The organism is Streptomyces sp. NPDC087440 (assembly GCF_044744005.1).
Classification (GTDB): domain Bacteria; phylum Actinomycetota; class Actinomycetes; order Streptomycetales; family Streptomycetaceae; genus Streptomyces.
Genome location: NZ_JBIUXN010000009.1, coordinates 65,573 through 180,915, shown reverse-complemented (window position 1 = coordinate 180,915; position 115,343 = coordinate 65,573). Strand labels below are relative to the sequence as shown.

General features: G+C 70.0%; 102 protein-coding genes and 4 tRNA genes (1 of these 106 cut by a window edge). 73 read left to right on the top strand and 33 right to left on the bottom strand.

What is annotated here, in order from left to right:
* Positions 1 to 158: the 3' end of a response regulator gene (locus tag ACIO3O_RS20045; RefSeq protein WP_401747516.1), read on the top strand. Its footprint begins 520 nt before the window's first position; only the last 158 of its 678 coding nucleotides appear in the window; its start codon lies beyond the left edge, outside the window; the stop codon is at positions 156 to 158.
* Between the two features lie 191 nt (positions 159 to 349).
* Here the strand turns inward: ACIO3O_RS20045 and ACIO3O_RS20040 are convergent, their stop codons facing one another.
* From ACIO3O_RS20040 to ACIO3O_RS20030, 3 genes are all read right to left on the bottom strand, one after another.
* Positions 350 to 994, bottom strand: a complete 645-nt coding sequence (locus tag ACIO3O_RS20040) for a superoxide dismutase (RefSeq protein WP_401747513.1) — start codon at positions 992 to 994, stop codon at positions 350 to 352.
* A gap of 157 nt (positions 995 to 1,151) precedes the next feature.
* Positions 1,152 to 2,573 (bottom strand): amino acid permease, encoded by a 1,422-nt coding sequence (locus ACIO3O_RS20035; RefSeq protein WP_401747510.1) that lies wholly within the window; start codon positions 2,571 to 2,573, stop codon positions 1,152 to 1,154.
* Between the two features lie 130 nt (positions 2,574 to 2,703).
* Positions 2,704 to 4,116 carry an amino acid permease gene (locus tag ACIO3O_RS20030; RefSeq protein ID WP_401747507.1) on the bottom strand — a complete coding sequence of 471 codons (1,413 nt, stop codon included), beginning with the start codon at positions 4,114 to 4,116 and terminating at the stop codon, positions 2,704 to 2,706.
* A gap of 310 nt (positions 4,117 to 4,426) precedes the next feature.
* Here ACIO3O_RS20030 and ACIO3O_RS20025 point away from each other — a divergent pair, with 310 nt between their 5' ends.
* Positions 4,427 to 5,011, top strand: coding sequence for a biotin transporter BioY (locus ACIO3O_RS20025; protein WP_401747504.1), 585 nt, complete (start codon positions 4,427 to 4,429; stop codon positions 5,009 to 5,011).
* A gap of 78 nt (positions 5,012 to 5,089) precedes the next feature.
* On the opposite strand, the gene ACIO3O_RS20020 is transcribed toward ACIO3O_RS20025, so the two are convergent.
* Positions 5,090 to 5,860: an LPXTG cell wall anchor domain-containing protein gene (locus tag ACIO3O_RS20020; protein ID WP_401747501.1), complete on the bottom strand. Its 771-nt coding sequence runs from the start codon at positions 5,858 to 5,860 to the stop codon at positions 5,090 to 5,092.
* Positions 5,861 to 5,961: 101 nt separating this feature from the next.
* On the opposite strand from ACIO3O_RS20020, the gene ACIO3O_RS20015 reads away from it, so the two are divergent.
* A complete protein-coding gene (locus tag ACIO3O_RS20015; RefSeq protein ID WP_401747499.1) occupies positions 5,962 to 8,529 on the top strand; it encodes a protein kinase in 2,568 nt (855 codons plus the stop codon).
* Here ACIO3O_RS20015 and ACIO3O_RS20010 read toward each other — a convergent pair.
* The gene (locus ACIO3O_RS20010; RefSeq protein ID WP_401747497.1) at positions 8,493 to 10,013 is read right to left on the bottom strand and encodes an amino acid permease; all 1,521 of its coding nucleotides are present in this window, start codon (positions 10,011 to 10,013) and stop codon (positions 8,493 to 8,495) included. The genes ACIO3O_RS20015 and ACIO3O_RS20010 overlap by 37 nt on opposite strands.
* 242 nt (positions 10,014 to 10,255) lie before the next feature.
* Here ACIO3O_RS20010 and ACIO3O_RS20005 point away from each other — a divergent pair, with 242 nt between their 5' ends.
* Together ACIO3O_RS20005 and ACIO3O_RS20000 are read left to right on the top strand one after the other, a co-directional pair.
* Positions 10,256 to 10,744, top strand: a complete 489-nt coding sequence (locus ACIO3O_RS20005) for a ribose-5-phosphate isomerase (protein ID WP_401747494.1) — start codon at positions 10,256 to 10,258, stop codon at positions 10,742 to 10,744.
* 81 nt (positions 10,745 to 10,825) lie between these two features.
* Positions 10,826 to 11,650 carry an Fpg/Nei family DNA glycosylase gene (locus ACIO3O_RS20000; RefSeq protein WP_401747492.1) on the top strand — a complete coding sequence of 275 codons (825 nt, stop codon included), beginning with the start codon at positions 10,826 to 10,828 and terminating at the stop codon, positions 11,648 to 11,650.
* Positions 11,651 to 11,734: 84 nt separating this feature from the next.
* Here the strand turns inward: ACIO3O_RS20000 and ACIO3O_RS19995 are convergent, their stop codons facing one another.
* Positions 11,735 to 12,979, bottom strand: a complete 1,245-nt coding sequence (locus ACIO3O_RS19995; protein ID WP_401747489.1) for a GNAT family N-acetyltransferase — start codon at positions 12,977 to 12,979, stop codon at positions 11,735 to 11,737.
* Between the two features lie 107 nt (positions 12,980 to 13,086).
* Between ACIO3O_RS19995 and ACIO3O_RS19990 the strand changes: the two genes are divergently transcribed.
* Positions 13,087 to 14,229, top strand: coding sequence for a PP2C family protein-serine/threonine phosphatase (locus ACIO3O_RS19990; RefSeq protein ID WP_401747487.1), 1,143 nt, complete (start codon positions 13,087 to 13,089; stop codon positions 14,227 to 14,229).
* A gap of 128 nt (positions 14,230 to 14,357) precedes the next feature.
* Here ACIO3O_RS19990 and ACIO3O_RS19985 read toward each other — a convergent pair whose 3' ends face one another.
* Together ACIO3O_RS19985 and ACIO3O_RS19980 are read right to left on the bottom strand one after the other, a co-directional pair.
* Positions 14,358 to 15,554, bottom strand: a complete 1,197-nt coding sequence (locus tag ACIO3O_RS19985) for a cation:proton antiporter (RefSeq protein ID WP_401747484.1) — start codon at positions 15,552 to 15,554, stop codon at positions 14,358 to 14,360.
* A 197-nt stretch (positions 15,555 to 15,751) separates the two neighbouring features.
* Positions 15,752 to 16,906: an acyltransferase family protein gene (locus ACIO3O_RS19980; RefSeq protein ID WP_401747482.1), complete on the bottom strand. Its 1,155-nt coding sequence runs from the start codon at positions 16,904 to 16,906 to the stop codon at positions 15,752 to 15,754.
* Positions 16,907 to 17,142: 236 nt separating this feature from the next.
* Here ACIO3O_RS19980 and ACIO3O_RS19975 point away from each other — a divergent pair, with 236 nt between their 5' ends.
* A complete protein-coding gene (locus ACIO3O_RS19975; protein WP_401747479.1) occupies positions 17,143 to 17,337 on the top strand; it encodes a hypothetical protein in 195 nt (64 codons plus the stop codon).
* A gap of 121 nt (positions 17,338 to 17,458) precedes the next feature.
* On the opposite strand, the gene ACIO3O_RS19970 is transcribed toward ACIO3O_RS19975, so the two are convergent.
* Positions 17,459 to 17,529 (bottom strand) — tRNA-Gly (locus tag ACIO3O_RS19970).
* A gap of 144 nt (positions 17,530 to 17,673) precedes the next feature.
* Here ACIO3O_RS19970 and ACIO3O_RS19965 point away from each other — a divergent pair.
* From ACIO3O_RS19965 to clpX, 5 genes are all read left to right on the top strand, one after another.
* Positions 17,674 to 17,750: transfer RNA gene (locus ACIO3O_RS19965), tRNA-Pro, on the top strand.
* 215 nt (positions 17,751 to 17,965) lie between these two features.
* A complete protein-coding gene (tig, locus tag ACIO3O_RS19960) occupies positions 17,966 to 19,360 on the top strand; it encodes a trigger factor (RefSeq protein ID WP_401747476.1) in 1,395 nt (464 codons plus the stop codon).
* 286 nt (positions 19,361 to 19,646) lie between these two features.
* Positions 19,647 to 20,252, top strand: a complete 606-nt coding sequence (locus ACIO3O_RS19955) for an ATP-dependent Clp protease proteolytic subunit (RefSeq protein ID WP_401747739.1) — start codon at positions 19,647 to 19,649, stop codon at positions 20,250 to 20,252.
* Positions 20,253 to 20,300: 48 nt separating this feature from the next.
* Positions 20,301 to 20,981 carry an ATP-dependent Clp protease proteolytic subunit gene (locus ACIO3O_RS19950; RefSeq protein WP_401747738.1) on the top strand — a complete coding sequence of 227 codons (681 nt, stop codon included), beginning with the start codon at positions 20,301 to 20,303 and terminating at the stop codon, positions 20,979 to 20,981.
* 168 nt (positions 20,982 to 21,149) lie between these two features.
* Complete coding sequence (gene clpX / locus ACIO3O_RS19945; protein ID WP_345222976.1) at positions 21,150 to 22,445, top strand: ATP-dependent Clp protease ATP-binding subunit ClpX; 1,296 nt, start codon at positions 21,150 to 21,152, stop codon at positions 22,443 to 22,445.
* A gap of 71 nt (positions 22,446 to 22,516) precedes the next feature.
* Here clpX and ACIO3O_RS19940 read toward each other — a convergent pair whose 3' ends face one another.
* The gene (locus tag ACIO3O_RS19940; RefSeq protein ID WP_401747472.1) at positions 22,517 to 23,473 is read right to left on the bottom strand and encodes a hypothetical protein; all 957 of its coding nucleotides are present in this window, start codon (positions 23,471 to 23,473) and stop codon (positions 22,517 to 22,519) included.
* Between the two features lie 138 nt (positions 23,474 to 23,611).
* Here ACIO3O_RS19940 and ACIO3O_RS19935 point away from each other — a divergent pair, with 138 nt between their 5' ends.
* On the top strand, positions 23,612 to 26,233 hold the full coding sequence (locus ACIO3O_RS19935) for a valine--tRNA ligase (protein ID WP_401747469.1): 2,622 nt from the start codon (positions 23,612 to 23,614) through the stop codon (positions 26,231 to 26,233).
* Positions 26,234 to 26,376: 143 nt separating this feature from the next.
* Positions 26,377 to 27,531 carry a sensor histidine kinase gene (locus ACIO3O_RS19930; protein WP_401747468.1) on the top strand — a complete coding sequence of 385 codons (1,155 nt, stop codon included), beginning with the start codon at positions 26,377 to 26,379 and terminating at the stop codon, positions 27,529 to 27,531.
* Between the two features lie 9 nt (positions 27,532 to 27,540).
* Here ACIO3O_RS19930 and ACIO3O_RS19925 read toward each other — a convergent pair whose 3' ends face one another.
* Complete coding sequence (locus ACIO3O_RS19925; RefSeq protein WP_401747736.1) at positions 27,541 to 28,569, bottom strand: rod shape-determining protein; 1,029 nt, start codon at positions 28,567 to 28,569, stop codon at positions 27,541 to 27,543.
* Between the two features lie 224 nt (positions 28,570 to 28,793).
* Between ACIO3O_RS19925 and ACIO3O_RS19920 the strand changes: the two genes are divergently transcribed.
* From ACIO3O_RS19920 to ACIO3O_RS19825, 20 genes are all read left to right on the top strand, one after another.
* Entirely contained in the window at positions 28,794 to 30,308 is a 1,515-nt protein-coding gene (locus tag ACIO3O_RS19920; RefSeq protein WP_401747465.1) for a bifunctional folylpolyglutamate synthase/dihydrofolate synthase, read from the top strand.
* A 6-nt stretch (positions 30,309 to 30,314) separates the two neighbouring features.
* Positions 30,315 to 30,659: a DUF4233 domain-containing protein gene (locus ACIO3O_RS19915; protein ID WP_401747462.1), complete on the top strand. Its 345-nt coding sequence runs from the start codon at positions 30,315 to 30,317 to the stop codon at positions 30,657 to 30,659.
* A 161-nt stretch (positions 30,660 to 30,820) separates the two neighbouring features.
* Positions 30,821 to 31,234 (top strand): nucleoside-diphosphate kinase, encoded by a 414-nt coding sequence (ndk, locus tag ACIO3O_RS19910; RefSeq protein ID WP_401747460.1) that lies wholly within the window; start codon positions 30,821 to 30,823, stop codon positions 31,232 to 31,234.
* A 330-nt stretch (positions 31,235 to 31,564) separates the two neighbouring features.
* A complete protein-coding gene (locus ACIO3O_RS19905) occupies positions 31,565 to 32,584 on the top strand; it encodes a rod shape-determining protein (RefSeq protein WP_185026424.1) in 1,020 nt (339 codons plus the stop codon).
* 147 nt (positions 32,585 to 32,731) lie between these two features.
* The gene (mreC, locus tag ACIO3O_RS19900; protein ID WP_401747457.1) at positions 32,732 to 33,769 is read left to right on the top strand and encodes a rod shape-determining protein MreC; all 1,038 of its coding nucleotides are present in this window, start codon (positions 32,732 to 32,734) and stop codon (positions 33,767 to 33,769) included.
* Between the two features lie 19 nt (positions 33,770 to 33,788).
* A complete protein-coding gene (gene mreD / locus ACIO3O_RS19895) occupies positions 33,789 to 34,448 on the top strand; it encodes a rod shape-determining protein MreD (RefSeq protein WP_401747455.1) in 660 nt (219 codons plus the stop codon).
* Positions 34,445 to 36,667 carry a penicillin-binding protein 2 gene (gene mrdA, locus ACIO3O_RS19890; RefSeq protein WP_401747452.1) on the top strand — a complete coding sequence of 741 codons (2,223 nt, stop codon included), beginning with the start codon at positions 34,445 to 34,447 and terminating at the stop codon, positions 36,665 to 36,667. The genes mreD and mrdA overlap by 4 nt, the downstream gene beginning before the upstream one ends.
* Before the next feature lie 2 nt (positions 36,668 to 36,669).
* A complete protein-coding gene (gene rodA, locus ACIO3O_RS19885; RefSeq protein ID WP_401747449.1) occupies positions 36,670 to 37,872 on the top strand; it encodes a rod shape-determining protein RodA in 1,203 nt (400 codons plus the stop codon).
* Between the two features lie 46 nt (positions 37,873 to 37,918).
* Positions 37,919 to 39,433 carry a CHAD domain-containing protein gene (locus tag ACIO3O_RS19880; RefSeq protein ID WP_401747447.1) on the top strand — a complete coding sequence of 505 codons (1,515 nt, stop codon included), beginning with the start codon at positions 37,919 to 37,921 and terminating at the stop codon, positions 39,431 to 39,433.
* Positions 39,434 to 39,532: 99 nt separating this feature from the next.
* Entirely contained in the window at positions 39,533 to 41,458 is a 1,926-nt protein-coding gene (locus tag ACIO3O_RS19875; RefSeq protein ID WP_401747445.1) for a TIGR03960 family B12-binding radical SAM protein, read from the top strand.
* A 130-nt stretch (positions 41,459 to 41,588) separates the two neighbouring features.
* Positions 41,589 to 42,767 (top strand): hypothetical protein, encoded by a 1,179-nt coding sequence (locus tag ACIO3O_RS19870; RefSeq protein WP_401747442.1) that lies wholly within the window; start codon positions 41,589 to 41,591, stop codon positions 42,765 to 42,767.
* Positions 42,768 to 43,038: 271 nt separating this feature from the next.
* The gene (locus tag ACIO3O_RS19865; RefSeq protein WP_401747440.1) at positions 43,039 to 43,851 is read left to right on the top strand and encodes a TIGR03936 family radical SAM-associated protein; all 813 of its coding nucleotides are present in this window, start codon (positions 43,039 to 43,041) and stop codon (positions 43,849 to 43,851) included.
* Between the two features lie 226 nt (positions 43,852 to 44,077).
* Entirely contained in the window at positions 44,078 to 48,490 is a 4,413-nt protein-coding gene (locus tag ACIO3O_RS19860) for an Rne/Rng family ribonuclease (RefSeq protein WP_401747438.1), read from the top strand.
* A gap of 240 nt (positions 48,491 to 48,730) precedes the next feature.
* Positions 48,731 to 49,639 carry a UTP--glucose-1-phosphate uridylyltransferase GalU gene (gene galU / locus ACIO3O_RS19855; RefSeq protein ID WP_401747436.1) on the top strand — a complete coding sequence of 303 codons (909 nt, stop codon included), beginning with the start codon at positions 48,731 to 48,733 and terminating at the stop codon, positions 49,637 to 49,639.
* 205 nt (positions 49,640 to 49,844) lie between these two features.
* On the top strand, positions 49,845 to 50,582 hold the full coding sequence (locus ACIO3O_RS19850) for a sugar phosphate nucleotidyltransferase (RefSeq protein ID WP_401747434.1): 738 nt from the start codon (positions 49,845 to 49,847) through the stop codon (positions 50,580 to 50,582).
* Entirely contained in the window at positions 50,570 to 51,661 is a 1,092-nt protein-coding gene (locus tag ACIO3O_RS19845) for an iron-containing alcohol dehydrogenase family protein (RefSeq protein ID WP_401747431.1), read from the top strand. The genes ACIO3O_RS19850 and ACIO3O_RS19845 overlap by 13 nt, the downstream gene beginning before the upstream one ends.
* Positions 51,662 to 51,842: 181 nt before the next feature.
* Positions 51,843 to 52,163, top strand: a complete 321-nt coding sequence (gene rplU / locus ACIO3O_RS19840) for a 50S ribosomal protein L21 (protein ID WP_185026398.1) — start codon at positions 51,843 to 51,845, stop codon at positions 52,161 to 52,163.
* A gap of 12 nt (positions 52,164 to 52,175) precedes the next feature.
* Complete coding sequence (rpmA, locus tag ACIO3O_RS19835; protein ID WP_018103204.1) at positions 52,176 to 52,433, top strand: 50S ribosomal protein L27; 258 nt, start codon at positions 52,176 to 52,178, stop codon at positions 52,431 to 52,433.
* Between the two features lie 178 nt (positions 52,434 to 52,611).
* Positions 52,612 to 54,045, top strand: a complete 1,434-nt coding sequence (gene obgE, locus ACIO3O_RS19830; RefSeq protein ID WP_401747427.1) for a GTPase ObgE — start codon at positions 52,612 to 52,614, stop codon at positions 54,043 to 54,045.
* A gap of 513 nt (positions 54,046 to 54,558) precedes the next feature.
* On the top strand, positions 54,559 to 56,163 hold the full coding sequence (locus ACIO3O_RS19825) for a glycosyltransferase family 2 protein (protein ID WP_401747426.1): 1,605 nt from the start codon (positions 54,559 to 54,561) through the stop codon (positions 56,161 to 56,163).
* Between the two features lie 73 nt (positions 56,164 to 56,236).
* On the opposite strand, the gene ACIO3O_RS19820 is transcribed toward ACIO3O_RS19825, so the two are convergent.
* Entirely contained in the window at positions 56,237 to 57,382 is a 1,146-nt protein-coding gene (locus ACIO3O_RS19820; RefSeq protein ID WP_401747423.1) for a glycosyltransferase family 4 protein, read from the bottom strand.
* Positions 57,379 to 60,285: a CDP-glycerol glycerophosphotransferase family protein gene (locus ACIO3O_RS19815; protein ID WP_401747421.1), complete on the bottom strand. Its 2,907-nt coding sequence runs from the start codon at positions 60,283 to 60,285 to the stop codon at positions 57,379 to 57,381. Before ACIO3O_RS19815 ends, ACIO3O_RS19820 begins: the two co-directional genes overlap by 4 nt.
* Positions 60,286 to 60,485: 200 nt before the next feature.
* Between ACIO3O_RS19815 and galE the strand changes: the two genes are divergently transcribed.
* From galE to ACIO3O_RS19785, 6 genes are all read left to right on the top strand, one after another.
* A complete protein-coding gene (galE, locus tag ACIO3O_RS19810) occupies positions 60,486 to 61,460 on the top strand; it encodes a UDP-glucose 4-epimerase GalE (protein WP_401747420.1) in 975 nt (324 codons plus the stop codon).
* A 297-nt stretch (positions 61,461 to 61,757) separates the two neighbouring features.
* Positions 61,758 to 62,909: a glutamate 5-kinase gene (proB, locus tag ACIO3O_RS19805; RefSeq protein ID WP_401747417.1), complete on the top strand. Its 1,152-nt coding sequence runs from the start codon at positions 61,758 to 61,760 to the stop codon at positions 62,907 to 62,909.
* Positions 62,910 to 63,080: 171 nt separating this feature from the next.
* Positions 63,081 to 63,584, top strand: a complete 504-nt coding sequence (locus tag ACIO3O_RS19800; protein ID WP_401747414.1) for a hypothetical protein — start codon at positions 63,081 to 63,083, stop codon at positions 63,582 to 63,584.
* Positions 63,585 to 63,722: 138 nt separating this feature from the next.
* A complete protein-coding gene (locus ACIO3O_RS19795) occupies positions 63,723 to 65,006 on the top strand; it encodes a glutamate-5-semialdehyde dehydrogenase (protein ID WP_401747412.1) in 1,284 nt (427 codons plus the stop codon).
* Between the two features lie 155 nt (positions 65,007 to 65,161).
* A complete protein-coding gene (locus ACIO3O_RS19790; protein ID WP_401747409.1) occupies positions 65,162 to 65,758 on the top strand; it encodes a hypothetical protein in 597 nt (198 codons plus the stop codon).
* A 166-nt stretch (positions 65,759 to 65,924) separates the two neighbouring features.
* Positions 65,925 to 67,100 carry a hypothetical protein gene (locus ACIO3O_RS19785; RefSeq protein WP_401747407.1) on the top strand — a complete coding sequence of 392 codons (1,176 nt, stop codon included), beginning with the start codon at positions 65,925 to 65,927 and terminating at the stop codon, positions 67,098 to 67,100.
* A 1-nt stretch (position 67,101) separates the two neighbouring features.
* Here ACIO3O_RS19785 and ACIO3O_RS19780 read toward each other — a convergent pair whose 3' ends face one another.
* Positions 67,102 to 68,205, bottom strand: a complete 1,104-nt coding sequence (locus ACIO3O_RS19780; RefSeq protein WP_401747405.1) for a M48 family metallopeptidase — start codon at positions 68,203 to 68,205, stop codon at positions 67,102 to 67,104.
* 220 nt (positions 68,206 to 68,425) lie between these two features.
* Here ACIO3O_RS19780 and ACIO3O_RS19775 point away from each other — a divergent pair, with 220 nt between their 5' ends.
* From ACIO3O_RS19775 to ACIO3O_RS19745, 7 genes are all read left to right on the top strand, one after another.
* Complete coding sequence (locus ACIO3O_RS19775) at positions 68,426 to 68,593, top strand: hypothetical protein (RefSeq protein WP_189824257.1); 168 nt, start codon at positions 68,426 to 68,428, stop codon at positions 68,591 to 68,593.
* A gap of 50 nt (positions 68,594 to 68,643) precedes the next feature.
* Entirely contained in the window at positions 68,644 to 69,285 is a 642-nt protein-coding gene (gene nadD / locus ACIO3O_RS19770; RefSeq protein WP_189824258.1) for a nicotinate-nucleotide adenylyltransferase, read from the top strand.
* A 41-nt stretch (positions 69,286 to 69,326) separates the two neighbouring features.
* Positions 69,327 to 71,051 carry an LCP family protein gene (locus ACIO3O_RS19765; protein ID WP_401747400.1) on the top strand — a complete coding sequence of 575 codons (1,725 nt, stop codon included), beginning with the start codon at positions 69,327 to 69,329 and terminating at the stop codon, positions 71,049 to 71,051.
* Positions 71,052 to 71,152: 101 nt separating this feature from the next.
* The gene (gene rsfS / locus ACIO3O_RS19760; protein ID WP_345223056.1) at positions 71,153 to 71,602 is read left to right on the top strand and encodes a ribosome silencing factor; all 450 of its coding nucleotides are present in this window, start codon (positions 71,153 to 71,155) and stop codon (positions 71,600 to 71,602) included.
* On the top strand, positions 71,599 to 72,273 hold the full coding sequence (locus tag ACIO3O_RS19755; RefSeq protein WP_401747734.1) for a histidine phosphatase family protein: 675 nt from the start codon (positions 71,599 to 71,601) through the stop codon (positions 72,271 to 72,273). Before rsfS ends, ACIO3O_RS19755 begins: the two co-directional genes overlap by 4 nt.
* 133 nt (positions 72,274 to 72,406) lie before the next feature.
* A tRNA-Ala gene (locus ACIO3O_RS19750) sits at positions 72,407 to 72,479 on the top strand.
* A 108-nt stretch (positions 72,480 to 72,587) separates the two neighbouring features.
* A complete protein-coding gene (locus tag ACIO3O_RS19745) occupies positions 72,588 to 72,821 on the top strand; it encodes a hypothetical protein (protein WP_185026367.1) in 234 nt (77 codons plus the stop codon).
* Here the strand turns inward: ACIO3O_RS19745 and ACIO3O_RS19740 are convergent.
* A complete protein-coding gene (locus ACIO3O_RS19740; RefSeq protein WP_401747396.1) occupies positions 72,800 to 74,050 on the bottom strand; it encodes a glycosyltransferase 87 family protein in 1,251 nt (416 codons plus the stop codon). The genes ACIO3O_RS19745 and ACIO3O_RS19740 overlap by 22 nt on opposite strands.
* Before the next feature lie 158 nt (positions 74,051 to 74,208).
* Here ACIO3O_RS19740 and ACIO3O_RS19735 point away from each other — a divergent pair.
* Positions 74,209 to 74,281 (top strand) — tRNA-Ala (locus ACIO3O_RS19735).
* A 62-nt stretch (positions 74,282 to 74,343) separates the two neighbouring features.
* Here ACIO3O_RS19735 and ACIO3O_RS19730 read toward each other — a convergent pair.
* The gene (locus ACIO3O_RS19730) at positions 74,344 to 75,933 is read right to left on the bottom strand and encodes an NADH-ubiquinone oxidoreductase-F iron-sulfur binding region domain-containing protein (RefSeq protein ID WP_401747393.1); all 1,590 of its coding nucleotides are present in this window, start codon (positions 75,931 to 75,933) and stop codon (positions 74,344 to 74,346) included.
* Positions 75,930 to 76,748: a hypothetical protein gene (locus ACIO3O_RS19725; protein WP_401747390.1), complete on the bottom strand. Its 819-nt coding sequence runs from the start codon at positions 76,746 to 76,748 to the stop codon at positions 75,930 to 75,932. The genes ACIO3O_RS19730 and ACIO3O_RS19725 overlap by 4 nt, the downstream gene beginning before the upstream one ends.
* A 385-nt stretch (positions 76,749 to 77,133) precedes the next feature.
* Here ACIO3O_RS19725 and leuS point away from each other — a divergent pair, with 385 nt between their 5' ends.
* The 5 genes from leuS (at position 77,134) to ACIO3O_RS19700 (ending at position 84,846) form a co-directional block, all read left to right on the top strand.
* Positions 77,134 to 80,019, top strand: coding sequence for a leucine--tRNA ligase (gene leuS, locus ACIO3O_RS19720; protein WP_401747388.1), 2,886 nt, complete (start codon positions 77,134 to 77,136; stop codon positions 80,017 to 80,019).
* Between the two features lie 211 nt (positions 80,020 to 80,230).
* On the top strand, positions 80,231 to 80,995 hold the full coding sequence (locus tag ACIO3O_RS19715) for a hypothetical protein (protein ID WP_401747385.1): 765 nt from the start codon (positions 80,231 to 80,233) through the stop codon (positions 80,993 to 80,995).
* Between the two features lie 149 nt (positions 80,996 to 81,144).
* On the top strand, positions 81,145 to 81,990 hold the full coding sequence (locus tag ACIO3O_RS19710) for a DegV family protein (RefSeq protein ID WP_401747382.1): 846 nt from the start codon (positions 81,145 to 81,147) through the stop codon (positions 81,988 to 81,990).
* A 120-nt stretch (positions 81,991 to 82,110) separates the two neighbouring features.
* On the top strand, positions 82,111 to 83,316 hold the full coding sequence (locus ACIO3O_RS19705) for a helix-hairpin-helix domain-containing protein (RefSeq protein WP_401747381.1): 1,206 nt from the start codon (positions 82,111 to 82,113) through the stop codon (positions 83,314 to 83,316).
* Positions 83,317 to 83,352: 36 nt separating this feature from the next.
* Positions 83,353 to 84,846, top strand: a complete 1,494-nt coding sequence (locus ACIO3O_RS19700) for a recombinase family protein (RefSeq protein ID WP_401747378.1) — start codon at positions 83,353 to 83,355, stop codon at positions 84,844 to 84,846.
* Positions 84,847 to 84,861: 15 nt separating this feature from the next.
* Here ACIO3O_RS19700 and ACIO3O_RS19695 read toward each other — a convergent pair whose 3' ends face one another.
* Complete coding sequence (locus ACIO3O_RS19695; RefSeq protein WP_401747375.1) at positions 84,862 to 85,362, bottom strand: hypothetical protein; 501 nt, start codon at positions 85,360 to 85,362, stop codon at positions 84,862 to 84,864.
* A gap of 172 nt (positions 85,363 to 85,534) precedes the next feature.
* Here ACIO3O_RS19695 and ACIO3O_RS19690 point away from each other — a divergent pair, with 172 nt between their 5' ends.
* From ACIO3O_RS19690 to ACIO3O_RS19640, 11 genes are all read left to right on the top strand, one after another.
* Complete coding sequence (locus ACIO3O_RS19690) at positions 85,535 to 85,867, top strand: excisionase family DNA-binding protein (RefSeq protein ID WP_401747374.1); 333 nt, start codon at positions 85,535 to 85,537, stop codon at positions 85,865 to 85,867.
* Positions 85,864 to 86,466, top strand: a complete 603-nt coding sequence (locus ACIO3O_RS19685) for a hypothetical protein (RefSeq protein WP_401747371.1) — start codon at positions 85,864 to 85,866, stop codon at positions 86,464 to 86,466. The genes ACIO3O_RS19690 and ACIO3O_RS19685 overlap by 4 nt, the downstream gene beginning before the upstream one ends.
* A 5-nt stretch (positions 86,467 to 86,471) precedes the next feature.
* Positions 86,472 to 88,079: a phage/plasmid primase, P4 family gene (locus ACIO3O_RS19680; protein WP_401747731.1), complete on the top strand. Its 1,608-nt coding sequence runs from the start codon at positions 86,472 to 86,474 to the stop codon at positions 88,077 to 88,079.
* Complete coding sequence (locus tag ACIO3O_RS19675) at positions 88,076 to 88,258, top strand: hypothetical protein (RefSeq protein WP_401747369.1); 183 nt, start codon at positions 88,076 to 88,078, stop codon at positions 88,256 to 88,258. Before ACIO3O_RS19680 ends, ACIO3O_RS19675 begins: the two co-directional genes overlap by 4 nt.
* Positions 88,255 to 88,632 (top strand): hypothetical protein, encoded by a 378-nt coding sequence (locus tag ACIO3O_RS19670; RefSeq protein ID WP_401747368.1) that lies wholly within the window; start codon positions 88,255 to 88,257, stop codon positions 88,630 to 88,632. The genes ACIO3O_RS19675 and ACIO3O_RS19670 overlap by 4 nt, the downstream gene beginning before the upstream one ends.
* 63 nt (positions 88,633 to 88,695) lie before the next feature.
* Complete coding sequence (locus ACIO3O_RS19665) at positions 88,696 to 89,271, top strand: hypothetical protein (RefSeq protein ID WP_401747365.1); 576 nt, start codon at positions 88,696 to 88,698, stop codon at positions 89,269 to 89,271.
* Positions 89,268 to 90,107, top strand: a complete 840-nt coding sequence (locus ACIO3O_RS19660) for a hypothetical protein (protein ID WP_401747362.1) — start codon at positions 89,268 to 89,270, stop codon at positions 90,105 to 90,107. Before ACIO3O_RS19665 ends, ACIO3O_RS19660 begins: the two co-directional genes overlap by 4 nt.
* A gap of 352 nt (positions 90,108 to 90,459) precedes the next feature.
* Positions 90,460 to 90,759 (top strand): HNH endonuclease, encoded by a 300-nt coding sequence (locus ACIO3O_RS19655; RefSeq protein WP_401747359.1) that lies wholly within the window; start codon positions 90,460 to 90,462, stop codon positions 90,757 to 90,759.
* 51 nt (positions 90,760 to 90,810) lie between these two features.
* Entirely contained in the window at positions 90,811 to 91,479 is a 669-nt protein-coding gene (locus ACIO3O_RS19650) for a hypothetical protein (RefSeq protein ID WP_401747357.1), read from the top strand.
* Between the two features lie 84 nt (positions 91,480 to 91,563).
* Complete coding sequence (locus ACIO3O_RS19645) at positions 91,564 to 91,704, top strand: hypothetical protein (protein ID WP_401747355.1); 141 nt, start codon at positions 91,564 to 91,566, stop codon at positions 91,702 to 91,704.
* A gap of 73 nt (positions 91,705 to 91,777) precedes the next feature.
* Positions 91,778 to 92,263, top strand: coding sequence for a phage terminase small subunit P27 family (locus ACIO3O_RS19640; RefSeq protein WP_401747352.1), 486 nt, complete (start codon positions 91,778 to 91,780; stop codon positions 92,261 to 92,263).
* Positions 92,264 to 92,327: 64 nt separating this feature from the next.
* On the opposite strand, the gene ACIO3O_RS19635 is transcribed toward ACIO3O_RS19640, so the two are convergent.
* From ACIO3O_RS19635 to ACIO3O_RS19620, 4 genes are all read right to left on the bottom strand, one after another.
* Complete coding sequence (locus ACIO3O_RS19635) at positions 92,328 to 92,711, bottom strand: cofilin family protein (RefSeq protein ID WP_401747350.1); 384 nt, start codon at positions 92,709 to 92,711, stop codon at positions 92,328 to 92,330.
* Between the two features lie 573 nt (positions 92,712 to 93,284).
* A complete protein-coding gene (locus tag ACIO3O_RS19630; RefSeq protein WP_401747347.1) occupies positions 93,285 to 93,707 on the bottom strand; it encodes a hypothetical protein in 423 nt (140 codons plus the stop codon).
* 87 nt (positions 93,708 to 93,794) lie between these two features.
* The gene (locus ACIO3O_RS19625) at positions 93,795 to 94,631 is read right to left on the bottom strand and encodes a helix-turn-helix domain-containing protein (protein ID WP_401747346.1); all 837 of its coding nucleotides are present in this window, start codon (positions 94,629 to 94,631) and stop codon (positions 93,795 to 93,797) included.
* A 16-nt stretch (positions 94,632 to 94,647) separates the two neighbouring features.
* Positions 94,648 to 95,376 (bottom strand): DUF6879 family protein, encoded by a 729-nt coding sequence (locus ACIO3O_RS19620; RefSeq protein WP_401747344.1) that lies wholly within the window; start codon positions 95,374 to 95,376, stop codon positions 94,648 to 94,650.
* Positions 95,377 to 96,142: 766 nt separating this feature from the next.
* Between ACIO3O_RS19620 and ACIO3O_RS19615 the strand changes: the two genes are divergently transcribed.
* A complete protein-coding gene (locus ACIO3O_RS19615) occupies positions 96,143 to 96,394 on the top strand; it encodes a hypothetical protein (RefSeq protein WP_401747341.1) in 252 nt (83 codons plus the stop codon).
* Between the two features lie 440 nt (positions 96,395 to 96,834).
* On the opposite strand, the gene ACIO3O_RS19610 is transcribed toward ACIO3O_RS19615, so the two are convergent.
* From ACIO3O_RS19610 to ACIO3O_RS19575, 8 genes are all read right to left on the bottom strand, one after another.
* Positions 96,835 to 97,014 (bottom strand): hypothetical protein, encoded by a 180-nt coding sequence (locus tag ACIO3O_RS19610; protein WP_401747338.1) that lies wholly within the window; start codon positions 97,012 to 97,014, stop codon positions 96,835 to 96,837.
* A gap of 167 nt (positions 97,015 to 97,181) precedes the next feature.
* Positions 97,182 to 98,030, bottom strand: coding sequence for a hypothetical protein (locus ACIO3O_RS19605; RefSeq protein WP_401747335.1), 849 nt, complete (start codon positions 98,028 to 98,030; stop codon positions 97,182 to 97,184).
* A complete protein-coding gene (locus ACIO3O_RS19600; protein ID WP_401747332.1) occupies positions 98,020 to 98,406 on the bottom strand; it encodes a hypothetical protein in 387 nt (128 codons plus the stop codon). Before ACIO3O_RS19600 ends, ACIO3O_RS19605 begins: the two co-directional genes overlap by 11 nt.
* Positions 98,403 to 98,771, bottom strand: a complete 369-nt coding sequence (locus tag ACIO3O_RS19595) for a DUF6907 domain-containing protein (protein WP_401747330.1) — start codon at positions 98,769 to 98,771, stop codon at positions 98,403 to 98,405. Before ACIO3O_RS19595 ends, ACIO3O_RS19600 begins: the two co-directional genes overlap by 4 nt.
* The gene (locus ACIO3O_RS19590; RefSeq protein WP_401747328.1) at positions 98,768 to 99,061 is read right to left on the bottom strand and encodes a hypothetical protein; all 294 of its coding nucleotides are present in this window, start codon (positions 99,059 to 99,061) and stop codon (positions 98,768 to 98,770) included. The genes ACIO3O_RS19595 and ACIO3O_RS19590 overlap by 4 nt, the downstream gene beginning before the upstream one ends.
* The gene (locus ACIO3O_RS19585) at positions 99,058 to 99,249 is read right to left on the bottom strand and encodes a hypothetical protein (protein ID WP_401747327.1); all 192 of its coding nucleotides are present in this window, start codon (positions 99,247 to 99,249) and stop codon (positions 99,058 to 99,060) included. The genes ACIO3O_RS19590 and ACIO3O_RS19585 overlap by 4 nt, the downstream gene beginning before the upstream one ends.
* On the bottom strand, positions 99,246 to 99,620 hold the full coding sequence (locus ACIO3O_RS19580; RefSeq protein ID WP_401747325.1) for a DUF6907 domain-containing protein: 375 nt from the start codon (positions 99,618 to 99,620) through the stop codon (positions 99,246 to 99,248). The genes ACIO3O_RS19585 and ACIO3O_RS19580 overlap by 4 nt, the downstream gene beginning before the upstream one ends.
* Positions 99,617 to 100,093: a DUF6907 domain-containing protein gene (locus ACIO3O_RS19575; RefSeq protein ID WP_401747322.1), complete on the bottom strand. Its 477-nt coding sequence runs from the start codon at positions 100,091 to 100,093 to the stop codon at positions 99,617 to 99,619. Before ACIO3O_RS19575 ends, ACIO3O_RS19580 begins: the two co-directional genes overlap by 4 nt.
* 165 nt (positions 100,094 to 100,258) lie before the next feature.
* On the opposite strand from ACIO3O_RS19575, the gene ACIO3O_RS19570 reads away from it, so the two are divergent.
* From ACIO3O_RS19570 to holA, 4 genes are all read left to right on the top strand, one after another.
* A complete protein-coding gene (locus ACIO3O_RS19570) occupies positions 100,259 to 102,898 on the top strand; it encodes a ComEC/Rec2 family competence protein (RefSeq protein WP_401747320.1) in 2,640 nt (879 codons plus the stop codon).
* Positions 102,899 to 103,212: 314 nt separating this feature from the next.
* The gene (locus tag ACIO3O_RS19565; protein ID WP_401747317.1) at positions 103,213 to 104,112 is read left to right on the top strand and encodes a YceI family protein; all 900 of its coding nucleotides are present in this window, start codon (positions 103,213 to 103,215) and stop codon (positions 104,110 to 104,112) included.
* 81 nt (positions 104,113 to 104,193) lie between these two features.
* Positions 104,194 to 104,439 carry a hypothetical protein gene (locus ACIO3O_RS19560; RefSeq protein ID WP_189827676.1) on the top strand — a complete coding sequence of 82 codons (246 nt, stop codon included), beginning with the start codon at positions 104,194 to 104,196 and terminating at the stop codon, positions 104,437 to 104,439.
* 48 nt (positions 104,440 to 104,487) lie between these two features.
* Entirely contained in the window at positions 104,488 to 105,483 is a 996-nt protein-coding gene (gene holA / locus ACIO3O_RS19555; RefSeq protein WP_401747316.1) for a DNA polymerase III subunit delta, read from the top strand.
* A 243-nt stretch (positions 105,484 to 105,726) separates the two neighbouring features.
* Here holA and rpsT read toward each other — a convergent pair whose 3' ends face one another.
* Complete coding sequence (gene rpsT / locus ACIO3O_RS19550) at positions 105,727 to 105,993, bottom strand: 30S ribosomal protein S20 (protein ID WP_189827674.1); 267 nt, start codon at positions 105,991 to 105,993, stop codon at positions 105,727 to 105,729.
* Between the two features lie 249 nt (positions 105,994 to 106,242).
* Between rpsT and lepA the strand changes: the two genes are divergently transcribed.
* The 4 genes from lepA to ACIO3O_RS19530 all read left to right on the top strand — a co-directional run bounded on the left by lepA (position 106,243) and on the right by ACIO3O_RS19530 (position 111,485).
* Positions 106,243 to 108,111 carry a translation elongation factor 4 gene (lepA, locus tag ACIO3O_RS19545; protein ID WP_401747312.1) on the top strand — a complete coding sequence of 623 codons (1,869 nt, stop codon included), beginning with the start codon at positions 106,243 to 106,245 and terminating at the stop codon, positions 108,109 to 108,111.
* Positions 108,112 to 108,370: 259 nt separating this feature from the next.
* A complete protein-coding gene (locus ACIO3O_RS19540) occupies positions 108,371 to 108,709 on the top strand; it encodes a hypothetical protein (RefSeq protein WP_401747310.1) in 339 nt (112 codons plus the stop codon).
* A gap of 152 nt (positions 108,710 to 108,861) precedes the next feature.
* A complete protein-coding gene (locus ACIO3O_RS19535; RefSeq protein ID WP_401747307.1) occupies positions 108,862 to 109,314 on the top strand; it encodes a hypothetical protein in 453 nt (150 codons plus the stop codon).
* A gap of 281 nt (positions 109,315 to 109,595) precedes the next feature.
* Entirely contained in the window at positions 109,596 to 111,485 is a 1,890-nt protein-coding gene (locus ACIO3O_RS19530; protein WP_401747306.1) for an AMP-dependent synthetase/ligase, read from the top strand.
* Between the two features lie 32 nt (positions 111,486 to 111,517).
* Here ACIO3O_RS19530 and ACIO3O_RS19525 read toward each other — a convergent pair whose 3' ends face one another.
* Both ACIO3O_RS19525 and ACIO3O_RS19520 read right to left on the bottom strand, forming a co-directional pair.
* The gene (locus tag ACIO3O_RS19525; RefSeq protein WP_401747305.1) at positions 111,518 to 112,102 is read right to left on the bottom strand and encodes a two-component system response regulator; all 585 of its coding nucleotides are present in this window, start codon (positions 112,100 to 112,102) and stop codon (positions 111,518 to 111,520) included.
* A gap of 11 nt (positions 112,103 to 112,113) precedes the next feature.
* Positions 112,114 to 115,343: HAMP domain-containing protein (locus ACIO3O_RS19520; RefSeq protein ID WP_401747302.1), on the bottom strand; the 3,230-nt coding region annotated here is incomplete at its 5' end.

The following is a 115,343-nucleotide window of genomic DNA, read 5'->3' as shown; positions in this document are numbered from 1 at the left end:
TCCTCGGCGAAGGGCTCCCGAACCTGCTGATCGCCGACCGCCTGGGCATCGGCATCGGCACGGTCAAGACGCACGTCGGCGCGATCCTCGACAAGACCGGCACCGACAGCCGCGTGCAGGCCGCCCTCCTGGCGCACCAGGCGGGCCTGTCCTCCTAGCACCAGTGCCGGTGCATCGGTCCGAGCACCGGCACCGGTGCACAGAAGAGCCCCTGCGAGTCATGTCCTCGCAGGGGCTCTTCGTCATTCCACCCGCCCGGTGAAAGTTGAGAAGACGATCACGAGCAGGGCGTTGAGGGGTCCCGCCTCACGACGGGGAATGCACACCGCATTCACGGCGTGCGCCGGATTCACGGCGTGATGAGCGGCGTCCGGTTCTTCGCGTCGGCGTAACGCTTCGCCACGTCCTGCCAGTTGACGACGGCCCACATGGCCTCGATGAAGTCGACCTTCTGGTTCTTGTACTGCAGGTAGAAGGCGTGCTCCCAGGCGTCGAAGACCAGCACCGGTACGGAGCCCTGGCCGACGTTGCCCTGGTGGTCGTAGACCTGCTCGACGATGAGACGGCCCGAGACCGGCTCGTACGCCAGGACGCCCCACCCGGAGCCCTGCGTCGTCGCGGCGGCCTTCGTCAGCTGCGTCTTGAACTTGGCGAAGGAGCCGAAGGACTCGGTGATGGCGTCCGCGAGGTCACCGACACCGTCCGCGGCCAGCGGCTCGCCGCCGCCGCTGTCCTTGGGGGAGGCCATGTTGTGCCAGTAGATGCTGTGCAGGATGTGGCCGGACAGGTGGAACGCGAGGTTCTTCTCCAGCCCGTTGATCGAGCCCCAGGCGTCCTTGTCGCGGGCCTCTTCGAGCTGCTCCAGGGTGTCGTTCGCACCCTTCACGTACGCCGCGTGGTGCTTGTCGTGGTGCAGCTCGATGATCTGCGGGTTGATCACGGGCTCAAGGGCCGCGTAGTCGTACGGAAGTTCAGGAAGCGTGTAAATGGCCATGTCGTCCGACCCCTCCGATTGCTTATTGCAAGTCTTATGCATCTGCACGCTACCAGCACTTATTTGACTGAGCAGCTTAGGTATGCCTCAGTAAAAAGCCCTAGGTCCGCATGCCGAGAGCATGCGGACCTAGGGCTGAAGAGGGGGTTGCGGAGGCCTAGTTACGGGCCTGCGCCAGCTTCTGGCGGACGAGGCCGACGATGATCAGGAACACCGTCAGACCGCCCGTTCCGGCGAGCTGGAGACGGGTGTCGGGCTGGCGCAGCATCAGGACGAAGATGACCGCCATGCCCGCCAGCGCCACCCAGGTCAGCCCCGGGAACAGCCACATCCGCACCACCAGCTTCTCCGGCGTCTCCCGCTCGGTGCGGCGGCGCAGGATCAGCTGGGAGACCGCGATGAAGATCCAGACGACCAGGATCAGCGCGCCGATCATGTTCAGCAGCCACGGGAAGACCTTGTCCGGGCTGACCCAGCTCAGCGCCACGCACACGAAGCCGAACACCGACGAGCACAGCACCGCGATGCGCGGCACCCCGCCGGACAGCTTGCCGAGGAAGGCCGGGCCCTGACCGCGCTGGACCAGCGAGTACGCCATGCGGGAGGAGCCGTAGATGTTCGCGTTCATCGCGGAGAGCAGGGCCGCCAGGACGATCACGTTCATGATCTGGCCGGCCGCCGGGATGCCCAGGTGGTCGAGGGTCGCGACGTACGGACCGACCTTGGCGACCTTCGGGTCGTCCCACGGCACCAGCGTGACCACGACCGCCATCGAGCCGATGTAGAAGATCGCGATGCGCCACATCGCGGTGCGCACCGCCTTGGCGACGCCCTGCACCGGGTGCTCGGACTCGGCCGCGGCGATCGTCACCGTCTCCAGGCCGCCGTACGCGAAGACCGAGGCCAGCAGGCCGATGATCAGGCCCTCGCTGCCGTTGGGGAAGAAGCCGCCCTCACCGGTGAGGTGGGTGAGACCGGGGGCGGGGGTGTCACTGCCGGGCAGCACACCGAAGATGGCCAGCAGGCCGATGATCAGGAACAGCGAGATCGCGCCGACCTTGAGTGCCGCGAACCAGAACTCGAACTCGCCGAAGTTCTTCACCGCCGCCAGGTTGGTGGCCAGGAAGATCACCATGAACAGCGCCACCCAGGCCCACTGCGGTGACCCCGGGAACCAGCCCTGCATGATCGACGCCGCGCCGATGCCCTCCAGGCCGACCGCCACGCACAGCAGGAACCAGAACGCCCAGCCCGCCGTGAAGCCCGCCCACGGACCGATCGCCCGCTCGGCGTGCGCGGAGAACGAGCCCGAGCTCGGGTTCGCCGCCGACATCTCGCCCAGCATCCGCATCACCAGCATGACGAGCAGGCCGGATATCGCGTACGCGATGACGATGGAGGGGCCCGCCGCGGCGATGCCCGCGCCCGACCCCACGAAGAGCCCGGCACCGATCACCCCACCGAGGGCGATCATGGAAAGGTGGCGCTGCTTGAGGCCGTGGCCGAGCGAGGCGTCGGCGGCGTCCGGTGCGTCGGGCGTCTGTGAAGGCGGCGGCGGGGGCGCGGAGGTCCGAGACATGAGCGTGCCCTGTTTCACTAGCTGAGACGGTGGGGGAGCGAGCTGAGAGTGGCCATCAGTCTCGGCACGGCACCGCTCAGAGGGAACCGTCGACCGCTATACGGACACCACGCTCACACACCGTGAAAATTTAGGCACGCCTCGCACGCAACTCCCGCACCAGTGAAACAAGCAGCACCAGCCCCGTCGCACCCGCCGACCACAGCAACTGCGGCCGGGCGGAGGCGTCCAGCAGCATCAGCACCAGGACGACGGCCATCGCGGCCAGCGCCGCCCACGTCAGGTACGGGAACGCCCACATCTTCAGCGTGAGCCGTTCCGGCATCTCCCGCTCGATACGACGGCGCAGCTTCAGCTGCGAGACCGCGATCAGCCCCCACACGAAGAGCAGCACCGCGCCGACCGCGTTGAGCATGTACAGGAAGACGGTGTCCGGCCACAGCAGATTGAGCACGACCGACACGAACCCGAACGCGACCGACGCCAGCACCGCCCGCCGCGGCACCCCGCCCGGCGACGTCCTCAGCAGCCCACGGGGCGCCTCGCCGCGCTCGGCCAGCGAGAAGACCATGCGCGAGGAGCCGTACAGGTTGGCGTTGAGCGCCGAGAGCAGCGCCACGAACACCACGATGTTCATGATCGTCCCGGCCGCCGGAATTCCGATCCGGTCGAGCACGGCGACGTACGGACTCAGGCCCGGCGTCATCGAGTCCCACGGCAGCAGCGTCACGATGACCAGCATCGAACCCACGTAGAAGAACAGGATGCGGAACACCGCGCTGCGCACGGCACGCCCGACCGCGCGGGCCGGGTCGTCCGTCTCCGCGGCGGCGATCGTCACGACCTCCAGGCCGCCGAACGCGAAGACGACCGCGAGGACGCCCGAGATCACCCCGGAGGCGCCGTTCGGGAAGAAGCCGCCGTCACCGGTCAGGTTCGCCATGCCGACCGGGTCGGTGTCCGGGAGCACCCCGAAGATCGCCAGCGCGCCCAGCACCAGGAACAGCACGATCGCGCCGACCTTGAGCGCCGCGAACCAGAACTCGAATTCGCCGAAGTTCTTCACCGCGGCCAGGTTGGCGACCGTGAAGACCACCATGAAGATCAGCACCCAGGCCCACTGCGGCACCCCCGGCGCCCACCCGTTCGCGATCTTCGCCGCACCGGTGGCCTCCACCGCCAGGACCACGACCAGCAGGAACCAGTACAGCCACCCCACACTGAACCCGGCCCACCGCCCCAGCGCCCGCTCCGCGTGCACCGAGAACGAACCCGACGCTGGCATCGCCGCCGACAACTCCCCGAGCATCCGCATCACGAGCATCGCGATGGCGCCCGCGATCAGGTACGAGAGCACGATGCCGGGACCGGCGACCGCGATGCCCGCGCCCGAGCCCACGAAGAGCCCCGCGCCGATCACCCCGCCGAGGCCGAGCATCGTCAGGTGGCGCTGTTTCAGCCCTGCGGACAGGGGCTCCTTGGCTTCCTTCGGGTTCTGCGGATCCTGCGGCTGCTGCGGCTGCTGTACGGCCTGGTCGTGCATGGCGCTCGTGCTCTCGAAGGGCCGTCGAGCGGGGCTCGGACGGCCGCGGGGCGGGGGTGGCGGGACGGTCGCGTGATTTGGCGGGACCCCACAGTGTCCCCTCACCCGCCCCCACCGCGCAAAAGGGACCAATCTGCCTTCGCCGCCAGTGACGCGGATCACGCCCCGCCCGTCTGACCTCCGACCCTTTGTGTGAAGTCCACCAAGCCTCTGTTCCCGGCTTTGTCGGCGCTCTAGGGTGATCGGGCGACGGCCCCCGGGTTAACGTCGCCATGTCCCTGACTGCCCCCCTCTTCACCGCGGAGTCCCGATGAGCACTGCTGCCGTAACCACCCGCCCCGGCGCGGTCCTTGCCGACCTGCTTCCGGCCACCCGCGTACGAGACATCGCCCTCGTCGTCGGCGGCGCGGCGCTCACCGGCATCGCTGCCCAGATAGCGATCCCGGTCCCGGGCTCCCCGGTCCCGGTCACCGGCCAGACCTTCGCAGCCCTCCTCGTCGGCACCGCCTTCGGCGCCCGTCGCGGCTTCCTCTCCCTCGCGCTGTACGCGCTGGTGGGCATGGCCGGTGCGCCGGTGTTCCAGAGCGGCACCTCGGGCCCGGGCGGCGCGTCCTTCGGTTACGTCATCGGCATGCTGCTCGCGGCCACCGCGGTCGGTGCCCTGGCGCGGCGCGGCGGAGACCGCTCGGTGCTGCGCACGGCGGGCACCATGGTCGTCGGCTCGGCGATCATCTACGCCGTCGGCGTCCCGTACCTGATGGCCGCCACCGGCATGAACCTCTCCGCGGCCCTCGCCGCGGGCGTCGTCCCCTTCCTCATCGGTGACGCCCTGAAGGCGGCGCTGGCGATGGGCGCCCTGCCCACCGCGTGGAAGCTGGCCGGCCGCAAGGGCTGAGGTTTTTCGCTGTTCGCTTGTACGAGAAGGGGGCTCCCGGCATCGGCCGGGAGCCCCCTTCTCGTACTTGGACGGCGCTCAGTGCTGGGTGACCCGGTCCCGGCGCGACCACCAGAACCCGACGCCACCGGCGGCGAGCAGGAGGGCGCCCGCGATGCCGAGCGGCAGTGCACCGGCGTCGGCGCCGGTTTTCGGCAGCCCGCCCGGCTTGCTCGTGCCGGGCGAAGATGACACCGGCGCCGGTGCGTCCGGACCGAACGGCACGTTCGCCGTGCCGAGCAGCAGCGGGGTGTCGGGGGCGTTGGGGGTCGGCTTCGACGTACCGAAGTCCACCGGGCCCTGCTGCCACAGCAGCTTCTCGCTGGTGCCCTCGGTCACCGGCAGGCAGATCTTGCCCTGCTTCTTCAGGTCGTACGTCGCGTCCACGGCGTACGACTTCGACGCGCCCGCCGCGAGGTCGGCGACGATGCAGGCGAACCCGCTGTTGGAGCCCTTGGGCAGCTTGCCCTCCGGGATCTGCACGCAGCCGGGCACGGCGTCGACCTTCAGGCCGTCGAAGCCGACGACGGCCATCGTGATCTGACCGGTCGCCTTGCTGCCCTTGTTCGCCACGGTCGCGGTGATTTTTGTCTTTCCGCTTTTGTTGTCGACCGAAATCTTTTCGGGGAGTTCGGTGGAGATCTTCACGTCTGCGGGAGCGCTGGGGCCGGGAGTTCCGCCCTTGTCGCTGCCGGGCGTCGGATCGGCGGCGAAGGCCGCGGACGGCAAAACCAGAACGGCCGCGGCCGCGACCGCGAGGCAAGATCCGGCACGCTTGCCGGTGATCTCTTTCCCGATCTTTTCGAGCATTTCCCAGCCCCCTTATTCTGACAGCGCCAGGCGAAGCGTCAGTCGTACATGCAGGAGTACCACAAGATTGCGTCCAACTGTGATGCAATGGTGGGAAGTTAATGCTTCTGTCCTGGTCGCAGCAGGCGCTGAGGAGGGGGACGGGAATGCCGGGATATACGAGTGGCGGGATGCAGGGGTTATTGATCGCCGGTCGTTACCGGTTGGGGCAGACGATAGGCCAGGGCGGCATGGGGCGCGTGTGGCGTGCTGATGACGAGATCTTGGACCGTGCTGTCGCCGTAAAAGAAATGCGCATGGACGGATTGGATGCAGAGGACACCCGAATTCGCCGGGAAAGGACTTTGCGGGAAGCGCGGGCCACAGCACGTATAGACCACCCGAATGTCGTTCGGGTGTACGACGTCGCCGACGAGGGCGAACGCCTGTGGATCGTGATGGAACTGGTCGATTCGCGTTCCCTGGAGCAACTCCTCGTGGAGGACGGGCCGGTGTCGCCGCGCGAGGCGGCCCGAATCGGCCTGGGCGTGACGGCGGCCCTGCGCGAGGTGCACGCGCGCGGGGTCCTGCACCGTGACATCAAGCCCGGCAACGTGCTGCTCGGCCGGGGCAACGACCGTGTCGTCCTCACCGACTTCGGTATCGCCGCCATCCAGAACACCACCGCGCTCACCATCGTCGGCATGCTGGTCGGCTCCCCGGACTACATGGCCCCCGAGCGGGTCGGCGGCCGCCCGCAGGGCGCCCCCTCCGACCTGTGGTCCCTGGGGGCGACCCTGTGCGCGGCGGTCGCGGGCACCTCGCCCTTCACCCGCCCCACCACGATGGCCACCCTCCACGCGGTCCTGTACGAGGAGCCCGAACTTCCGGCCGAGGCGGGTGAGCTGGCCCCGATCCTGGCCGCCCTCCTGGCCAAGGAGCCCGAGGCCCGCCCCACGGTCGAGGCCCTGCACGACGCCCTGACCGCGGTCCTGCTTCCGCCGCGCACTCCGACGCTGGTCGAACGCGGCCCGGTTTTGCCGGTGGTGGAGCCGCGGCAGGAGGAACCCGCCCCGCCCGCCGAGGAGCCTGCCGCCTCCGTCGCCGAGGCACCTGAGCCCGCCACCCCCGAGCCGGACGCCTCCGCCCGGACGGCGGACCCCTCCTCGGCCCCCACAGTCCCCACCCCCACGCCGCCGAGCCACGAGCCGACCCGCGTCGACCCGAACCCGTCCCTGCCGCCGCCCGTTCCCGTACGCGAACCGAAGCCACCGGAAGAGTCACCCGCACCGGAACCGGAGGGCGAGACACCTGTACCGGTGCCGGAGGCGGAAACGCCTGCACCGGAGCAGGGGACGCTCGCGCCGGTGCCGGAGCAGACGCCCGCACAGGAGCGGGAGCCAAAACCAGCACCAGCCCCGGAGCACGTTTCTGCACCCGATCCTGAGCCCGACAGTGACCCCGACCCCGACCCCGACCCCGACCCCGCCCCCGAACAGGCACCACCCCCGGATGCACCCCGCCGCCGCTCCGAGACCGCCGACCTGCGGGCACCCCGGCAAGCACCGCCCCCGGACACGGGCGGGCCGGGCAAGGGACGAGGCGTACGTCTGCGCCGCCCGGGCCTTCGGGGCCGCACGGCGACTCCCGCCGGCACGGTGGCCGCAGGACACCCTCCGGTGCCGGTGGACGCCGTGCCCGCGGCGCCCGCCCCGGCCGCCCCCGACGTTCCGGCCGCGGCGACCACGCCCCTGGCCGAGGACTCCATGCCCCCGGTCGACGCCCCCGAACGTCCGGCGACCGAGCCGCCGCCCCTCGCCAGCACCCCCGCCGAGGAAACCCCCACCCCGTCCCCGGACGCCTCGGCCCCGCCCCGGGAGCCCACCCAGGTCGTCCCGGACACCACGACCGAGGAACCCCCGGCCACACCGGCCCCGGAACCCACGCAAGCCGCACCGGCCCCCACCCCGACACCGGACCCCACCCAGCACACGCAGACGCGCACACCCACCCCGACACCGGCCCCGGAGCCCACCGCGGAGGAGCCGGTCGTCCTCACGCCCACGGCCACCCCGGCGCCCCGGCCGCCACGGCGGGCCCGTTCCCTGCTCGCCGCCGGGCTGGGCGTCGTGGTGGCCCTGGGCATCGCCGTGACACTGGTACTGACGCAGGGCGGGGGGAGCCCCGCGGACAAGGCCGCCGCCCCGAGCACGGGCACGAGCCAGAAGCCCACCGTCGCCGGGACCGCACGTCCCCCCACCGGCGCCGACCGGCCCGGGGCCCGTAACGAGACCGGATTCTCCTGGGTGCCGCCCTCAGGCTGGACCCGCAGCGCCAAGAACCCGGCCAACGTGCACTACCACTCCCCGGACGGCACCCAGGAGATCGCCGCCGCGTACACGCTGGCGCAGGGGGAGGACCTGCTGACGCAGTGGCAGAAGTTCGAGGAGGAGTCGCACGACGTGCAGGACTACCAGAAGATCCGGCTGGAGCGGACGACGTTCCAGGGGCGCCCCGCCGTCATCTGGGAGTACACCTACGCCGAGGGCGGCACGCCGCGCCAGGGCCGTCAGATCGGCTTCAACGCGGGCGGGAAGTCGTACCAGATCAACGTCTGGTTCGAAAAGCCCGCCCGCGTCGAAGCGTTCAAGAACTACGAGCGGGTCGCCGACTCCTTCGAGCCGCTCTGATGCGAGCCGCCGCTCTGAGCGGCCGGCGGAAGGGTGCCGTTGCGCTTCTGCACGACCTCACGCCCCAGCGCGAAGCCCACCACCAGCACCGCGACCAACAGCGACAGGAGCACCTGTGTGCGGCCCGCGTCGTCGGTGAGCATGTAGACGAGCACGAAGGAGATCATCGCGATCGTCGCCCACGTCAGGTACGGGAACAGCCACATCTTCACGACCAGCTTGGACGGGTCCTCGCGCAGGATCATGCCGCGCATCCGCAGCTGCGTGAAACAGATGACCAGCCACACGAAGAGCGCGACCGCACCCGAGGAGTTCAGCAGGAACTGGAAGACCGTGTCCGGCCACATGTAGTTGAAGAAGACCGCGACGAAGCCGAAGACGACCGACGACAGGATCGCGACCTGCGGCACACCGCGCTTGTTCACCCGGGTGAAGGCCTTCGGGGCGTCCCCGCGCTGGCCGAGCGAGAAGGCCATCCGGGAGGCGGTGTAGAGACCGGAGTTCAGGCAGGACAGGACCGCCGTCAGGACGATCACGTTCATGATCTGTCCGGCGTGCGGGATGCCGATGGAGTTCAGCGCGGCGACGTAGGAACCGCCCTCGGCGACCAGCGCCTTGTCGTTCCACGGCAGCAGCGTCAGCACGACGAAGATCGAGCCGAGGTAGAAGATGCCGATGCGCCAGATGACGCTGTTGGTGGCCTTGGTGACGGCACGCTGCGGGTCCTCGGACTCACCGGCGGCCAGCGTGACGATCTCGGAGCCCATGAAGGAGAACACGACCATCAGGACACCGGTCAGGACCGCCCCGTACCCCTTGGGGAAGAAGCCTCCGGTGTCGGTGAGGTGCGCGAATCCCGCCCCCGGGTTGTCCGAGCCCGGCAGGATGCCGAAGACGGCCAGCAGCCCGATGACGACGAACGCCCCGATCGCGACGACCTTGATGCCCGCGAACCAGAACTCGAACTCGCCGTACGACGACACCGAAGCGAGGTTGGTGGCCGTCAGCACCAGCATGACGATCAGGGCCCAGCCCCACTGCGGTATCGCCGGAATCCAGCCCTCCAGGATCTTCGCCCCGGCGGTCGCCTCGACGGCGAGCACCACGACCCAGAAGAACCAGTAGAGCCAGCCGATCGAGAACCCGGCCCACCGGCCGAGCGCCTGGTCGGCGTACGCGGAGAACGACCCGGACGAGGGCCGTGCGGCGGCCATCTCACCGAGCATCCGCATCACGAACACCACCATCGCGCCCACCAGGGCGTACGACAGGAGGATCGCCGGGCCCGCCGCGGCGATGCCCGCACCGGAGCCGACGAACAGCCCGGCGCCGATGACACCGCCGATCGCGATCATGGACAGGTGACGGTTCTTGAGACCGGCCTGGAGGCCGCCGCTGTCACCGGTGCCGGAGCCAGAACCGGGCACACCGGGGTCGCCGGGCCCTCTGTCCTGCTTCTTCGTCGGGGTCGGGTGCGCACTCATGCACAAACCTCATTCGTTCTTCGGGCACGTCGTCGGGCCGCTGGGTCATGACACTCGGCGCAGACGGTCGGTCTGCCGAGCCCCCGCATTCAAGCCGAGCCCGAAGCGATCCGGAAGACCTGATTCCGGATTGTTGTACGGACAAAAGCCCTGGATGTACGTCTGTACGTCCCGAATAACGAGGGACCAAGGTCCTTACCCCGATGCGCCCTACCCCGCGCGGCGCATGCCACACTCGTCCCATGCGCGTGTACCTCGGTTCCGACCATGCCGGATACGAACTCAAGAACCACCTCGTCGAGTGGCTCACGGCCCACGGCCACGAGCCCGTCGACTGTGGTCCCCACATCTACGACGCCCAGGACGACTACCCGCCGTTCTGCCTGCGCGCCGCCGAGAAGACGGCCGCGGACCCCGACTCCCTCGGCATCGTGATCGGCGGCTCCGGCAACGGGGAGCAGATCGCCGCCAACAAGGTCAAGGGTGTACGGGCGGCCCTCGCCTGGAGCGAGCAGACGGCCGCGCTCGGCCGCGAGCACAACAACGCGAACGTCATCTCCATCGGCGGCCGCATGCACACCGAGGCCGAGGCCACGAAGTTCGTGGAGATCTTCCTCTCCACCCCGTACTCGAACGAGGCCCGCCACACCCGGCGCATCGAAATGCTCTCCGCGTACGAGACCACGGGCGTCCTCCCGGAGATCCCCGCCCACCACCCCCAGCAGGGCTGACCTCCCCCGGTGAGGGGGCGGTGACCGCGACAGCTCCCGCCCCCTTCACCACCCCTCGCCGTCCCCGACCGGAGTAGACCCGTGCCCGAAGGCCACACCATCCACCGCCTCGCGCACGAGTACGCCACCCGCTTCAGCCCGCACCCCCGCCTGCGCGTCACCAGCCCGCAGGCCAAGTTCGCCGACTCCGCCGCCCTCCTCGACGGCCACCGCCTGCACACCACCGAGGCCCACGGCAAGCACCTCTTCCTCGGCTTCGGCCCCCTCGGCTGGGTCCACATCCACCTGGGCCTCTTCGGCAAGGTCAACTTCGAGGACTCGCCCCCCGCGGGCCCCGCCAAGACGGACACCGTCCGCCTGCGCCTGGCCACCCCCGACGGCGCGGCGCACGCCGACCTGCGCGGCCCCACCACCTGCACCCTGATCACGGACGCCGAGAAGCAGGCGATACACGCCCGCCTCGGCCCCGACCCCCTGCGCGAGGACGCCGACCCCGACCGGGCCCGCGCCCGCGTCCGCGCCTCCCGCACCACGGTCGCGGCCCTCCTCATGGACCAGAAGGTCGTCGCCGGCGTCGGCAACGTCTACCGCGCCGAAGTCCTCTTCCGGCACGGCATCGACCCGTACACCCCGGGCACGGCGATCACGGACGCCCAGTGGGACGCCATCTGGCAGGACCTCGTGGACCTCATGCGCGAAGGCGTACGCCTCAACCGCATCGACACCGTGCGCCCCGAACACACCCCCGAGGCGATGGGCCGCCCGCCCCGCAAGGACGACCACGGCGGTGAGGTGTACGTCTACCGGCGCGCCACCATGCCCTGCCACCTGTGCGGCAGCGAGATCCGCACCGCCGACCTCGCCGCCCGCAACCTCTTCTGGTGCCCCACCTGCCAACCGGCCTGAAAGGTCAAAACGGCCCACCGGCAGTGGTGTCCACAAGCCCACCGGCACCGGTGCTCAGAAGCACCCACCCACCGGCACCGGTGCTCAGAACCCGTGCGGCAGCCACGGCGCCACATCCGACCCGAACGCCGCCGCGGCCTGCGCCACCGCCCCCTCGCGCAGCTCCCGCACCCGCCCCGCCGCCGCCAGCGCCGCCAGCGAGAACCCGCCGAGATAGGCCGCACCCAACTCCCGTACCGACAGGGCGACATCCGCCGGGTCCGCGGTGCGCACGCACACCGCGCCCTTCGCGTCCCCGGTCAGCCGCCACCGCCCCTCGTTCCACGGGCAGAAGGCGTCCTCGACCTCGAACACCACATCCACCGGCGTCCGGTACGTCCGTGCCTCCAGCGCCGCCCCGACGTCCACCAGCCGCACGTGCAGCGCGTCACGCAGCACCAGCGAACTGCGCCGCAGGTCGGACACCAGGTGCACCCAGGTGTCGTCCGACGGACGGTTCAGGGCGACCAGCTTCGACGTGAGGTCCAGGTCGAACAGGAACCGCCACAGCGCGGCCGCCACCTGCGGAGCCCGCGGCCCGACCGCCTCCAGGTCCTCCAGGAACACCACCCCGTCGGCGCCCGCCGCACTCCACTGCGGCTTCATCCGGAACCGGGCGAAGCCCAGCACCGTGCCGTCGGCGGCCTCGGCCAGGACGCACTGGAGCGCCGTCGCGCCCTCCCGGTCCTTCTCCGGGTCCAGCACCGGCAACCGGTCCCAGCCGGGCTGCCGCGCCATCATCCCGGGACGCCCCGGTACTGCCCGTGCGTAGATCTCCTCGCACGTGCGGTGGACGTCGGGATCGGTCACCTGCGCATACCGCAGCCGTACGTCGTCGGTACCCTCCGGCACGGCGATCCGCACCCGCGCGGTGTCGATCTCGGCCCGCATCTCGAACGTGCCCACGCCGTACCCGAACCGGCCGTAGATCATCGGCTCCGACGCGACGAGCACGGCGACGGCCTCGCCGCGCGCCCGGACGTCGTCGAGCTGGTGGCGCATCATCGAGGTGAGCACCCCGCGCCGCCGGTGCGTGGCGGCCACGCTCACCATGGTCACGGCCGCGACCGGCAGCGACGCCCCGCCGGGCACCGTCATCCGGAAGCTGAAGGAACCCGCGGTCGCGACGCAGCTCTCGCCCTCCCAGACGCCGAGCGTGCGGTCGAACTCGGTCAGGTCGCGGTAGAGCTGCCGCTCCTCCGGCGACTGCGCGACGCCGAAGGCCCGTTCCAGGGACGTGTAGAAGGGGTCCCACTCGGCCGGAGTCAGCACCCGCAGTTCCGTAGTCATATGCCCATGCCTATCAGCGGCCGGTCATGACAAGCCACTCATTTCGAACGCAATGTCATGGGGGTCCCCCTGCGGAGCAGCCGTGAGGGTGGATAGGGTCCACGACAATGGGCGCGGCACGGAGAGTCGATTCGTACACGGCCCGGTGGCGGAAGTCCGCACACCGGGTCCGCAACGGGCTGCGCCGCTCCGGCGTCGACTACTTCCGCGGCGACGGCTCCGACTGGATCGCGCTGGCCGCCCTCCTGCTCACCGTCCCGGCGATCGCCTTCGGCACGATCGTGATGCCGGTGTGGTGCGCGCCGTCCATGCTCGTCCTGCCGATCGTGGCGGGCGGCCTGCTGCTGCGCCCCGCCAGCCTGCTGGGGCTGTACGCGGCCGCCGCCACCGCGCTGATCGTCGAGTCGGTGGTCCTCGGCCCCTACACACAGGGCCCGGCGCGCGTCACTCCCGGCACCGTCCTCACCGTCGCCGCGTGCGGCTTCTTCGGCCTCGTCGTCGCCCAGTTCCGGGCGCGCGTCGGCGTGCCCTGGAGACGCGGCGGCACCATGCTCTTCGACCTGCGCGAACGCATCCGGGTGCAGAGCGCCCTGCCGCAACTGCCCAAGGGCTGGCACCGGGAGATGGCCCTGCGCCCGGCCGGCGGCCAGTCCTTCTCCGGCGACTTCGTCGTCGCCGCGCGCACCAACGGCGGCCGCACCCTGGAAGTCGTCCTCACCGACGTCTCCGGCAAGGGCATGGACGCGGGCTCCCGCGCCCTGCTGCTCTCCGGTGCCTTCGGCGGCCTCCTCGGCTCGCTGCCGCCGCACGACTTCCTGCCCGCCGCCAACGGGTACCTCCTGCGCCAGAACTGGGACGAGGGCTTCGCCACCTCCATCCACCTGGTGCTCGACCTGGAGACGGGGGAGTACGAACTCCTCTCCGCCGGACACCTCCCCGCCCTGCAGCTCCACGCGGGCAGCGGCCGCTGGGAGGAGAAGTCCGGCGAGGGCCCCCTCCTCGGGGTGTACGACGGCGCCGAGTTCGACCCCGGCAAGGGCGTCCTGGCACCCGGCGACGTCCTGATGCTCTTCACGGACGGCCTGGTGGAGGCCCCGGGCCGCGACATCAGCGAGGGCGTCGACCGCCTCACCGGCGAGGCCGACCGCTACGTCTCGGCGGGCTTCGAGGGCGCCGCCTGGCACCTCATCGAAGCCGTCGCCAAGGACGTCAACGACGACCGCGCGCTCCTGCTCCTGTGCCGCGACTGACACCGGTACCGGTGACAGGAACGGGCGCACCGGCGCCGGTGCGAGGGAACACTGCGACAGCACCCGACGCGACCGTGCCCGCGCGCACCTCATAGAGGCGCTCGCGGGCACGGTCACGGCACACGTGCTCACCGTGCCGCCGAAGGTTCCTTCTCCAGCGATACGACATCCGCCGCCGGTACGTCCCTGTCCTTGCCCGGCAGGATCTTCGCCAGCCAGTGCGACTGCCCCGCGGCCAGCGGCCCCAGCACGGCGAGCAGCAGCACGTACCCGGCGATGAACGGCGACAGCCGCTCGTCCAGACCGGCGCCCGCCGCCATGGTGGCGAGGATCAGCGCGAACTCGCCCCGGGCGAGCAGCGTGGTGGAGATGTTCGCTGCGGGCCGCGCCCCGAAACCGTAGATCTTCGCGGCGCTCACCCCCGCGACCACGTTCATCAGCAGGGTGACCGCGACGGCGGCCAGCACCGGCCACAGTACGACGGGCAGGTCGCCCGGGTCGATGGACAGCCCGAACGCGAAGAAGAAGATCGCGCCGAACGCGTCCCGCAGCGGATGCACCAGCTTCATGATCCGCGTCCCGGACGAGGTGCTGCCGAGCATCAGGCCGACCATGAACGCACCGATCGCGTCCGCGACCCCGAACCACTCCGAGATGCCCGCCACGAACACGGCCGCACCGAGGAAGGAGATGACCAGGAGTTCGTTGTCCTCGGTGCCGATCAGCCTGCCGATGACCTTGGTGCCGAACCGGGCGGCCAGGGCGAGCAGCAGCAGGAAGCCGAAGGCCTTGCCCGCGTCGACCGACGCCGCCGCGAGGCTGTCCGCGCCGGACAGGATGGGCTGGAGGGCGGCCAGGTACAGCGCGAGGAAGATGTCCTCGACGACGATGATGCCGAGGATCGGCTTGGTCTCCCCGTTGCCGATGCGGCCCAGGTCCACCAGCACCTTGGTGACGATCGCCGAGGACGAGATGCCGAGCACACCGGCGAGGACGAGGGCCTCCGAGGTCCCCCAGCCGAGCGCGAACCCGAAGCCGAGCCCGGCGCCGACGTTCAGGACGAGATAGGTGGCCCCGGCGAGCGCCATCTTGCGCCCGCCCTCCTTGAGGTCGTCCAGGTGGAATTCGAGGCCGAGGTAGAAGAGCAGCAGGACCAGGCCCAGCGCGGAGAGCATCTCCAGGTCGTGCGGGTCCTTCAGCAGGACCCAGCCGGGCGTGTGCGGGCCGAGCAGGATCCCGGCCAGGATGAACAGGGGGATGGTCGGCAGGCCGATCCGGCCGCCGAGCCGGGCGAGAACAGCGGCGGCGAGAAAGGCGCCGCCCATGGCTATGAGGGTGTCTGCGTGTCCGATGGGACCGTTCCTCCTGTGGCGTCGGGGATCGTCAAAGGGGTGAAGGTCAAGAGCGCGTCAATAAACCGTCAGTAATTAGTTTACCGAACGTTTTACATCGCAAGTAGTCCCCCGCCCCCGGCACCACCTCGACAGCCGGACCCGACTCACCGGCCGACCGCGAACCGCGCTCAGCGGGCCCCGGCCTCCGCTTCCCTTTCCTTGCGGAAGGCCCATCCCAGGTCCGGTTCCGTCACCGGCTTCAGCACCCGCCGCACCACCGGGGTGCACAACGCCGTCACCAGGGCGACCGCGCACAGCGTCACCACGACCCGCCCCACCGGTGTGTCCAGGTGATACGTCTGCACCCAGCCCGCGTACTCCGCGTACCGGATCGCGAAGCCGTGCAGCAGATACCCGCCGATCGTCCCCGCGCCCAACGACGTGAACCACATCCGGCACCGGGGCACCCACGCCAGGAAGCACGCGGTCAGCGCCAGCGCCGCCGCGAACATCGCGAACGTCATCAGCACCCCCACCCACCACGGCTGGCCCATCTCCTGCGCCCCGTGATTGCGGTACACCCAGTCCAACTGGGTGCGCGGCGCGGCCCAGTACAGGAACAGCAGCGACAGCGCGCACACCGGAACCGCCGCCCACCGCACCGTCCACCGCTGCACCAGCCGGAAATGCTCGGGACGCAGCCGCAGCCCCAGCACGAAGAACGGCAGGAACTGCAACACCCGCTGCGCCGACAACTGTTGATCGATCTCCGGCACCGCAGAGGCCGCCGCCGCGATCAGCAGCGCGAGCGGAACGGGCCACCGCACCGCCATGAACAGCGGTGTCAGCAGCCGCCAGAAGAACAGCGCCATGAGGAACCACATCAGGAACCACGGCGACAGCATCCGCACCGGCGCCCGCTCGCCCTCCATCACGCCGAAGAACACCGCGTACGCCGCCTGGAAGACCACGTACGGCACCACAACGCTCGAAACAAGCCGCATCAGCTTGCGCGGCTTCATGTCGAAGGAGCGCGAGAAGTAACCGGAGATCAGGACGAACGCCGGCATGTGGAACACGTACACCCACATGTACAGCGCCTCGGTGGTCCGGCTCCCGGAGAGCACGAGGGGCCACGAGTGCCCCATCGCGACCAGCACGATCGCCAGGTACTTGGCGTTGTCGAAGAAGGCGTCGCGCCCCTTGTTCCCCTTGTCCGGCCGCTCCGGCGCGGTTTTCGCCGCCGGTCTGCGCCCAGGTCCCCCCGCGGAGACGAGTTCGGGGACCGGCTCCCGCAGGTGCGGAAGGGGGACCCTCTGCTGTGTCTGAGGCGTCGGAGACATTTGAGGCACCCTAGTACCGCCCTGAACGTGCGTCACTCGTTGCCCGGTACCCCCGTGTGTCGCCTACACCACTGCTGCGGCAAGATCACGTCGTGATCCGGCCATCGTCCGCGACCGACTGTGCGTCACCCGGCAGTCAGTGATGGGGTGTTGGTGGCACGATGGCCTAGCGGGGGAAGCACTGGGCCGTGTGTCCCCGGGCCGGCAAGGCGGACCGACCAAGGGTGTGATCAGTTGTGGCCATTTCACTGTCAGTGGTGCTGCTGTTGGCAGTCGTTCTCGTGGTGTTGATACGAGGCGGCTCGCTCAAGGCGGGACCCGCTGTCGTCGCGATACTTTTCGGCTTCTTCCTGGCCTCCACCGGCATGGCCGACGACATCCAGCGCTTCCTGAACTCCATAGCCAGCACCCTCAACTCCATCAACTTCTGAGTCCCGGTGCACGGTTGGGACGCAGGTGAAAGAGAAGAGACACACAACAGGCGCAGGAAACAGGCGCACAAAAAGACCTTCGGCCCGGCGAGCGAACTCACCGGGCCGAAGGCCGTTGCAGAGCGGGCGACGGGAATCGAACCCGCGTAGCTAGTTTGGAAGACTAGGGCTCTACCATTGAGCTACGCCCGCACACGCACCTCGCGGACGCCGCAGCGACCGGGGTACGGGAAGCACTGTAGCGGGTCACAGCACATCGACGCACACCCCATCTCCACGAGCCGGCAAAGCGGCCGATGCAGCGCCGCGAGGCATGTACCCTACGTGTCGCACCGACGGGGTGTGGCGCAGCTTGGTAGCGCGTCCGCTTTGGGAGCGGAAGGTCGTCGGTTCGAATCCGGCCACCCCGACCAGCACGATCCTTCTTCCGGCCGTCCTCCGGCCGTCCGCGGGCCGATCGGGACCGTCCCAGGTCCACCCACAAGATCGCATTGTGGGAGCACGTCTGCTTGCCGTTACTATGCAAGCTGCGTGCCCGTGTGTCTGATACCGGGCTCGATGAGCAGGACCGCCCCACTGAAGCGGTTCGGCAGAACCCCCAGAAGTCAGCCACCAAGGAGACCGAACCGTGAAGAGCGCCGTGGAGACCCTGAACCCGACCCGGGTTCGGCTCAGCATTGAGGTGCCCTTCGAGGAGCTCAAGGACAGCCTCGACGCGGCGTACAAGAAGATCAACCAGCAGGTCACGGTGAAGGGCTTCCGCAAGGGCAAGATCCCGAACCGAGTCATCGACCAGCGGTTCGGCCGTGGCGCTGTGCTGGAGGAGGCCGTCAACGACGCCCTCCCGAAGTTCTACACCGAGGCCGTCAACGAGGGTGAGCTGAACCCGCTGGGTCAGCCCGAGGTCGACATCACGGAGCTGAAGGACGGCGAACTGCTGGCCTTCACCGCCGAGGTCGACATCCGCCCGACGATCGAGATCCCGGACTACTCCGGCATCGAGGTCGAGGTCGACGCCGTCACCGTCTCCGACGAGGACGTCGAGAAGGCTGTTGAGGACCTGCGTGGTCGCTTCGCCACCACCAAGCCGGTGGAGCGCGCCGCCGAGGACGGCGACGTCGTCACGATCGACCTGGAGGCCAAGGTCGACGGCGAGGTCCTGGAGGACGGCGTGGCCGAGGGTGTCTCGTACACCATCGGTTCCGGCGAGCTGCTCGAAGGCATCGACGACGCCGTGAAGGGCCTGGAGGCCGGTGGCGAAGCCACCTTCACCTCCCAGCTCAAGGGCGGCTCCGCCGAGGGCAAGGACGCCGAGGTCACCGTGAAGGTCACCGCCGTCGCCGCCCGCGAACTCCCCGAGCTGGACGACGAGTTCGCCCAGATGGCGTCGGAGTTCGACACCCTGGAGGAGCTGCGCGCCGACAGCCGCAAGCGCCTCGAGAACATGAAGCAGTACGACCAGGCCACCCAGGCCCAGGAGCGCGTGCTCGACAAGCTCATCGAGCTCGTCGAGGTCCCGATCCCCGAGAAGCTCCTCGAGGACGAGGTCAAGACCCGCAAGCACAACCTGGAGCACCACCAGCTCGGTCAGATGGGCCTCGACCTCGCGAAGTACCTGGAGATCCAGGGCAAGACCGAGGAGGAGTTCGACAAGGAGACCTCCGAGCAGGCCATCAAGGGCATCAAGACCCAGTTCATCCTCGACGAGCTGGTCAACAAGGAGAAGCTGAACGTGAACCAGGAGGAGCTCACCGAGCACCTCATGCGTCGCGCGCAGTCCTCCGGCATGTCCCCCGACCAGTTCGCCCAGGCCGTCGTCGAAGGCGGCCAGGTGCCGATGCTCGTCGGCGAGGTCGCCCGCGGCAAGGCGCTCGCCGTCGTCGTCGAGGCCGCCACGGTCAAGGACACGAACGGTGAGCTCGTCGAGCTCGACGACGAGGACGAGGTCTCCGAGGAGACCCCGGCCGACGCCGTCGTCGAGGCCGACGCCACCGAGGTGAAGGACGCCGCCGAGGCCAAGTAGGCCTCAGCAGTACCCGAGTCACGACGACGGGCCCGGACGCACTCGCTGCGGCCGGGCCCGTCGCCGTACCCGCCCGTGCACTCCCGCCCGCTCGCACGGGCCCGTACACCTGAACCCACCACCTTGCGCTCCCAGCGAACAGTTCAGGAAGCGGGATGGCGTTGTCCTACCTGCGCGTTAGGGTCCATGAGTAGGCGGGTTGGGTGGGATACCCGACCCCCCGTACAAAGACGCTGAGACGGCCGGAGCCGTCAGAGACGAGCAGGTGGAATACGTGACGAATCTGATGCCCTACGCCGCCGGCGAGCAGTTCCTCGGTGGAGGCCTCGGCGACCAGGTCTACAGCCGACTGCTTGGCGAGCGCATCATCTTCCTCGGCCAGCAGGTCGACGACGACATCGCCAACAAGATCACGGCGCAGCTCCTCCTCCTGGCCGCCGAGCCGGAGAAGGACATCTACCTCTACATCAACAGCCCGGGCGGTTCGGTGACGGCGGGCATGGCCGTCTACGACACCATGCAGTACATCCCGAACGACGTCGTGACGATCGGCATGGGCATGGCGGCCTCCATGGGCCAGTTCCTGCTGACCGGCGGCGCCGCGGGCAAGCGCTTCGCGCTCCCGAACACCGACATCCTGATGCACCAGGGCTCGGCCGGCATCGGCGGTACGGCCTCGGACATCAAGATCCAGGCCGAGTACCTCCTGCGCACCAAGAAGCGCATGGCGGAGATCACCGCCCGGCACTCCGGCCAGACCGTCGAGACGATCATCCGCGACGGCGACCGCGACCGCTGGTACACGGCCGAAGAGGCCAAGGACTACGGCCTCATCGACGAGATCATCTCCGCTGCTTCGGGTGTTCCGGGCGGCGGCGGCACCGGGGCCTGAGTCCCTCCTGCCACTGCTCCGTACCCTCGCCCCATGAACGCCACCAGGATGGTGAACACCCACATGAGCAACTTCTCCGCCCCTGCCAACGGCCTGTACACGGGTCCGCAGGTGGACAACCGCTACATCGTTCCGCGCTTCGTCGAGCGCACCTCGCAGGGCGTCCGTGAGTACGACCCGTACGCGAAGCTCTTCGAGGAGCGCGTGATCTTCCTCGGCGTGCAGATCGACGACGCGTCCGCCAACGACGTCATGGCGCAGCTGCTGTGCCTGGAGTCGATGGACCCCGACCGCGACATCTCGATCTACATCAACTCGCCCGGCGGCTCCTTCACGGCGCTCACCGCGATCTACGACACGATGCAGTTCGTGAAGCCCGACATCCAGACGGTCTGCATGGGCCAGGCGGCCTCCGCCGCCGCCGTCCTGCTCGCCGCCGGCACCCCGGGCAAGCGCATGGCGCTCCCCAACGCCCGTGTGCTGATCCACCAGCCGTCCTCGCAGACCGGCCGCGAGCAGCTCTCCGACCTGGAGATCGCGGCCAACGAGATCCTGCGCATGCGGACCCAGCTGGAGGAGCTGCTCGCGAAGCACTCCACCACGCCGATCGACAAGATCCGCGACGACATCGAGCGCGACAAGATCCTCACGGCCGAGGACGCCCTCGCGTACGGCCTGGTCGACCAGATCGTCTCGACGCGCAAGACCACGGCGTCGGCTGCGGCCTGAGAGCCCCTACCGTGAAGTAACGGGTCCTGCCCACCCCTTGGCACAGTGCACGTCCTCGTGAACCGTGCCAAGGGGGGCCCGAACGGGGGGTCAGGCAAGGTACCGTCGAAGATTGAGGCACCAGGAGTCGCTGCACCCGGCGACTCCCAGGCGAAGGGGATTCACCTCGTGGCACGCATCGGTGACGGCGGAGACCTGCTCAAGTGCTCGTTCTGCGGAAAGAGCCAGAAGCAGGTGAAGAAGCTCATCGCAGGTCCCGGTGTGTACATCTGCGACGAGTGCATCGATCTCTGCAACGAGATCATCGAGGAGGAGCTCGCCGAGACGAGCGAGGTCCGCTGGGAGGAACTTCCCAAGCCTCGCGAGATCTACGAGTTCCTCGAGGGGTACGTCGTCGGGCAGGAGCCCGCGAAGAAGGCCCTCTCGGTGGCGGTCTACAACCACTACAAGCGCGTCCAGGCCGGTGAGAACGGCGGCGGCGCGGGTCGCGAGGACGCGATCGAGCTCGCCAAGTCCAACATCCTGCTGCTGGGGCCCACCGGCTCCGGCAAGACGCTGCTCGCGCAGACCCTGGCGCGCATGCTGAACGTCCCGTTCGCCATCGCGGACGCCACCGCCCTCACCGAGGCCGGTTACGTCGGCGAGGACGTCGAGAACATCCTCCTGAAGCTGATCCAGGCGGCCGACTACGACGTCAAGAAGGCCGAGACCGGGATCATCTACATCGACGAGATCGACAAGGTGGCCCGCAAGAGCGAGAACCCGTCGATCACCCGCGATGTGTCGGGTGAAGGCGTTCAGCAAGCCCTGCTGAAGATCCTCGAAGGCACGACGGCCTCGGTTCCGCCGCAGGGCGGGCGCAAGCACCCGCACCAGGAGTTCATCCAGATCGACACGACGAACGTGCTGTTCATCGTGGGCGGCGCCTTCTCCGGCCTGGAGAAGATCATCGAGTCGCGGGCGGGTGCCAAGGGCATCGGCTTCGGCGCGACGATCCGCTCCAAGCGGGAGATCCAGGCCAGCGACCAGTTCTCGGAGATCATGCCGGAGGACCTGGTGAAGTTCGGGATGATCCCCGAGTTCATCGGCCGCCTCCCCGTCATCACCTCCGTGCACAACCTGGACCGCGAAGCACTCCTGAAGATCCTCATCGAGCCGCGCAACGCCCTGGTGAAGCAGTACCAGCGCCTGTTCGAACTCGACGGCGTGGAGCTGGACTTCGACCTTCCGGCCCTGGAGGCCATCGCCGACCAGGCGATCCTGCGCGGCACGGGGGCGCGGGGCTTGCGCGCCATCATGGAGGAGGTCCTCCAGTCGGTGATGTACGAGGTGCCGTCCCGCAAGGACGTCGCCCGTGTGGTCATCACCGAGGAGGTCGTCCACTCCAACGTGAACCCGACGCTGGTGCCGCGCGAGCCGCGGATCATCGGCAAGAACGACGGGCGGCACGAGAAGTCGGCGTGAGTTCCTCGCTCCTACGCGCAAGGGGCGTCCATCGGCCAGGCCGGCGGACGCCCCTTGCGCTGTGCCCGGCGCTACTTGATCTCGACGCGCGCGGCGTTGCGGAACTTGGCCGTCAGATCGGCGGTCTCCTCCATCGTGGAGGACTGCCCCGTGGCGGCCTTGGCGGGGTCGTTGGCCATCACGTAGCCGAAGGTGCTGTTGTCCACCCAGATGCAGAAGGGCATCTTCATCTCCTGCGCGGGTGAACCGGGGAGGCCCGGCATGGACATCTTCATCACGCGGCACCGCATGAGCCCGTTCTCGAAGCCGGCGGGCTTCATGTCCTTGGCCGGGCCCTCCCAGGAGACCTTGAAGCTGCCCTCCTGCTTCTTGCTCTTCGCGTCCTGTTCGGCGAACGCCGCGTCCAACGTCTTCTGCGGGTCCTTGATGTCGCCGTAGACCCCCGAGACGTTCACCTGCTTGGACGTCTTGACGTCGGTGCCGGTGCCGTAACCGGCTGCCTCTTCCTTCGCGTTGGCGATGCCGTGGTCGGCGAGCTTCGCGGTGTCGATCTTGCCGGTGTCCTGGGCGCCTTCCCCGGTCGCCTTCGGGAGTTTCTTGTACTCGCCGACCGTCTCGGGCATCGCCAGCTTGTATTTCTTGCTGTCGTCGAGGCCGCTCCCGCCGAGGAAGAAGTACGCCCCCGCGCCGGCTGCTGCCAGCACCACCACCGCCAGCCCCACGATCAGGCCGGTCTTCTTCTTCTTCGGCTCCGGGCCACCGGGGTAGGGCTGCTGCCCGTACTGCGGCTGCTGCGGCTGGCCGTACGGAGGCTGCTGACCGTACGGGGGCTGCTGCTGACCGTACGGCGCCTGCGGCTGCTGCTGCGGGTACCCGTACCCCTGCGCGGGCGGTGCCTGCTGCGGGTAGCCGTAACCAGGCTGGCCCTGCGGCGGCTGCGGCTGGCCGTAGGGGCCGGGCTGGGCCCCGTACGGGTTCGGCTGCTGCGGCTGCTGGCCGCCGTACGGGCCGGGCTGGTTGTAGCTCATGTGCCGGGTTCCCCCTCCAGGTGCTGATGCGTCCCGAACATCCTGTCGGACGGCTGTGACAGCAGGGCTTCCGGGGGCCGCACTGTTACCAAAGAAACGCGTTTCGAAGCGGTGCTCCGGGGCCCTTAAACTGGCGGCGTGACCGAGAACTCTCAGACTCCGCAGCCCGCAGCCACCTCCGAATTGCCGACGACCTACACGCCGGCCGCCGTAGAGGGGCCGCTGTACGAGCGCTGGGTAGAACGCGGTTACTTCACCGCCGACGCGAAGAGCGACAAGCCCGCGTACACCGTCGTCATCCCGCCGCCGAACGTCACCGGCTCCCTGCACCTGGGCCACGCCTTCGAGCACACGCTGATCGACGCCCTCACCCGCCGCAAGCGCATGCAGGGCTTCGAGACGCTGTGGCAGCCGGGCATGGACCACGCGGGCATCGCCACCCAGAACGTCGTCGAGCGCGAGCTCGCCAAGGACGGCAAGTCCCGCCACGACCTGGGCCGCGAGGCGTTCGTCGAGCGCGTCTGGCAGTGGAAGGAAGAGTCCGGCGGCCAGATCTCCGGCCAGATGCGCCGCCTCGGCGACGGCGTCGCCTGGGACCGCGAGCGCTTCACCATGGACGAGGGTCTGTCGATCTCCGTCCAGACCATCTTCAAGAAGATGTACGACGACGGCCTGATCTACCGCGCCGAGCGCATCATCAACTGGTGCCCGCGCTGTCTGACGGCCATCTCCGACATCGAGGTCGACTACCAGGACGACGACGGCGAGCTCGTCTCCATGACGTACGGCGAGGGCGAGGACACCATCGTCGTCGCCACCACCCGCGCCGAGACGATGCTCGGCGACACCGCCGTCGCCGTCCACCCCGACGACGAGCGCTACGCCCGTCTCATCGGCAAGCAGATCAAGCTGCCGCTCACCAACCGCAGCATCCCCGTCGTCGCCGACACGCACGTCGACCCGGAGTTCGGCACCGGTGCCGTCAAGGTGACCCCGGCGCACGACCCGAACGACTTCGCCATCGGCCAGCGCCACGACCTGGAGACCATCCAGGTCCTCGACGAGCGCGGCATCATCATCACCCCCGGCCCCTTCCAGGGCCTGGACCGCTTCGAGGCCCGCTCCGCGATCGTCGCCGCCCTGCGCGCGGACGGCCGGATCGTCGCCGAGAAGCGCCCGTACGTCCACTCCGTCGGCCACTGCTCCCGCTGCAAGACCACGCTGGAGCCGCGTCTGTCGATGCAGTGGTGGGTCAAGGTCGAGACACTCGCCAAGGCCGCCGGTGACGCCGTGCGCGACGGCCGCGTCAACATCCACCCCGCCGAGCTGACCCCGCGCTACTTCGACTGGGTCGACAACCTCAACGACTGGTGCATCTCGCGCCAGCTGTGGTGGGGCCACCGCATCCCCGTCTGGCACGGCCCGAACGGCGAGATGGTCTGCGTCGGCCCGAACGACGAGGCGCCCACCGGCGAGGGCTGGCACCAGGACACCGACGTCCTCGACACCTGGTTCTCCTCCGGTCTGTGGCCCTTCTCGACGATGGGCTGGCCGGAGCAGACGGAGTCGCTGGAGAAGTTCTATCCGAACTCCGTCCTGGTCACCGGCTACGACCTGATGTTCTTCTGGGTCGCCCGGATGATGATGTTCGGCCTGTACGCCATGGGCGACGTCCCGTTCCGCACCATCGCCTTCCACGGCATGGTCCGCGACGAGACCGGCAAGAAGATGTCGAAGTCCAAGGGCAACGTCGTCAACCCGCTCGACTGGATGGACAAGTACGGCTCCGACGCCGTCCGCTTCACCCTCGCGCGCGGCGCCAACCCCGGCGTCGACGTCCCGATCGGCGAGGACTGGGTCCAGGGCTCCCGCAACTTCGCCAACAAGATCTGGAACGCGACCCGCTTCGCGCTGATGAACGGCGCCACCGTCGAGGGCGAGCTCCCGGCCCCCGAGCAGATGACCGCCACCGACCGCTGGATCCTGTCCCGGCTCAACACGGTCGTCGCCCAGGTCGACGCGCTCTACGACGACTACCAGTTCGCCAAGCTGGCCGACGCCCTCTTCCACTTCGCGTGGGACGAGGTCTTCGACTGGTACGTCGAGCTGTCGAAGACGACGTTCTTCGCCGAGGGCGAGCAGGCGAAGGTCTCCGCCCGCGTCCTGGGCGAGGTCCTGGACGTCACCCTGCGCCTGCTGCACCCGGTCGTCCCGTTCGTCACGGAGACGCTCTGGACGACCCTCACCGGCGGCGAGTCCCTCGTCGTCGCCGACTGGCCCAAGGACTCGGGCTTCCGCGACCAGGGCGCCGAGCAGGAGATCGAGCTCGTCCAGCAGGTCGTCACCGAGGTCCGCCGCTTCCGCTCCGACCAGGGCCTCCAGCCCGGCCAGAAGGTCCCCGCCGAGCTCACCCTGGCCGGTACGGCGCTCGCCCCGCACGAGGCCGCCATCCGCCAGCTCCTGCGCCTGACGGCTCCCGGCGAGGGCTTCCACGCCACCGCCTCGCTGCCCGTCGCCGGTGCCACGGTCGCCCTCGACCTCTCCGGCACCATCGACGTCGCCGCCGAGCGCAAGCGCCTCACCAAGGACCTGGAGGCCGCCAAGAAGGAGGTCGTCCAGGCGAACGCCAAGCTCGGCAACGAGGCCTTCCTCGCGAAGGCCCCCGACAACGTCGTGGACAAAATCCGCGGCCGCCTGAGCAAGGCCGAGGCCGACATCGAGCGCATCACCGCGCAGATCGAGGCACTGCCCGCCCAGTAGGCGCACGGCGTACGACCCGACAGGGGCCCCGCACCACGTGGTGCGGGGCCCCTGCGTACGTCATCCCGACGAGTGCCGCAAATCACGTGTAAGTGGACAGAAGGGCGTCGAACAGGTCGAAAGTCCCAGGCATCATGGAGCGTATGCACGACAAGCCCGCCGCCTCGCCGGTACACCGGGCCTGGGCGGCGGGCCGAGGCCTGCTGGACGGCCACACGGTGCCACGACGCGCCCTCGACCTGCTCGTCCCGCTGATCTGCTTCGCCTTGATGCTGCTGGACGTTCCCGGTCTCGCCGAGGCCGACAACTCGCTCAACAGCCTCACGGCCGCCGCCGTCCTCGCGCTCGGCGCGAGTTCACTGCTGCTGCGCCGCCGGTTCCCCTGGATCCCGTACGTCGTCGCGCTCGGCCTGCTGGGCTGGCTTCACGAGCTCACGCTGATGCAGTTCGCGCTCTACAAGATCGGCCGTTACCGGGGGCGGGCCGCCGCGGTCCTGGCGACGCTGGGATACATCGTCTTCGCGTACGTGCTCTTCCTCCTCCAGAGGTGGCCCGAGAAGCAGGCTGACACGCTCATGGAGTTCCTGAGCCTCATCGTGCCCATCGGCGTTCTCGCCGCGGGCGTCGGCGTGGCCGCCAACCGCCAGGACCTCGTGCGGGAGCTGGAGGTCGAGAAGGGACGCGCGGCCGGGCTGCAGGCGGTCCAGCAGGAGCGGCTCTCCGTCGCCCGCGACGTGCACGACTTCGTGGGCCGCGAGCTGACCCTGCTCGCGGTACGGGCCGAGGTGCTGGCCGTACGGGCCCGGGGCGAGGCCCACCAGAAGGACTTCGACGAACTCTCCGACACCGCCCGCAAGGCGCACCGCATCCTCAACGAGATCATCGTGCAGCGCGCCCGCGAGAAGGACGCCACCCCCGGCATCGACGCTCTCGCCGTCCTCGCCTCCGAGGGCGAGCGGGCGGGCAGCCCGGTGGTCCTCGACATCGACGGCCGGGCGGGCGCGCTGTCGCCCCTGCGGCAGGCGGCCGTCTACCGGGTGGTGCAGGAGTGCCTGACCAACGCCGTCAAACACGCACCGGGCCAGGAGGTCCGCGTACGCATCTGCCTCGACGGCGGCCGGCTGCGCATCGAGGTGTGCAACGACCTGCCCAGCGCCGTCCCCGCCAAGGAGCCCGTCTCCGCGGGCACCGGCACCTTCTCGATGGGGGAGCGGGTGGAGTCCATGGGCGGCACCCTGGAGGCCGGTCACCACGACGGGAAGTACCGCGTCGTCGCGACGCTTCCCGCCGGCGTCTGAGCCCCTCTCCTAGCTCGCCTTCAGGAGCTTCTGGAGGTTGTCGAAGTCCTCCACGCACTTGCCCGAGCCGATCGCCACACAGTCCAGCGGATCGTCCGCGACGTGCACCGGGATGCCGGTCGCCGCCGCGATCCGCAGATCCAGCCCCGGCAGCAGGGCGCCGCCCCCGGTGAGCACGATGCCGTGCTCCATGATGTCGCCGGACAGCTCCGGCGGGCACTCCTCCAGCGTCGCGCGCACCGCCGCGATGATCGCCTCGACCGGCTCGTTCAGCGCGGAACGCACCTCGGACACCGTGAGGTCCAGGGTCTTGGGCAGGCCGCCGACCTTCTGCCGCCCCCGGACGGTGAACGCCCGCATCTCCAGCGCCGGGTCGTCCGGCACCGGCCACGCCGAACCGATCGCCACCTTGATGTCCTCGGCGGTGCGCTCACCGATGAGCAGCTGGTGCTCCTTGCGTACGAAATCGGTGATCGCGGTGTCCATCCGGTCGCCGCCCACCCGCAGCGACTGCGCGGTCACGATGCCGCCCAGCGAGATCACCGCGACCTCGGTCGTGCCGCCGCCGATGTCCACCACCATGGAGCCCCGTGCGTCCGACACCGGAAGACCGGCGCCTATCGCCGCCGCCATGGGCTCCTCTATGAGGTGCACGGCACGCGCACCGGCCCTGGTGGCCGCGTGCACGATGGCGCGGCGCTCCACCGGCGTCACCCCGCTCGGCACGCACACCACCATGCGGGTGCGCGGACGCCGCCCCGGCACCGCCTTGCGGACGAAGTGCCGGATCATCTCCTCGGCCGCCTCGTAGTCACTGATCACACCGTCGCGCAGGGGGCGGATCGCGGTGATCGAACCGGGCGTGCGCCCGATGGTCTCCTTGGCCTCGGCGCCGACGGCCAGCGCCGTCGTCGAACCGGCCTTCACCGCCACCACGGAGGGTTCGTTGAGGACGATGCCGTGCCCCCGCATGTACACCAGCGTGTTCGCCGTACCCAGGTCGATGCCTATGTCCCGGCTGCCCTGGCCGCCGCGGATGCGCGCGGGCACACCAGCCGCGGCACGGGCCTGCGTGGTCTCGTCGCTCACTCGATAACCTCCCGAATCGTGATCTACCAGGGTCACACACCCCTTTGGTAGGGAAGGGATAAAAGGTCCCCGGGGTTGCGGGCCGAAGGTCCCGCCCCGACCCGCGGCGGGCACACCCCGCAGATCACCGGTCCCTGTCGGCCGTTGTCGTACCCCCTCCGTAGACTGGCGGGGTGAGTGACCTCCCCCAGCACGACGACCAGCCCGACGACCAGGCCTTCGCGGAGATCGTCGCCGCCGAGACCGATCGCGACCCCGACCTCGCCGTCATCGAGGCCGGCAGCCGCACCCTGCGCACCCACGGCGGCGCCCCCGCCGGTGACGCGGTGCCCTCCCGCCCCGCCGACCCGGAGGTGGACAAGGCGCTGCGCGCGGTGGAGACCGAGCTCGCGGGCCGCTGGGGCGAGACCAAGCTCGAACCCTCGGTGACCCGCATCGCGGCCCTCATGGACGTGCTGGGCGAGCCCCAGAAGGCGTACCCCTCGATCCACATCACCGGCACCAACGGCAAGACCAGCACCGCCCGCATGATCGAGGCCCTCTTCGGCGCCTTCGAGCTGCGCACCGGCCGCTACACCAGCCCGCACGTGCAGTCGATCACCGAGCGCATCAGCCTGGACGGCGTCCCGATCAGCGCCGAGCGCTTCGTGGAGACGTACCAGGACATCAAGCCGTACGTCGAGATGGTCGACGCCGCGCAGGACTACCGGCTGTCCTTCTTCGAGGTGATGACCGGCATGGCGTACGCGGCCTTCGCGGACGCCCCCGTGGACGTCGCCGTCGTCGAGGTCGGCATGGGCGGCACCTGGGACGCCACCAACGTCATCGACGCGGCCGTCGCCGTCGTCACCCCGATCTCCCTCGACCACACCGACCGCCTGGGCAGCACGCCCGGCGAGATCGCGGGCGAGAAGTCCGGGATCATCAAGCAGGACGCCACCGTCATCCTGGCCCAGCAGCCCGTCGACGCGGCGCAGGTCATGCTGAAGAAGGCCGTGGGCGTGGACGCCACGGTGGCCCGCGAGGGCATGGAGTTCGGCGTCGTCCACCGCGAGGTCGCGGTCGGCGGCCAGCTGGTCACCCTGCGCGGCCTCGGCGGCGAGTACGAGGAGATCTTCCTCCCGCTGCACGGCGCCCACCAGGCGCACAACGCGGCCGTCGCGCTCGCCGCCGTCGAAGCCTTCTTCGGCATCGGCGCCGACCACGCCCGCACCCTGGACATCGAGACCATCCGCAAGGCCTTCGCCTCGGTGACCTCCCCGGGCCGCATGGAGGTCGTCCGCCGCAGCCCCACCGTCGTCCTGGACGCCGCGCACAACCCCGGCGGGGCGCGGGCGGCGGCCGAGGCCGTCAGCGAGGCGTTCAGCTTCAGCCGGCTGATCGGCGTCGTCGGCGCGAGCGGCGACAAGGACGTACGGGGCCTCCTGGAGGCCTTCGAGCCGATCTTCGCCGAGGTCGTCGTCACCCGTAACTCGACCCCGCGCTCCATGGACGTCGACGAACTGGCCGCCATCGCCGTCGAGGTCTTCGGCGAGGAACGCGTCCAGGTCGAGCCCCGTCTGGACGACGCCATCGAGGAAGCGATCACCCTCGCCGAGGAAGACGGCGAGTTCAGCGGCGGGGGAGTCCTCGTCACCGGGTCCGTCATCACCGTCGGAGAGGCCCGGCTGCTGCTGGGAAGGAGCTGAGTCGGCGTGCGTACTCTCTGTGCCTCCACCCTGATCGGTGAATTCTTCGTGATCGGCTTCGCCGGGCTGGTCGCGATGAAGTCCGAGGACCTGTCCATGGCCACGGTGTGGACGGTGTGCGGCATCGCGATGCTGCTCTCCGTCCTGCTCTGCGGAATGATCACGCGTCCCGGCGGCCTCCAGCTCGGCTGGGTGCTCCAGGTGGGGCTCGTGGTCAGCGGCTTCTGGGTGCCGGTGATGTTCTTCCTGGGGCTGGTCTTCGGGGGCCTGTGGTGGGCGTCCATCCACTACGGCCGCAAGATCGACGAGGCGAAGGCCCGGTGGGCGGCGCAGGCGGAGGCCGAGGCCTGATCCCCCGCGCGGAGGGCCGGGCCTGAACTCCCGCGCCGGGCAGCAGGAGGCCGAGGCCTTGTCCCCTGGGCCTGACGGTGTGTGACAGGTCCCCCGTTCGGCCCTGTAATCTGCCCACCACCGCATCCGCACCCGCGAGAAACGCACCAAGGAGCCCGCACGTGACCCAGCGCACCCTCGTCCTGCTCAAGCCCGACGCCGTCCGCCGCGGACTGATCGGCGAGATCATCGGCCGCATCGAGCGCAAGGCGAACTGGACGATCTCCGCGCTGGAACTGCGCAGCCTCGACCAGGACACCCTGGAGGCGCACTACGGCGAGCACAAGGGCAAGCCGTTCTACGAGCCGCTCGTCGCCTTCATGTCGTCCGGCCCGATCGTGGCCCTGGTCGTCGAGGGCGAGCGCGTCATCGAGGGCGTACGCCAGTTGGCCGGTCCCACCGACCCGATTGCCGCGGCTCCCGGCTCCATTCGGGGTGACTTCGGCACCATCGTCCGCGAGAACCTCATCCACGCCTCCGACTCCGAGGAGTCCGCGGAGCGCGAGCTGAAGCTGTTCTTCCCGGGGCTCGTCTGACCGGAGCAACCGGCGCGTTTTCTGACTGAATGTCAGCCGAACAGCGCCGCCTGGCTGGGGCGACCGAAGTAATTCGGTCGCCCTTCGGCATATGCGTCCGGCTGGAGGGAACGCATCCCCCCGACACAGCGTCACCATGGGTGAAGCGGGTATGTGTTCCGCCCACAATGGCGAAGGACCCTCGCGCGGTGACCGCACATGCGGCACTACGATGGAAGTCACCGCGCCCACACCATCCAGCGCACCACCCACTTCGCCTACCGATACAAGCCATCGCACGCAGCAATCGGGAAGGCCCGACGCATCCTCATGGGGAAGAAGAGGGAACCAATGTCGTTCATCGGCCGTGATATGGCTGTCGACCTCGGGACCGCCAACACGCTGGTGTACGTCAGGGGTAAGGGCATCGTGCTCAACGAGCCCTCCGTCGTCGCCATCAACACCAACACCGGCGGCATCCTGGCCGTCGGCTCCGAGGCGAAGAAGATGATCGGCCGTACACCGGGCAACATCGTTGCCGTACGGCCCCTGAAGGACGGCGTGATCGCCGACTTCGAAATCACCGAGCGGATGCTCCGCTACTTCATCCTGAAGATCCACAAGCGGCGCTACCTGGCCCGCCCCCGCGTCGTCGTCTGCGTGCCCTCCGGCATCACCGGAGTGGAGCGCCGCGCCGTCATCGAGGCGTCCACGCAGGCCGGCGCCCGCCAGGTGCACATCATCGAGGAGCCCATGGCCGCGGCCATCGGTTCCGGCCTGCCCGTCCACGAGGCCACCGGCAACATGGTCGTGGACATCGGCGGCGGCACCACCGAGGTCGCCGTCATCTCGCTCGGAGGAATCGTCACGGCACAGTCGATCCGCGTTGCGGGCGACGAGCTGGACAACGCGATCATCCAGCACATCAAGAAGGAGTACTCCCTCCTCCTCGGTGAGCGCACCGCCGAACAGATCAAGATCACCATCGGTTCGGCGTACGACCTCGACAAGGACGAGCACACCGAGATCCGCGGCCGCGACCTCGTCTCCGGCCTGCCGAAGACCGTCGTGATCTCCGCCGCGGAGGTCCGCAAGGCCATCGAGGAGCCCGTCAACGCGATCGTCGACGCCGTGAAGACGACACTCGACAAGTGCCCGCCGGAGCTCTCCGGCGACGTCATGGACCGCGGCATCGTCCTGACCGGCGGCGGCGCGCTGCTGCGCGGCCTGGACGAGCGGCTGCGCCGCGAGACCGGCATGCCGATCCACATCGCCGAGGACCCGCTGGACTCCGTCGCACTCGGGTCCGGCAAGTGCGTCGAGGAGTTCGAGGCGCTCCAGCAGGTGCTGGACGCCCAGCCGCGCAGATAGCGGTACGAGGCAACAGCGTCCGGGAGCCACCTGCCGGCCCCGGACGCCGCCGAAGAATCCGCCGTACGGGGCCTGTCGTCCCGTGCGGCGGATCGTTGATATACACGCATACGCATTTTTCCGACGAGGAAGGCACGGCCGCCGCACGTGAGGGACACACGAGAGAGTCGGCTGCTCCTGGTGCTGCTGATCGCCGTAGCGTTCGCGCTGATCACGGTGGACATCCGCGGCGGCGAACAGTCACCCGTCGACGGAGCCCGGCAGGCCGCCGCCGCCGTCTTCGGACCGGTGGAGAAGGGCGTCGCCACCGCCGTCGACCCGATCGGCAACGCGATCGGCGCCGTACGCAAGTCGGGCGACGACCACGACCAGCTCAAGGCCCTGGAGCGGGACAACCAGGAACTGAAGCTGCGCCTGGGCAGCGACGACCGCAATCAGAGCCGGGTGCGTCAGCTCGACGGCATGCTGAAGAAGGCGGGCGCCGGTCAGTACGGCATCAAGGGCGCCGAAGTCATCGCCATAGGAGCAGCCCAGGGCTTCTCCTGGACCGTCACCATCGACGTCGGCTCCGGCGACGGCATCCAGCGCGACATGACCGTCCTCAACGCGGACGGCCTCGTCGGCCGCGTCACCACCGTCGGCCCCCACACCTCCACCGTGCTGCTCGCCAACGACACCAAGTTCACCGTCGGCACCCGCATGGAGAAGAGCGACGAACTCGGCTTCGCCACCGGGCAGGGCGACCGCCCGCTCAGCGTCCAGTTCCTCAACGGCAAGGCCAAGGTCAAGCCCGGCGACCGCCTGGTGACCTTCGGCTCGCGCGCCGCCAAGCCCTTCGTGCCCGGCGTCCCGGTCGGCGAGGTGGTCCGCGTCGACCCCTCCGGCGGCGACCTCACCCGTACCGTCTACGTCCGCCCGTACGTCGGCTTCACCAAGCTCGACATCGTCGGCGTCGTCGTGGCCGCCCCGCGCACCGACCCCCGCGACACCGTCCTGCCGAACAAGCCGAAGCCCGCCCCCACCGTCACTGTCACCGTGACACCGAAGCCGCCCGCCGGTGAGAACAACGGCGCCAACAACGGCGACGGAAATGCCGCCAACAACGGCAATGGAAACGGTGCCAACAACGGCAACGGAAACGGCAACAACAACGGCGCCGGCGACGGCAACGCCGACGGCCAGTGACCAGGAGCTGAAGAACCTGATGCGCTTCAACCGGATTCTGCTCTCCGCCACCCTGGTGGTCGTCGCCCTGGTCGTCCAGGTCACCGTCCTCGCCAGACTCCAGCTCCCCGGCGCCGTCCCCGACCTCACCCTCCTGGTCGTCCTCGGACTCGCCTTTGTGTACGGACACGTCAGCGGCGCCCTCATCGGCTTCGCCGCGGGCCTCCTCGCCGACCTCGCCCCGCCCGCCGACCACGCCGCGGGACGCTACGCCCTCGTGCTGTGCCTCATCGGCTACCTCGCGGGCCTCGTCAAGCCCGAGAACGGCAAACTGCGCTCCGCCACCGCACCCATGCTGGTGGTCGTCGCCGCCGCCCTCGGCTCCACCCTCCTGTACGCCGGCGTCGGTGCTCTCGTCGGCGACAGCGCCGCACGCCACGTCGGCCTCGGCGGACTGCTCTTCACCGCCGCCCTGTACGACCTGCTCCTGGCACCCTTCGTCGTCCCCGGCATCATGGCGCTCGCCCGCCGCGCCGAGAACGACCCCCTCTCCGAAACCTCCTCCTCCGACGTCTCCTCCGGCTGGCTCGCCGGAGGCACCGGACTGCGCATCGGCGAACAGAAGGGCGGCCTGCGGCTGCGCGCCGCCCGCAACCGTGCCCAGCGCGCCGGACGCATCAAGGGAGTGAAGCGCCTGTGAGCAACATCCCCGAGACCGGCCGCACCCCCCGCGTCACCATCCGCCTGATCGTCCTGCAGGTCCTCGTCTTCTCCCTGCTGCTCACCCTCGGCGGGCGCCTGTGGTACCTCCAGATCCGCAACGGCCAGGAGTACACCGACGAGGCGAAGAACAACCACGTCCAGCAGGTCGTCCAGCCCGCCGTCCGCGGCTCCATCCTCGACGCCCGCGGCGTCCCCCTCGCCGACAACGAGACCAAGCTCGTCGTCTCCGCGTCCCGCACCGAGCTGATGAAGATGAAGGACGACGGCAAAGCCGTCCTCACCCGGCTCGCCGACGTCCTGGACATGAAGGCCAAGGACGTCACCGACAAGGTGCGCCTGTGCGACTCCAAGACCCCCCAGCCCTGCTGGAACGGCTCGCCCTACCAGCCGATCCCGGTCACCAACAAGGCCACCACCCAGCAGGCCCTGCAGATCCGTGAACGCGCCGAGGACTTCCCCGGCATCACCGCCGAACCCACCGCCGTACGCCGCTACGCCGCCCCCGGCAAGGCGAACACCGCACAGGTGCTCGGCTACCTCTCGCCCGTCACCGACGCCGAGATCGAGAAGGCCAAGGACAGCGACTCCCCGTACCTGCGCTCCGACCAGGTCGGGCGCTCCGGTCTGGAACGTACGTACGACAAGGAGCTGCGCGGCAAGGCGGGCGTCACCCGCTACGAGGTCGACAACCTCGGCCGCGTCATCGGCCGCGCGAAGGCCGACAAGGCCGAGCCCGGTGCGAACGTCGTCACCAGCATCGACGCCCGCGTGCAGGCCGTCGCCGAGTACGAACTCCTCGACGCCATGAAGGAAGCCCGCAAGGCGTTCGACAAGAACACCGGCACCAACTACAAGGCCGATGCCGGTGCCGTCGTCGTCATGGAGGCCAGGACCGGACGCGTCGTTGCGATGGCGTCCAACCCCACCTACGACCCCAACTCCTGGGTCGGCGGCATCTCCGGCAAGGACTACGCCGCCCTCACCGGCAAGGACTCCAACTTCCCCCTGCTGAACCGGGCCATCCAGGCGCAGGCCGCCCCCGGCTCCATCTTCAAGGTGGTTCCGACGACGGCAGCCGTCAACGCCGGATACGACTTCAACGGCAGCTACCCCTGCCCCAGTTCGTACTCCATCGGCGGCCAGACCTTCACCAACTACGAGTCCAAGGGCCACGGCAACATCACCCTCGGCGGCGCCCTCGAAGTCTCCTGCGACACCGTCTACTACGCCCTCGCGCACCAGCAGTGGCAGCGCGACGGCGGCACCAAGCCGAAGAAGAACGCCAAGGACTGGTTCTACAAAACGGCCCACCAGTTCGGCCTCGGCAAGGAGACCGGAATCGACCTCCCCAACGAGGTCTCCGGCCGGGTCCCCGACCGCCAGTGGAAGCAGCGGTTCTGGGACGCCAACAAGGACGCCTGGTGCAAGCAGGGCAAGAAGGACGGCACCTTCGTCGAGAAGATCGCCTTCGAGAACTGCATCGACGGCAACCAGATGCGCGCCGGTGACTCCGTCAACTACTCCATCGGCCAGGGCGACACCCTCGTCACCCCCATCCAGATGGCGTCGATCTACGCGAGCATCGCCAACGGCGGCACCGTGCACACCCCGTCCGTCGGCAAGGCCGTCATCAGTGCCGACGGCAAGAAGGTCACCGAGATCAAGCCCAAGACGCAGGGCCGGCTCCCGATGAACGCGAGCACCCACAAGCTGATAGACGAAGCCCTCGCGGGAGTCGCGACCCGGGGCACCGCCGCCTGGCGGTTCCAGAACTGGCCCCAGGACAAGATCCCGATGCACGCCAAGACGGGTACCGCCGAGGTCTACGGCAAGCAGACGACCTCCTGGTTCGCCACGTACACCAAGGACTACTCGATCGTCATGACGATCGCCCAGGGTGGCACCGGCTCCGGTGCTTCCGGTCCCGCCGTGCGAAAGATCTACAACGCGCTGTACGGGCTCGACGAGAACGGCAAGTACGACGCGAAGAAGGCACTGCTGCCGCAGCCCCAGAAGAACCTTCCGAAGATCGAGGCGGACGGCTCCATCGACGCACCCGACATCAAGCCCTACGCCCCTCCGAAGAAGGAGCCCGAACCGCCGGTCGGCGTCGCCGGACCCCCTCCCGCCAACACCGGCGGCAGGGGCGGCAACCCGGGAGCGCGCGGTACCGGCATCCAGAGGGTGGGTGACTGACCATGGCGGGCAGCACCCACGGCTTCTCCGTCCAGCGCTACGCACCCGAGCGCGGCGCGTTCGCGAAGCTCACCGCACGCGACTCCGTCGTCCGCCGCCTCGACTGGCCGCTGCTCCTGTCGGCGCTCGCCCTGTCGGGCCTCGGCGCACTGCTGGTGTGGTCGGCGACCCGCGGCCGCGACACCCTCAACCACGGCGACCCGTACTACTTCCTCTTCCGGCACCTGATGAACACCGGCATCGGCTTCGCGCTGATGATCGGCACCATCTGGCTCGGCCACCGCACCCTGCGCGGCGCCGTGCCGATCCTCTACGGGCTCTCCGTCCTCCTCGTGATCGCGGTCCTCACCCCGCTCGGCGCCACCGTCAACGGCGCCCACGCGTGGATCGTCATCGGCGGCGGATTCTCCCTCCAGCCCTCCGAGTTCACGAAGATCACGATCATCCTGGGCATGGCGATGATGCTCGCCGCCCGGGTCGACGCGGGCGACCAGGCCAACCCCGACCACCGCACCGTCCTCAAGTCACTGGGCCTGGCCACCATCCCCATCCTGATCATCATGCTGATGCCGGACCTCGGCTCCGTCATGGTCATCGCCATGATCATCCTGGGTGTCCTGCTGGCCTCCGGAGCCTCCAACCGGTGGATCTTCGGCCTGGTCGGCACGGGCGTCCTCGGAGCCGTCCTGGTCGCCGTCCTCGGCCTCCTGGACGAGTACCAGATCAACCGCTTCGCCGCCTTCGCCAACCCCGACCTCGACCCGGCGGGCGTCGGCTACAACACCAACCAGGCGCGCATCGCGATCGGCTCCGGCGGACTCACCGGCACCGGTCTCTTCAAGGGCTCCCAGACCACCGGACAGTTCGTCCCCGAACAGCAGACGGACTTCGTCTTCACCGTCGCCGGCGAGGAACTCGGCTTCCTCGGCGCGGGCGCCATCCTCGTCCTGCTCGGCGTCGTCCTGTGGCGGGCCTGCCGCATCGCCCGGGAGACCACCGAGCTCTACGGCACGATCGTCGCCGCGGGCATCATCGCCTGGTTCGCCTTCCAGTCCTTCGAGAACATCGGCATGACGCTCGGCATCATGCCCGTCGCCGGACTTCCGCTGCCCTTCGTCTCCTACGGAGGGTCGTCCATGTTCGCCGTGTGGGTGGCGATCGGACTCCTGCAGTCCATCAGGGTGCAGCGACCCATAACTGCGTGACAGCGCGCCCCTGTTTGGGACCGGTCGCTGCGTCTAGATTCATGTCATGGCGGACACCAAGCGCGAGATCGAGCGAAAGTACGAAGCCACTACGACCGACACCGAGAGCGAACCCCGGCTGCCCGACTTCACCAAGGTGGCCGGGGTTTCCTCCGTCCAGGACCGGGGCGTCGTGGACCTCGACGCCGTCTACTACGACACCGACGAACTGGCACTGGCGGCCCACGGCATCACCCTGCGCCGGCGCACCGGCGGCGGCGACGCGGGCTGGCACCTCAAACTCCCCGTCGCCCCGCACGTGCGGGACGAGATCCACGCCCCCCTCACGGACTCCGACGACGTACCGCGCACCCTGTCCGCCCTGGTGCGGGCACGCACCCTGGGAGAGCCCCTGCTGGCGACCGTACGCCTGCGCTCCTCACGCCGGGTGTGGCATCTGCGCGACACCGCAGGAGAGCTCCTCGCGGAAGCCAGCGTGGACACGGTGACCGCACACCGTCTCGGCGGCGGCGGGAACGCGCACACCTCCTTCACGGAGATCGAGATCGAACTCGCCGACGACGGCGACCCGGCCTTCCTGGACGCCGTCGACAAGAAGCTCCGCAAGGCAGGCGTACGCCCCTCCGCCTCGCCGTCCAAACTGGCGCGCGCCCTCGCCGAGACCGGCGGCGGACCCGTGCCCCGCGCGGTGCGCGCGGACGACAGCGCGGGCGCCCACGTCCTGGCGTACGTCCGCGACCAGGTCGAGGCCATGGCGGTGTACGACCCCGCCGTGCGCCGCGACCTCCCCGACTCCGTGCACCAGCTCCGGGTGGCCACCCGGCGGATGCGCAGCGCGTTCAAGACGTACCGGACAGTCCTCGACCGCACCGTCACCGACCCGCTCGGCGACGAACTCAAGTGGCTGGCCGGGGAACTCGGCGTCGACCGCGACCAGGAAGTCCTCGCCGACCGCCTCCTCACCCGCCTGACCGCCCTCCCGCGCACCCTCCTGCTGGGCCCGGTGCGCGGCCGCCTGCGCATCTGGTCCGTCGCCCGCCGCAGCGGCTCCCGCCGCCGCACCCTCGCCGTCCTCGACGGCCGCCGCTACCTGGAGCTCCTGCGCTCCCTGGACGCCTTCCTCGCCACCCCGCCACTGCGCCCGGCGGCGGACCGCGACGCGGCCACCGTCCTGCACAAGGCCCTCGTCAAGGACCACGCGCGGCTCGCCGACCGCACCGAGCACGCCCTGGCGCTCCCGCCGGGCGGCGAACGCGACCTCGCCCTCCACGAGGCCCGCAAGGCCGCCAAACGCCTGCGCTACGCCGCGGAGTCGGCCCGCCCCGCCCTCGGCAGGCCCGCCAACAAGCTCCGCAAGCGGGTCAAGGACGTACAGGGTCTGCTCGGCGACCACCAGGACAGCGTCGTCGCCCGCGCCGAACTGCGGAACCTGGCCATCCAGGCACACGCGGCGGGGGAGCCGTCCTTCGTGTGGGGCCTGCTGTACGGGCAGGAGGAGTCCCGGGCGGCCGACCGCGAGCGGGAGCTTCCGGAGGCGTGGCGGAGGGTGCCGGGGGTCTGAGACGGGCGGCAGGGGGCTCCGCAGGGCCGGGCGTGCAAAGGCACCCCGCACCCGCGTTAGGCTTGAGGGTCCCCCTGCCCGCTCATGAGAGACACCGCGATGCCTGTTGAGTCGGTCTTCCCCCGCCTGGAAGCCCTCCTGCCGCACGTGCAGAAGCCCATCCAGTACGTCGGCGGTGAGCTGAACTCCACCGTCAAGCCGTGGGAGAGCGCGGACGTCCGCTGGGCGCTCATGTACCCGGACGCGTACGAGGTCGGACTCCCCAACCAGGGCGTCATGATCCTCTACGAGGTGCTCAACGAGCAGGAGGGCGTCCTCGCCGAGCGCACCTACAGCGTGTGGCCCGACCTCGAAGAACTGATGCGCAAGCACGACGTGCCGCAGTTCACCGTGGACGCCCACCGCCCGGTCAAGGCCTTCGACGTGTTCGGCCTCAGCTTCTCCACGGAGCTGGGCTACACGAACATGCTCACCGCCCTCGACCTCGCCGGCATCCCGCTGAACGCCGCCGACCGCACCCTGGACGACCCGATCGTCCTGGCGGGCGGCCACGCCGCGTTCAACCCGGAGCCGATCGCGGAGTTCATCGACTGCGCGGTCATCGGCGACGGCGAGCAGGCCGTCCTCGACATGACGAACATCATCCGGACCTGGAAGGCGGAGGGCCGCCCCGGCGGCCGCGAGGAAGTCCTCTTCCGCCTCGCCAAGACCGGCAACGTCTACGTCCCGGCGTTCTACGACGTCGAGTACCTCCCCGACGGCCGCATCGCCCGCGTCGTACCCAACAAGTCCGGTGTGCCGTGGCGCGTCTCCAAGCACACCGTCATGGACCTCGACGAGTGGCCCTACCCCAAGCAGCCCCTCGTCCCGCTCGCGGAGACCGTCCACGAGCGGATGTCCGTAGAAATCTTCCGCGGCTGCACCCGCGGCTGCCGTTTCTGCCAGGCCGGCATGATCACGCGCCCCGTGCGGGAGCGAAGCATCACCGGCATCGGCGAAATGGTCGAGAAGGGCCTGAAGGCCACCGGCTTCGAAGAAGTCGGTCTCCTCTCGCTCTCCTCCGCGGACCACACCGAGATCGCCGACATCGCCAAGGGCCTCGCGGACAGGTACGAGGAGGACAAGATCGGCCTCTCCCTGCCCTCGACCCGCGTCGACGCGTTCAACGTGGACCTCGCCAACGAGCTGACCCGCAACGGTCGCCGCTCGGGCCTCACCTTCGCCCCCGAGGGCGGCAGCGAGCGCATGCGCAAGGTCATCAACAAGATGGTGTCCGAGGAAGACCTCATCCGCACCGTCTCCACCGCCTACGGCAACGGCTGGCGCCAGGTGAAGCTGTACTTCATGTGCGGCCTGCCCACCGAGACCGACGAGGACGTCCTGCAGATCGGCGACATGGCGGTCAACGTCATCGCCGAGGGCCGCAAGGTCTCCGGGCAGAACGACATCCGCTGCACCGTCTCCATCGGCGGCTTCGTGCCCAAGCCGCACACGCCGTTCCAGTGGGCTCCGCAGCTGAGCGCCGAAGAGACCGACGCCCGGCTGGAGAAGCTCCGCGACAAGATCCGCGGCGACAAGAAGTACGGCCGTTCCATCGGCTTCCGCTACCACGACGGCAAGCCCGGCATCGTCGAGGGCCTGCTCTCGCGCGGCGACCGCCGCATCGGCTCCGTCATCCGCGCCGTCTACGAGGGCGGCGGCCGCTTCGACGGCTGGCGCGAGTACTTCTCGTACGACCGGTGGATGCAGGCCGCCGCGAAGACGCTGCCCGAGTACGGCGTCGACGTCGACTGGTACACCACCCGTGAGCGCACCTACGAAGAGGTGCTCCCCTGGGACCACCTGGACTCCGGTCTCGACAAGGACTGGCTCTGGGAGGACTGGCAGGACGCTCTCGACGAGACCGAGGTCGAGGACTGCCGCTGGACCCCGTGCTTCGACTGCGGCGTCTGCCCGCAGATGGACACGAGCATCCAGATCGGCCCGACGGGCAAGAAGCTGCTCCCGCTGTCGGTCGTGAAGTAGCCGCACCCGCACCTGCGCAGAAGGGTCCGACCGGGAACACCTCTCCCGGTCGGACCCTTCTGCGTACGCCGCGAGAGCATCCGAACGGGCCCGAGCGGCGTCCTGAACGGGAAACGGGGGAGGACCGGCCATGGATCTCGACAAACGACCGGCACACGCACCACAGGCGGAGTTCGCGCGCACACCGGCACCGGAGGTCACGCGAGCACCGGCACCGGAGGCCACGCCAGCACCGGCACCGGTGATCGCGTCCACGCACCAGGAGGGCTGCCTGACGGCCTTCGTGCGGATTCCGGTACGGATCGTGGTGCTGGTCCTCGTCATCCCCGTACGCGTGCTCTGGGACCTTCTGCGCACCGGAGGCGAACTCCTGCACCGGGGTGTCCTCAAGCCCCTCGGGCGCGCCCTGACGTGGCTCGGCCGCACCCTGGTGGTGATACCGGCCGTCCGGCTGTACGAGGCGGTGCTCACCCCCCTCGGCCACGGCCTGCGCCGGCTGGGCCGAGCGGTGTTCGTCACACCGTGGGTGGCGCTCGGACGCCATGTGCTCGCACCCCTGTCCCGCTGGCTCTACAGCGCCCTGCTGACCCCTCTGGGGCACGGGCTGCGGTGGCTGGGACAGGTGCTGGGCGCCGGGGGAGCGGTGGTGGGACGCGCGCTGGGGGCGGCCCTGAAGTTACTCGGCACCTGGCTGGTGCTCGCACCCCTGGGCGTCCTCTGGGCCTTCGTGCTGGAACCGGCAGGCCGGGGCATCGCCTGGCTCGCCCGCCACCTGGGCACCGCACTCGCCGCCACCGCACGCGGACTGTGGGCCGCCCTGAAGTGGACCGGACGCACCCTCGTGGCGATCCCCGGCGTCTGGCTGTACGAAGCGGTGCTCACCCCCCTCGGCCGCGGCATCGCGTGGACCGTGACGACGCTGCTGGTGAAACCGGTGATGTGGCTCCTTGGGGAGATCGGCACCGCCCTCGCCATCTGCTGGCAGGTCGCGGGATACGTGTCCCGGGCGCTCGGGCGGGCACTGAAGTGGCTGGCGTGGAACGCCCTGGGACGCCCCCTCGCCTGGACCTGCCGCACCGTCATGACCCCCCTCGGCCACTGGCTGCGCGACGACATCTGGCGGCCCGCCAAACGGGCGGCCAGGGAAGTCGGCCGCACCACCCGCGAGGCACTGCGCTCGGCCCGCACCGCCTTCCGCGACACCCGCCGCGACCTCTGGCGCGGCCTCGTCGGCTCCCCGACCCCGCCGCCGGTCCCCGTCCGCTCCGCCGAGGCGGCACCCCCGGTCCTGGAGAAGCAGCGCCTCTGACCGGCCCCCGGACCGGGCCCCTCCCGAGTGGATCACCCCAGCCCCGGGAACCAGCCCGGCCCCCGGCGCGTACTCTGGGGAGTACAAAGACTGCCCCCGGCGCAGCACCCCACCTCCGAGACCCCCTGCTCCGCAGGGCCGGGCCGGACGGGGAGACGCCGCGCGGGGACACCCCACAGGCCCGTGGGCGCGCGGAAGACGCGCCGCCCCGCACCGAGGAGAAGAACCACTGGGCAAGCGACAGCCCGAAGGCCCGCCGCCCGCACCGGCGGTGCAGCGCATCCGACTGCGCTACACCAAGCGAGGCCGCCTCCGGTTCACCAGCCACCGAGACTTCCAGCGCGCGTTCGAGCGCGCCCTGCGCCGTGCCGAGGTGCCCATGGCGTACTCGGCCGGATTCACCCCGCACCCCAAGGTGAGCTACGCCAACGCGGCCCCCACCGGCACCGGCTCCGAGGCCGAGTACCTGGAGATCGCGCTCACCGCGTCCCGCGACCCGCAGACCCTGCGCGGACTGCTCGACGAGTCGATGCCCGACGGCCTCGACATCGTCGACGCCGTCGAGGCCCGCACCTCCGGCCTCGCCGACCGCCTCACCGCCTCCATCTGGGAGCTGCGGCTGAACGGTGTGAGCGAGGAGGAGGCCGCCAAGGCCGTCGAGACCTTCCTCGCCGCCGAGACCGTCGAGGTCCAGCGCCGCACCAAGAACGGCATGCGCAGCTTCGACGCCCGCGAGGCCGTCGTCGAGATGGCGTCCGTACCGCTCTCCGAGAGCGTGGCCGCTCCCCAGGGTGAGGCAGGCGATAGGCCCACGGCGGAGCCCTGTGCGATACTGCGCCTGGTAGTGCGGCACATGACACCCGCCGTACGACCCGACGACGTCCTTTCCGGTCTCCGCGCTGTGGCCGACCTGGCGCCGCCGGTCCCCGCAGCGGTGACCAGGCTGGCGCAGGGGCTTCTCGACGAGGAGTCCGGAACGGTGACCGACCCGCTCGCGCCCGACCGCGAGGCAGTGCAGGCAGGCTCTACCACAGCCCCCGCACCCGCCGCCGCGAAGGCGCCTGAAGGTTCCGGTTCCGCGTAAGGGCAGTCGTTGCAGCGCAGCCCTGGCACTCGGGAGCCACCTGGGTCGGGCCGCGTAACCAACCGGACTTTCGCCAGGCCGTACGTCTCGTGCATACGGAACCGGCGAGCTAGAGATCAGCTCCCGTGCGGCGCCCGCGCCCCGGACGGTGGCCCCGCACCACGCGAGGGCCGCGGCCGGACCGGATTCAGGCGCGGCGCCCGGGAGCGCGACGGGAGAACCCCGCATGCTTGAGCCGATCGACCCCGCTGAGGCCGAGAAGACGTCGCCCAGCGACACCCTGCCGCCGCGCCGCAGGCGCCGTGCGGCCTCACGTCCCGCCGGACCCCCCGGGGCCGGCGCGACCCAGCAGAACCAGCCGGACCCGTCGGATGCCGCCAAGACCGTAGAGGCCGCGGCTCCGGCCATACCGGCCGGAGAGGGTGCCGTGACCGACACCACTGACAACACCCCGAACACCAGCACCGGCGACAGCGCCGCCCCCGCACGCCCGCGCCGCCGCGCCGTGCGCAAGGCGACCGCCCCGGCGGGCTCGCCCGCACCGGTCGTCGAGGAGACTCCGGCGCCGGTGACGGAAACCGCCGCCGCACCGGCCGCGGAAGAGGCACCCGCGCCGCGCACGCGCCGCCGTGCCGTCCGCAAGGCCACCGCCCCCGCGGGCGCATCTGCCGAGGCCGAGACCGCTGCCGCCCCGGCCGAGACCGCCGCTGTCGAAGAGGCCCCGGCCGCCGAGACAGCCGCTCCGGCCCGCCGTCGCGCCACCCGCAAGGCCACCGCCCCCGCAGGCGCCCCCGCGCAGGCGGAGGAGACGCAGGCCCCGGCCGCCGAGCCCGTCGCCGAGGAGGCGCCCGCGCCGCGCACCCGCCGCCGTGCCGTGCGCAAGGCCGCCGCACCGGTTGCGGAGGAGACCGTGGCCGCCGAGGAGACCGTGACCGAGGCCCCCGCCCCGGTCGCCGCCGAGCCCGTCGCCGAGGAGGCGCCCGCGCCCCGTGCCCGGCGCCGTGCCGTGCGTAAGGCGTCCGCCCCCGCGGGGTCGCCCGCACCGGTGGCCGTCGACGCTCCGGCCGAGCCCGCCGCCGTACCCGAGAAGCAGGAGCAGGCCGCCGAGGAGACTCCGGTCGCCGAGGAGGCGCCCGCGCCGCGTGCGCGCCGCCGTGCCGTGCGCAAGGCCACCGCTCCGGCGGGTGCCCCCGCCGCGGAGGCCGAGGCCCCGGCTCCGGCCGAGCCCGCCGCCGTGACGGAGGACGTGCCGGAAGCCGCGCAGGGGACCGTCGAGGACGAGGCGCCGCGCGGTCGTGCGCGCCGTCGGGCGAGCCGCCCGGTCGCCACCCCGAAGTTCACCGCCGAGCAGGCCGCGCCCGCCGCGCCCGCCGCCGAGGAGAAGGCGGAGGAGAGCGCGCCGCGCGGTCGCCGCCGTGCGCAGCGGCCCGCCGTCGCCGTCTTCCAGGCGCCGGTCTTCGCCGAGCCCATGTTCCAGACGCCGGAGACCGCCGCCATGGCCGCGGCCGCCGCTCCCGTCGAGGAGCCGGAGGAGGACGAGGAGGAGGTCGTCGAGGCCGAGGCCGTCGTCGAGGCACCCGTGCAGGAGGCGGAGCCCGCGCAGACCGGCGGACGCCGTCGCCGCCGCCGTCGCGGGGAGGGCCCGGTCGCCGAGCAGCCCCGTACCGACGTCCAGGAAGCCCCGCAGGACGAGGCCGACGCGGCCGATGAGGACGCGGCGCAGAACACCGACGCCGAGGGCCACGACGACGCGGACGACTCCGACGACCGCCGTGCCCGCCGCCGCCGTCGCGGTGGCCGTCGCCGGCGCCGGGGCGAGGCCCTGGACAGCGGGGACGCCGAGGACGGCGACAACGACAGCAGCCACAAGCGGCACGAGGACGTCCGGGAGCCGCAGCAGGACGCGGAGCACATCTCCTCCGACGAGGACGACTCCGACGACCACGACGACGAGCACCAGGGCGGTGGCTCCTCCAGCAGCCGGCGCCGGCGCCGGCGTCGCCGTCGCAGCGGTGACTCCGGGCACGACGAGGTGCAGGCCGGGTCCGACGACCCGGAGCGCACCGTCGTCAAGGTCCGCGAGCCCCGCAAGAAGGAGGCCGAGCGCGAGCCCGGCACCGGCTTCGACGAGGTCCAGTCCATCAAGGGCTCGACCCGCATGGAGGCCAAGAAGCAGCGCCGCCGCGAAGGCCGCGAGCAGGGCCGCCGCCGCGTCCCGATCATCACCGAGGCCGAGTTCCTGGCGCGCCGCGAGGCCGTCGAGCGCGTCATGGTGGTGCGCCAGAACGGCGAGCGCACCCAGATCGGCGTCCTCGAGGACAACATCCTCGTCGAGCACTACGTCAACAAGGAGCAGTCGACCTCGTACGTCGGCAACGTCTACCTGGGCAAGGTGCAGAACGTCCTCCCGTCCATGGAGGCCGCGTTCATCGACATCGGCAAGGGCCGCAACGCCGTCCTGTACGCCGGTGAGGTCAACTTCGAGGCGCTCGGCATGGCCCACGGGCCCCGCCGCATCGAGACCGCCCTCAAGTCCGGCCAGTCCGTCCTCGTACAGGTGACGAAGGACCCGATCGGTCACAAGGGTGCGCGTCTGACGAGCCAGGTGTCCCTGCCGGGCCGCTATCTCGTGTACGTGCCCGAGGGCTCCATGACCGGCATCAGCCGCAAGCTCCCCGACACCGAGCGGGCGCGTCTGAAGACCATCCTCAAGAAGATCGTCCCCGAGGACGCGGGCGTCATCGTGCGCACCGCCGCCGAGGGTGCGAGCGAGGACGAGCTGCGCCGTGACGTCGAGCGTCTGCAGGCACAGTGGGAGGACATCCAGAAGAAGGCGAAGAGCAACGGTGCGTCCAACGCGCCGACCCTGCTCTACGGCGAGCCGGACATGACCGTCCGGGTCGTCCGCGACATCTTCAACGAGGACTTCTCCAAGGTCATCGTCAGCGGTGACGAGGCCTGGCAGACGATCCACGGGTACGTCGCCCACGTCGCCCCCGACCTCACGGACCGGCTGTCGAAGTGGACGTCGGAGGTCGACGTCTTCGCGACGTACCGGATCGACGAGCAGCTGATGAAGGCGCTGGACCGCAAGGTCTACCTGCCGTCCGGCGGCTCCCTGGTCATCGACAAGACCGAGGCGATGATCGTCGTCGACGTCAACACCGGGAAGTTCACCGGACAGGGCGGCAACCTCGAAGAGACCGTCACCAAGAACAACCTGGAGGCGGCCGAGGAGATCGTGCGCCAGCTGCGGCTGCGCGACCTCGGCGGCATCGTCGTCATCGACTTCATCGACATGGTCCTGGAGTCGAACAGGGACCTGGTGCTGCGGCGTCTGCTGGAGTGCCTGGGACGCGACCGCACCAAGCACCAGGTGGCCGAGGTCACCTCGCTGGGCCTCGTCCAGATGACCCGCAAGCGCGTCGGACAGGGCCTCCTGGAGTCCTTCTCCGAGACCTGCGTCCACTGCAACGGGCGCGGTGTCATCGTGCACATGGAGCAGCCCACCGCCGTCGGCGGTGGCGGCGGCTCCAAGCGCTCGAAGAAGCGCGGCAAGGGCGGCAACGGCTCCGAGCACACGGACCACGCCGACCACCAGGTCGAGCACGCCTCCGACGCCGAGCACTCCGGCCAGGACAACGGCTCCGGTCACGACCACCACGAGGCGCACGAGCCCCTTGAGGTCGAGACGGAGGCGGAGGTCGCCGCAGAGGTGGCCGCGCCGATCGCGCTGCCCTCGCCGGACTTCGTACCGGACGAGGAGCTGTACAGCAGCGCCGCGGAGGCCGAGGCCGCCGCGACCCGTGGCCGTGGCCGCCGCCGGGCGTCGCGCAAGGCGTCGGCCCCGGCCGGTGCGCCGCGCGGCAAGACCTCGCCGGCGGACTACATCGAGCACGCGTCGCCGATGAAGGCGAAGGCGGCCGCGGTGGAGGCCCCCGAGGCTCCCGCCGTGGAAGAGGCTCCCGTCGCCGAAGCGGTGGCGGTGGCCGAGGAGGCCGCTGTGGCGCCCCGTGGGCGTCGCCGGGCCACCCGGAAGGCGTCGGCCCCGGCCGGTGCTCCGAAGGAGGCTCAGGCCGCCGCAGAGGTGACCGTGGTGGAGACGGCCCCGGTCGTCGAGGAGGCTCCCGCCGCCGCGGAAGCCCCCGTCGTCGAGGCCGAGACCTCCGCGCCCGTCGCGGACGCCGCGCCGCCGCGGGCCCGCCGCAGGGCGACCCGCAAGGCCACCGCTCCGGCGGGGTCGCCCGCGGGAGCGGTCGAGGCGGCCGTGCTGGTCGTGGACGCCGCGCCGTCGGCCGCTGCTGCGGAGTCGGCCGAAGCCCCCGTGGCGGAGGCACCGGCAGCTGACGCACCGGCCGCCGAGGCTCCGGTGACCGAGGCTCCGGCGCCGGAGGGCGACGAGGCTCCGGCCCCGGCCAAGAAGACGGCACGCAAGACCGCCGCCAAGAAGGCCGCACCGGCGAAGAAGGCGGCGGCCAAGAAGACCGCGGCCAAGAAGACCGTCGCGAAGAAGACGGCCACCAAGACCGCCAAGACGGCGACCAAGGCAGCCACGAAGACGGCGGCCAAGAAGACTGCGAAGAAGACGGCCGCGGCGGAGCAGACGCTCCCCTCCGTGTCCGCCCCCGCGCAGGACTGACGCTCCACCGCACCACCGGCTCGCCCGCTGCCCGCGCAGCACCAGGCAGCATCAGCAGCACCCGCAGTACCCAGCGGAACCGGCCCTCGGCCGGAACCAGGGTGGCCCGCGCCGATCCGGCGCTGGCCACCCTGGTATCCGGGACCGGTCCGAGATCTCCCGGGACCTTGCCCGGCACCCGGGCGAACCCGGGGCCGAAGGTCGTGAAATGCCCCTGAACAACGGAGAGTTCGAAACCTCATGAGCAACAGCGCCACCCCTCGCCCCATACGCAAGGCCGTCATCCCGGCCGCAGGGCTCGGCACCCGCTTCCTGCCCGCGACCAAGGCCACTCCCAAGGAGATGCTGCCGGTCGTCGACAAGCCCGCGATCCAGTACGTGGTCGAGGAAGCCGCCGGCGCGGGACTCTCCGACGTACTCATGATCACGGGCCGCAACAAGCGCGCTCTTGAGGACCACTTCGACCGCAACTACGAGCTGGAGTCCGCCCTCACCAAGAAGGGTGACGCCGACCGCCTCGCGCGCGTCCAGGAGTCCAGCGACCTGGCGACCATGCACTACGTCCGCCAGGGCGACCCGCGCGGCCTCGGCCACGCCGTGCTGTGCGCCGCCCCGCACGTCGGCGACGAGGCCTTCGCCGTCCTCCTCGGCGACGACCTGATCGACCCCCGCGACCCGCTGCTCGCCCGCATGGTCGAGGTCCAGCAGACGTACGGCGGCAGCGTCGTCGCGCTGATGGAGGTCGACCCGGAGCAGATCCACCTGTACGGCTGCGCGGCCGTCGACGCCACCGCCGAGGGCGACGTCGTCAAGATCAACGGCCTGGTCGAGAAGCCCGCCACCGAGGACGCCCCCAGCAACCTCGCCATCATCGGCCGGTACGTCCTGGACCCGGCCGTCTTCGAGGTGCTGCGCAAGACCGAGCCCGGCCGCGGCGGCGAGATCCAGCTCACCGACGCCCTCCAGACGCTGGCCGCGGACGAGAACGTCGGCGGCCCGGTGCACGGCGTCGTCTTCAAGGGCCGCCGTTACGACACGGGCGACCGCGGCGACTACCTGAAGGCCATCGTCCGCCTCGCCGCCGAGCGCGCGGACCTCGGCCCGGACTTCAAGACGTGGCTGCGCGGCTACGTCGCGGAGGAGATGTAGTTCTCCTCGGGCGCACGGCGACGGGAGCCTCGGCACCCGCGCGGGACGACCCTCGGGGCGGCCACCCTCGCACCAGCGGGGGCGGCCGCCCCGTACCCTTTGCCCCGCACACCCCTTGCACCACCCCGCTCAGCACTCTCTGCAGCTGCTCAGCACCCTCGGCACTCTCTGCATCTTCTGCACGACCCGCACGAAGGAGAACCCCATGATCGGCCTGGTACTGGCGGCGGGCGCCGGACGGCGTCTGCGCCCCTACACCGACACGCTGCCCAAGGCGCTCGTGCCCGTCGACGGCGACACCACCGTCCTCGACCTCACCCTGGGGAACTTCGCGAAGGTCGGCCTCACCGAGGTCGCGATCGTCGTCGGCTACCGCAAGGAAGCCGTCTACGCGCGCAAGGAGGAGCTGGAGAGGACCTACGGCGTCACGATCACCCTGATCGACAACGACAAGGCCGAGGAGTGGAACAACGCCTACTCCCTGTGGTGCGCCCGCGACGTCCTCAAGAACGGTGTCATCCTCGCCAACGGTGACACCGTGCACCCGGTCTCGGTCGAAGAGACGCTGCTGGCCGCCCGCGGCAACGGACAGAAGATCATCCTCGCCCTCGACACGGTGAAAAACCTCGCCGACGAGGAGATGAAGGTCATCACCGACGCCGGTGACGCCGTACAGAAGATCACCAAGCTGATGGACCCGGCGTCCGCGACCGGTGAGTACATCGGTGTCACCCTCATCGAGGGCGACGCCGCGGAGGAGCTCGCCGACGCCCTGAAGACCACCTTCGAGCGCGACCCCGACCTCTACTACGAGGACGGCTACCAGGAGCTCGTGGGCCGAGGCTTCCGGATCGACGTCGCCCCGATCGGCGACCTCAAGTGGGTCGAGATCGACAACCACGACGACCTCGCCAAGGGCCGGGAGATCGCGTGCCAGTACTGACCCGGCTGATCCCCTCGCCGGTCGCCGTCGACATCTCCCGCGGGGCCCTCGACGACCTCGCGGTCGTCCTCGCCGACCAGCGGATCTCCGGCTCGGGCGCGCTCGCCATCGCCATCAGCGGCGGCTCGGGCCTGGCACTGAAGGAGAAGCTGTCGCCGGTGCTGCCGGACGCCGACTGGTACCCCGTCACCGACGGCACCATCGACGCGGCCGTGCGGCTCGCCGAGGAGATGAAGGGCCGCAAGCGCTACGACGCGGTCGTCGGCCTCGGCGGCGGGAAGATCATCGACGTGGCCAAGTACGCGGCCGCCCGCATCGGGCTGCCCATGGTCGCGGTCGCGACGAACCTCTCGCACGACGGCCTGTGCTCCCCGGTGTCCATCCTGGACAACGACAACGGGCGCGGCTCCTACGGCGTGCCGACGCCCATCGCGATGCTCATCGACCTCGACGTCATCCGGGACGCGCCCCCGCGTTTCGTACGGTCCGGAATCGGCGACTCCCTCTCCAACATCTCCGCCGTCGCCGACTGGGAACTCTCCCACCAGGTCAACGGGGAGAAGGTGGACGGTCTGGCCGCCGCCATGGCGCGGCAGGCCGGCGAGGCGGTGCTGCGCCACCCCGGCGACATCACCCAGGACGCCTTCCTCACCGTGCTCGCCGAAGCCCTCGTGCTGTCCGGCATCTCCATGTCGATCAGCGGCGACACCCGGCCCTCCTCGGGCGCCTGCCACGAGATCAGCCACGCCTTCGACCTGCTGTACCCGCAGCGCTCAGCGCTCCACGGCGAGCAGGTCGGCATCGGCGCGGTCTTCGCGATGCACCTGCGCGGGGCGCACGAGGAGGCCGGACTGTTCGCCGACGTACTGCGCAGGCACGCCCTGCCGGTGCTGCCGGGGGACATCGGCTTCACCGTGGAGGAGTTCGTGGCAGCCGTCCGGTACGCGCCTCAGACGCGGCCGGGGCGCTTCACGATCCTGGAACACCTGGACCTGTCCGAGGACGGCATCAGGGACGCCTACAGCTCCCTGGTGAAGGCCGTCGGCGCGTCGGGTGGACAGCCGGACGGTGGGCGTTAGCCCGGTTTGACCCACCGGTCGGGGCCCCGTAACCTTGACCGTCGGCGTCTTTTTGTGCGCCAAACCCCTGAGCAACCCCCTCCCGGATCACTTCGGTGCGTCGGGAGAGGCCGCTCGTCCTGTTTCACGCCGGAAGCGGCTGGCATCAGGGGTCCCGTCTTCGAGTGAGAGTGAGATCCGCGTGTACGCCATCGTGCGCAGCGGTGGTCGCCAGCACAAGGTTGCTGTCGACGACATCGTTGAGGTTGACAAGATTTCCACTGCCAAGGTTGGCGACACGGTCGAGCTTTCGACTCTGCTCGTTGTCGACGGCGACTCCGTGACCAGCGACCCGTGGGTCCTGGCCGGGATCAAGGTCACGGCCGAGGTCGTGGACCACCACAAGGGCGAGAAGATCGACATTCTCCGCTACAAGAACAAGACCGGCTACCGCCGTCGCCAGGGTCACCGCCAGCAGTACACGGCGATCAAGGTCACCGGTATCCCCACGGCTGCGAAGTAAAGGGACTGAGACATGGCACACAAGAAGGGCGCATCGTCCACTCGGAACGGTCGCGACTCCAATGCCCAGCGGCTCGGCGTGAAGCGCTTCGGCGGTCAGGCCGTCAACGCCGGTGAGATCCTGGTCCGCCAGCGCGGCACCCACTTCCACCCGGGCACGGGCGTCGGCCGTGGTGGCGACGACACGCTGTTCGCTCTCGCCGCCGGTGCGGTCGAGTTCGGCACGCACCGTGGCCGCAAGGTCGTGAACATCGTTCCGATCGCCGGCTGAACAAGCCAGCTTTCCTGAGCACCTCTTGAGGCGCTCGGTTTGAGCACCCCCGTGGTGCTCGGAGCGACACACCGCACGTTCCGAGGGCGGACGCTCTTTCCCGGCTACGGGGAAGCGTGTCCGCCCTCGGCGTGTTACGTATGTAGACATTCCGCATTACCTGTACTGGAGGACACCCATGACCACCTTCGTGGACCGCGTCGAACTGCATGTCGCCGCGGGTAACGGAGGCCACGGCTGCGCCTCCGTACACCGTGAGAAGTTCAAGCCGCTCGGCGGCCCGGACGGCGGCAACGGCGGACGCGGCGGCGACATCATCCTCGTCGTCGACCAGGCCGTCACCACCCTCCTCGACTACCACCACAGCCCGCACCGCAAGGCCACCAACGGCCAGCCCGGCGCCGGCGACAACCGCTCCGGCAAGGACGGCCAGGACCTGATCCTGCCCGTGCCCGACGGCACCGTGGTCCTCGACAAGGAGGGCAACGTCCTCGCCGACCTCGTCGGCCACGGCACCACGTACATCGCCGGTGAGGGCGGCCGCGGCGGCCTCGGCAACGCCGCGCTGTCCTCCGCCCGCCGCAAGGCCCCCGGCTTCGCGCTGCTCGGCGAGCCGGGCAAGTCCGCGGACATCGTCCTGGAGCTCAAGACCGTCGCCGACGTGGCCCTGGTGGGCTACCCGAGCGCCGGCAAGTCCTCGCTGATCTCGGTGCTCTCCGCAGCCAAGCCGAAGATCGCGGACTACCCGTTCACCACGCTGGTCCCCAACCTCGGCGTCGTCACCGCGGGCTCCACCGTCTACACCATCGCCGACGTCCCCGGCCTCATCCCCGGCGCCAGCGAGGGACGGGGCCTGGGCCTGGAATTCCTGCGGCACGTCGAGCGCTGCTCGGTCCTCGTGCACGTCCTGGACACGGCGACACTGGAGTCCGACCGCGACCCGATCTCCGACCTCGACGTCATCGAGGAGGAGCTCAAGCTGTACGGCGGTCTGGACGACCGGCCGCGCCTCGTCGTCCTCAACAAGATCGACATCCCGGACGGCAAGGACCTCGCGGACATGATCCGCCCGGAGCTCGAAGCCCGCGGCTACAAGGTCTTCGAAGTGTCCGCCGTGACCCGCGTGGGCCTGAAGGAACTTTCCTTCGCCCTCGCCCAGGGCATCTCCAAGCTGCGCGCCCGCCGGCCGAAGGAGGAGGCGACCCGCATCGTCATCCGCCCGAAGGCCGTCGACGACAGCGGCTTCACGGTCACCGAGGAGGACGGCGTCTTCCGCGTGCGCGGCGAGAAGCCGGAGCGCTGGGTGCAGCAGACCGACTTCAACAACGACGAGGCCGTCGGCTACCTCGCCGACCGTCTCTCACGCCTCGGCGTGGAGACCGAACTGATGAAGGCGGGCGCCCGCGCGGGCGACGCCGTCGCCATCGGCGCCGAGGAGAACGCGGTCGTCTTCGACTGGGAGCCCACCGTCATGGCCGGTGCCGAGATGCTCGGCCGCCGCGGCGAGGACCACCGCCTCGACGCCCCGCGCCCCGCGGCCACCCGCCGCAAGGACCGTGAGGCGGAGCGCGACAACTCGCAGAAGGAATACGACGAGTTCAAGCCCTTCTGACGCATCGTCAGTTATTTGCCTTCCGGCGTGTGACGCCACGACAGAGGGGCCCGGTTCCCAGAGACTCTTCCTCTCGGAACCGGGCCCCTCTGTCACGAGTGCCTTCCCCGCACCCACTCCTCCCCGCACCCTCCTGGAGCAACCTCGCGCCGCCGTCAGGGCGTCGTCACTGTCGAGGAGCAGCAGATACTCCCCGTGCACATGTTCCTGACCCACGTTGCCCACGGTTCGACAGTTCGTCGGGTGATGTCAGCGGGGTGTGAAGACAAGCGGGAACTGGCGTTCACTTCACGGGCACTTGGGTCAAGGAGATTCCAGAGGGGCGGCAGGGGGCCCGGAGGAATACGGCAAAGCGGAATCCTCGTCGCGAGCGGTCTACCCTGGAAGACCCACGTGCGGCCGCCTGTTCTGTGACGTTGGTTGCACCAGAGTTTGGGGCCGGTTTCCCCGGGGAGCGGCGCGCGGAGAGTCCGGTCGACACGGCCGGTGCAACGTTAATGAGGAGCATTCAGGGTGCACCCCGCACAGATCACCGTGGTCGTCATCGTCTTCAACGACGCGGACCGCATCGCCACGGCTGTCGAGTCCGCCCTTGCCCAGGGAGACGCCGTCGGCGAAGTGATCGTCGTCGACGACGCCTCCACCGACGGCACCCGTGACGCCGTGGACGCCCTCGCCGCCCAGCACCCCCGGGTGCGCCCCCTGCACCGCGACCACAACAGCGGCGGCTGCGGCAGCCCCCGCAACGACGGCATCGCCGCCGCGGCCTTCCCCCACGTCATGTTCCTCGACAGCGACGACGTCTACCCGCCGGGCGCCGTCGACGCTCTCCTCGCCGCAGCAGGCCCCGGCATCGACGTCGTCGCCGGGGCCTGCGTACGCCGCGAACTTCCCGAGGACCACGACACCGTGTGGGCACCCGCCCTCTACGACACCAGCGCCGGCGCCACCCTGCCCGGCACCGTCCTCAAGGGCATCACCGCACACCCCGAGTTCCTCATCGACACCCTCTCCGTCAACAAGCTCTACCGCCGCGACTTCCTCGCCGAGCACGGCGCCGTCTTCCCCGACGGCGCCTTCCACTACGAGGACTTCGTCTTCACCGCGAAGGTGTACGCGGCCGCCCCCCGCATGGCCGTCATCAGCGCCCCCGTCTACATCTGGCACGTACGCCGCTCGGACGCCGCGCTCTCCATCTCCCTGCGCCGTGCCACGCTCGCCAACTGGGAGCACCGGGTGGAGGCACACCGCCGCGTGGTCGAGGTCTTCCGCACGGCAGGACAGCCCGGCCTCGCCGTCGCCGCGCAGACCAAGTTCCTCGACTACGACCTGCCCATGTACGTGCGGGAACTGGCCCAGCGCGCACCCGACTACCGGGCCGACTGGTGGGCGCACGCCCGCACCTACCTGGCGGGCTTCGACGCCGCCGCCTACGAGGCCGCCGAGGCTCCGTCCCGCTGGCTGGCCCGCGCCCTGACGGCCTGGGAGGCACCCGCCGAACTGGAGCGGGTCATGGCCCTGGCCGCACAGCCGCCCCGCCTGCTGCCCCCCTCGTACACGAACACGGCGGGGGAGCCCGTCCTGTCCGGCCGCCAGCCCGAGGTGCTCCTCGACGGGCTCACCGCACTGCCCGCCGCCAAGCTTCCCGTCACCGTCAACGGCACGGTCTCCGTCGGTAACACGCTCGGGTTCACCCTGACGGTCCCGGAACTCCACGGCCTGCTCGCCCCGTTGAACCCGCAACGGGCCGTACTGCGGCTGACCGACCAGCACGACGCCCTCCCCGCGAAGATCCGCGAACAGCCCCTGCGCCGCATCGGCGACAGTTGGCAGGCCGCCTTCGAGGTGACCACCAAGGACCTGGCCGACGCCGCCCGCCTGGTGTCCTGGCGGGTCCAGGCCGACGTGATCTGTACGGGCGGCGCGCGCATCCCCGCGGAAGTGCGCGCCGCGCACCCGGGAGTGGCCCGCCGCAGGGTCGTACCGCGCCTGGGGCGCCCTCTGCTCGTCCAGATCCACGTGACGCCGCGAGGAGCGCTCATGGTGCGGATCGCCGGGGGACTCCACGGCGTCCTGGACGTGGCCCGACGCCGCATCAAGCGGCTGCTGGCACGCTGAACGACGACGAGGGGGCTGTCCCCGGACCCGAGGTCCCGGGGACAGCCCCCTCGTCACGTACGGCGCCGGAACCTCAGCGCTCCAGGAACTCGAAGAGCTCCTCCCACCGCTGCGTGATCGACTCCGGCGAGTACCGCTGGACGTTCTCCCGGGCCAGATCGCCCATCCGGTCCCGCAGCTCCTGGTCCTGCATCAGCCGCACCAACTGCCGCGCCAGCTCCGGAGTGTTCCCGGGACGCGCCAGCAGCCCGTCCACACCGTCCTGGACGATCTCGTGCACGCCCGGCGCACAGTCGAACGCCACACACGGCACCCCGCACGCCATGGCCTCCAGCAGCGCCAGCGGGAAACCCTCGCCGCGCGAGGACTGCGCGAACACCGAAGCACCGTGCAGTGCCCCGATCACGTCCCGGGTCTGCCCGGCCCACTCGACCGAACCGTCCAGCCCCAGATCCGTCGCCTGCTTCTTGAGCGACTGCTCCAGTTCGCCCGCGCCGTACAGCTTCAGCTTCCAGCCCGGCACCTGCGGAGCAGCCTCCGCCCAGGCGTCGAGCATCATGTCGAGGCCCTTCTGGTGACTGAGCCGGCCGATACTGACGACCGTCTTCTCCGTACGCGGAGACACCGTCTGCGGCATCATCGGCAGCGGATTGGGCATGAACCCCACGTTGTTGAGGCCCTTGACCGCCCACAGGTCGGCGTCCTCCTGCGTGAGCAGCAGCAGCCGGTCGATGTCCTTGTAGTGCTTCAGCACACGGCCGAAGCGTGAGGACTGCCGCGAGTACTCGTAGCTCTCGTGGCTCATGCCGATGACGGGGTGCCCGGCCGTGTCGGCCAGCTCCACCCACTCCATCGCCCACACCTGCGTCACGACGATCATCGCGTCCGGCGCCGCCGTGCGGAACATCCGCGACAGCTTCGCGGACGTCTCCCGCATCCCGGCGTCCCTGCGCGCGTTGTGCAGCCGTGCGGCCACGTCGACCCTGCCGCGCAGCCCGTGCACCGGCTTGCGGCCGGGAGGGCGCTTCTCGTACAGCGTCACCCGCTTGTACGGAGGGTTCTCCCCGAGGTCCATCGCGACGTCGGCGGGCGCGATGCCGACGACGGTGACCCGGTGTCCGCGTTCGGCCAGCAGCGAGGCCATCTGGGTCTGCCAGCGGGCCACGCCGCCGAGTTCGTCGACCTCGTTGCCGACGAAGAAGATGTCGCGTCGAGTCATCGGGCCCGGCCCTTTCCTCCGAAGAAGCGGTCCGCGATCTGCGCGGCCGCGTCACCGTGGTCGTACTCGCCGTACCGGTCCACGAATTCCTTCACCTGCGGACCGTACTGGGCACGCACGCCGTCCAGGTCCTCCAGCACGTCGAACAGTGCCTCCTGGGTACGGGGCACCGGGCCCGGTGCCGCGTCGAGGAGGTTGAAGTACGTGCCGCGGATGTCCTGGGAGTACTCCTCCCAGTCGTACGCGAAGAACACCAGGGGCCGCTGCAACAGCGCGAAGTCGAACATCACCGAGGAATAGTCGGTGATCAACGCGTCCGACGCGAGCAGCAGCGGTGTGATGTCCGGCTCCTCCGACACGTTGACGATGCGCCCCGCCATCGCCGGCGGCAGCGCCACCTGGTTGAGGTAGTGCGTACGCACCAGCAGCGTGCACTTCTCGCCGAACCGCTCCGCGAACTCATCGACGGAGAAGGGGAACTCGAACTTCTGCACCTTGCCCTGGGCGTTGGCCCGGAACGTCGGCGCGTACAGCACGACCGGAAGCCCGGGACGGATGCCCAGGCGCTCCTTCAACTCCTTCACCTGAGCGCTCTCCACCGTCGCGTCGCGCCCCTGCACCAGAGCGTCGTTGCGCGGGTACCCGGTGCGCAGCAGCTTGCTCTCCGGCATCCGGTAGGCGCGCGCAAGAGTGCGCACGTCGTGCTCGGTGCGCACCACGAAGTGGTCGAACCGGTCCAGTGACTTCTGGTACGAGGCCTGCTCCATCTCCGACATCAGCCGGTAGCCCGGCTCGTCGAAGCCCATGCGCTTGAGCGCGGAACCGTGCCAGGTCTGGATGTACGTCGTCTCGGGGCGCTTGGCCAGCTTCAGCGGGAAACCCTGGTTGTCCACCCAGAACTCGGCCTGTGCCAGCGCCCGCAGGTACTTCCAGGACCAGCGCTTGACCAGTTCCACGTCGGTGGGGAAGCCGCTCGGCTTCGCGCCCGCGTACGACCAGATCGCGTGGATCGGGGCGCCGCGCCGCTTCAGCTCCTCGTAGATCGCGCGCGGACTGTCGCTGTACTGCTTGCCCAGGTGGCTCTCGAAGACGACGGTACCCTTGCGCACGGGCAGCGCCTTGATCATCCGGTGGTAACCGTCGATCTTGCGTGCACCGGAGTTGAGCTCCTTGCGCACGTCGCGGGCCTTGCGGTACGTGGTCTTGGCGATCCGCGCGGGCAGGCTGTCCATGTTGTTCTGGATCAGCGCACGGGTCTTCTGGGACGCCGCGCTGTGCTGCACGATGTGGAACGCCAGGTGACCGCGCCCGGAGACCTCTGCCTCTATGCGGTCGCCCGCCAGCCGCGTCAGCCGGGGCTTGACGCCGATGATGCCGGTGCGCTCGATGTCGGTGTTGCCGACGGTGATCGCGCTCTCGGTCTTCTTCCCGTCGACCTTGAGGTGCAGCCGTACGTTCCACACGTCGTCCACGATGCCGAGCGGGCGCAACTCCTTCGCCAGCGGCAGGGCGGCCTCCCAGCGCACCCGGTCGCCGTCAACACGCACACTGCGCACGGGGAAGCGGAACGACTGCAGGCTGGTGCGGCGCGCCTTGAGCACGATCTCGGCGGACAGCTTCGCGTCCGGTGCGATCTTGCCCAGCGGGTTGACGATCGCCCCGGAGAGCTCCACGACGGTGGGCCGCTCCGTGTAACCGGTGAGGCTGTTGCGCAGATCCAGCTTGTCGACCGGCCTGGTGTGGTAGCCGAGGTCGGTGACGTCGAGCAGGGCGCGGGCGTGCGGGTCCTCCAGGTGCTCCTCGCACCAGTAGATCCGGCCGTCCTTCTCCACCAGCGGCATCGCCAGCTTGCTCCGGTTCAGGAGCATGTCGATCGCCGGCATCAGGTTGTCCCAGTCCTCCTGGAGGAGGAGGTACGCGCAGATGGCGTGGGCGGGGTGCAGTTCGTTGTACGCCTCGGGGGCGAAGGACTGGACGTACTCCCGGGCCATCTCGGCGAAGGCGTGCCGGTAGTCGTCGTCCAGGAACGGCAGTTCGCGCAAGTAGAGGACCAGGTCGTGCTTCAGGAACTTGATGTCCTTGTGCAGCTTCAGGTCGTCCATCGAGCGGGACTTCAGGATTTTGTCGATCCGCCGGTGGATCTCCACCCGGTCCGCGAAATTGTTGATTTCATTGCGGCGATTACTGATCGACTTCTTCTCGGTCTTCTCGACCACATTCCAGAAGTAGACAGTATTCGGAATCAGGGTGATGCGGGAGGCTGCCAGATAAGCCTGGGCGGAGAAAAGCAGGTCCTCGTAGTGAATCCGCTTCGGGAAAGCGAGGTTGCTTTCGATCAGGAATTCGCGCCGATAACACTTGTTCGTCGACAGGGTGTCGAACACCAGCAGGTCCGGCAGTTCCGCGACGGAGTCGAGCGTGCGCGTGGAGTTGTAGAGCCAGCGGTACCACTCGGTCGTCTTGCCGTGTCTGCTGTCGACGTGCACCCGCAGGCACAGGCCGGACACCAGGTCGGCGCCGGTGGTCTCGGCGGCCTCCAACATGTTGCGGCAGGCATTGAGTTCGAGCGTGTCGTCGCTGTCGAGGAACATCACGTAGCGGCCGCGGGACACCGCGATGCCCTGGTTGCGCGGCTCACCGCAGCCGCCGCTGTTCTCCTCCAACTGGATCGCCCGCACCCGGTCGGGGTGCTCGGCCGCGAGTTTCCTGGCCACGGCGTAAGAACCGTCCGTGGAGCAGTCGTCCGCGATGATCACCTCGACGTTGTGCAACGTCTGGTCCAGGACCGACTGCACGGCCGTCGGCAGGCGCTGGGCATCGTTGTAGACGATGACGACGACACTGATGTCCGGCACGGTCGTCGGGAGGGTGTCCGGCGAGGGAGACGGGCTTGACAAGGCCACCTCTGTGTTCACGTCCTCGGTACGTTTTGATTACTGATCCCTCACAACTGCGGGTATGTGAGGGACGGTCAACTGATGAGCCTTGAAGGATCTTGAAGGATTTCGACAGTCCTCGCCAGGCTAGCCCATGGGCGATGCCCCTGATCCCATGCCCAGAGATGCCCCGATCAGTGATCAAAGCGTCTCTGTATAGTGCCTCTATGACTTGGCTGGTAACTGGCGGTGCGGGATACATCGGTTCACACGTGGTAAAGGCTCTCGCTGACGGCGGGGAAAGCGTTGTGGTGCTGGACGACTTGAGTACGGGATCGGAGACGAGGGTTCCGTCCGGCGTTCCACTGGAGCGCGGCTCGGTACTCGACCGGGCACTCCTGGACGACGTGCTGAACAAGCACCGGGTCACCGGTGTGGTGCATATCGCCGCCAAGAAGCAGGTCGGTGAATCCGTGGAACAGCCGCTGTTCTACTACCGCGAGAACGTGGTCGGTCTGCAGACCGTTCTGGAGGCGTCCGCCGCCGCCGGGATCAAGCAGTTCGTCTTCTCCTCCTCCGCGGCCGTCTACGGAATGCCGGACGTCGACCTCGTCACCGAGGACACCCCCTGCCTGCCCATGAGCCCCTACGGCGAGACCAAGCTCGCCGGCGAATGGATGGTCCGGGCCGTCGGCAAGGCGCACGGCATGGCCACCGCCTGCATGCGCTACTTCAACGTCGCGGGTGCCGCATCCCCCGAACTCGGCGACCCCGGCGTCTTCAACCTCGTCCCCATGGTCTTCGAACGCATCGACGTCGGTAAGTCCCCGCTCGTCTTCGGCGACGACTACCCGACCCCCGACGGCACCTGCGTCCGCGACTACATCCACGTCGCCGACATCGCCTCCGCGCACGTTGCCGCCGCCCGCAAGCTGGTCGCCGCACCCGACACCCACCTGGTGCTCAACATCGGCAAGGGCGAGGGCGTCTCCGTCGCCGAGATGATCGACGTCATCCGCGAGATCAGCGGCCACCAGGACATCAAGGCCGAGGTCGCCCCCCGCCGCGCCGGAGACCCCGCCCGCGTCGTCGCCGCCGCCGACCGCATCCGCGCCGAACTCGACTGGGAAGCGAGCCATGACGTACGCGACATGGTCGAGTCGGCCTGGGCCGGCTGGCGCCACCGCCACCCGCAGGACTGACCACCCGCACACGCGCGACGTTGACGGCGGGTCCCGGACTCTCCCGGGACCCGCCGTCGCCGCATCCGTCGCCGCATCCGTCGCCGCATCCGTCGCCGCATCCGTCGTCGCGTCCGTCGTTGTCACGTCCGTCGCCGCGTCCGGGGAGCGGAACTCCCGAGCACCGCACCACGGCCCTCACGTACATTGCGGGAAACCCGGCGGACCGGAACACCGGAGCCGCGGACACGGGAGACGGTGACCGCACGCGGCAACGGCGCGCGGCACCGCACAGGCGAACCAAGGGGATGCACGCACGTGGCAGGGGCAAGCGGACGACCGGGTCAGGACGCCAGGCAGGGCGTCGGCGAGGCACGCAGAGTCGTCGTCAAGGTCGGCTCCTCGTCGCTGACCACCGCAGCGGGCGGACTCGACGCCGACCGGGTCGACGCCCTCGTCGACGTCCTCGCCACCGCGCGCGGCGGCGGCGCCCGCGAAATCGTCCTCGTCTCCTCCGGCGCCATCGCCGCGGGTCTCGCCCCCCTCGGCCTCACCAAGCGCCCCAAGGACCTCGCCCGCCAGCAGGCCGCCGCCAGCGTCGGCCAGGGCCTCCTCGTCGCCCGCTACACCGCCTCCTTCGCCCGTTACGGCGTCCGCGTCGGCCAGGTCCTGCTCACCAGCACCGACACCAGCCGCCGCGCCCACTACCGCAACGCCTACCGCACCCTCGACCAGCTCCTGGCCATGGGCGCCCTGCCGGTCGTCAACGAGAACGACACCGTCGCCACGGACGAGATCCGCTTCGGCGACAACGACCGCCTCGCCGCCCTCGTCGCCCACCTCGTCCGCGCCGACCTCCTGGTTCTTCTCTCGGACGTCGACGGTCTGTACGACGGAGATCCGGCCAAGCCGCACACCTCCCGCATCGCCGAGGTCACCGGCCCCGGCGACATCGCGCACGTCCAGATCGGCAGCGCCGGAAAAGCCGGCGTCGGCACCGGTGGCATGGTCACCAAGGTCGAAGCCGCCCGCATCGCCGCAGCGGCCGGCATCCCCGTCGTCCTCACCTCCGCCACCCACGCCGCCGACGCCCTCGCCGGACGCGACACCGGTACGTACTTCCACCGCACCGGCAGGCGCAGCGCCGACCGCCTCCTGTGGCTCGCGCACGCCTCCACGCCCCAGGGCGCACTCACTCTCGACGACGGTGCGGTACGAGCCGTGGTCGAACGGCGCACCTCGCTGCTGCCCGCCGGGATCGCGGCCGTCGAGGGCGAGTTCGGCGCGGGCGACCCCGTGGAACTGCGGGACAGCACCGGCCGCGCCGTCGCCCGCGGGCTGGTCAACTTCGACGCGAAAGAACTTCCACAACTCCTCGGCCGGTCCACCCGGGATCTGGCCAAGGAACTCGGACCTGCGTACGAACGCGAGGTCGTGCACCGCGACGACCTGGTACTGCTCCACAGCTGACGGCGTCGTGAGCGAACGCTCAAACTCCTCGTGGTGCGCACCGGGCGTCCACGAAACGGCCGAAAGTCCAGCCTCCCGGTGGAGACCTTCGGGAAAACCGCCCGCAACCGGCCCCGGACTGGTCAACTTTGTTGCGGGGGTACAGCACACAAACGCATCAGGAGGCCGCCGGTGAGACGAGCGCGCCCGGGGGCGCCGCCCCGAGGGACAGCCGAGCGAGCCCTGACGAGCGTCGGGGCGGGCGCTGACTTCGACGACGGCGGCGACGCCCGCGAGGGCCGGGAGACCGAGCCCGAGCGGCAGACCCGACCCGCCCGGCGACAGGACCCCGAGGTGTCACGCCTCTGGTACATCACGCTCAGCGTCTCCGGCGCCGAGACCCCGCTCGCCGAGGTCAGACGGGGCCTGGAACAGCTCGCGCACGACCACCCCTTCCTGCTCACCAGCCGTTACGCCGGTGACCACGCGGAGATCCGCTACTGGGAGGAGGCCCGCGACCTGCACGACGCGGCCGCCGTCGCGCTGCGCCTGTGGGGCGAACACCGTTCCACCGCGAAGCTGCCGCCCTGGGAGATCGTCGGCCTCGAAGTCATCGACCGCCACACCTACCACCAGCGCGTCGCCGAGGGTTACGGTCCGCCCCCGGCCGCCCCGGTGGGCGTCCACCCCTACTGACCCACGCTCCGGCCGCCCGTTGCCCTGCCGCCCTCCCACAAGGGGGGCCCAGGGGGCGGCGGCCCAGAGGGGCCCGCACCCGTCTCGGACTCCGAAACACCCACCTGGTGCCCCACGGCACAGGATTACGCTGCCCCCATGACCCAGCACCGCGCTCCCGCCGACCTCTCCCCGGTCCTCACCGCCGCCACCCGCGCCCGCGAGGCCGCAGCAGAGCTGGCCCCGCTGCCGCGCGCGGCGAAGGACGCCGCCCTCCTGGCGGTCGCCGACGCCCTGCTCGCCCGCACCCAGGAGATCGTCGAGGCCAACGCCGAGGACGTGGCGCGCGCCCGCGCCGCCGGCACCGCGGAGTCCGTGGTCGACCGGCTCACCCTCACCCCCGAGCGGGTGCGCGCCATCGCCTCCGACGTGCGCGACGTGGCCGCCCTGCCGGACCCGGTCGGTGAAGTGGTGCGCGGCTCCACCCTCCCCAACGGGATCGACCTGCGGCAGGTGCGCGTCCCTCTCGGCGTCGTCGGCATCATCTACGAGGCACGCCCCAACGTCACCGTCGACGCCGCAGCCCTGTGCCTGAAGTCGGGCAACGCCGTACTGCTGCGCGGCTCCTCCTCCGCGTACACCTCCAACACCGCACTGGTGGGCGTCGTACGGGACGCCCTCGCGCAGTCCGGGCTGCCCGCCGACGCCGTGCAACTCGTCCCGGGGGAGTCCCGCGACTCCGTACGGGAGCTGATGCGCGCCCGTGGCCTGGTCGACGTGCTCATCCCGCGCGGCGGCGCCTCCCTCATCCGTACCGTCGTCGAGGAATCCACCGTCCCGGTCATCGAGACCGGCACCGGCAACTGCCACGTCTACGTCGACGCACAGGCCGACCTCGACACCGCGGTCGACGTCCTCATCAACTCCAAGGCGCACCGCGTGAGCGTCTGCAACTCCGCCGAGACGCTCCTCGTGCACCAGGACATCGCCGACGCCTTCCTGCCGCGCGCCCTGGACGCCCTCGCGGCCGCCGGAGTCACCGTGCACGCCGACGCCCGTGTCCTCGCACAGGCGGAGGGGACGAAGGCCACCGTCGTACCGGCCGTCGAGGCCGACTGGGAGACCGAGTACCTGTCGTACGACATCGCGGCCGCCGTGGTGGACTCCCTGGACGACGCCGTCGCGCACATCCGGCGCTGGTCCTCCGGTCACACCGAGGCGATCGTCACCACCTCGCAGGGCGCCGCCCGCCGCTTCACCCAGCTCGTCGACTCGACGACGGTCACGGTGAACGCCTCGACCCGGTTCACCGACGGCGGCCAGTTCGGCTTCGGAGCGGAGATCGGCATCTCCACCCAGAAGTTGCACGCACGCGGACCGATGGGCCTTCCGGAGCTGACGTCCACGAAGTACATCGTCACCGGCGACGGTCACATCCGCTGACACAGTCGCGCGCTTCCTCGCACCGTTGCGCGCGCTTCCTCGCACTGTCGTGTGTGTTGCCCCGCACTGTCGCGCCCGCCCCCAGGTCGCCGAACTCCCCTGCCTCCTCTGTCCGTTCTCTGCCCAAAACGACCGCCCGGGTCTACGCTGAACGAGTGCCGGACGACGTGGAGGGCAAGCCGTTCTCGGATGGCTGGGAACCCGACGACGACCGCGGGGGCGCGGACGAGGACTTCGCCTCCGTGGTATTCGACGAGGACTTCGTCAAAGCCGCCGAATTCCATGAACCGAGTGCGGTGGAACGCCTGTTGGCCGCCGCCGAAGCGCGCGCGGAGGCGGACGCCGCCCGCGCCTGGGCGGGCCGAATGCCGCCCGACGACGACCCCGCGTACGAGACGCGCGACCAGTCCGTGCCGTACGGCGACACCGGCGGCGGCTACGACCGCTACGGCAACCCCGCCTTCCCCGGCCCCTACGGCCCGTACGGCGGGGCCCTGCGCCCGTACCGCAACTCCTCGCGCTGGCACCGGCCCGTCGCCTGGATACTCGCCCTGCTGATGGGCATCGGCATGGTGGCCTTCGCGTTCGCCGCCGTCTACCGGGGAGCCTCCGGGAGCCGAGACGGGCAGGCACCCGCGCCCGCGTCCACGAGCGGCGTCGACGCCACCCTCCCCGGCGTCCCCGGGAGCGCCCCCTCGACCTCCGCGGAATACACGGCTCCGGCCGTTTCCGCCCAACCCCGCACGCCCTGAATCCAGCAGAACCGAAGAATCCCTCGGCAAACCTTCAACGCCGCTCAAAATGACGGAACTTCCGCCGAAATTCTGTCGTACCGCGGCGTTTACCTTCGCTTCCCGCGACCTACTCTGAAAGGGAGACTCTCTCCCCACCGCAGGGCTCAGCGCTCAGGGAGAAGCGATGGCAGGTCGATCGGACCCGCCCGAGGGCACCCCGCCCGAGGGCTTTCCCAACAGTGGTGACGACGACTACCGGTCCGTCGTATTCGACGAATCGTTCGTCCGCGCCGCCCGGCTCCAGGAGTACTCCGCGACGGAACGCGTGGGGGACCACGCGCCCGCCGTCAGGACGCTCCCACCCCCACCACCGGCACCGGCCGCACGCACCGGGCGCACCCAGGTGCTCCTCCTCGTGCTGCTCGTCGTCCTCGCCTTCGCCACCGCCGTCTACATGGGCGTACGCACCCCTGCGCAGCCCACGTCCGACCACCGCGCCGAAGCCCTGCAGGCCACCGTCGTACCGCTCGCCCCCACCGGCCCGGTGCCCGGCGGCAAACCCGCCGAACTCTTCCTGCACAGCCCCGCCGCACAGTTCCGCACCGGCGCCGAAGGCATCCAGCTGCCCATCCCCAGAGGCACGCAGCACTTCTCCGAGAGCCAGGTGCAGGCCGCCCTCACCATCGCCAAGGACTACCTGGTGCAGTCCTCCCTCGACCCCCAGGTCCTCACGGGCCGCGAGGTCCGCACGGTGCGCCTCCTCCTCGACCCCGACCAGCAGGACCAGTTCGACGCCGCCTTCGACACCCCCGCGCGACCCGGCGCCGAGGCCTCCGGCTGGCTGGTGCGCTTCAACCCCGAGAAGGTGGCCCTCGCCGGCGGGGCACGCGCCAACGGCACCCTGCGCGCCGTCGAGCTCGGCCCCGACCTCCTCGACGTCACCAGCGACCACACCTTCGTCTACCCGCTGCGGCCCGCCACCGGGCAAGGCGCCGCGCGCGCCGACGGAGCCTCCCTGTTCACCGTCCGCCGGGAACTCCACTTCCGGTACGACGCCGAGGACCTGCGCCGCCACCGTACGGAACTCCTCGCCGCCTCCACCCTGGCCGGCCCGCAGGCGTGCGGAGCCCCGGGGGCGGCACAGGCCTGGCAGCCCCTGCTGGCGGGCCTGCGGGCCCCGGAGCCGGGAGAGGCGCCCACAGCCGCCCCAGGGGCTCCCACGGCCTCGGCGGGCGCGTCCACGGCCCCTTCGGCCGCTCCGGCGGCGGGCACCGACCCGTACGCCACGGGGGCCGCGACCGGCGCACTCTGCGGAACCCTCTCCGCCGCCGCGCAACCGACCGGGCCCCCGTCGCGCTGAATCAGGCCCCGGAGCCGTTCCCCCCGGAGCCGCCCCTGCCGGCCCCCGAGCCGCCGGTGAACTTGTCCCGCAGCTTGCCGCCGAGGTCGCCCGCACCGCCCGCGATGTCGCCGACCAGCTTCATCAGCGGGTCCTTGCTGGTCTTCACGGTGTCCGCGTAGTGGGCCGCGGACTCCTTGAAGGAATCCGTCACCGAGGTGTCCTTGTCCTCGTCCCGGCGCGGGTAGTGGCCGTCCATGATCCGCTGGTACTCGCGGCTCTCGGACCACTTCTTCAGCTCCGCGGCGCGCACCGTGGTGAACGGGTGCGAGCGCGGCAGCACGTTCAGGATCTTCAGGACGGAGTCGCGCAGGTCGCCGCCCGCCTCGTACTCCTCGGCCTGCTTGAGGAACGCGTCCACGTTCATCTCGTGCAGGTGGTTGCCGCCCGCTATCTTCATCAGCCCGCGCATGGACGCCTGGAGGTCCTGTCCCACCAGCAGCCCCGCACGGTCAGCGGACAGCTCCGACTTGCGGAACCACTCGCGCAGCGCCGTGATGATCGCCATGATCGCGATGTTGCCCAGCGGAATCCACGCCACCTTCAGCGCCAGACTCGTCAGGAACAGCAGGATCGTCCGGTACACGGAGTGCCCGGACAGCGCGTGCCCCACCTCGTGGCCGACGACCGCCCGCATCTCCTCCTCGTCGAGGAGTTCCACCAGCCCTGTCGTCACCACGATGATCGGCTCGTCGAGGCCGATGCACATCGCGTTGGGCTTGGGGTCCTGCGTGACGTACATCGCCGGAACCTTCTCCAGGTCCAGGATGTAACAGGCGTCCCGCAGCATCGAGTTGAGGTGCGCGAACTGTTCGTCGCTCACCCGCACCGAATCGGACAGGAACAACAGCCGCAGGCTCCGCTCCGGCAGCAGCCCGCTCAGCGCCTTGAACACCGTGTCGAAACCGCTCAGCTTGCGCAGTGCCACCAGCGCGGACCGGTCCGCCGGGTGCTCGTACGCCCGCGAGGAGATTCCGGGGAACCGCCGGCGCTGGCGGCCCGGCAGGTTCTCGTGCCCGCCGCCCTCCCCGTTGTCCCGCCCCTGCTCGTGATTGCCGTCTGTCATGAATGACCCCTGCTCTCGTACGAGACATGTCCCGTCCCCCGGACGGCCCCAGCCTAGAGGGGTGCGTCGGAGGCCCTCCCCTAGCTGACGCGACCCCGCCCGGACCGGTTGCCCGGGGGCCGATATCCGCTCAACGCCTGAGTCGGCGTGAGCGTGCCCGCTCCCGGCGCATACGATGTTGCCGAAGTCTCCCCTCCGTCTCCCGATAGGTCCGCCGAAGATGAGCCTCCACCAGACCGCAGCCCAGCTCGTGACCCTCGCCTCCGGCGAAGCCGGCGAGCACGTCGACCAGCACGCCTCCCTCAGCCCCCTCGTCACCGGCGGCGGCGCCTTCATCGCGCTGATGCTGCTGCTGTGGATCACCACCCGCTTCAACCGGGACCGCTGAACCGGACCGGGGGACCGGGCCGGGTGCACGGGCCAGTAGGGTCTGCACGCATGGGAGAGCAGGTAACGCCTACCGGTCCGGCCGGTGGCAGCAGCGCGGACGGCACGGGCAAGCGCCGCATCGGCGTCATGGGCGGCACGTTCGACCCGATCCACCACGGCCACCTGGTGGCCGCCAGCGAGGTGGCCGCACTGTTCCACCTCGACGAGGTGGTGTTCGTACCGACCGGACAGCCGTGGCAGAAGAGCCACAAGCTGGTCACCCCCGCCGAGGACCGCTACCTGATGACGGTCATCGCGACCGCGTCCAACCCGCAGTTCTCCGTCAGCCGCATCGACATCGACCGCGGCGGCCCCACGTACACCATCGACACCCTGCGGGACCTGCGCTCCCTCAACGCGGACGCCGACCTGTTCTTCATCACCGGCGCCGACGCCCTCTCGCAGATCCTCACCTGGCGCGACGCCGAGGAACTCTTCGCCCTCGCGCACTTCATCGGCGTCACCCGCCCCGGACACGACCTGACGTCCGACGGGCTGCCCGAAGGCGGTGTGTCCCTGGTGGAGGTGCCCGCCCTGGCGATCTCCTCGACGGACTGCCGCGCGCGCGTACGCGGCGGCGACCCGGTCTGGTACCTGGTGCCCGACGGCGTGGTCCGCTACATCGACAAGCGCGAGCTGTACCGGGACTGACGGCACACGGCACTGAGCAGCAGCACGGAAATGGGGCACCGGTGAACGACCGCCAGAACCCGTACGACCCTTACGCGCAGGACCCCTACACCCCGCCGCAGCCGGACATCATCGGCTACGACGCGTACGGGCAACCGGTGTACCAGCAGCCCCCGCAGCAGCAGGCCGCGCAACCGCAGCAGAACTACGACCCCTACGCGGCGCAGCAACAGCCCCAGCAGCAAACGTACGGATACGACCCGTACACGCAACAGCCGCAGCAGACCGCACAGTTCGACCCGTACGCACCCCAGGCGCCGCAGCAGCAGATCCCGGAGCAGTACGGGTACGACACCGGACAGCAGCAGCAACTGCCGCCGCAACAGCAGTGGATTCCGCAGCAGGCTCCGGCGCCGGAGCCCCAGCAGGACCGCAGGCCGCCCCGGACCGCACCCCCGGAGCCCGAGGCCGCGCAGGAGCCGTCCCCGGAGGCCGCGGCCGCCCAGCGTCGCTCGGGCACACCCGAATACGCCACAGAACAGTTCTCCTTCGTCGAGGAACCCGACGAGAACTCCGAAGACGTCATCGACTGGCTGAAGTTCACCGAGAGCCGCACCGAGCGCCGCGAGGAGGCCAAGCGGCGCGGACGCTCCCGCGTCGTCGCCCTCGCCGTCGTCCTCGCTCTGGCCGTCGCGGGCGGTGTCGGCTACCTCTGGTACGCGGACAAGCTCCCCGGCGTGTCCTCGCAGAAGAGCGGCGGCCCCGTCGTCGCGGGCGCACAGAAGCGCGACGTGATCGTCCTGCACCTGCACGACCTCAAGGACCGCAACGCCACCTCCACGGTCCTGCTCGTCGACAACACCAGCACCGGACAGGGCACCACCGTGCTGCTGCCCGACGCGCTCACCCTCGCCGACGACAACGGTGTGGCCACCACCCTCGCGAAGTCCGTCGGCGACGACGGAGCCTCCGGCACCCGCGAGTCCCTGGGCACCGCCCTCGGCACCCGCATCGGCGGCACCTGGCGGCTGGACACTCCGTACCTGGAGAACCTCGTCGAGCAAGTGAGCAACATCGAGATCGACACCGACATCTCCGTGCCGGACACGAAGAAGGGCGCGGCGCCCCTGGTGAAACAGGGCAAGCAGCAGACGCTCAGCGGCAGCATGGCCGTCGCGTACGCCACCTACCGGGCACCGGGCGAGTCCGAGGCCAAGCAGCTCGCCCGCTTCGGCGCGGTCATGCAGGGCGTCCTGAAGAAGCTCTCCGACGACCCGGACACCGCCCTGGTCACCGTACGGAACCTCGGCATGATCCTGGACCCGTCGCTGCCGGAGAAGTCCCTCGCCGCGTCCCTGGCCAAGCTCGCCGGACACGCGAAGAAGGGCGCCTACCAGACCGTGCTGCTCCCGGTCGGCCCCGACGGACGGGTCAGCGGCTCCGACACCGTCGTCAAGACCGTCCTCGGAGGCACCGCCACCGCACCCGAGCAGGGCGCAGCGGTACGGGTGGGGGTCCGCAACGCCACGGGCCGGACGGCAGCCGTCGAAGCCGCACGGATCACCCTGGTCAACGGCGGCTACACGTTCGCCGACGGCGGCAAGCAGTCCACCGCGGCCACCTCGAAGGTCACCTACGCCGACGACGCGCAGAAGGCGACGGCCGAAGAGGTCGCCAAGACGCTGGGCCTGCCGACGACCGCCGTCGCCCGGGGGAAGGCCGCACCGAACACGGAGGTCGCCGTCGTCCTGGGGCGGGACTACAAGGTTCCCGAGGCAACCCAGTAGGCCGACGCCCGCACGTGCCCCGCCGCAGAAACTCCGGCGGGGCACGTCGGCATGACGTGAGACCCTTGTGGTAATCACCGACCGCCGACGAAAGCCTGCTAGTGACCGCCACTGACCGTTCCATCGAGCTCATCAACGCCGCCGCACAGGCGGCCGCCGACCGGCTCGCGCACGACATCATCGCGTACGACGTCAGCGATGTGCTGTCCATCACGGACGCCTTCCTGCTGGCCTCCGCGCCCAACGACCGCCAGGTCAAGTCGATCGTCGACGAGATCGAGGAGAAGCTCAACAAGGAGCTCGGCGCCAAGCCGGTCCGCCGCGAGGGCGACCGCGAGGCCCGCTGGATCCTCCTCGACTACGTCGACATCGTGGTGCACGTCCAGCACAGCGAGGAGCGCGTCTACTACGCGCTGGAGCGCCTGTGGAAGGACTGCCCCGAGATCGCCCTCCCCGAGGACGCGGTGAAGACCCGCGGCAAGGCCGAAGAGCACGCCAAGCTGAACCCGGCCGGCGAGCTGGACGGAGACCTGGACGGAGACGCGTTCTGAACGGCACGGCGGCGCAGCAGCGCGCAACAGGGAGCAACCGCGGTCGTCGCATCGTCCTGTGGCGGCACGGCCAGACCTCCTGGAACCTGGAACGCCGCTTCCAGGGCAGCACGGACATCGAGCTGACCGACACCGGAGTGGCCCAGGCCCGCCGGGCGGCACGCCTCCTCGCCTCGCTGAAGCCGGACGCCATCGTGGCCTCCGACCTCCAGCGGGCCGCGGCGACCGCCGGTGAGCTGGCCGCCCTCACGGGCCTGGACGTGACGCACGACGCGGGCCTGCGCGAGACGTACGCGGGTGCCTGGCAGGGCCTCACGCACGAGGAGATCGTCGCGCAGTACGGCGAGCAGTACGCCGCCTGGAAGCGCGGGGAGCCGGTCCGGCGCGGCGGGGGCGAACTGGAGACCGAGGTCGCCGACCGTGCCGCTCCCGTGGTCCTGGCGCACGCCGACAAGCTCGCCGACGGGGGCACCCTCGTCGTCGTCAGCCACGGCGGCACCATCCGCACCACCATCGGCCGTCTTCTCGGCCTGGAGTCGCACCACTGGGAAGGCCTGGGCGGCCTCTCCAACTGCTGCTGGTCCGTCCTCGGCGAGGGCGCCCGCGGCTGGCGGCTCCTGGAGCACAACGCGGGAACCCTCCCGGAGCCGGTGCTCGGGGACGACGACTGAGCGGTTCTCGGCCCTCCCGGCCCCTCCGGGAGCGGCGGCCGACCCGGATTTCACTTTCCGGCAGGTCACAGGCTAGAGTTCTTCTTGTTCGCAGCGCAGAGCGGGAAACACCCGCACAGCACCGAGAACACGCGGGGCTATAGCTCAGTTGGTAGAGCGCCTGCATGGCATGCAGGAGGTCAGGAGTTCAATTCTCCTTAGCTCCACAATCAAGATCCCGTCCCCGTCAGGGGGCGGGATCTTTTGCTGTCCCTCTTGCGGAGCCGTGACAGAATCGACGGCCGGAGGGGGCGGCCGCCGAAGGGGAGGGGACGATGGGCGCACACAGGCGGAAGTGTGACTGGTGCGGCAGCGGAACACCGATCGTCCGTGACATGGAACCGGTCAATTCCGAGTACCAGTACTGGTGCGAGGAGTGCGCGCGGGCGCTGATCATAAAAGGCGACCCCATCGAGACGTACCGCGAGCTGGAGGGCGAGCCGATCTACGGCCGACTGCTCGACGAACACTGCACCCTCAAACGCTTCTACTCCTTCGCGCGGGCCTGACCTCTTACGAGGACCGTGACGCGGAAGCCCGCGAGGAGGAAGGCCAGCCCCACCGCGGGATAGCTCGCGGACAGCAGGAACTGGCCGAGACCCTGGTCGAGTTCGGGACGCCCCGGCCGGCCGTGCGGCACCGCCCACAGCGCGTACGAGAAGAAGACCGCCCCCGCCGCCCAGGCTCGGACCGTGCGCACACGTCCGTCCCGCACCGCCTCCCCGGCCAGGAACACGATCAGCGGCACGCACCACACCCAATGGTGCGACCACGAGATCGGGCTGATCAGCAGGGCCGTCACCGCACAGGTCAGCACCGCACGGGCGCGCTCCCCGCGCAGGGCGGCGTGCACGGCCGTGTACAGCCCCACGGCCGCAACGAGCGCCGCAGCGGCGGCCCACCACCCACCGGGGGCGCCCGTGTGCAGGAGGCGGGCCAGGACCCCGCCCAGCGACTGGTTGGCGGTGTCCTCCATCGTGCCCACCCGGGTGGACTCGAAGAGCGCACGGGTCCAGAACGTGCGGGAGTCGCGGGGCAGCAACAGGGCCGAGCCCGCCGTCGCGGCGAGGAACGCGGCGACGGCGACCGACGCCTGACGCAGCCAGGGATCGCCGCGGTACGTACCGGTGCGCCGCCCCCGGGCCAGGCCCGCCAGCAACAGGAAGACGACGAACAGCCCCGGCGTCAGCTTCACCGCCGTCGCGAGCCCGATGCCCACCCCCGCCCACCGGTGCCCCTCCCTGCGCGTCAGGTCCCACAGGACGGCGACCGCGACGGCGAGGTTGATCTGCCCGTACCGCAACGTCGTCCACACCGGCTCGCACCAGACCGCCGCCGCGGCCACCCACAGCACCGTCGTGCGGTTGTCGTGCCCGACGAGCCGCAGCGACAGATGCGCCAGGGCGACCAGCAGGGCCAGATTGCCGACCGTCGCAAGGACGCGCAGGAGACCGGGGTCCGGCAGCGACAGCGGTGTGAACAGCAGCGCCGCGAAGGGCGGATACGTCGTCGGCAGATTCGCTGCGGTAACGCGCATCGCGTAGAGGTCCCCGCCGGCCAGGACCGTCGCCCCCTCCGCGCGGTAGACGGTCAGGTCGATCATCGAGACCCGAGCCAGGCGCTGAGCGGCCCAGAAGACGGCGAAGGAGATCAGGCAGACCGCCCCTGCGACGGCGGCCGGACGCCGTGCGGCATCGCTTCGTAGGGGAACGGCGGACTCGAAGAGGGATGTGTTCACAGCGGGCGACCGTACCGTCACACAGCGGTGTGCCGGGGTGGGGGACGCGCTCGCCGGAAGGGGGTGCGGAAAGGGATTTGGTGATGCGGCGATCCACCGTCTAAAGTTGGCGATGTCGCCGGGGGAAACCACGGAGAACGACACGAAGTGCACAGCACGGGGCTATAGCTCAGTTGGTAGAGCGCCTGCATGGCATGCAGGAGGTCAGGAGTTCAATTCTCCTTAGCTCCACAGTCGAAGAAGCGGCCCCTCCCATCGGACGGGCCGCTTCTTTGTCGTCGTTTCCCTCGTGGTCAGCCGCGACCCTGCTCCAGTGATGTGCGGGACACGACAGGCGTGCGTTCGGCAGGGGACTCCTCAAGGCGCAGGGCGAGGGCGGGGCACCGGCGTACCGCACGACGGGCGCGGTCGTGCAGGTGCAGGGGGACCGAAGCGTCCGCGAGGGCGGGGTAGCCGTCGTGACCCATCCGGATCAGTTCGGGAACGACGTCCGCGCACAGGCCGTGTCCCTGGCACAGGGTCCAGTCGACCTCCAGCCTCTCGCCGCTGGGCGCACCCCCCTTGTGGCGGGAACCGGGGCTGACGGGGGCGGGGAGGGGCAGCACGGCGCTCGTCGGGCGCCCGCAGCCGCCGCCCAGGACGTGGGAGGCCAAGTCGTCGGTGAAGGCGTTCAGGGCGGACAGCAGGAAACGTACGGAACCGTCCGGGTGCTTGCACGCACCGCGGCCCTTCGCCGCCTGCGTCACCTCGCGCAACGCCTCCAACGCGGCCTGACCGCCGCCCTCCAGTACGTCGGAGAGCCCACCGGCCGCGGCGGGCAGCCCGAGCCTGCACGGGCCGCACTGTCCCGCGCTCTCGGCCGCGAGCCAGTTCGCCACCCGCAGGGTCTCGCCCAGCGGGCAGGTCTCCGCCCCGATCGGCAGCAGGGCGCCCGCGCCCAGGGCCCCGCCGAACGACGCCAGGGAGGCGCGCGAGACGGCGGCGTCGTGTGCGGCGTACGCGTCGATCCAACTGCCGTGATAGCCGCCGGTGAGGACGCCCTGGGGGAGCGGCGGAGCACCGGCCAGCCGCAGGACGTACCCCAGCGGCACTCCCGAGGGAACCTCCAGCACCACCGGACGGGCCACGGCACCGGAGACGGTGAGCAGGACGGTGCCGGGCTCGTCGGGGACCCCGGTGCGGCCGTATCGCTGCGGCCCCAGCCTGGCGGCGACGGCGAGCTGTGCGTACGTCTCGGCGTTGGACAGCAGTGTGGGTGCGCCCGCGACACCGGACTCGGCGGCACGTTCACGGCGGCCGGGAGGGAGCGCGGGGCCGCCGTTCACGGCGCGGATCACGGCGGACGCCTCGCCGGACACCATGCGCTCGGGAGTGCGCACGATCCGGGCCCGGATGCCGCGGTTGCGGATGCGGCGGTCGGTGAGACCGCGCTCGTCGAAAGCGTCCCGTACGGACGCTTCCGTGGAGTCGCGGGTGACGGCGACGACGAGGGTGCGCGCCCCGAGTGCTTCCGCGGCGAGGAGGGCGCCGTCCAGGACGAGGTGGGGGGCGCGGTTGATCAGCACAGTGTCCTTGCGGCAGGCCGGTTCGCCCTCGCTGGCGTTGACGACGACCACCGGGTGCACGCCACGGCGGATCGCCGCCTTGGCCACGGCCCGCAGTTTCCGCGCGAACGGGAAGCCCGCACCGCCCCGGCCGAGGAGCGAGACGTCCTCGGCGAGCGCCGCCAGGCGCTCGCCCGGAACGGGAGCGAGCGGGCCGTGCACCCTCAAGTGGGTGGTCAGGTCGAGGCGGGCGGCCCTGTCGAAGCCCTGGGTGAGGTGCGGGAGGCCGACGGTGACCACGTGCGGGACATCGGGCAGGGGTGCGTTGCGGGCGTTCAACTGCGGTCTCCTGTGGGGGTGCGCGCGTGCCGGGGCTGGGGCAGAGCGGTGCGCGGCGGCCTGGCGCGCACCAGCCGTGGCGCGGCCCTTCGCGGCGACGGCGGTGCCAGGGCACCCGCGACGATGCTCCTCTTGAGCCGCTCGGGGAGCAGACGCAAGGACAGCACCGCGGACACCGACGCCAGGCACAGGGCGTACATCACGACGACCCACCCGGCGGCGGGCCGACCGGTGAACAGACCGTGCAGCACGGCCGAGCACCACGCCGGGTACGCCAGCATGTGCAGCGCCCGCCACCGGCCCGGCAGCACACGGCCGGGCGCGGCGAACGCACTGCGCAGGGCCCCCGTCATGGCGGCCGCGGCCATCAGCAGTCCGGCCAGCGAACCGAACCCGACGAGGACCGCCGTGCCGGAGGAACCGCCCGAGAACGGCACCAGAGCCGCCGTCAGCGTGGTGTGGGCGAGGACGACCTTGACCGTGAGGTGCAGCAGGAGGAAGCACAGGGAGGCGATCGCGGTGACCCGGTGCACGCCCTGGGCGATCAGCCGGTGCCGGGGACGCAGCAGCAGACGGTCGGTGGCGAGCAGCCCCCAGGCGACGGAGGCGGTGAGCGATACGAGCGTCAGCACACCCGTGGTGAAGTCGAGCGCCGACCGCAGACCGTCGCCGCCGAGGACGGCGACCAGCGGCAGCGACGCAAGCGCCAGGACCGGTATCAGGCGGGCGGACGCGCGCCGGGGCGGCCGTCGGCCCGGGGCCGGTGGTGCGGCCGGTGCGGCCGTTGTGTGGTGCGCACGCGGTAAGAGGTTCATGGGGGAGGACTCCGGAAGCTCGGGAATGTGGTCCCGTGGCGGGAGGCTAGGCGGCCCGGTGCGGGGCGCAGGGGGGTTTGTTGGTTCCCCGGTGCGCGAGTGGCGTCGCCGGGTACGGTCCGCGCAGCACGACGCCCCGTGGCCCCGACGACCCCGTACCGCCGTCTCACCCGGCGACAGCTCGATGCGACGGCCGTGACCCCTGCGGTACCCTGACGCCATGCGTGCCGTACGCCTTCTGCTTAGTGAGCCGCGCTGATCAGTCCCGACCGGTGAAAACACCTGGTCGGCATCGGCGCGGCGTCCCCTCCTGTGCGAGGGGATTTTTCATTTCCGCAGGCAGAGATCCGTAGGCAGAGACGAAATCGATGGAGCTTCGAAAATCATGAGCGAGATGAATGCCGCTGCCGCTGCCGAGACGGCAGCCGCACACCGCTACACGGCTGCCATGGCCGCCGACATCGAGGCACGCTGGCAGGACTTCTGGGACGAGGAAGGCACCTACGAGGCGCCCAACCCCGGTGACGGAGACCTGTCGGGCGACGCGGAGCTGGCCGCGAAGCCCAAGAAGTTCATCATGGACATGTTCCCGTACCCCTCCGGTGCCGGGCTGCACGTCGGACACCCGCTGGGCTACATCGCCACCGACGTTTACGCCCGCCACCAGCGCATGACCGGCCACAACGTGCTGCACACGCTGGGCTTTGACGCCTTCGGCCTGCCCGCCGAGCAGTACGCCGTGCAGACCGGCACACACCCGCGGACCTCCACCGAGGCCAACATGGCCAACATGAAGGACCAGCTGCGCCGACTGGGCCTGGGGCACGACAAGCGCCGTTCGTTCGCGACGATCGACCCCGAGTACTACAAGTGGACGCAGTGGATCTTCGTCCAGATCTTCAACTCCTGGTACGACGCCGACGCGAAGAAGGCCCATCCGATCGCCGACCTGGTGGCCCAGTTCGAGAGCGGCGAGCGTGCCGTTCCCGGTGGCCGCACCTGGGCGGCCATGGACGCCGCGGAGCGCGCCGACCTGCTGAGCGAGTACCGGCTGGCGTACGCCTCGGACGCACCCGTGAACTGGGCGCCGGGTCTGGGCACCGTGCTGGCCAACGAGGAGGTCACCGCCGACGGCCGTTCCGAGCGGGGCAACTTCCCCGTCTTCAAGGCGAAGCTGCGCCAGTGGAACATGCGCATCACCGCCTACTCCGACCGTCTGATCGACGACCTGGACGGCCTGGACTGGCCCGAGGCGATCAAGCTGCAGCAGCGCAACTGGATCGGCCGCAGCGAGGGCGCCCGCGTCGACTTCGCCGTCGACGGTGCGGCCGACAAGAAGATCACCGTCTTCACCACGCGTCAGGACACCCTGTTCGGTGCCACCTACATGGTGCTGGCGCCCGAGCACGACCTGGTCGCGGGTATCGTCCCGGACGCCTGGCCCGAGGGCACCCACGACGTGTGGACCGGCGGGCACGCCACCCCGGCCGAGGCCGTTGCCGCGTACCGCAAGCAGGCCGCCGCCAAGTCCGACGTCGAGCGGCAGGCCGACGCCAAGGAGAAGACCGGCGTCTTCACCGGTGCGTACGCGACCAACCCGGTAAGTGGTGAAAAAGTCCCCGTTTTCATCGCCGACTATGTGCTGATGGGCTACGGCACGGGCGCGATCATGGCCGTTCCGGCGCACGACACCCGTGACTTCGCGTTCGCGCGCGCCTTCGAGCTGCCGATGCGCTGCGTCGTAGAGCCGACGGACGGGCGCGGCGAGGAGCCGGCCGCGTGGGACGACGCGTTCTCCTCGTACGACGGGAAGATCGTCAATTCCGCCGCCGCGGACACCGTGTCGCTGGACGGGCTGAGCGTCGTCGACGCGAAGATCCGCATGACGGAGTGGCTGGCCGCGGGCGGCTTCGGCGAGGGCACCGTCAACTACCGGCTGCGCGACTGGCTGTTCAGCCGCCAGCGCTACTGGGGCGAGCCCTTCCCGATCGTCTACGACGAGGACGGCATCGCGCACTCCCTGCCCGAGTCGATGCTGCCGCTGGAGCTGCCCGAGGTCGAGGACTACTCGCCGCGCACCTTCGACCCGGAGGACGCCGACGCGCAGCCCGAGACGCCGCTGTCGCGCAACCAGGACTGGGTCAACGTCACCCTGGACCTGGGCGACGGCCCGAAGAAGTACCGCCGCGAGACCAACACCATGCCCAACTGGGCCGGCTCCTGCTGGTACGAGCTGCGCTACCTGGACCCGCACAACAGCGAGAAGCTGGTCGACCCGTCCGTCGAGCAGTACTGGATGGGCCCGCGCGAGGGCATGCCGCACGGTGGCGTCGACCTGTACGTCGGCGGCGCCGAGCACGCCGTGCTGCACCTGCTGTACGCCCGCTTCTGGTCGAAGGTGCTGTTCGACCTGGGGCACGTGTCCTCGTCCGAGCCGTTCCACAAGCTGTACAACCAGGGCATGATCCAGGCCTTCGTCTACCGGGACGCACGCGGCATCGCCGTCCCGGCGGCCGAGGTCGAGGAGCGTGACGGCGGCTTCTACTACCAGGGCGAGAAGGTCAGCCGCGTCCTGGGCAAGATGGGCAAGTCCCTGAAGAACGCCGTCACTCCGGACGAGATCTCCGCCGAGTACGGTGCGGACACCCTGCGCCTGTACGAAATGGCCATGGGCCCCCTGGACGTCTCGCGCCCCTGGGACACCCGCGCGGTCGTCGGCCAGTACCGCCTGCTGCAGCGCCTGTGGCGCAACGTCGTCGACGAGACGACCGGCGAGGTCACCGTCACGGATGCCGAGCCGGACGAGGACACGCTGCGCGCCCTGCACAAGGCGATCGACGGCGTCGGCCAGGACATGGCCGGAATGCGCTTCAACACCGCCATCGCCAAGATCACCGAGCTGAACAACCACCTGACGAAGTCGGGCGGCCCGGTGTCGCGCTCGGTCGCCGAGCGCCTGGTGCTGCTGGTCGCCCCGCTGGCCCCGCACATTGCCGAGGAACTGTGGCGCAAGCTGGGCCACACCGAGTCCGTCGTCCACCAGGACTTCCCCGTCGCGGACCCGGCGTACGTCGTCGACGAGACCGTGACCTGCGTCGTTCAGGTCAAGGGCAAGGTCAAGGCACGCCTGGAGATCTCCCCGTCGATCGGTGACGACGAACTGGAGAAGCTGGCACTGGCCGACCCCGCCGTCGTCGCGGCACTGGGCGGCGCCGGCATCCGCAAGGTGATCGTCCGTGCGCCGAAGCTGGTGAACATCGTCCCCGCGTGACACCGGGAACCAGTTCCCGGCAGAACGTCCGGAAACGTAACAAAGGAGCAGCCGGGAACACGGGCTGGGGGCTTTCCCCTACGGGCAGGTTGGGGGTTCCGATGGAACCTCTCGCCTGCCCTCTCCGTTTACGGTGGAGAAGCCGGTGCACTCGTGGACCGGTGACCGGGTCGTCCAACCCGGTTCGTCGGACCTATCGCGGAGGGGCGTCATGGAAGCTGTCGTCATCCTGATCATGGCGCTGCTCTTCTTCGCCTTCGTGGGACTGGGGGTGTACGTCACCGTGAAGGCGGTGGGAGCCGCCCGGCGCGGAGTGGACCGCACCATCACCCAGGCCCGGCGGACCGTCGAGGACACCACGCTGCGGGCGAAGAGCTACGGCCAGCCCGGCATGGGCGGCGAGCTCGCCCAGCTGCGGCTCTCGCTGCGCACGTCCATGCGCGCCACCCAGGAGGCACTGGCCTCCGGGGTCGCCTCCGACGCCTCACTGACGGAGTCCCTCGCCCTGTTCGAGCGGCTCAGTGAGTACGGTCACCAGCTCGACGACGAACTGCGCCGACTGGAGCGCGACCCCGACAAGGAGCGGGCCACCGAGCGCATTCCCGAGCTCCGGGAGCGCACCGAACAGGTCGTCTCCTCGGCGGACTCCCTGCGGTGGGCGGCCCGCGACCGGGCCAGGAAGTTCGCGGACGACGACCTCGCCTCGCTGAGCGAGCAGATCCGCATGGAGTCCGGAGCGCTGCGGCACTGGGCCGCCGTCGAGCCGGAGCCGGAGCAGTACACCTCGCAGCCGGGCGGAACGACCGCAGGGCCCGCACAGTCCTGGCCGCGGACGGCGGGCACCGGCCCCGGGACGCCCCAGAAGGGCGCCGACAGCACCCCGCAGTCCGGTCCGCAGGCGATCACCGGACGCGACCGGAACCGGACGACCGCGTACCCGTGGGAGAAGGCCCCCCGTCCGGAAAGCACCACCTGAGCCGCCCACCGACACCTACGCCGCCGCCGCGCCCCACACAGAGGCGCGGCGGCCGTCGTGAGGCGCGAGGGGCGACAACCGGCCCGGTGACGGCCGGTGCCGAGGGGCCGGGCTGCCGCCGGGCTTCGCCTGCGGGTAACCTCCCGCTCATGTCCGCCCATGTCGCGATCGTCACCGATTCCACGGCCTATCTGCCGCACCCGACGCTGGAGCGGCACGGCATCACCGCGGTGCCGCTGACCGTCGTCCTCGGCGACCAGGCGCTCGAAGAGGGCACCGAGATCTCCGCCCGCTCACTCGCCCAGGCCCTCCAGAAGCGCCGGTCGGTGACCACCTCCCGGCCCAGCCCCGAGGTCTTCGCCGCGACCTACCGGGCGGCGGCCGAGGCCGGGGCGAGTGGCATCGTCTCGCTGCATCTGCCTGCAGAGCTCTCCGGGACGTACGACGCGGCCGTGCTCGCGGCGCGGGAGGCACCCGTGCCCGTGCGGGTGGTGGACACCGGGATGGTTGCCATGGCCCTCGGGTTCTGCGCCCTGGCGGCGGCCGAGGTCGCCGAGGCGGGCGGCACGGTCGACGAGGCGGTGGCCGCCGCGGAGAAGCGAGCCTCCGGCACCTCCGCGTACTTCTACGTCGACACCCTCGACTATCTGCGACGCGGCGGCCGCATCGGTGCCGCGCAGGCCCTCCTCGGCTCGGCGCTCGCCGTCAAGCCGCTCCTCGCGCTCGACGACGGGCGGATCGAGATGCTGGAGAAGGTACGCACGGCCTCCAAAGCGATTGCCCGGCTGGAGGAGATCGCCGTGGAGCAGGCCGGTGATCGGGCCGTGGACATCGCGGTGCACCACCTGGCGGCCCAGGAGCGCGCCGACACCCTCGCCCAGCGGCTGCGCGAACGGGTGCCGGGCCTGGTCGACCTGCACGTCAGCGAGGTCGGTGCCGTGATCGGCGCGCACACGGGACCGGGGCTGCTCGGCGCAGTGATCTCGCCACGCTGAGGTTCCTAGGAGCCTGCGAAACCCCTCGAAGGAGTGGCCGAGTTTTCCACAACTCGCGGCTTTTCCACAGGAATTGACCAAGATCAGCAACGCTGGGCGAATCCGTCTACCGTCCGGTCCATGGCTCTTCGATCACGCAACGAAACGACAGGACCGGGCCGCGTCCCCGGTCGCCGCACCCACCTCTCCTCCCGTACGAGGCTGCGCGCCCCGTCGGCCGCCCGCACCGGCAGACGCGGGGCCGCGACCGCCGCCGCGGCGGTGTCACGGCGCAGGGCGGACGCTCTCCTGGCGCGACCCGCGGCGGTGGCCCGGGCGCTGGGGGCGAAGGTCTCCGTCCCGGCAGCCCCGACGATCCCGGCCGCCCCGCCTGCGGGGGCACGTCCTTCCGGCGGGCTGCCGACCCCGCCCGCAGCGGCCCGCCGCCCCGCCCTCTCGGCATCGGCGGTGGCCCGCTCGGCGGTCTCCTCGCTCGCCTCCGCCCTGACGGCGCCCACACTCTCCGGGCCCCGGGCGCCCGCGTCCCCCGCACCGGTCCCGCGCCCGCCCGCCGGGCCCTCCACCCTGCCCGGGGCGGCTCCGCTAGGGGTGCGGCAGCGCGGTGCGGGCGGGCTGCAGCGGGTCTGGGCCGCGGCCCGGGAACGGGTACCCGTGTGGGTACAGGTCCGGTGCGGCATGGAACCCCGGACTCTGGGCGCCCTGGCGGCCGTTCTGGTGGTCTCCGCCGGATTCGCCTTCCACCACTTCCTCTCCGGCCGCCCCGAGGCCGTACGCGTCCCGGAGAAGCCCGGGACGGCCGGAACGACCGGGACGGTGGCCGCGCCCCGGCCCGGGGCGCCGCTGCCCCAGCCCTCGACCGGCCCCGCGCCCGTTCCCGGCCCGGGGCAACTGCCGCAGGCCGCGGGCGGTGCCGTCGTGGTCGTCGACGTGAGCGGGAAGGTGAGGAGGCCGGGCGTGCTCCGGCTGCCGGCCGGATCGCGGGTCGCCGACGCACTCCGGGCAGCGGGCGGGGTCAAGGCGGGCACCGCCGTCGAGGACCTCAACCGGGCCCGGGTGCTGACCGACGGCGAACACGTGGTGGTGGGCGCACCCGCCCCGCCACCGCCGCAGTCGGCCGGCGGCACCGCGGCCGGACCCGGAGGCCGACCGCCCGGCGTGCCGGTCAGTCTCAACAGCGCGACCGTGGAGCAGCTCGACACGCTCCCGGGAGTCGGCCCCGTTCTCGCCCAGCACATCATCGACTACCGCATCCAGCACGGCGGCTTCCGCTCCGTGGAGGAACTCCGGGAGGTCAACGGGATCGGGGATCCGAGTTGTCAATGCTAATCTAGCGAAATGACTCCTACCCGTGCCGTGCTTCTCTTGCGCATCAGCTACCGCAAGCCCGAGGACGAGGACGAGGACCAGATGACCGACGCCGAGCGTCGCCGTGCCGAGTTCTCCAAGGGCATCGGGAGGCAGGAGGAAGACGGTCGCGCTCTCGCTAAGCGTCTCGGCTGGACCGTCACCAAGGTCATTCCCGAGGACGACACGTCCGCGTACAAGCGCCGGAAGATCCGCCTGCCCGATGGGTCGACAGGGCTGCGCACCGTGCGACCAGGCTTCCGGGCGGCGCTGGACATGCTCGCGTCGGGGGAGTGCGACGGACTCATTGCGGACGACCTTGACCGTGTCGCCCGAGACCCCCGCGACCTTGAAGACCTGATTGACGTCGTCGAGTCGCGCCGGCCGCGTATCCCTGTCGAGTCCGTGACCGGGTCGCTGCGCCTGGCCAACGATGCCGACATCACCGTCGCCCGCATCATGTGCGCCGTCGCCAACAAGTCCAGCCGTGACACCGCCCGCCGCGTCGCCCGCAAGCATGAGGAACTGGCCCAAGAGGGCAAGCCCGGCGGGGGAGGGTTTCGCGGATACGGATTCACCGAGCAGTACGAGGTCATCGACGACGAGGCGAAGATCCTCAAGGAGATCGGCGCGCGCATCCTGGGCACCTGGGACGGCTGGACCGACGAGCAGCGGGCGAAGATCAACCCCGAGGTCGGCGAAAGCAACAAGTCCATCGCCGAAGACCTGAAACGCCGAGGCGTCCCCACAGTGACCGGCGCGGCGTGGTCTGGCCGAACGGTAGGCAGCGCCATTTCCAAGCCCTCAGTGGCCGGCCTGCGAGCCCACAAGAAGGAGATCGTCGGCAAAGCTACGTGGCCCGCCATCATCGAACGCCCGCAGTGGGAAGAGATCTGCATCCGGCTTGCCGCCCGCGCGGGAACGACGGACCTCACCTTGCAACGGTGGCTGACGGGTGCGCTCCGATGCCCCTCTTGCAAGCACATGCTGACGGGCAGCCACGGCAACAGCGGCCCGCGGTACTGGTGCTCCACCCCCAACGGTGGCTGCGGCAAGGTCGCCATTAAGGCCGAGCCTGCCGAAGAAGAAGTCGGCAACCAGGTGGTCGACCTGTTGTCCCGCCCTAAGGTCCTGTACCGGCTCCAGCGGGTCGCCACGGCCGAGGTCTCCGACGAGGCTCGCACGGAACTGGCGGCTGATGAGGAGCAGTTGAAGGAACTGGCGCGCATGTGGGCCAAGCGGGAGATCAGCTTTGGCGAGTACACCGAAGCCCGCAACATCATTGAGAAGCGCGTGAAGGAGTCAAGAGCGCTCGTCGTCTCCGTCGCCCCACGAATCCTCCGGGGGCTCCTGGCCGGCGACGTCCGAGCGGGGTGGGAGCGGCTTTCGCCCGCCGACAGGCGAGAGGTCCTGCTGACCATCATTCCGGGATACGACGTCATGCCGCACGACCGCAGCCGGGGGAACAAGTTTCAGCCCGAACGGCTGCGGCCTATCTCGCGTGGGGAGTGACCTAGTAACCGGCGGTCAGCCGGCCTTTCCCCGCTTCCCGGGGGGCAGCTTGCCTCGCAATCGAGCCTCCCGGATCCAGCCGTGGACTGTGGGCAGGGGCACGTCTGAGTGTTCCGAAATCTCCTTCGCCGGACGTGAGCTGACCCCTGAGAAGAAGCGGTAGTACCAAGCCACCCGATCTGCGAACTGTTCGGGTGGCTCCCCCTGCCGTCGCGTTAGTGGCGCCAGTTCGTCAATTGACTCCATGGCTACGGCATTGGGGATGTTCTCCAGACGCCCTACAGGGATCGCCCGCAGGAGTTCGGCAGTGATTCGGCCGCCACTCACCGTCAACCCGGAGAGGTACGAGCGTCCGTCCTCCTGCTTGTCCCAACATGCATAGAGGCGCACATCCGGGACCAAGCCGTCGACGGCACGCCAATCATCACCGAGGCGATCCCAGGTCTCGTCTTCGCCGGGCTCTCGGTTGGGCATGCGCCAATTGCCGCCCGCAAGAGTTCGCTTGTCTTCGCTCACGTCCGCCAAGGTACAGCCCCCGTCGCCGCTGCTCAACAGGGGAGCGGGTCTCACGCATGTGCACTGTCGCGTTCGCACATGAACTCCGTCGTACTTGACTGAACGCCCGCATGGGTGCTACTTCTGACCTCGGACTCATCAGGTCCGCAGGTTCTCATGTGCTGGAGCATCCGTGCCAATCCAGAAGATCAACCTGACCGTCGACCAAGCCGCCGAGGCTTCGGGGCTTGGCCGCACCACCCTCTTCGGCCTCATCGCATCGTGCGAACTCGAAAGCATCAAAGTTGGCCGCCGGCGGCTCATCCCCGTCACGGCTCTCGACGCCTACATGGAGCGTCTGCGCAGCGAACAGAACGAACGCCCGGCGCGTCGCAATCCCCTGGCAGACGCCGTTGAAGAACTCAGCGATGACCAGCTTCGCCGTGTCGTGGCGCTGCTCGGGCTGCGCCAGCTTCCTGAACAGGAGCGGGGCGCCGTTGTGGACTCGGGAGGCGCCGCGGCATGACCCGAAACGCAGAAACGCCCCGGGGGCTATCCGGGGCGTTTCAGGAAATTCGCGCGGTGGGCGCATGGCCCATCGTGACACAGCTCGCCCGGCGACGAGAAGCCGTTGAACGGTGCGAACCGCTCGACTGCGGACACCAAGACCCGTTCGACTGCGCGGCCGGCCGCGGCGGCCAGGCCGACGAGGGCTTGCGCGACTCACCTGAAACAAATGTTTCACCTCCCGACGTCGACGGTGACCGGGCCACCCTGTGGGCCGACGCCAAGGCGCTCTACCTGGCCGGGGACTTCCCCAAGTACGCGTCCCCTCTGTGGATGACGCTCCGCCCCGACGACCCCAAGCGGCTCGCCGCCGTGCTGTACGCCGCCGAGATGTGGCGCAAGTACGGCGACGAGGAAGCGCTGCTCGCATGGTTCCGCGACGCGCGGCGCGGCCGTGACCCGCTGGCCAGCCGCAAGACCCTGGCCGAACTCGACGAGGCGGCGCAGCCGAAACCGGCTCACCAACTGCAGGCAACCCCCGGATGGCCGCCCATCGCGATTCCCGGGCAGCCCGGCCGGTACCTCACCTACACCGAAGACAGGAGGGCGGCGGCGTGAAGGACATGCGCGACCCGGGACGGGTTCCGGCGCCCACGAACCCCATGGCCGTCGCACGGCAACTGTCGCCGCGGTGGCAGACCGACGACGGCGTACTCACCCTGCGGCACTGGCGATCCTCGTGGATGCAGTGGGAGCGCTCGTACTGGCGGGAGCTCGACGACCAGGAGGTGCGGGCCGACCTGTACAAGCTCCTGGAGCACGCCGAGTACTTCGCGGGCAACACCAAGGAAGGCGAAGAGGTGATCAAGCCGTGGGCGCCGACGATCCGGAAGGTTGCCGACCTGATGGGGGCAACGGCCGCTATCACTCATCTGCCGCCGTCCGTCGACGCACCCGCCTGGATTGGCGAGCGAGACGCAGTGAGTCGCGACTCAGACCGATCCCTTACGCACGGGAAAAGCGGGCCGATCGTCGCCTGTGAGAACGGGCTGCTCCGAGTCTCCGACCGGAAGTTGTCGCCGCTCACCCCGACGTTCTTCAACCTGGTGTCGGTCCCGTTCGACTACCGGGAAGGGGCGACTGCGCCCGCCTGGGAAGCATTTCTCTCCCAGGTGTGGCCCGACGACCCCGACTCGGTGGCGGCCCTGCAGGAGTGGTTCGGCTACGTCCTCTCTGGGCGCACCGACCAACAGAAGATGCTGCTCGTCGTCGGGCCCACCCGGTCCGGAAAGGGCACCATCGCCCGCATCCTCACGGCGCTCGTCGGCAAGGGCAACATGGCAGGCCCCACGCTCGCCGGCCTGGCCACGAACTTCGGCCTGGCCCCGCTGCTGGGAAAGTCCCTGGCCGTCATTTCCGACGCGCGGCTCAACGGGCGGGACGGGCAAGAGGTCGTCGAGCGGCTGCTCACCATCTCCGGTGAGGACACCATCGACGTCGACCGGAAGTACCGGCCGCAGTGGACGGGCAAGATGCCCACCCGGCTCATGGTCCTGTCCAACGAGCTGCCGAACTTCGGTGACTCGTCGGGCGTGATCGCCAACCGGTTCATCGTTCTCACCATGCAGGTCTCATGGCTGGGCAAGGAAGACACCGACCTCACCGGGAAGCTGGCCGCCGAGATGCCCGGCATCCTCAACTGGGCGCTCGACGGCCTGGCCAGGCTCCAGCGGCAAGGGCACTTCACCGAACCGCCAGCATCCGTCGAAGCCGTCATCACGATGCAGGACACCGCATCCCCGATGTCCGCCTTCGTGCGCGAGAAGTGCGAGACCGGCCCCACGGAGACGGTCCTCGTCGATGAGCTGTGGGACGAGTGGAAGTCGTGGGCGGAGGACAACGGCGTTCGGGCGGGCACGAAGCAGATGTTCGGCCGCAACCTGGGGTCGGTCGTCTCGCAGGCAAAGCGCACCCGACCCCGCGGCGACGACGGCCGCCAGGTTCCCACGTACACCGGCATCGGACTCAAGCCCCAGAGTGGCGACCACATTGGGAAAAGTCGCGACTCAACGCGTCTCACGGGCTACGGAGACAGCTTGAGTCGCGGTGAGTCGCGACACAGCCCATTGTGGTCGCCACCTACGGACCGGCCGAAGTGCTCCGTGTGTGACTTCCCCTTCGAACCCATCGAGGCCGGACAGACCGCGCATCCCGGATGTGATGCCGCGTGAACGTCGACGACATCGTGCGCGAACGGATAGCCGCCGCCCGCCGCCGCATCGAGCAGCGCAAGCAGTTGCGCGCCCAGCTCGCCGAGCAGCGCCGGCGCGGGCTGGCCGCACGGCACCGGGCCAAGCTCACCCGCCCGCCATTCGTCGGGCCGGCCGACACAACCCAGGAGGACCAGTGACCGACCGCTCTCTCACCCCCGGCACGCTCGACATCCTGAACGCCGACGTCCGCGACCACGAGTACGCGATCGTGCAGACCCGCATCGAGCGGGCGCCCGTCCACCTCCGCGCCACTCAGTGCACCGAGCCGGACGGCTGTACCAGGCCCGCCACCCTCGTGACCGTCGCCGTCGCCGAGGTCGTCGACGACGGGGAGGGCGGCATTGGGTTCCGTCTCGCGCGTGACGACGCCGACAAGGTCATGGCTGTCTCGACGTGCGACGACCACCGCGCCCAGGCCAGCCACGACCTGTACGGCGAACTCACCGGCCGCGAACGGGCCGACGGCATCCGCGCCTTCGACGCCCCCGGCCAGCACATGCAGTGGGGCTGACCAACTCCCAACCCCGTTCACCCGCCAGCACACCAACCCGCTGAACACATAGGAGACATCGTCATGAACCGCGACCAGATCCACGAGACGTACAAGGCGCAGCTCGCCCGCATCGAGTCCAACCGGGCGCTCAGCGACCACGCCAGGAAGGTGCTGAGCGCCAAGGCGTACAAGCAGGCCGCCGCCCAACTGGAGGCCGCCCGCCAGGTGGAGATCGACACCCTCACCCGGCAGCGGGCCGCACTCCAGCGGCGCATGTTCGGCCAGGCCGGCACCGCCGACGCGCAGACCGTCGTCGCCCGCCGTGACGCCAACGACCGGGCCGCCCAGCTCGACGACCCCCGCAAGGCCGCCGACATGCTCCAGCGGGCCGAGATGGAGGGCGACACCCTCATGGCGCAGGCCGTCGCCGCCAGGGCCGCACAGTGCGGATGGGGCGACGTCCTCACCGCGTACTCCACCGACCGGCCCGGATTCGCGGACGCCGCCGCCGAGTTCAACGAGCTGCCCGACCCGGACGACTGGCAGTTCAACTTCCGGCACACCGGCCAGTTCATCGCCACCCCGCCCAGCTCCCTCGCCAACGCCAACCCCGGCGAGGTCGACCGCCTCGCGCAGCAGGACTTGGAGGTGGCGTGATGTTCGCAGGCGGCAGCGTCCACACCGCCGAACAGGCCGTCGTCGCGGCTGAGCGGCGCAAGCTCCCCGTACCCGAGACGGTGTACGAGGCCCGCCGGATACGGGCGGCCGTCTTCGACACCGGGCACATGCCCGACCCGGAACGGCCCGCCCTGCCCGACACCGCGGCCGACACCGCCGAAGTCATCCGCCGGCACGCCGAGGCCCTGCGCCTGGCCGACGTCACCCGGCGGGCCGCCGACCTCTTCAGCGACGAGGCCGACCTCCGGTTCATCCAGGCCGCCCGCGACGCCGTACCCGCATGGGTGGACGGACTCGGCAAGGAGTTCACGACGCTCATCAACGTCATCCGCAAGGCCGAGGCGAAGCTGCCCGAGGACATCAGCCTCATCGACTCAGCACGGCTCGACTGGAACGACCCGATTCTCTCGACCGCGTACACGCGGGCCGAAGGCGCGGTAGCCCAGCTCGAACAGTTGGTGTCCGACCGGGCCGACATCGCCAAGGCTGCGGGCTCCGATGGCGGCAGGGGCAACGCCCTGTTCGCGGTGGCGGCGCTGCCTGACCCCACCGTCGAGCGGGTGATGGCTGACGACTGGCGGCAGCTCAGCACCACCGTGTCGCAGTGGCGGGACCTGTCGCACCAGCCGGTCGCCCGCTGGGTGTACCTGGTGAGGCAGGGCGAGCTGGTGCTCAGCCTCGCCACACCCGGAGAGGTGAGGGAGCGCAGCGGCCAGGTGCAGCGGTGGCGGGAGGCAGGGCACGCGCTGCGGTCCGGTCTCACCCGCAAGGGCGGACAGGCCGCAGCGACCGAGTACCTGGCCGCGACGGCATGACCCGACGACTCGGCGGCGGCGCGGAGATCCATGGAGGGCGCCGCGCCGCCGGCCGCCCCGGTCGACCAGGACACCCCGAAACGGACAGAAGGTATACCTGGGGGCATAAGCCCCATACCGACCTCTTCGGGATCGTAGACGTGTACACGCTCTCCCTCCGGACGGGTCTGGGGATTTTGGATCTTCCAGACTGGTGCACTCCCGACAGGCCACGCATTACGGGCTTTCGGGCCGACGGGGCAGCCGCCTTGGAAACCCGGGCGGGATGGCGAGAGCTATACGCGCAGATCTCTCAAGATCGCCCCCATCCGGGCCCCTCCCCACCCCCTTGACCTGAACGAACGGAGCTCTCATGGCCCACAACTGGGGTTCGTCGAACCGTAAGAGCCGACTGCCCGGCAACTGGCAGGCACTCCGCAAGCAGGTGCTTGAGCGCGATGGGTGGCTGTGCCAGATCTGCCGCGTTCGTCCGGCGACGATCGCGGACCATATCCAGCCCATGACCGACGATCACCGGCTTGAGGCACTGCAAGGCGTCTGCGATCCGTGCCACCGGCAGAAGACGGCACGAGAAGGGGCCGCCGCCCGTGCGGCCAGCCCGAATGCGGGCCGCAAGCGCCCGCCCGAGGATCACCCGGGGCTCGTCACCTGACCCCACCAACTCACCCGCACCCACCAGTAGTCACTACGGCAGGAGAAGCACATGCCCACTCAGCAAGCGCAGATCATGAACCAGCTCATCCGTGGCAACGCGGGCGAGACGGTCCCCGGCATCGCCAAGGCCACCGAGATCCGCCAGCTGTACAAGACAGGACTCCAGCAGATCCGGGGCGACCGGCACATGCACCCCGACCGGAAGCGGGTCGAGCTGGCCACCCTGTACACCAGCGCCAAGGAAACCCTGGCCAAGGTCCGCATGGAGCAGACGGAGCGAGACGCGAAGACGTTCGACGAGCTCGACCGGAAGGTGTGGGGCTACGCACTCGAACGCGCCACGGCCACCGACCGCGCCACCCTCGACACCACCATCCGCGATGCACGCGACCGGGCCGCGAAGCTCAAGACCGCCGAGCACGCCGGCCGCGCACTGCGAGACGCAGAGCTGGCAGGCGATCACATCCTTGCCCGCGCCATCGGCAAGCAGGCCCACGACCACGACTGGAACGATGTCCTCTACGACTACTTCGAGAACCGCCCCAGCGCAGCCGCCGCCTACCAGCAAGCGGGCGAGATCTGGCACCGCACCCAGACGGCGGGCGGACGCGTGCACGAGGGGATGCAGTACGTCGTCCCCAAGCCTGAAGAACTGCGCGGGCTCAACGACCAGGACATCAACGGCATGACCGGCGACCCGAACGGCGCCGCTGCCTGATGTCCGCCAGGTCCGGCGTCAACGTCACCCGGCCGCGGACGCATGCTGTAGGCCCGCCGCAGTCGGGAGCGATGGGCGGGGAGCGTGTCCTCCTTTCCTCGCGGTGATCCGCCCAGCGCCGACCAGTCCGAGCCGCGCCACCCCGGCCGGCTCGGGCTGGAGCACCACCAGGTCGCGCGCACCTACCCGGGGGTGGGGGCGGACCCGTGGGCGGGCGCCCGCTAGACCGCGGGGGAGAGGGAGCGGACGCACGGCCAATCGAACGATCTCCGCGTAGCCGATCAAGAGAGGTGAAGTCATGGCCGTACCTGGCCGTAAGCCGAAGCCGTACATCGCGGCCGTGCGCGAGGGGACGTTCCGCGCCGACCGCAACAGGGAGGGCGTCCGCTTCCCGCCCGTCGACCCGGTCGAGCCGCGGTGGGCGGGCATCCTGCCGGGCGCCGACCCGGAGACGGTGCGCGCGAGGAAGACGGCCGCCGAGTTGTGGGGCCGCCTGGTGCCGGTGCTGACGCACTCCGCCGGCCTCGTCGACACCCAGCGCGAGACGGTCACGGACTACTGCGTCACGTGGGCGTGGATCGTCATGGGCCAGCGCGCACTGGCCCGCGAAGGTGTGGTCATCGACGGCGACCGCGGGAGGGTCCGCAACCCCTGGTGCACGGTCCTCTCTCAGCAGCGGCAGCACTTCCGTTCCCTCGTCGGAGAGCTGGGGCTGACGCCGGCGTCGGCACAGCGGATCGCAGCCCCGCAACCAGACGACGATGACGACGACATCTTCGACTGATCAGGGGAGTCGGCCGACCCGACGGCAGTTCCCGCAAGCCGTGCCGGGTCGGCCAGCTCGACTGCTACTTGACTTCGTTGATCGCGGTGACCAGCTCGTCACCTGAACTGATGTGCTTCGGAGCCGGGAGGCCCTCCAACTGGTTCTGGATAGCTTCCACCGAAGCGCTTATGCCCATTTTGTCGCGAGCCGGGGCGTCATCCGGGCTCCACACGATGTGGGCGATCCGCTGACCGCCGTCGTAGATCACGTGCAGCGGCTTGCCTTCGGCGACCTTCCCCTTCAGCTCGACTCCACCTGACACCTGGCCCTGCTCGGACAACTCAATGGTGTTAGTTCCCCAGTTGGCAGAGAGGAGAAGGTAATCGCCCGACTTCTTGTTGAACTTCAACTGCGTGTACGCGTCGCGCGCCTCGCTGGAGACCTTGAAACCACTGGTGGTGCCCACTGGTCACTCCAATCATCTGGGGTGTCTTGACTGCGCCACGCAGTCTCCCCTTCTTGATCATGCTCCACTGCTGCCCGGCCATTCCCGCCAGGCCCGGCCGCACGGAAGCCCCCGACCGTCGGCATGGTCGGGGGCTGTGGTGTGCCCGCCCCGGTAACGCCGGGGTACGGGGCGGGCGGGCAGTCATCCGGTTGTACGCCCTGGGAGGCTCCCTACCGGTGTTTCTGCCCTTCCCCGGAGCGGCCCGCCGAGGGCCACCTGTGAGGCCGTACCAGGGAAGCTCAGGGCTGTACGGGCTTGGTGACCCGGTCAGTGAGTCAGTGACTTTCCACTAACAGGGTCACTAAGCAGGGTCACCAGCTTTGACCTGGGGCGGAAGCCGTTTTGGTGAGGCAGTGACCCGGTGAGGACGGGTGCGTCATGGGCGCCGTAGAGGCCGTTTCGGCTGGGTCACTGGCTTCGGTCGGGGCTTGTGCCAGTAGACCGTCATGGCCACCCCGGACGCTGCGTCGACGGGGTACGCGTCGAACTCCTCGTCGTCCCGGATGGGTTGCTGACACTTGCTGCAGATCTTCACGACGTCGCCCCTTTGCGGCACTCGGCGCACGCATACGCCTCGCAGTCGAGGACGTGCGCACCTTGCCGGCCGCGCGCGTACCCGACGTGCTGGGCGCCGGCTGCCGCGTCGAGGAACCGCGAGCACCAGACGCACCGCCACCCCTTGTACTGCTCCGCGGTCAGCTCCCTCACCGAGGGGATCGGCCGGCCGGGCGGGGCTGCCAGGTCGTCGACGCCGGGGTGCGTCTTGCACGCCCGCGGGAACCAGCGGCCGGATGCTTCGAGGCGGACCCGCGGGCCGAGGTCGACGGCCGTCTCGGCGGTGAGGGTGATTCCGCAGAAGACGCAGTCGGCGCCGCGGCGTTGCCGTTCGGAGAGGGTTGCGAGGGGCGGCACGCGGGTGTCCTGCGGCCGTGTTCTGCTCGTTTCGGTGGCCATGACCAGGACGTTAGGGACGGTGGAGAATCAGACCGGCTCGTGATTCTCGATGATTCTTGTCGGCCTGGCCGTGATTCGTGGGGTTGCTCAGACGGCGTCTGCTCGGGCTCGGGCACGGGCGATCAGGCGTTGCGCGGAGCTGCCGTACACGGCGTTCTCGCGGAGGAGTCCCCACACCCTTCCGTACAGGGCGACGCTGTCATCGTCGTCGAGCCAGAGTTCGGCGTGCCAGTCCTCGGCGATGACAAGGCGGTCGTCGTACATCCAGAACCCGTTGGCCGGCGGGATGCGCACGCGGGCGGACAGCGGGACGATCCCGAGCCGAACAGTGTCGAGTCCGATGATCCCCGAGAGGCGGTCCAACTGGGCCGCGAGGACGTCGGGCGGGCACACGGCGGTGTGGAGGGCGGCTTCCCACATGACGATGTCGAAGAGGCGGCCGGGCTGGTACAGGAGTTCCTGGCGGCGCTGGCGGGCACGGACGGCGTCGTCGACGTCCCGCACGGACTGTTGCAGCTCCGCGTACTGGGTGAACACGGCGCGCGCGTAGTCGGCGGTCTGGAGTATGCCGACGACCATGGCCCCCTCCCATGCCCGAAGGCGGGTGGAGCGCTCGTACTCGACGGTGAGGGCGTCCTGTACGGGCCGGTGTCCGGCGCGGAGCTGGCGACGCCACGAGCGGGTGCGGGACTCCAGACCCTGGAGCCGTGCCTCCAGTTCGGCCGCGGCCTCGGGGTGGCCGGCCGCCTCGGCCCATGCCCGGAGATCCTCAGCGGTCGCGGTCTGCCGGCCGGTCTCCAGCTTCGACACCTTCGACTGGGGCCACCCGAGCCGTGCCGCGAACGCGCGGCCCGAATCGGGGCCGCGCAGCTCACGAAGCCGTCCGCCGAGGGAGACACGAGACTGTTGGTAGTCGGTCGTCACCCTTCGGACGGTACCTCTACCCCGCCTCGTCCAACCTGGCGTGATGCCAAGCGGCTTCCCGGGCCTGGCAGTACCGGAGGACGTCGACAGGGTTCGTGATCAGCTCCACGCCAGTCATCTCGTCGGCGTCGTCGAAGTTCAGCAGTGCGACCACCCGCGAGTCGAAGATCCAGAAGTCCTCATGCGGGAGCCGCAGCTCCTCGGCCTGGCCACGGGTGAGGGTGCGGATGTCCTCACCGGCCGCGCGGTTGCGGCGGGCGTTGTCGAGTAGGTACCGCTGGCCGGTGGTGGCCGGCTCGTCGAGGATGCGGACGCGCTCGAATCGCTTCCCGAGCGCGACCTGTTCGCGCCGCTCACGGCACCACGGGTCGTCCAGGTCCCAGCCGACGGGCTCGCCTGCGATGAACTGGCGGTAGGTGTCCTGCTGCTCGTCCCACGCGTACCGGCGACGGCTCTCCAGCCTCCATGCGGAGTGCTTGAACGTGGTGAACATGCCGTCGAAGTCGTCGAAGCTGATCGGCTGCGGCACGTGTACGGGTTCCTTCGGGCCGAAGTTGGCGAGGAGTTCGCGCGGCACCGTGACGGCGCCCTCGTCGGCGGTGAGGTTGTCCATCTGCGCGAGTTCGGCGGGGTCGGTGACGCGGTCGCCCTGGACCACGTAGTCGTCAGTGCCGGGGAGTTGGTACAGCGTCGGGCATCCGTTGTTGCCGCTGTTCGTCCCCACCTTGGTCAGTCGTCGGGTCATAGGTCCCCCTTCGGGTCGTGGTGTGCCGCGCACCGTAGCCGGACGCGACGTCTTCGCAACAGGGCGCACCGGCGGGTGATCGTCACAGCCGTCACGCATCACACCGTCACAGTCCCAGCGCCTAGGTAGAGCAGGGCGTTTGGCCGTCACAGGCGGGCATCACACCGTCGTCACGTGTGCTGGCACGCCCGCCGGAACTGCACCAGCGCTGACACCCCCTCCGACCAGCACTGACACCTGTGACGTCCCGATGTGTCCGATTCTGAGCGTCAGTGGATCTTCCGTGGGGCGAAATCCCTAAGGTCAATGCGCGTGCGCGCGCGAGCTGACACCCCCGCTGACACCCTTCTGACACCCCGGCAGCAAGATCAGCTGTCAGTCAGGGCAAACCGGGCTGAAGGGTGCATCGCGTCGGACGTCCAAGATCGGCTGTTCGGTGGGCTGTTCCGTCACTGTTCGGTGCGCTGTTCCTCGCGCGCGCCTTAGGGAAGACGCGGGGGCTGTTCGATCCGGCCGAACAGCCCGTTCCGCTGTTCGTGCAGGTCAGCGGACTGTTCGGTGCTGTTCCGTCGCTGTTCCCGACGGAACCGGTGCTGTGACGCCCCTGTTCGGTGCTGTTCCAGCAGGTCAGACCGCCCTAAGGTCCGGCCGGACCATCTTCGCGGCGCCGCGAAGATCACGGCCTTCGGTCGCGTCCGCTTCCGTGCCCATGGGACGGCGCGAGTGCTGCCCGTGTCTCGCCCCCGCTGTGATCGTTCCTGTCATCATGAAGAAGATCATCACCGTTGCTGCCCTGACACTCGCCGCCGGCCTGATGGCAGCCCCCGCGCACGCCTATGACGACGACCCCACTCCGCAGGGCCCCGTCGAAGCCGCTGACAACTGGAACTTCAGTGCAGGCGTCGTCTGCATGCAGGAAGTGGCCATCGTCCCGGTCCTCGGCCAAGGGGTCGGCTACGTCGGCGACCACAGCGACAACTGCACCAATGGCAACATCATCGACAACCCCGATAAGTAGCCCAGCCCGGCTCGCCTCGCGTGCGCGCGAGCGCGCGGGCGCACGTTGGCCCCCCGATGGCTCACCCCGGACGGCTTGAGCCATTCGTTGAGCCATCACGAGTCGTTGCGGCGGGGCGGGGCGGAAGCCGGAACGGGCTCCGGAGACCCGTAGAGGGCCTTTCGGTGACCCGTCAGCTTCCGCCCCGCCCCGCCCCGCCCCGCCGGGTGAACGTCCGTGGGGAGGCGTCAGAACGGCGGGGAGTTCTCCCCCACCGCCTCCCCGTCGCGTCCCCCGACGGGGACCAGGCGGAACGGCCGATCCGGGGAGGCGGGGAGGACGGGGAGGCAGGCCCACCAGGACCCCGCCCCGCCGGGTGAACACCCCTCGCGTGCACGTGCACGCGTAGGGCGCCGAGGAGTTCACCCGGTGCCCGAGTGAACGAGCGGGTGAACGTCCAATCAGTTGCCGCCCCCGCGCCGTCGGGCCGCGCGCACGGCGCGGGTGAGGTTCGCCGGCAGGCTGGCCGCCCCACGGGACGGGTCGACGACCCGCGGCACCTTCCGCCGGTTCGTCGCCTTCACGGAGGCGTTGAGGTTCTTCGCCAGGCGTTCGGCGTCACCGTTGTTGCGTCCGAACATGGTCGTCCTCTCTGGTGCTGGCCCGCCGCGAGGGGGTGCGTTCGACGCACACCCCAGCGGCGGACGCGGTGGGTTTTCCTGGGATCGCAGGAGAACGCCCCGCACCGTGCCCGGTGGAGTCGGGCGCGGGTCGGGGCGCTGGATGGAGCGGTCAGGTGCAGCCGGGCCTACTCCCGGTCGACTGCGCCGAGTTCCTGCTTGATGCGGGCGGCCCGGTCCTGGCCGATGGAGTACACCCGCTTCAGCTCCCGGAGCGACGGAGTGCGCCCGTTCGCCAGGGTGTCGGCGAACTCCTTGCGGGCCTGTTCCGTCAGCTCGTCCTCCGGCTCGTCGACGGCGGCCGGTTCGTCCTGCACCTCAGGTTCGGGTGCACCGTCGAAGGTGCACTCCGCCGGCTCGTCGGGGGTGCACTCGCCGCCCCCACTACCCCCGCTACCTTCCTGGTCAGGCGACGAGTACGGGGGCTCTACCCCGGTAGAGGGGGCCCCTGACTTCGGTGCCTTGTCGAACGCCCCGACGTACCGGGTAGAGGGGGGCGGTAGAGGGGTGTCCACGGCCGCGGGCACCCTTTCGAGTGCGTACTCAGGTGCACCGATCGCGGCAGGGGTGCGCACTCCGTTCGCCCCCTTGGCGACGACCGGAACCGGCTCGGGTTCCGTCGGTCCAGCCGACGGTTCCGGGGGCTCCACACCGTGGACACCCTCGCGGAGTACGTGCACCCGCCACATCACGAGGGGGGCGATGCACGACACGGCGACGATCAACGGCCAGGACACCGGCAGGACTTCCGCGGAGACAAGGTGGCTGAGAGCGTTCACCGCGGCCATCGCGACGACGACCGCGGCCATGTCGCGGCCGGCCCGCAGCGCGCGCAGGGCGTAGATGTCGAGCGCCGCGGGGACCGCCCCCGCCACGTACACCCCGAACCCGCACGCGCGGGCCAGGTGGTACTCGGCGGACGCGGTCACCACGAACGTGGCGCCCAGAGACAGCATCCCGAGAACGTCACGCTTCACGGGCACCCGCCTTCGGATACGCCCGGTCGACGGCCCGGTACACGGCCAGGATGTACGCCCGCGTGTCCGGTTCGTGGAAGTCCGGCGCGGCCATCTCCGCAACCGCCTCCGCTCCCTGCTGAAGCTCCAGGAGGCCCATCGCGAGGAACTGGAACTCGGCGAAGTAGCGGATCTCCGCGACCGTCCACCGGTCCGGGTCGGGCCTGGTCCCGTAGTAGTTGCTGCCGCCCATCTCGACGGCCGCGGCCAGGTGGTCGCGGCTCACCGTGACCCGCAAAGCCACCGTCGTGTGCGGCTCGTCGTAGGGGTCGACCATGCTGTGCTGCTGCACCGCCGTACCGGCGACGACGAGCGGTCGTTCCACGGATACGGTCATGACTGCTGCTCCCTCACGGTGGTCACCAACTGGTCGCGCATCTGCTCCACCCGGGCCAGGAACACCTTCGCCTGGCGGACGAACTCGTCGACCTGGTCGACGGCCAGCTCCACGTGCGGGCCGCACACACCGTCCTGCGTGTCGATGACGAGCAAGGCGGGGTCGTCGTCCTCCGGGACCTCCGGAACGACGATGTGGGCGACGAGCTCCCAGGTACGCCAGCCGGAGCCGCAACGGGACGCGTCCGGCTTCAGCCACGCCCGCGCCGACCGGTGGAACACGTCCTCGGGGATGTCGTCGCCGTGGTCGAGCGCACACCAGTCGGGGCACACCACGGGCTTGTTCAGGTTCACGGCGGTACTCACGAGGAACCCCCTTCGGCACGGTGATCAGCGATCCACCGGGCGCGGGTGTCGTTGATGATCAGAATCAGGTGGGCCTCCGTGCAGCGGCGGCCGGGCGTCTGCGCCCTGGCCTCGTCGCCGCACAGCAGGCAGAACGGTTCACGGTCCGGCTCATCCGCGCTGAACGTCTGCACGTGGCCGTCCTCGTCGGCGACGTGCGGCGACGGGTCGACGTAGGCGAACGGCCGGCCGGGGACGCCCGTGCGCACCAGGACCGGTGCCACGGGAGGGGTCTGGACGGGGAGGGTCATTCGCCTACCTCCGGGAGGGAGACGCGGGCGGCACGGTGGGCGAGAAGGTTCACGCCGTGGCGGTCGCCCGTGCGGTTCGCTGAGATGAGTTCCGCGAGGATCAGCGGAAGGGAGAGGGAAGGCCGGGGCGAGCGGGACGCCGCCGCAAGGGCGGCGTCCTCGGTCGGCCGGCGGACCACGGTGGTCACCGGCTCACCCCGTTCGACTTGTCGACCAAAGCGGCCATCAGCGTCATGTCGAGAACCGCGAACCGGGCCAGCTCCTCCGACAACCGCACCATGGCGGCGCCGTCGAACTCGTGCCACTCCCCGCCCAAGTCCACGGCCGCCATCACCCGGCGCTCCGTCGACGAGAACGGCCGCTGTACGAGCGCCATCGACAGGGCGGTCACCTCGCCGTGGCAGGGGGTCGCAACCTTCACCACCACCTCGACGCCCTGGTGCTCGATATCGACCCGGTACGCCTCCGCCTCGTGCACGCCGAGGCACCAGGCCGGTTCGGGGATCGTCACCGGGCCGTGGTCGACGGTGTGCACGGTGACGGTCGTCGGGGCGCTCACCGGGCGTCCCGCTCACGGACCCGGCGAAGGGCCTCGTCGATGTCCGGGTCCGAGTCGGCGGGCAGGTTGGCCAACCGGGCGGCGCGCGCCTGCTGGCGGACGGCGGACGCGAAGCTGATCAGCGCGTCGGCGAACTCCTCCGCCATGTCCGGCGTCATGTACGCGTCCTCCGACTCGTCGTCGACGACGACGTGCGCCGCCTTCAGCCGCGGGTCGTCCGAGGACGGGTCGGTCCGCACCGTCGAGTGCAGCGCGTGGATGATGCCGGTCTTAGTCAGCGACATCCCGACGATGCAGGCCGACCCGGTCGTGTGCGAGATGTCCTCGACGTGGGTCTCGGGCTCTGCCACGTGGTCGATGACGCACCAGGCGGGGCACTCGATGTACACCCGCTGCTCGCGGTCCACCTTGCCGATCATCGCGGGCACCAGGCGGACGCCGGGCTTGACGGGGTTGGATACGGTGATGCTCATGGTTCGACTCCCTGTCTGAGAGGGGTTCGGGCCTAGGCCCTGTCCGGTGTTCCACCACCGGGCGGGGCCGTCCTCATGTCTGAGGTGGGGCCTTTGCGCTTTGCTAGATACCCATAGAACTCTCGGCGACCGCAGATTCGCCGACCTGCAGAAGCTCGTACGGCCATGAAGCGCACCGGCCTCCACGGCCCACAGCACCCTCCCGTTGCCACCCCGTCCCGCCAGGCCGTGCACGCCGCCTCCGCACACCGGCTGGGAGCCGCCGACCCCCACCAGGAGGGGCCGACGGACCTGAGGCTGGTGCCTCCGGCGCTGGCGGCCTGGGCAGCCGCCGCAGTGACGGTGGGAGCGCCGGCGGCCCGAGCCGTCGTCCTCCTCGCGGTGGTCCTGACCGGAGCCGTCGTCGCGGCACTGTTCACGGCACGCGCACCGGCGGGCCGGAACGGGGGCACGGGCGCAACCGAGGACAGCGCGTCCCCAGCCCCGGCGACGTCGAAAGCCCCGGCCCCGGCGACACCCGCAGACCGGGTGCCGGCCACGAGCGCGCGGACCCAGCGCGTCACCGCCGTCGTCACCGCCCTCCTGTGCGCCGCGGCGGCGGCCGCCTCCGCCGCACTGCACTCCGCCGACCTCCACCGGGGCCCGGTGCCCGAACTGGCCCGCAGACACGCGGTGGTGGAGGCCGAGACGACCGTCACCGGCGATCCACGACGGACCCGCCCCCGGGTACAGGGCGACCGGGCGACACCCGGCACCGTCGTCCTGGACGCCGAGATCACCCGGGTCACCACCGCCGACGGCACGACGACCGCCGTACGGACCCCGGTGCTCCTCCTCGCACCGGTACGGGGACCCACCGCATCCTGGCTGCGGCTGCTGCCCTCCACCCGGCTGAAGGTGACCGGCGCCCGACTGGCACCGCCGATGCGCGACGGTGACCGGATCGCCGCCGTGCTGCGGGTGCCGGGCGCCGGCGGACCACGGATTCTCGCCCCGCCGACCACCGTGCAACGCACGGCGGGGTCGCTCCGGGCCGGTCTGCGGCAGGCCACCGAGGAACTGCCGCCGGACGCAAGGGCGTTGCTGCCGGGGCTGGTCGTCGGCGACACCTCCCGGATGGAACCGGACCTGCACGACGCCTTCGAGGCCACCGACCTGGTGCACCTGACGGCCGTCTCGGGGAGCAACCTCACCATCGTGCTGGTGCTGCTGATCGGCCCGCCCTCGCTCGCCCTGCGCGCCGAGCGACGCGGGCTCGCACCCCGGCTCGGGCTCTCGCTGCGGACCACGGCACTGTGCGGAGGGGCTCTTACCCTCGCGTTCGTGATCGTGTGCCGTCCGGAGCCCAGCGTCCTGCGGGCCGCCGTCTGTGGGCTGATCACCCTGCTGGCCATCGGCACCGGTCGCCGCCGGTCGCTGATTCCCGCCCTGGCCGCCGCAGTGCTCCTTCTGATCCTGTACGACCCCTGGCTCGGCCGTAGTTACGGGTTCCTGCTGTCCGTGCTGGCCACCGGTGCGCTCCTCACCATCGGTCCCCGCTGGAGCGCGGGGATGCAACGGCGCGGGGTGCCGCCCCGGCCGGCCGAGGTGCTCGCGGCGGCCTGCGCGGCCCAGGCGGTGTGCGCACCGGTCGTCGCGGTGATCGCCGCCCGGGTCAGCCTGGTGGCGATCCCGTGCAACCTCCTCGCGGAGCTGGCGGTCGCGCCCGCCACCGTGCTCGGGTTCGCCGCCCTCGCCCTGGCGCCGGCGGCGATGCCCGTCGCCGAACTGCTCGCGCGGGTCGCCGGTTGGCCCGCCGGGTGGATCGCCTCGGTCGCCAGGGCCGGTGCCGCACTGCCGGGAGCGGAGATCGGCTGGCCGGGCGGCTGGCAGGGCGGGGCATTGCTGGCCCTGGTGACCGTCGTCGTGGTGCTCGCCCTGCGCCGGGCGCCGCGCCATCCGTGGCTGAGCCTCGGCTGCGTCCTGCTTCTGCTGCTGGCGGTGCTGCGTCCGGCACCGCTCACCGGGTTCCTGCACCGGTGGCCGCCACAGGGGTGGCGGTTCGTGCTGTGCGACGTCGGACAGGGGGACGCCACCGTGCTGTCGGCGGGGGACGGCACCGCCGTGGTCGTCGACGCGGGGCCCGACCCGGTGCTGGTGGACCGGTGTCTGCGCGACCTCGACGTAACCCGCGTCCCCCTGGTACTGCTCACCCACTTCCACGCCGACCATGTGAGCGGACTGTCCGGAGTGCTGCGCGGCAGGGACGTCGGTGCGATCCGGACCACGTCGCTGGCGGCCCCGGCGGAGCGGGTGGAGTTCGTTCGGCGGACGGCGGCCCGCGCCGGGGTGCCGGTGGCCGCCGTCCGGGCGGTGGAGCGGTATCGCATCGGCGCGCTCGACGGGTGGGTGCTCTGGCCGCCCCCGCCCCCGGCCGCTGTGCCGGGTGAGCCGAACGACGCGAGCGTCACCCTGTTCGTACGGTACGAAGGACCTGGAGGGGCGCTGACCCTGCTGCTGCCGGGAGACCTCGAACCGGCCGCCCAGCAGGCCCTGTTGAGGGCCCATCCGGCGCTGCCGCCGGTGGATGTCCTGAAGGTGGCGCACCATGGTTCCGCGCGCCAGGACCCCGGGCTGCTCCGCAGGGTGGCGCCCCGGCTGGCCCTCGTCCCGGTGGGGCGCGACAACCCGTACGGGCACCCCGCGCCCGCCGCTGTGAACGGGCTGCGGGCGCTGGGTGCGGTGGTGCTGCGCACGGACCGGGACGGTGCGATCGCCGTCACCGGCAGTGGTGGAGAGGTGGAGGCGGTGCCGCTGGGGGGCTGATTCCAGCCGGTGCCGGAATGTTCCCCGCCAGGGGCCGCACACCGGGTCGGGACCGTCTCCACGAGGTCTCCGCATCTTGCCCCGGTTTTGGGATTACTCCGGGTAACGGGTCGATGAGCAGTGTGTATGCCTAAGCGGAATGCTCAATTCAGACGTCAGGGACACCAGGCCCCATCTCCGCACCGAGCCCCTCGTTTGCCTCGAACGCCTCAGGGGTGATCGAATGCTTTTTCGTCAAAGGGTCGCCATCCCGACGGTTCGTCGTGCCTCGTCGCGCCCCTGCAGCAACGAATCGCACGGGGGTGCGCAAACCCATGATCTCCCGCTGGCTCGGCCGACGTTCGACCTCCGCAAGCCACGCCAATCCGCTCTCCGGACTCTCCGTCCCCTCCTCCGCAGGGGTGCTCACCTGCCGGGTCCTCGACCCCGTCAGCGAGCCGGTGCGGCAGGCGGAGTTCGTCGTCACCGACAGCACCGGGCGCCGCGTCGTGGGCGGTGAGACCGACCCGTACGGCACCCTCGTGGCAGCCGTCCCCGCGGGTGAGTACCGGCTCGCCGTCACCGCCGAGGGCTTCACCCCGTACCGCGGCAGCGCCACCGTCACCGAGAGCGGGCACTCCGGGCTCGGTGACATCTCGCTCCAGGTGGCGGCCCCGCCGCAGCTCCCCGACCCGGGCGAGTGGGAGATCGACCTGATGCACTCCCAGATCAGCTTCTCCGCCCGGCACATCGGTCTGGCGCGCATCCGGGGCCGGTTCAACAGTTTCGCGGGCGCGGTGCGCATCGGCGAGCGCATGGAGCACTCCGCCATGCACGTCATCATCGACGCCGCGTCCATCGACACCAACGTCAAGATGCGCGACGACCACCTGCGCTCCAAGGACTTCTTCGACGTCGCGAACTACCCGACGATGGAGTTCTACAGCGACCGCTTCGTGCACCGCGGCGGCAGCCGCTGGGCCATCTCCGGCGCGCTCACCCTGCACGGCGTCAGCCGCACCGTCACCCTCGACAGTCAGTACCTGGGCATGGGCAACGGCATCCAGGGCGAGACCCGTGCCGCCGTCCACTCCACCGCCGAACTGCACCGCGAGGACTTCACCCTCAACTGGCAGACGATGCTCGGCCACGGCATCGCGGCCATCGGTTCCTCCATCGCCGTCGAGCTGGACATCCAGATCATTCCCAAGGGCTCGGGCGCCCCGGCCTCCTGAGCAGATCATTCGGTAGCCCCGGGCATCCAAATCGGGCCGCCGGCTGCACGGCGTGCCTGCTGCGTACCGGACAATGTGCACGTGAGCGATGTACGACATGTGTTGGTGCTGCCGGACCGGGACGCCGCCGAGGAGGTGGCCCAGGAGCTCCCCGACCGTTTCGGGACGGCGGAGGAGCCCCAGCTCGTCCGGGACGCGCTGGCGGGCGAGGACGACGCCGAGGACGCGCAGTGGCTGGTGGTGGTCGAGGATCCCGAGGAACGCCTCGACCCCACCGCGCTGGACGCGCTGGCCGCCGAGTACGAGGGGTGGCTGGAGGCACCGTAGAACGCACCCTGCGAGCACTGTCAGTGCCCCGTGGGATGCTTGACCGCGATGGCCACCAGGAAGAATTCGACCGACGATCCGCTCGCCCCCGTCACCCTCGCCGTGGGGCAGGAGGACCTGCTGCTCGACCGTGCCGTGCAGCAGGTCGTGGCGGCGGCCCGCGCCGCCGACGCCGACACCGACGTACGCGACCTCACGCCCGACAAGCTGGAGCCCGGCACTCTCGCCGAGCTGACCAGCCCCTCGCTCTTCTCCGAGCGCAAGGTCGTCGTCGTGCGCAACGCACAGGACCTCTCCGCCGACACGATCAAGGACGTCAAGGCGTACCTCGGCGCACCGGCCGAGGAGATCACCCTCGTCCTGCTGCACGCGGGCGGCGCCAAGGGCAAGGGCCTCCTCGACGCGGCCCGCAAGGCGGGCGCCCGCGAGGTGGCCTGTCCCAAGACCACCAAGCCCGCCGAGCGCCTGTCGTTCGTACGGTCGGAATTCAAGGCGCTGGGACGCTCCGCCACCCCCGAGGCCTGCCAGGCCCTCGTCGACTCCATCGGCAGCGACCTGCGCGAGCTGGCCAGCGCGGTCTCCCAGCTGGTCGCGGACGTCGAGGGGACCATCGACGAGGCGATCGTCGGCCGGTACTACACGGGCCGCGCCGAGGCCTCCAGCTTCACCGTCGCCGACCGCGCGGTCGAAGGCCGGGCCGCGGAGGCCCTGGAGGCCCTGCGCTGGTCCCTGTCGACGGGCGTCGCCCCGGTGCTGATCACCAGCGCCCTCGCGCAGGCCGTACGGGCCATCGGCAAGCTGGCCTCCGCCCCGCGCGGCGCCCGCCCCGGAGACCTGGCACGGGACCTCGGGATGCCGCCCTGGAAGATCGACCGGGTGCGCCAGCAGATGCGCGGCTGGTCCGCCGACGGCGTCGCGACCGCCCTGCGCGCGGTCGCGGAGGCCGACGCGGGGGTGAAGGGCGGCGGGGACGACCCCGAGTACGCCCTGGAGAAGGCCGTGGTGGCCGTCGCCCGGGCGGCGAGGACGCGGAGCGCCCGTTAGGGGTGCGGAGGCGCCTGTGGGCCCGTGCGCGGGCCCACAGCGGAAACGTACGGAAAACGCCGGAACCCCGGTCTCCGTCCTGGGGAAGGACGAGGACCGGGGTTCCGGTTCACACTGTTTCCACCGCGCCCGCGTGGCGAACGCGTTTCGGTGCGCGGCGGGGGTGTCGGGTCAGGAGCGGTAGAGAGGGTCCGCTGGGTCCTGACGCCGACGGTGTACTACAGGTACCTCAGAGGTGATTGCTCAGCCCTGCAGGGAGTTCACCTGGGACGCCAGCGCCGACTTCTTGTTGGCGGCGGCGTTCTTGTGGATGACACCCTTGCTGACGGCCTTGTCGAGCGCACGGGAGGCATCGCGAACGGCCAGCGTGGCCTTCTCGGTGTCACCGGCGACGACGGCCTCGCGGGCCTTGCGCACGGCGGTCTTGACCGAAGACTTGACGGCCTTGTTGCGCAGGCGCGCCTTCTCGTTGGTCTTGTTCCGCTTGATCTGGGACTTGATGTTCGCCACGAAAGAGCCTTTACAGGTTCGGTTGGATCTCAATGTGTGCGTCCCGTCACCCGCAAGAGTCACGAGACACAGCTGCCCAGGCTACCAGCCGTCCCACGACCGGCCCAAACCGGCCGCAGGCCCCCGCACGTGGGACCATGGGAAGACTTCACAACTTCCGGACCGAGACGAGAACGACGCACGCGCGCGCACGGCGCACACCGCCGCGACGCATCCGCAGTGCCGTCTTCTCAAGAATCAGGACCCTGCGTGCCCGCGACTCCTCTCCACGTGCCCGAGCCGAGCCGTACCGACCCGGCACTGCTCCGAAACTTCTGCATCATCGCGCACATCGACCACGGCAAGTCGACGCTTGCCGACCGGATGCTGCAGCTGACCGGTGTGGTCGACCAGCGGCAGATGCGTGCCCAGTACCTCGACCGCATGGACATCGAGCGCGAGCGCGGCATCACGATCAAGTCCCAGGCGGTGCGGCTGCCGTGGGCGCCCACCGAGGGCGAGGACAAGGGCAAGACCCACATCCTCAACATGATCGACACCCCGGGCCACGTGGACTTCACCTACGAGGTCTCCCGTTCGCTGGCCGCCTGTGAGGGCACGGTCCTGCTGGTGGACGCGGCGCAGGGCATCGAGGCGCAGACCCTCGCCAACCTCTACCTGGCGATGGAGAACGACCTCACGATCGTTCCCGTACTGAACAAGATCGACCTCCCGGCCGCCCAGCCGGAGAAGTTCTCCGAGGAGCTCGCCAACCTCATCGGCTGCCAGCCGGAGGACGTGCTCAAGGTCTCCGCGAAGACCGGCGTCGGCGTGGACGCGCTGCTCGACCGCGTGGTGCGCGACGTACCGGCCCCGGTCGGCGTCAAGGACGCGCCCGCCCGCGCGATGATCTTCGACTCGGTCTACGACTCGTACCGCGGCGTCGTCACCTACGTCCGTGTCGTCGACGGGCAGCTCAACAAGCGCGAGCGCATCAGGATGATGTCGACCGGCGCCACCCACGAACTGCTGGAGATCGGCGTCTCCTCGCCCGAGATGACGCCGTCCGACGGTCTGGGCGTCGGCGAGGTCGGCTACCTCATCACCGGTGTGAAGGACGTCCGGCAGTCCAAGGTCGGTGACACCATCACCTCCCTGAACAAGGGCGCCACCGAGGCGCTCGGCGGCTACAAGGACCCGAAGCCGATGGTCTTCTCCGGTCTGTACCCGCTCGACGGCTCCGAGTACCCGGACCTGCGCGAGGCCCTCGACAAGCTCCAGCTCAACGACGCCGCCCTGGTGTACGAGCCGGAGACCTCCGCGGCGCTCGGCTTCGGCTTCCGCGTCGGCTTCCTGGGCCTGCTGCACCTCGACGTGATCCGCGAGCGCCTGGAGCGCGAGTTCGGCCTCGACCTCATCGCCACCGCGCCGAACGTGGTCTACCGCGTGGTCATGGAGGACGGCAGCGAGCACACGGTCACCAACCCGAGCGAATTCCCCGAGGGCAAGATCTCGGACGTCTTCGAGCCGGTCGTACGGGCCACGATCCTGGCCCCCAGCGAGTTCATCGGCGCGATCATGGAGCTCTGCCAGACCCGCCGCGGCACCCTCATCGGCATGGACTACCTCTCCGAGGACCGCGTCGAGATCCGCTACACCCTGCCGCTGGCGGAAATCGTCTTCGACTTCTTCGACCAGCTGAAGTCCAAGACCCGCGGTTACGCGTCGCTGGACTACGAGCCCACCGGCGAGCAGTCCGCAGCCCTCGTGAAGGTCGACATCCTGCTGCACGGCGACAAGGTCGACGCCTTCTCCGCCGTCACCCACAAGGACGCCGCCTACGCCTACGGTGTGCGGCTCGTCGCCAAGCTGCGCGAGCTCATCCCGCGCCAGGCCTTCGAGGTGCCGATCCAGGCGGCCATCGGCTCCCGGGTCATTGCCCGCGAGACCATTCGCGCCATCCGCAAGGACGTCCTCGCCAAGTGTTACGGCGGCGACATCTCCCGAAAGCGCAAGCTTCTGGAGAAGCAGAAGGAAGGCAAGAAGCGCATGAAGATGGTCGGCAGCGTCGAGGTGCCGCAGGAAGCCTTTATTGCGGTGCTCTCCAGCGACGATTCCGGCGGCAAGGCCAAGAAGTAGTAGTTCCGCCGTACCGCAGAAGCAGCGGAAGAAAAGCGCCCGTCCCCTCCCCGGACGGGCGCTTTCTGCGTTGATGTGAGGATGGAAAAATCTCCTGCGGGCAAATGAGTGATCGCCAAAAAGGGACCGAGAAGGAGATTCCCGACCGCTGCCCCTCCCGTTACGAATACCGGCAGCGGGGTTCCGGGCGGCCAGCAAGACGCTCGGTCGGCACGACAGTCGTGACCGTGAGAACGCCGCTACGGAAAGGGACTTTAAAGTGAAGTACTCGAAGGCTGCTGCGGTCGTTGCCGGTTCTGTGATGGTCCTGGGTGCGGCGTCGCCCGCCTTCGCGGACGACGTGGACAACCGTCCGGCCCGTTCCGCCAAGGACTCGGCCAAGGTGGTGGACACCAAGGTGGTCGCCCTCAACAAGATCTACAAGCCGAACACCGACATCGACGCGGTCACCGACCTGACCGGCGGCGTCACCGAAAAGGCGACGGCCACGCACAAGGCCACCTCGAACGCCGTGGTCGGCGGTGCGGACCAGACCGCGCGTTCCGTCCCGATGGTGGGCGGCATGCCGATCGGCGGCTGGACTCCGCTGTTCGACTGAGATTTCAGCGGGCCCGATGCATTCATTGCATCGGGCCCGCTTTTGTCTTTCTCATGCTCTTTACGGGTGCCTCTTCCGCGTGGATGGGCAACTGCCGTTTCCTCCTCGGCAATTGTGGAGCGCAGTTCCCCCCCGTCCCAAGAAGGCATTACGTGAATTCCCTTACGCTGCGCTGCGCCGGTACCGCCCTGGCCGCTCTGCTGCTCACCGGCGCCGGTGCGAGCGCCGCTGTCGCCGACGACGGCCCGGTCGCCAAGGGCCAGGCCGCCGCCGGTGTGTTCGTCGGCGGGCTGCTCGGCATCGGTGCCGTGAGCGACGTCAACGGCACTCACGCCTGGAACGGCGTCCACGTCCACGGTCCGGCCGCCACGGTCGGCATCGTCTCCGACACTGCGGTCGACCTCGGTGTCGTCGTGGACGCGGCGGCCGACATCGCCGCCAGCGCGAACGCGAAGGCGGACGTCGCCGCCGAGGCCGCCGCGGAGACCACCGCGAACGCCGCCGCCAAGGCCGAGGCCGCCGCCAAGGAGGCGGTCCCGGCCGCTCCGAGCGCCCCGGTCGCCCCGGCTGCTCCGGCTGCCGTTCCGGCTCCCGCCGCGGGCTGATCGCTGTCGTACGATCCGCAATTCAGGGCAGGGCCTGTCGCGCCACGGTGCGGCGGGCCCTGCCTGCTGTTCGGGCCGACGCGGGCGTCGCGATGCGGCCGCCGACGTGGTCCTTGCCGCGCCGGGCGGCTGTCGCCGATGTGAAGACCCGTTATGAAAAGGAGGGCCCGGAGGCCCTTACGCACCAGGCCCATGCGCTCTAGTCTGATCACTGATCGTTTGTTACTCGCCAGTTAAATACCAGCCAGTCGCGCAGCAATGCCGTGGGCCCGGAGGACGTCGTGAGCGACACACAGACCATGATCGAGAACCGGCCGCCGTCCGTCGCGGCCCTCTTCATCGAGCGCGTGGCCGCCACGCCCGACAGCGAGGCCTACCGGTATCCGGCAGCGCCGTCCGGCGGTCAGGGGCCCGACGAATGGCGCTCGCTGAGCTGGGCGCAGGCCGCCCGGCGGGTGTACGCGATCGGAGCGGGCCTCATCGAGCTGGGCGTCAGGCCCGAGGAGCGCGTCGCCCTCGCCTCCAACACCCGCGTCGAGTGGATTCTGACCGACCTCGGTGTGATGTGCGCCGGAGCGGCCACCACCACCATCTACCCCTCCACCAACGCCGAGGAGTCGGCGTACATCCTCTCCGACTCCGAGAGCCGCGTCCTGATCGCCGAGGACGCCGCCCAGCTCGCCAAGGCCCGCGAGAAGCGTGCGGAGCTGCCGAACCTGGCACACGTCGTCGTCGTGAACGCCGAGGACGCACAGGCCGCCGACGGCGACCCCGAGGGCTGGGTGCTCTCGCTCGCCGACCTGGAGTCCCGCGGCGCGGCGTACCTGGAGAAGAACCCGGAGGCGGTCAAGGAACGCGTCGCCGCCATCACCGCCGAGCAGCTCGCCACGCTCATCTACACCTCCGGCACGACCGGCCGCCCCAAGGGCGTACGGCTGCCGCACGACTGCTGGTCGTACATGGCGAAGGCGACCGTCGCGACCGGGCTGATCACCAAGGACGACGTCCAGTACCTGTGGCTGCCGCTGGCGCACGTCTTCGGCAAGGTCCTCACTTCGGGACAGATCGAGGTCGGCCACGTCACCGCCGTCGACGGGCGCATCGACAAGATCATCGAGAATCTGCCGATCGTGCAGCCGACGTACATGGCGGCCGTGCCGCGCATCTTCGAGAAGGTCTACAACGGCGTCGCCGCGAAGGCACGGGCCGGCGGCGGCGCGAAGTACAAGATCTTCCAGTGGGCGGCGGGCGTCGCCCGCGAGTACGCGAAGGTCACGCAGGACAACTTCCGGCGCACCGGGCAGGCGACCGCCCCGTTCGCCCTGAACGCCAAGCACAAGGTCGCCGACACCCTCGTCTTCGCGAAGATCCGCGAGGCGTTCGGCGGCAATCTGCGCGCCTGTGTGTCCGGTTCGGCGGCCCTCGCTCCCGACATCGGCTACTTCTTCTCCGGCGCCGGCATCCACATCCTGGAGGGCTACGGGCTCACCGAGTCCAGCGCCGCCAGTTTCGTGAACCCCGGCGAGGCGTACCGCACCGGCACCGTCGGCAAGCCGCTCCCCGGCACCGAGGTCCGTATCGCCGAGGACGGCGAGATCCTGCTGCGCGGCCCCGGCATCATGCAGGGCTACCACGGGCTGCCGGAGAAGACGGCCGAAGTCCTGGAGTCCGACGGCTGGTTCCACACCGGCGACATCGGCGAACTGTCGGCGGACGGCTATCTGCGGATCACCGACCGCAAGAAGGACCTCATCAAGACGTCCGGCGGCAAGTACATCTCGCCCGCCGAGGTCGAGGGACAGTTCAAGGCGGTGTGTCCGTACGTCTCCAACATCCTGGTGCACGGCGCCGACCGGAACTTCTGCACGGCGCTCATCTCCCTCGACGAGCCGACGATCCTCGGCTGGGCGCAGGAGCAGGGCCTCAAGGCGACGGCGTACGCCGACGTGGTCGCCGCCCCCGAGACGCAGACCCTCATCGAGGGGTACGTCAAGGAGCTCAACGAGGGGCTCCAGCGCTGGCAGACCATCAAGAAGTTCCGGCTGCTGCCGCGCGACCTGGACGTCGAGAACGGCGAACTGACACCGAGCCTGAAGCTGAAGCGGCCGGTCGTCGAGCGGGAGTACAAGCACTTGATCGACGAGATGTACGCGGGTTCCAGGGAAGCCTGAGGTTCCCTTCGGTACGGAGTCGTGCCGCGGCCCTAACCACTGTGGCCGCGGCGCATCTCCGTGAGGGTCTCCTGCATGCGGGCCACCTGTTCCCGCAGCGGCGAGGAGGCGTCCGGACACTCCTCCTCGACCTGTTCCCCGATCTTCGCCAACTGTTGCGCCAGCATTCCGAACTGTCGGCGCTCCTGTGCCAGCATCCGTTCCAGCTGCCGGTTCTTGCGGTGCAGTTCCAGGAAGACGTTGACCTTGGCGCGCAGTACCCACGGGTCGAACGGCTTGGTCAGGAAGTCGGCGGCCCCGGTGGCGTAGCCGCGGAAGGCGTAGCCGGAATCGCCCTCCGTGCCCGTGAGGAAGATGATCGGGACGTCCTTCGTCTGGTCGAGGCGCTTGATGTTGGACGCCGTCTCGAAGCCGTCCATGCCGGGCATCCGTACGTCGAGCAGCACCACGGCGAACTTCTGTCGCAGCAGTGCCTTCATCGCCTCCTCACCCGAGCGGGCCCGTACCAACGGTTCGTTGAGTGCGCCGAGGACCGCCTCCAGCGCGATGAGGTTGTCTTCCATGTCGTCCACGAGCAGGATGCTGGCGCGATCGGTCTGCGGTGCCTCAGTGGTCATCGTCTACTGCCTCACAGCGTCGGTGGTGGGCCGGCTGGCTCCCCTTGAGCGTCGGCCTGCTCCGGGATGTCGGGGGCCGTCGGCGTTCCCGGGGCCCTGGGGACTGTGAATCCTGCGGACGCGCACTCCTCCTGTTCCGGTTCCGTCAGCTCCCCATCGGGGTCGAGGAGGGAACAGACGACGGAGAGCAGCCGGTCCACGTCGACTGGCTTCGGCACGTACTCGTTGGCGCCCTGCGCGATGGACTTCTCCCGGTCCCCGGGCATCGCCTTCGCGGTGAGGGCGACGATCGGCAGTTCGGTCCACAGGGGTGTCTTGCGGATGGCTTCGATGGTCTCGTACCCATCCATCTCGGGCATCATGATGTCCATCAGGACGAGTTCGACATCGGGGTTGCGTTCCAGCATCTCGATGCCCTCCCGGCCGTTCTCCGCGTACAGCACCGGCATGCCCACCCTGCCCAGCACGTGGGTCAGCGCGAAGACGTTGCGAATGTCGTCGTCGACGATCAGCACGCGGCGGCCGGGCAGGACGACACCGGCCCGGCCGGACCTCCACTCCTCCAGCTTGGTGGTGGTGGGCCAGCCGTCGTCCTGCTCGGGCAGGGTGACGTGGTTGGCGGACAGCCCCTCGGGCGAGGTCATGGCCAGCACGCGGGCGGGCAGTTGGGGGTCGATCGGTTCGTGGTCGATGTGTCCGGGGTAGCGCACCGGGGCGTACAGGGTGAAGGTGGAGCCGAAGCCGGGCTCGCTCTCGGCGATGATGCGGCCGCCGAGCAGGCCCGCGATCTCCCGGCTGATCGACAGACCGAGACCGGTGCCTCCGTACTTGCGGTTGGTGGTGCCGTCCGCCTGCTGGAACGCCTCGAAGATGACGGGAAGTTTCTCGGCCGCGATGCCGATGCCGGTGTCCGAGACGGCGAAGGCGATGATGTCGTGCGCGCCCTTGAGGAGCTTGTTGTCGGGGTCCGTGATGCGGCTGACACGCAGTTCGACACGGCCGGACGACGTGAACTTGATGGCGTTGGACAACAGGTTCCGCAGGATCTGCTGAAGCCTCTGTTCGTCGGAGAACATTTCGCGCGGTACGTCCTCGCCGACCGCGACCTCGAAGGCGAGCCCCCGGTCGAGAGTGACCGGGCGGAAGGTGGCGTGCACGTAGTCGAGGAGTTTGATCAGGGGGAGCTTCTTGGGGCGGACGTCCATCCGGCCCGCCTCGATCTTCGACAGGTCGAGGATGTCGTTGATCAGCTGGAGCAGGTCGGAGCCGGAACGGTGGATGGTCGTCGCGAACTGCACCTCCTGGTCGGAGAGATGGCCGTCCGGGTTGTCGGAGAGCAGGCGGGCCAGGATCAGCAGGGAGTTGAGCGGAGTGCGCAACTCGTGCGACATGTTCGCCAGGAACTCCGACTTGTACTGGGAGGACGTCGCGAGCAGGGCCGCCTTCTCTTCGAGTTCGGCGTTGGAGCGCTGGAGTTCGGCCTGCTGGCGCTGGAGTTCGTTGGAACGGTCCTGGAGCTGGATGGCGAGGCGCTGTGACTCGCTGAGCAGGGACTCCGTACGGGAGTTGGCGATGATGGTGTTGATCGCGACACCGATGGTGTTCACGAACTGGTCGAAGAACGCCAGGTGGACGTCGGAGAACCGGGAGAACGACGCCAGTTCGATGACGCCGAGGAGTTTGTCCTCGAAGAGGATCGGGATGATGACGACGCTGGCGGGAGCGGCCTCACCGAGCCCGGAGTTGATTTTGATGTAGTCCGGCGGGGCCTCCTCGACGAGGATGCGCTTCTTTTCGAGTGCTGCCTGGCGTACGAGGCCGTGGCCGGGCATGCCGTGCGTGTCGACGGTGGCGCCCTGTGCGGACCCGTAACCGGCGATGAAGGCGAGTCCGCGCTGCGGCATCGTCGCGTTGGTGGTGTGCGAGGGGGTGCCGTCCGTCTCGGGGTCGGCGAGGAAGAACGCGCCGAACTGTGCGTTCACCAGCGGGGTGAGCTCGCGCAGGATCAGGTCGGCGACCTCCATCAGGTCGCGGTGGCCTTGCATCAGTCCGGCGAGGCGGGCGAGGTTGGACTCCAGCCAGTCCTTCGCCCGGGTCGTCTCGCGCAGGTTGGACACCATCAGGTTGATGTTGTCCTTGAGTTCGGAGACCTCGCCGCGGGTCTCCACGGTGATCGATCGGGACATGTCGCCCTGGGCGACGGCGGACGCCACTTCGGCGATCGCGCGCACCTGGGTGGTCAGGTTCAGGGCGAGCTCGTTGACGTTCGTGGTGAGGCGCTTCCAGGTGCCGTACACGCCCTCGACGCGGGCCTGGCCGCCGAGCTGGCCCTCGGAGCCGACCTCGCGGGCGACGCGGGTCACCTCGGAGGAGAACGACGACAGGGTGTCCACCATGGTGTTGATGGTGGTCTTCAGCTCCAGGATCTCGCCGCGTGCGTCGACGTCGATCTTCTTGGAGAGGTCGCCCTGGGCGACGGCGGTGGCGACCTGCGCGATGTTGCGCACCTGCGAGGTCAGGTTGTCCGCCATGTAGTTCACGTTGTCGGTGAGGTCCTTCCAGACGCCGGAGACGCCCAGCACCTGGGCGCGGCCGCCGAGACGGCCGTCGGTGCCGACCTCGCGGGCGACGCGGGTGACTTCGTCGGCGAACGCGCGCAACTGTTCCACCATCGTGTTGACGGTGTCCTTCAGCTCCAGGATCTCGCCGCGTGCGTCGACAGTGATCTTCTTGGAGAGGTCGCCGTTGGCGACGGCGGTGGTGACCTGGGCGATGTTGCGGACCTGCGAGGTCAGGTTGGAGGCCATGAAGTTGACGTTGTCGGTGAGGTCCTTCCAGACGCCGGAGACGCCGCGTACCTGTGCCTGACCGCCGAGGTTTCCTTCGGTGCCGACCTCGCGGGCGACGCGGGTGACTTCGTCGGCGAACGCGGAGAGCTGGTCGACCATCGTGTTGATCGTCGACTTGAGTTCCAGGATCTCGCCCTTCGCCTCGACGGTGATCTTCTTGCCGAGGTCGCCCTGGGCGACGGCGGTCGACACCAGGGCGATGTTGCGGACCTGGGACGTCAGGTTGTCCGCCATGAAGTTGACGTTCTCGGTGAGGTCCTTCCAGACGCCGCTGACGCCGCGCACCTGCGCGCGGCCGCCGAGGTTTCCTTCGGTGCCGACCTCGCGGGCGACGCGGGTGACTTCGTCGGCGAACGCGGAGAGCTGGTCGACCATCGTGTTGATCGTCGAGT

Coding starts and splice junctions, on each gene's coding strand:
- ACIO3O_RS20040 (WP_401747513.1), bottom strand. CDS start 994: ATGGCCATTTACACGCTTCCTGAACTTCCGTACGACTACGCGGCCCTT.
- ACIO3O_RS20035 (WP_401747510.1), bottom strand. CDS start 2,573: ATGTCTCGGACCTCCGCGCCCCCGCCGCCGCCTTCACAGACGCCCGAC.
- ACIO3O_RS20030 (WP_401747507.1), bottom strand. CDS start 4,116: ATGCACGACCAGGCCGTACAGCAGCCGCAGCAGCCGCAGGATCCGCAG.
- ACIO3O_RS20025 (WP_401747504.1), top strand. CDS start 4,427: ATGAGCACTGCTGCCGTAACCACCCGCCCCGGCGCGGTCCTTGCCGAC.
- ACIO3O_RS20020 (WP_401747501.1), bottom strand. CDS start 5,860: ATGCTCGAAAAGATCGGGAAAGAGATCACCGGCAAGCGTGCCGGATCT.
- ACIO3O_RS20015 (WP_401747499.1), top strand. CDS start 5,962: ATGCTTCTGTCCTGGTCGCAGCAGGCGCTGAGGAGGGGGACGGGAATG.
- ACIO3O_RS20010 (WP_401747497.1), bottom strand. CDS start 10,013: ATGAGTGCGCACCCGACCCCGACGAAGAAGCAGGACAGAGGGCCCGGC.
- ACIO3O_RS20005 (WP_401747494.1), top strand. CDS start 10,256: ATGCGCGTGTACCTCGGTTCCGACCATGCCGGATACGAACTCAAGAAC.
- ACIO3O_RS19995 (WP_401747489.1), bottom strand. CDS start 12,979: ATGACTACGGAACTGCGGGTGCTGACTCCGGCCGAGTGGGACCCCTTC.
- ACIO3O_RS19990 (WP_401747487.1), top strand. CDS start 13,087: ATGGGCGCGGCACGGAGAGTCGATTCGTACACGGCCCGGTGGCGGAAG.
- ACIO3O_RS19985 (WP_401747484.1), bottom strand. CDS start 15,554: ATGGGCGGCGCCTTTCTCGCCGCCGCTGTTCTCGCCCGGCTCGGCGGC.
- ACIO3O_RS19980 (WP_401747482.1), bottom strand. CDS start 16,906: ATGTCTCCGACGCCTCAGACACAGCAGAGGGTCCCCCTTCCGCACCTG.
- ACIO3O_RS19955 (WP_401747739.1), top strand. CDS start 19,647: ATGCCCTACGCCGCCGGCGAGCAGTTCCTCGGTGGAGGCCTCGGCGAC.
- ACIO3O_RS19950 (WP_401747738.1), top strand. CDS start 20,301: ATGGTGAACACCCACATGAGCAACTTCTCCGCCCCTGCCAACGGCCTG.
- ACIO3O_RS19940 (WP_401747472.1), bottom strand. CDS start 23,473: ATGAGCTACAACCAGCCCGGCCCGTACGGCGGCCAGCAGCCGCAGCAG.
- ACIO3O_RS19930 (WP_401747468.1), top strand. CDS start 26,377: ATGCACGACAAGCCCGCCGCCTCGCCGGTACACCGGGCCTGGGCGGCG.
- ACIO3O_RS19905 (WP_185026424.1), top strand. CDS start 31,565: ATGTCGTTCATCGGCCGTGATATGGCTGTCGACCTCGGGACCGCCAAC.
- mreD (WP_401747455.1), top strand. CDS start 33,789: ATGCGCTTCAACCGGATTCTGCTCTCCGCCACCCTGGTGGTCGTCGCC.
- rodA (WP_401747449.1), top strand. CDS start 36,670: ATGGCGGGCAGCACCCACGGCTTCTCCGTCCAGCGCTACGCACCCGAG.
- ACIO3O_RS19880 (WP_401747447.1), top strand. CDS start 37,919: ATGGCGGACACCAAGCGCGAGATCGAGCGAAAGTACGAAGCCACTACG.
- ACIO3O_RS19875 (WP_401747445.1), top strand. CDS start 39,533: ATGCCTGTTGAGTCGGTCTTCCCCCGCCTGGAAGCCCTCCTGCCGCAC.
- ACIO3O_RS19870 (WP_401747442.1), top strand. CDS start 41,589: ATGGATCTCGACAAACGACCGGCACACGCACCACAGGCGGAGTTCGCG.
- ACIO3O_RS19860 (WP_401747438.1), top strand. CDS start 44,078: ATGCTTGAGCCGATCGACCCCGCTGAGGCCGAGAAGACGTCGCCCAGC.
- galU (WP_401747436.1), top strand. CDS start 48,731: ATGAGCAACAGCGCCACCCCTCGCCCCATACGCAAGGCCGTCATCCCG.
- ACIO3O_RS19850 (WP_401747434.1), top strand. CDS start 49,845: ATGATCGGCCTGGTACTGGCGGCGGGCGCCGGACGGCGTCTGCGCCCC.
- rpmA (WP_018103204.1), top strand. CDS start 52,176: ATGGCACACAAGAAGGGCGCATCGTCCACTCGGAACGGTCGCGACTCC.
- obgE (WP_401747427.1), top strand. CDS start 52,612: ATGACCACCTTCGTGGACCGCGTCGAACTGCATGTCGCCGCGGGTAAC.
- ACIO3O_RS19820 (WP_401747423.1), bottom strand. CDS start 57,382: ATGACTCGACGCGACATCTTCTTCGTCGGCAACGAGGTCGACGAACTC.
- galE (WP_401747420.1), top strand. CDS start 60,486: ATGACTTGGCTGGTAACTGGCGGTGCGGGATACATCGGTTCACACGTG.
- ACIO3O_RS19795 (WP_401747412.1), top strand. CDS start 63,723: ATGACCCAGCACCGCGCTCCCGCCGACCTCTCCCCGGTCCTCACCGCC.
- ACIO3O_RS19785 (WP_401747407.1), top strand. CDS start 65,925: ATGGCAGGTCGATCGGACCCGCCCGAGGGCACCCCGCCCGAGGGCTTT.
- ACIO3O_RS19780 (WP_401747405.1), bottom strand. CDS start 68,205: ATGACAGACGGCAATCACGAGCAGGGGCGGGACAACGGGGAGGGCGGC.
- ACIO3O_RS19775 (WP_189824257.1), top strand. CDS start 68,426: ATGAGCCTCCACCAGACCGCAGCCCAGCTCGTGACCCTCGCCTCCGGC.
- nadD (WP_189824258.1), top strand. CDS start 68,644: ATGGGAGAGCAGGTAACGCCTACCGGTCCGGCCGGTGGCAGCAGCGCG.
- ACIO3O_RS19745 (WP_185026367.1), top strand. CDS start 72,588: ATGGGCGCACACAGGCGGAAGTGTGACTGGTGCGGCAGCGGAACACCG.
- ACIO3O_RS19725 (WP_401747390.1), bottom strand. CDS start 76,748: ATGAACCTCTTACCGCGTGCGCACCACACAACGGCCGCACCGGCCGCA.
- leuS (WP_401747388.1), top strand. CDS start 77,134: ATGAGCGAGATGAATGCCGCTGCCGCTGCCGAGACGGCAGCCGCACAC.
- ACIO3O_RS19715 (WP_401747385.1), top strand. CDS start 80,231: ATGGAAGCTGTCGTCATCCTGATCATGGCGCTGCTCTTCTTCGCCTTC.
- ACIO3O_RS19710 (WP_401747382.1), top strand. CDS start 81,145: ATGTCCGCCCATGTCGCGATCGTCACCGATTCCACGGCCTATCTGCCG.
- ACIO3O_RS19705 (WP_401747381.1), top strand. CDS start 82,111: ATGGCTCTTCGATCACGCAACGAAACGACAGGACCGGGCCGCGTCCCC.
- ACIO3O_RS19685 (WP_401747371.1), top strand. CDS start 85,864: ATGACCCGAAACGCAGAAACGCCCCGGGGGCTATCCGGGGCGTTTCAG.
- ACIO3O_RS19680 (WP_401747731.1), top strand. CDS start 86,472: ATGCGCGACCCGGGACGGGTTCCGGCGCCCACGAACCCCATGGCCGTC.
- ACIO3O_RS19665 (WP_401747365.1), top strand. CDS start 88,696: ATGAACCGCGACCAGATCCACGAGACGTACAAGGCGCAGCTCGCCCGC.
- ACIO3O_RS19655 (WP_401747359.1), top strand. CDS start 90,460: ATGGCCCACAACTGGGGTTCGTCGAACCGTAAGAGCCGACTGCCCGGC.
- ACIO3O_RS19650 (WP_401747357.1), top strand. CDS start 90,811: ATGCCCACTCAGCAAGCGCAGATCATGAACCAGCTCATCCGTGGCAAC.
- ACIO3O_RS19640 (WP_401747352.1), top strand. CDS start 91,778: ATGGCCGTACCTGGCCGTAAGCCGAAGCCGTACATCGCGGCCGTGCGC.
- ACIO3O_RS19630 (WP_401747347.1), bottom strand. CDS start 93,707: ATGGCCACCGAAACGAGCAGAACACGGCCGCAGGACACCCGCGTGCCG.
- ACIO3O_RS19620 (WP_401747344.1), bottom strand. CDS start 95,376: ATGACCCGACGACTGACCAAGGTGGGGACGAACAGCGGCAACAACGGA.
- ACIO3O_RS19615 (WP_401747341.1), top strand. CDS start 96,143: ATGAAGAAGATCATCACCGTTGCTGCCCTGACACTCGCCGCCGGCCTG.
- ACIO3O_RS19610 (WP_401747338.1), bottom strand. CDS start 97,014: ATGTTCGGACGCAACAACGGTGACGCCGAACGCCTGGCGAAGAACCTC.
- ACIO3O_RS19600 (WP_401747332.1), bottom strand. CDS start 98,406: ATGACCGTATCCGTGGAACGACCGCTCGTCGTCGCCGGTACGGCGGTG.
- ACIO3O_RS19590 (WP_401747328.1), bottom strand. CDS start 99,061: ATGACCCTCCCCGTCCAGACCCCTCCCGTGGCACCGGTCCTGGTGCGC.
- ACIO3O_RS19575 (WP_401747322.1), bottom strand. CDS start 100,093: ATGAGCATCACCGTATCCAACCCCGTCAAGCCCGGCGTCCGCCTGGTG.
- ACIO3O_RS19570 (WP_401747320.1), top strand. CDS start 100,259: ATGAAGCGCACCGGCCTCCACGGCCCACAGCACCCTCCCGTTGCCACC.
- ACIO3O_RS19565 (WP_401747317.1), top strand. CDS start 103,213: ATGATCTCCCGCTGGCTCGGCCGACGTTCGACCTCCGCAAGCCACGCC.
- holA (WP_401747316.1), top strand. CDS start 104,488: ATGGCCACCAGGAAGAATTCGACCGACGATCCGCTCGCCCCCGTCACC.
- ACIO3O_RS19525 (WP_401747305.1), bottom strand. CDS start 112,102: ATGACCACTGAGGCACCGCAGACCGATCGCGCCAGCATCCTGCTCGTG.